The organism is Arthrobacter sp. 05T420, from assembly GCF_056396305.1.
Genome location: NZ_JBFTLG010000001.1, coordinates 1 through 111,494, shown reverse-complemented (window position 1 = coordinate 111,494; position 111,494 = coordinate 1). Strand labels below are relative to the sequence as shown.

The 111,494-nt window shown below is 67.3% G+C and carries 106 protein-coding genes, 4 tRNA genes and 1 pseudogene (1 of these 111 running past the window's edge); 45 read left to right on the top strand and 66 right to left on the bottom strand.

Translation table 11 applies throughout. The annotated features are described in order from the left end of the window. The 6 genes from AC1DEM_RS00555 to AC1DEM_RS00530 form a co-directional block, all read right to left on the bottom strand. A protein-coding gene (locus AC1DEM_RS00555) for a GNAT family N-acetyltransferase (RefSeq protein WP_476882633.1) crosses the window boundary here: on the bottom strand, positions 1-814 show its 5' portion. The gene continues 350 nt to the left of window position 1, outside the view; only the first 814 of its 1,164 coding nucleotides appear in the window; its start codon is at positions 812-814; its stop codon lies off the left edge, out of view. A 185-nt stretch (positions 815-999) separates the two neighbouring features. Further along, the gene (gene rplA, locus AC1DEM_RS00550; protein WP_476882632.1) at positions 1,000-1,707 is read right to left on the bottom strand and encodes a 50S ribosomal protein L1; all 708 of its coding nucleotides are present in this window, start codon (positions 1,705-1,707) and stop codon (positions 1,000-1,002) included. Positions 1,708-1,890: 183 nt separating this feature from the next. Beyond that, positions 1,891-2,322 (bottom strand): 50S ribosomal protein L11, encoded by a 432-nt coding sequence (gene rplK / locus AC1DEM_RS00545; RefSeq protein ID WP_018773647.1) that lies wholly within the window; start codon positions 2,320-2,322, stop codon positions 1,891-1,893. Positions 2,323-2,452: 130 nt separating this feature from the next. Next, entirely contained in the window at positions 2,453-3,346 is an 894-nt protein-coding gene (nusG, locus tag AC1DEM_RS00540) for a transcription termination/antitermination protein NusG (protein ID WP_476882631.1), read from the bottom strand. A gap of 112 nt (positions 3,347-3,458) precedes the next feature. Continuing rightward, positions 3,459-3,743: a preprotein translocase subunit SecE gene (gene secE / locus AC1DEM_RS00535; RefSeq protein WP_090952848.1), complete on the bottom strand. Its 285-nt coding sequence runs from the start codon at positions 3,741-3,743 to the stop codon at positions 3,459-3,461. Positions 3,744-3,822: 79 nt separating this feature from the next. Continuing rightward, positions 3,823-3,895, bottom strand: a tRNA-Trp gene (locus tag AC1DEM_RS00530). Between the two features lie 277 nt (positions 3,896-4,172). On the opposite strand from AC1DEM_RS00530, the gene AC1DEM_RS00525 reads away from it, so the two are divergent. Then, positions 4,173-5,390 carry a pyridoxal phosphate-dependent aminotransferase gene (locus tag AC1DEM_RS00525; RefSeq protein WP_476882630.1) on the top strand — a complete coding sequence of 406 codons (1,218 nt, stop codon included), beginning with the start codon at positions 4,173-4,175 and terminating at the stop codon, positions 5,388-5,390. A gap of 84 nt (positions 5,391-5,474) precedes the next feature. Here the strand turns inward: AC1DEM_RS00525 and AC1DEM_RS00520 are convergent, their stop codons facing one another. Both AC1DEM_RS00520 and AC1DEM_RS00515 read right to left on the bottom strand, forming a co-directional pair. After that, on the bottom strand, positions 5,475-6,146 hold the full coding sequence (locus tag AC1DEM_RS00520) for a LuxR C-terminal-related transcriptional regulator (RefSeq protein ID WP_476882629.1): 672 nt from the start codon (positions 6,144-6,146) through the stop codon (positions 5,475-5,477). Between the two features lie 23 nt (positions 6,147-6,169). Further along, a complete protein-coding gene (locus tag AC1DEM_RS00515) occupies positions 6,170-7,567 on the bottom strand; it encodes an ATP-binding protein (protein ID WP_476882628.1) in 1,398 nt (465 codons plus the stop codon). A gap of 124 nt (positions 7,568-7,691) precedes the next feature. Between AC1DEM_RS00515 and AC1DEM_RS00510 the strand changes: the two genes are divergently transcribed. From AC1DEM_RS00510 to AC1DEM_RS00490, 5 genes are all read left to right on the top strand, one after another. After that, positions 7,692-9,293 carry a PspC domain-containing protein gene (locus AC1DEM_RS00510; RefSeq protein ID WP_476882627.1) on the top strand — a complete coding sequence of 534 codons (1,602 nt, stop codon included), beginning with the start codon at positions 7,692-7,694 and terminating at the stop codon, positions 9,291-9,293. Position 9,294: 1 nt separating this feature from the next. Then, positions 9,295-9,558: a hypothetical protein gene (locus AC1DEM_RS00505; RefSeq protein ID WP_476882626.1), complete on the top strand. Its 264-nt coding sequence runs from the start codon at positions 9,295-9,297 to the stop codon at positions 9,556-9,558. Positions 9,559-9,561: 3 nt separating this feature from the next. Next, positions 9,562-9,816, top strand: coding sequence for a PspC domain-containing protein (locus AC1DEM_RS00500; protein WP_476882625.1), 255 nt, complete (start codon positions 9,562-9,564; stop codon positions 9,814-9,816). 210 nt (positions 9,817-10,026) lie between these two features. Then, positions 10,027-11,052, top strand: a complete 1,026-nt coding sequence (locus tag AC1DEM_RS00495; RefSeq protein ID WP_277526295.1) for a 6-phosphofructokinase — start codon at positions 10,027-10,029, stop codon at positions 11,050-11,052. Positions 11,053-11,144: 92 nt separating this feature from the next. Continuing rightward, positions 11,145-11,855 (top strand): GNAT family N-acetyltransferase, encoded by a 711-nt coding sequence (locus AC1DEM_RS00490; RefSeq protein ID WP_476882624.1) that lies wholly within the window; start codon positions 11,145-11,147, stop codon positions 11,853-11,855. 17 nt (positions 11,856-11,872) lie between these two features. Here the strand turns inward: AC1DEM_RS00490 and AC1DEM_RS00485 are convergent, their stop codons facing one another. The 7 genes from AC1DEM_RS00485 to AC1DEM_RS00455 form a co-directional block, all read right to left on the bottom strand. Continuing rightward, a complete protein-coding gene (locus tag AC1DEM_RS00485; protein ID WP_476882623.1) occupies positions 11,873-13,459 on the bottom strand; it encodes an MFS transporter in 1,587 nt (528 codons plus the stop codon). Positions 13,460-13,541: 82 nt separating this feature from the next. Further along, the gene (locus tag AC1DEM_RS00480) at positions 13,542-14,105 is read right to left on the bottom strand and encodes a PadR family transcriptional regulator (protein WP_476882622.1); all 564 of its coding nucleotides are present in this window, start codon (positions 14,103-14,105) and stop codon (positions 13,542-13,544) included. 147 nt (positions 14,106-14,252) lie between these two features. Beyond that, positions 14,253-14,681, bottom strand: a complete 429-nt coding sequence (locus AC1DEM_RS00475; protein WP_476882621.1) for an ankyrin repeat domain-containing protein — start codon at positions 14,679-14,681, stop codon at positions 14,253-14,255. After that, positions 14,678-15,760 carry a CAF17-like 4Fe-4S cluster assembly/insertion protein YgfZ gene (gene ygfZ, locus AC1DEM_RS00470; protein WP_476882620.1) on the bottom strand — a complete coding sequence of 361 codons (1,083 nt, stop codon included), beginning with the start codon at positions 15,758-15,760 and terminating at the stop codon, positions 14,678-14,680. The genes AC1DEM_RS00475 and ygfZ overlap by 4 nt, the downstream gene beginning before the upstream one ends. 92 nt (positions 15,761-15,852) lie before the next feature. Next, the gene (locus tag AC1DEM_RS00465) at positions 15,853-16,614 is read right to left on the bottom strand and encodes a flavodoxin family protein (RefSeq protein WP_476882619.1); all 762 of its coding nucleotides are present in this window, start codon (positions 16,612-16,614) and stop codon (positions 15,853-15,855) included. Between the two features lie 53 nt (positions 16,615-16,667). Continuing rightward, on the bottom strand, positions 16,668-17,282 hold the full coding sequence (locus AC1DEM_RS00460) for a nitrobindin family protein (RefSeq protein WP_277526301.1): 615 nt from the start codon (positions 17,280-17,282) through the stop codon (positions 16,668-16,670). A gap of 167 nt (positions 17,283-17,449) precedes the next feature. Next, a complete protein-coding gene (locus tag AC1DEM_RS00455) occupies positions 17,450-18,184 on the bottom strand; it encodes a permease (protein WP_476882618.1) in 735 nt (244 codons plus the stop codon). Positions 18,185-18,428: 244 nt separating this feature from the next. On the opposite strand from AC1DEM_RS00455, the gene AC1DEM_RS00450 reads away from it, so the two are divergent. The 10 genes from AC1DEM_RS00450 to asd all read left to right on the top strand — a co-directional run bounded on the left by AC1DEM_RS00450 (position 18,429) and on the right by asd (position 28,783). After that, complete coding sequence (locus AC1DEM_RS00450) at positions 18,429-19,127, top strand: winged helix-turn-helix transcriptional regulator (RefSeq protein ID WP_277526303.1); 699 nt, start codon at positions 18,429-18,431, stop codon at positions 19,125-19,127. Positions 19,128-19,409: 282 nt separating this feature from the next. After that, positions 19,410-20,432: a mycothiol synthase gene (gene mshD, locus AC1DEM_RS00445; RefSeq protein ID WP_476882617.1), complete on the top strand. Its 1,023-nt coding sequence runs from the start codon at positions 19,410-19,412 to the stop codon at positions 20,430-20,432. Between the two features lie 88 nt (positions 20,433-20,520). Beyond that, entirely contained in the window at positions 20,521-22,785 is a 2,265-nt protein-coding gene (locus AC1DEM_RS00440; protein WP_476882616.1) for an RNA degradosome polyphosphate kinase, read from the top strand. Positions 22,786-22,796: 11 nt separating this feature from the next. Then, complete coding sequence (locus AC1DEM_RS00435) at positions 22,797-23,774, top strand: NUDIX hydrolase (RefSeq protein WP_476882615.1); 978 nt, start codon at positions 22,797-22,799, stop codon at positions 23,772-23,774. A 96-nt stretch (positions 23,775-23,870) separates the two neighbouring features. Continuing rightward, complete coding sequence (locus AC1DEM_RS00430) at positions 23,871-25,541, top strand: hypothetical protein (RefSeq protein WP_476882614.1); 1,671 nt, start codon at positions 23,871-23,873, stop codon at positions 25,539-25,541. Then, positions 25,538-25,942, top strand: a complete 405-nt coding sequence (locus tag AC1DEM_RS00425; protein WP_476882613.1) for a GntR family transcriptional regulator — start codon at positions 25,538-25,540, stop codon at positions 25,940-25,942. Before AC1DEM_RS00430 ends, AC1DEM_RS00425 begins: the two co-directional genes overlap by 4 nt. A gap of 32 nt (positions 25,943-25,974) precedes the next feature. Beyond that, on the top strand, positions 25,975-26,778 hold the full coding sequence (locus AC1DEM_RS00420) for a thymidylate synthase (protein ID WP_476882612.1): 804 nt from the start codon (positions 25,975-25,977) through the stop codon (positions 26,776-26,778). After that, on the top strand, positions 26,775-27,368 hold the full coding sequence (locus AC1DEM_RS00415) for a dihydrofolate reductase (RefSeq protein WP_476882611.1): 594 nt from the start codon (positions 26,775-26,777) through the stop codon (positions 27,366-27,368). The genes AC1DEM_RS00420 and AC1DEM_RS00415 overlap by 4 nt, the downstream gene beginning before the upstream one ends. Further along, positions 27,368-27,586 (top strand): NF038396 family protein, encoded by a 219-nt coding sequence (locus AC1DEM_RS00410; RefSeq protein WP_090575192.1) that lies wholly within the window; start codon positions 27,368-27,370, stop codon positions 27,584-27,586. Before AC1DEM_RS00415 ends, AC1DEM_RS00410 begins: the two co-directional genes overlap by 1 nt. A gap of 54 nt (positions 27,587-27,640) precedes the next feature. Further along, positions 27,641-28,783, top strand: coding sequence for an aspartate-semialdehyde dehydrogenase (gene asd / locus AC1DEM_RS00405; protein WP_476882610.1), 1,143 nt, complete (start codon positions 27,641-27,643; stop codon positions 28,781-28,783). A 14-nt stretch (positions 28,784-28,797) separates the two neighbouring features. Here the strand turns inward: asd and AC1DEM_RS00400 are convergent, their stop codons facing one another. Further along, entirely contained in the window at positions 28,798-29,919 is a 1,122-nt protein-coding gene (locus AC1DEM_RS00400; RefSeq protein ID WP_476882609.1) for a winged helix DNA-binding domain-containing protein, read from the bottom strand. Between the two features lie 117 nt (positions 29,920-30,036). Here AC1DEM_RS00400 and AC1DEM_RS00395 point away from each other — a divergent pair, with 117 nt between their 5' ends. Further along, on the top strand, positions 30,037-30,579 hold the full coding sequence (locus AC1DEM_RS00395; RefSeq protein ID WP_476882608.1) for a hypothetical protein: 543 nt from the start codon (positions 30,037-30,039) through the stop codon (positions 30,577-30,579). 56 nt (positions 30,580-30,635) lie between these two features. On the opposite strand, the gene AC1DEM_RS00390 is transcribed toward AC1DEM_RS00395, so the two are convergent. The 4 genes from AC1DEM_RS00390 to AC1DEM_RS00375 are packed head-to-tail and all read right to left on the bottom strand — an operon-like array spanning position 30,636 to position 33,997. After that, positions 30,636-31,703 carry a UDP-N-acetylmuramate dehydrogenase gene (locus AC1DEM_RS00390; RefSeq protein ID WP_476882607.1) on the bottom strand — a complete coding sequence of 356 codons (1,068 nt, stop codon included), beginning with the start codon at positions 31,701-31,703 and terminating at the stop codon, positions 30,636-30,638. Between the two features lie 52 nt (positions 31,704-31,755). Next, positions 31,756-33,054 carry an MFS transporter gene (locus AC1DEM_RS00385; protein ID WP_476882606.1) on the bottom strand — a complete coding sequence of 433 codons (1,299 nt, stop codon included), beginning with the start codon at positions 33,052-33,054 and terminating at the stop codon, positions 31,756-31,758. Positions 33,055-33,068: 14 nt separating this feature from the next. Next, entirely contained in the window at positions 33,069-33,506 is a 438-nt protein-coding gene (locus AC1DEM_RS00380; RefSeq protein WP_476882605.1) for a MaoC family dehydratase, read from the bottom strand. Positions 33,507-33,508: 2 nt separating this feature from the next. Continuing rightward, positions 33,509-33,997, bottom strand: coding sequence for an FAS1-like dehydratase domain-containing protein (locus tag AC1DEM_RS00375; protein WP_476882604.1), 489 nt, complete (start codon positions 33,995-33,997; stop codon positions 33,509-33,511). Positions 33,998-34,183: 186 nt separating this feature from the next. Between AC1DEM_RS00375 and AC1DEM_RS00370 the strand changes: the two genes are divergently transcribed. Both AC1DEM_RS00370 and AC1DEM_RS00365 read left to right on the top strand, forming a co-directional pair. Further along, positions 34,184-34,579: an ArsR/SmtB family transcription factor gene (locus AC1DEM_RS00370; protein WP_476882603.1), complete on the top strand. Its 396-nt coding sequence runs from the start codon at positions 34,184-34,186 to the stop codon at positions 34,577-34,579. 65 nt (positions 34,580-34,644) lie between these two features. Further along, a complete protein-coding gene (locus tag AC1DEM_RS00365) occupies positions 34,645-36,273 on the top strand; it encodes a SulP family inorganic anion transporter (RefSeq protein ID WP_476882602.1) in 1,629 nt (542 codons plus the stop codon). Here the strand turns inward: AC1DEM_RS00365 and AC1DEM_RS00360 are convergent. The 5 genes from AC1DEM_RS00360 to AC1DEM_RS00340 form a co-directional block, all read right to left on the bottom strand. Further along, positions 36,263-36,487, bottom strand: a complete 225-nt coding sequence (locus AC1DEM_RS00360; protein WP_476882601.1) for a DUF3188 domain-containing protein — start codon at positions 36,485-36,487, stop codon at positions 36,263-36,265. The genes AC1DEM_RS00365 and AC1DEM_RS00360 overlap by 11 nt on opposite strands. A 128-nt stretch (positions 36,488-36,615) precedes the next feature. After that, the gene (locus AC1DEM_RS00355; protein ID WP_476882600.1) at positions 36,616-37,563 is read right to left on the bottom strand and encodes a DUF2797 domain-containing protein; all 948 of its coding nucleotides are present in this window, start codon (positions 37,561-37,563) and stop codon (positions 36,616-36,618) included. 23 nt (positions 37,564-37,586) lie between these two features. Continuing rightward, complete coding sequence (locus AC1DEM_RS00350; protein ID WP_476882599.1) at positions 37,587-38,453, bottom strand: HpcH/HpaI aldolase/citrate lyase family protein; 867 nt, start codon at positions 38,451-38,453, stop codon at positions 37,587-37,589. A gap of 172 nt (positions 38,454-38,625) precedes the next feature. Then, positions 38,626-39,576, bottom strand: coding sequence for an aldo/keto reductase (locus AC1DEM_RS00345; RefSeq protein ID WP_476882904.1), 951 nt, complete (start codon positions 39,574-39,576; stop codon positions 38,626-38,628). A 71-nt stretch (positions 39,577-39,647) separates the two neighbouring features. Continuing rightward, positions 39,648-41,354 carry a glycoside hydrolase family 13 protein gene (locus AC1DEM_RS00340; protein ID WP_476882598.1) on the bottom strand — a complete coding sequence of 569 codons (1,707 nt, stop codon included), beginning with the start codon at positions 41,352-41,354 and terminating at the stop codon, positions 39,648-39,650. A 104-nt stretch (positions 41,355-41,458) separates the two neighbouring features. Between AC1DEM_RS00340 and AC1DEM_RS00335 the strand changes: the two genes are divergently transcribed. Together AC1DEM_RS00335 and AC1DEM_RS00330 are read left to right on the top strand one after the other, a co-directional pair. Beyond that, a complete protein-coding gene (locus tag AC1DEM_RS00335) occupies positions 41,459-42,634 on the top strand; it encodes an ROK family protein (RefSeq protein ID WP_476882597.1) in 1,176 nt (391 codons plus the stop codon). Between the two features lie 207 nt (positions 42,635-42,841). Next, positions 42,842-46,009 (top strand): hypothetical protein, encoded by a 3,168-nt coding sequence (locus tag AC1DEM_RS00330; protein ID WP_476882596.1) that lies wholly within the window; start codon positions 42,842-42,844, stop codon positions 46,007-46,009. Between the two features lie 98 nt (positions 46,010-46,107). Here the strand turns inward: AC1DEM_RS00330 and AC1DEM_RS00325 are convergent, their stop codons facing one another. The 3 genes and pseudogenes from AC1DEM_RS00325 to yidC all read right to left on the bottom strand — a co-directional run. After that, positions 46,108-47,679, bottom strand: a complete 1,572-nt coding sequence (locus tag AC1DEM_RS00325) for a Na+/H+ antiporter (protein WP_476882595.1) — start codon at positions 47,677-47,679, stop codon at positions 46,108-46,110. A gap of 117 nt (positions 47,680-47,796) precedes the next feature. After that, complete coding sequence (locus tag AC1DEM_RS00320; protein ID WP_476882594.1) at positions 47,797-48,450, bottom strand: NAD(P)H-binding protein; 654 nt, start codon at positions 48,448-48,450, stop codon at positions 47,797-47,799. Between the two features lie 20 nt (positions 48,451-48,470). Next, positions 48,471-49,247, bottom strand: a pseudogene (gene yidC / locus AC1DEM_RS00315) (membrane protein insertase YidC); the annotation flags it as partial. Between the two features lie 137 nt (positions 49,248-49,384). On the opposite strand from yidC, the gene AC1DEM_RS00310 reads away from it, so the two are divergent. Together AC1DEM_RS00310 and AC1DEM_RS00305 are read left to right on the top strand one after the other, a co-directional pair. Beyond that, positions 49,385-49,990 (top strand): dihydrofolate reductase family protein, encoded by a 606-nt coding sequence (locus AC1DEM_RS00310; RefSeq protein ID WP_476882593.1) that lies wholly within the window; start codon positions 49,385-49,387, stop codon positions 49,988-49,990. 255 nt (positions 49,991-50,245) lie between these two features. Continuing rightward, complete coding sequence (locus AC1DEM_RS00305) at positions 50,246-50,986, top strand: HNH endonuclease family protein (protein WP_476882592.1); 741 nt, start codon at positions 50,246-50,248, stop codon at positions 50,984-50,986. Positions 50,987-51,049: 63 nt separating this feature from the next. Here AC1DEM_RS00305 and AC1DEM_RS00300 read toward each other — a convergent pair. The 4 genes from AC1DEM_RS00300 to AC1DEM_RS00285 all read right to left on the bottom strand — a co-directional run bounded on the left by AC1DEM_RS00300 (position 51,050) and on the right by AC1DEM_RS00285 (position 54,667). Beyond that, positions 51,050-51,123 (bottom strand) — tRNA-Met (locus AC1DEM_RS00300). Between the two features lie 62 nt (positions 51,124-51,185). Next, positions 51,186-51,257, bottom strand: a tRNA-Thr gene (locus tag AC1DEM_RS00295). A 233-nt stretch (positions 51,258-51,490) separates the two neighbouring features. Further along, positions 51,491-53,623 (bottom strand): DEAD/DEAH box helicase, encoded by a 2,133-nt coding sequence (locus AC1DEM_RS00290; RefSeq protein WP_476882591.1) that lies wholly within the window; start codon positions 53,621-53,623, stop codon positions 51,491-51,493. A gap of 390 nt (positions 53,624-54,013) precedes the next feature. Next, complete coding sequence (locus AC1DEM_RS00285; protein ID WP_476882590.1) at positions 54,014-54,667, bottom strand: MOSC domain-containing protein; 654 nt, start codon at positions 54,665-54,667, stop codon at positions 54,014-54,016. A gap of 221 nt (positions 54,668-54,888) precedes the next feature. Here AC1DEM_RS00285 and AC1DEM_RS00280 point away from each other — a divergent pair, with 221 nt between their 5' ends. Further along, the gene (locus tag AC1DEM_RS00280; protein ID WP_476882589.1) at positions 54,889-56,088 is read left to right on the top strand and encodes an acyl-CoA dehydrogenase family protein; all 1,200 of its coding nucleotides are present in this window, start codon (positions 54,889-54,891) and stop codon (positions 56,086-56,088) included. 116 nt (positions 56,089-56,204) lie between these two features. On the opposite strand, the gene AC1DEM_RS00275 is transcribed toward AC1DEM_RS00280, so the two are convergent. The 6 genes from AC1DEM_RS00275 to AC1DEM_RS00250 all read right to left on the bottom strand — a co-directional run bounded on the left by AC1DEM_RS00275 (position 56,205) and on the right by AC1DEM_RS00250 (position 63,017). Then, a complete protein-coding gene (locus AC1DEM_RS00275) occupies positions 56,205-56,966 on the bottom strand; it encodes an SDR family oxidoreductase (protein ID WP_476882588.1) in 762 nt (253 codons plus the stop codon). A gap of 35 nt (positions 56,967-57,001) precedes the next feature. Next, positions 57,002-58,387 carry a glycosyltransferase 87 family protein gene (locus AC1DEM_RS00270; protein ID WP_476882587.1) on the bottom strand — a complete coding sequence of 462 codons (1,386 nt, stop codon included), beginning with the start codon at positions 58,385-58,387 and terminating at the stop codon, positions 57,002-57,004. A 102-nt stretch (positions 58,388-58,489) separates the two neighbouring features. After that, a complete protein-coding gene (locus AC1DEM_RS00265; RefSeq protein WP_476882586.1) occupies positions 58,490-59,824 on the bottom strand; it encodes an MFS transporter in 1,335 nt (444 codons plus the stop codon). Further along, positions 59,821-60,342 (bottom strand): winged helix-turn-helix transcriptional regulator, encoded by a 522-nt coding sequence (locus AC1DEM_RS00260; RefSeq protein WP_476882585.1) that lies wholly within the window; start codon positions 60,340-60,342, stop codon positions 59,821-59,823. Before AC1DEM_RS00260 ends, AC1DEM_RS00265 begins: the two co-directional genes overlap by 4 nt. Positions 60,343-60,405: 63 nt before the next feature. Next, positions 60,406-61,614 (bottom strand): cystathionine gamma-synthase, encoded by a 1,209-nt coding sequence (locus AC1DEM_RS00255; RefSeq protein ID WP_476882584.1) that lies wholly within the window; start codon positions 61,612-61,614, stop codon positions 60,406-60,408. Between the two features lie 17 nt (positions 61,615-61,631). Next, the gene (locus AC1DEM_RS00250) at positions 61,632-63,017 is read right to left on the bottom strand and encodes a cystathionine beta-synthase (RefSeq protein ID WP_476882583.1); all 1,386 of its coding nucleotides are present in this window, start codon (positions 63,015-63,017) and stop codon (positions 61,632-61,634) included. A gap of 70 nt (positions 63,018-63,087) precedes the next feature. Here AC1DEM_RS00250 and AC1DEM_RS00245 point away from each other — a divergent pair, with 70 nt between their 5' ends. Continuing rightward, positions 63,088-64,281: an ArsB/NhaD family transporter gene (locus AC1DEM_RS00245; RefSeq protein ID WP_476882582.1), complete on the top strand. Its 1,194-nt coding sequence runs from the start codon at positions 63,088-63,090 to the stop codon at positions 64,279-64,281. A 65-nt stretch (positions 64,282-64,346) separates the two neighbouring features. On the opposite strand, the gene AC1DEM_RS00240 is transcribed toward AC1DEM_RS00245, so the two are convergent. Continuing rightward, positions 64,347-64,769: a VOC family protein gene (locus AC1DEM_RS00240; RefSeq protein ID WP_476882581.1), complete on the bottom strand. Its 423-nt coding sequence runs from the start codon at positions 64,767-64,769 to the stop codon at positions 64,347-64,349. 184 nt (positions 64,770-64,953) lie between these two features. Between AC1DEM_RS00240 and AC1DEM_RS00235 the strand changes: the two genes are divergently transcribed. After that, on the top strand, positions 64,954-65,934 hold the full coding sequence (locus AC1DEM_RS00235) for a DNA-3-methyladenine glycosylase family protein (protein ID WP_476882580.1): 981 nt from the start codon (positions 64,954-64,956) through the stop codon (positions 65,932-65,934). A 100-nt stretch (positions 65,935-66,034) separates the two neighbouring features. On the opposite strand, the gene AC1DEM_RS00230 is transcribed toward AC1DEM_RS00235, so the two are convergent. Further along, on the bottom strand, positions 66,035-66,952 hold the full coding sequence (locus tag AC1DEM_RS00230) for a DUF559 domain-containing protein (protein WP_476882579.1): 918 nt from the start codon (positions 66,950-66,952) through the stop codon (positions 66,035-66,037). Between the two features lie 132 nt (positions 66,953-67,084). Continuing rightward, complete coding sequence (locus tag AC1DEM_RS00225) at positions 67,085-68,761, bottom strand: AMP-binding protein (protein ID WP_476882578.1); 1,677 nt, start codon at positions 68,759-68,761, stop codon at positions 67,085-67,087. A 111-nt stretch (positions 68,762-68,872) separates the two neighbouring features. Between AC1DEM_RS00225 and AC1DEM_RS00220 the strand changes: the two genes are divergently transcribed. Further along, the gene (locus AC1DEM_RS00220; RefSeq protein WP_377985211.1) at positions 68,873-69,151 is read left to right on the top strand and encodes a putative quinol monooxygenase; all 279 of its coding nucleotides are present in this window, start codon (positions 68,873-68,875) and stop codon (positions 69,149-69,151) included. A 141-nt stretch (positions 69,152-69,292) separates the two neighbouring features. Here the strand turns inward: AC1DEM_RS00220 and trxA are convergent, their stop codons facing one another. The 3 genes from trxA to AC1DEM_RS00205 form a co-directional block, all read right to left on the bottom strand. Further along, positions 69,293-69,703: a thioredoxin gene (gene trxA, locus AC1DEM_RS00215; protein WP_476882577.1), complete on the bottom strand. Its 411-nt coding sequence runs from the start codon at positions 69,701-69,703 to the stop codon at positions 69,293-69,295. A gap of 78 nt (positions 69,704-69,781) precedes the next feature. Continuing rightward, positions 69,782-70,327 carry an acyl-CoA thioesterase gene (locus AC1DEM_RS00210; protein ID WP_476882576.1) on the bottom strand — a complete coding sequence of 182 codons (546 nt, stop codon included), beginning with the start codon at positions 70,325-70,327 and terminating at the stop codon, positions 69,782-69,784. Positions 70,328-70,395: 68 nt separating this feature from the next. Then, entirely contained in the window at positions 70,396-71,124 is a 729-nt protein-coding gene (locus AC1DEM_RS00205; RefSeq protein ID WP_476882575.1) for a Type 1 glutamine amidotransferase-like domain-containing protein, read from the bottom strand. Between the two features lie 197 nt (positions 71,125-71,321). Between AC1DEM_RS00205 and AC1DEM_RS00200 the strand changes: the two genes are divergently transcribed. After that, positions 71,322-71,756, top strand: coding sequence for a DUF7144 family membrane protein (locus AC1DEM_RS00200; protein ID WP_476882574.1), 435 nt, complete (start codon positions 71,322-71,324; stop codon positions 71,754-71,756). Between the two features lie 33 nt (positions 71,757-71,789). Here the strand turns inward: AC1DEM_RS00200 and AC1DEM_RS00195 are convergent, their stop codons facing one another. The 4 genes from AC1DEM_RS00195 to AC1DEM_RS00180 form a co-directional block, all read right to left on the bottom strand. Continuing rightward, positions 71,790-72,194, bottom strand: a complete 405-nt coding sequence (locus tag AC1DEM_RS00195; protein ID WP_476882903.1) for a VOC family protein — start codon at positions 72,192-72,194, stop codon at positions 71,790-71,792. 29 nt (positions 72,195-72,223) lie between these two features. Beyond that, positions 72,224-72,766, bottom strand: coding sequence for a GNAT family N-acetyltransferase (locus AC1DEM_RS00190; RefSeq protein WP_476882573.1), 543 nt, complete (start codon positions 72,764-72,766; stop codon positions 72,224-72,226). Positions 72,767-72,838: 72 nt separating this feature from the next. After that, a complete protein-coding gene (locus tag AC1DEM_RS00185) occupies positions 72,839-73,252 on the bottom strand; it encodes a DUF1801 domain-containing protein (protein ID WP_476882572.1) in 414 nt (137 codons plus the stop codon). Continuing rightward, entirely contained in the window at positions 73,236-73,967 is a 732-nt protein-coding gene (locus AC1DEM_RS00180; RefSeq protein WP_476882571.1) for an MgtC/SapB family protein, read from the bottom strand. Before AC1DEM_RS00180 ends, AC1DEM_RS00185 begins: the two co-directional genes overlap by 17 nt. A gap of 160 nt (positions 73,968-74,127) precedes the next feature. Here AC1DEM_RS00180 and AC1DEM_RS00175 point away from each other — a divergent pair, with 160 nt between their 5' ends. After that, positions 74,128-74,592 carry a DUF1810 domain-containing protein gene (locus AC1DEM_RS00175; RefSeq protein ID WP_476882570.1) on the top strand — a complete coding sequence of 155 codons (465 nt, stop codon included), beginning with the start codon at positions 74,128-74,130 and terminating at the stop codon, positions 74,590-74,592. Here the strand turns inward: AC1DEM_RS00175 and AC1DEM_RS00170 are convergent. The 3 genes from AC1DEM_RS00170 to AC1DEM_RS00160 form a co-directional block, all read right to left on the bottom strand. Further along, positions 74,589-75,734: an EAL domain-containing protein gene (locus AC1DEM_RS00170; RefSeq protein WP_476882569.1), complete on the bottom strand. Its 1,146-nt coding sequence runs from the start codon at positions 75,732-75,734 to the stop codon at positions 74,589-74,591. The two genes, AC1DEM_RS00175 and AC1DEM_RS00170, sit on opposite strands and share 4 nt — an antisense overlap. Beyond that, positions 75,731-75,907, bottom strand: a complete 177-nt coding sequence (locus AC1DEM_RS00165; protein WP_277526353.1) for a DUF1059 domain-containing protein — start codon at positions 75,905-75,907, stop codon at positions 75,731-75,733. The genes AC1DEM_RS00170 and AC1DEM_RS00165 overlap by 4 nt, the downstream gene beginning before the upstream one ends. A 189-nt stretch (positions 75,908-76,096) precedes the next feature. Next, positions 76,097-76,708: a DinB family protein gene (locus AC1DEM_RS00160; RefSeq protein ID WP_476882568.1), complete on the bottom strand. Its 612-nt coding sequence runs from the start codon at positions 76,706-76,708 to the stop codon at positions 76,097-76,099. 131 nt (positions 76,709-76,839) lie between these two features. Here AC1DEM_RS00160 and AC1DEM_RS00155 point away from each other — a divergent pair, with 131 nt between their 5' ends. Beyond that, positions 76,840-77,415, top strand: coding sequence for a LysM peptidoglycan-binding domain-containing protein (locus AC1DEM_RS00155; RefSeq protein ID WP_476882567.1), 576 nt, complete (start codon positions 76,840-76,842; stop codon positions 77,413-77,415). A gap of 123 nt (positions 77,416-77,538) precedes the next feature. Here AC1DEM_RS00155 and AC1DEM_RS00150 read toward each other — a convergent pair. Beyond that, positions 77,539-77,620 (bottom strand) — tRNA-Tyr (locus AC1DEM_RS00150). 161 nt (positions 77,621-77,781) lie between these two features. After that, positions 77,782-78,036 (bottom strand): hypothetical protein, encoded by a 255-nt coding sequence (locus tag AC1DEM_RS00145; protein WP_476882902.1) that lies wholly within the window; start codon positions 78,034-78,036, stop codon positions 77,782-77,784. A 201-nt stretch (positions 78,037-78,237) separates the two neighbouring features. On the opposite strand from AC1DEM_RS00145, the gene AC1DEM_RS00140 reads away from it, so the two are divergent. Next, complete coding sequence (locus tag AC1DEM_RS00140; RefSeq protein WP_018773569.1) at positions 78,238-78,729, top strand: YajQ family cyclic di-GMP-binding protein; 492 nt, start codon at positions 78,238-78,240, stop codon at positions 78,727-78,729. A 125-nt stretch (positions 78,730-78,854) separates the two neighbouring features. Here the strand turns inward: AC1DEM_RS00140 and htpX are convergent, their stop codons facing one another. Both htpX and AC1DEM_RS00130 read right to left on the bottom strand, forming a co-directional pair. Next, on the bottom strand, positions 78,855-79,724 hold the full coding sequence (gene htpX, locus AC1DEM_RS00135) for a zinc metalloprotease HtpX (RefSeq protein ID WP_476882566.1): 870 nt from the start codon (positions 79,722-79,724) through the stop codon (positions 78,855-78,857). 50 nt (positions 79,725-79,774) lie between these two features. Continuing rightward, positions 79,775-81,046: an MFS transporter gene (locus tag AC1DEM_RS00130; protein WP_476882565.1), complete on the bottom strand. Its 1,272-nt coding sequence runs from the start codon at positions 81,044-81,046 to the stop codon at positions 79,775-79,777. Between the two features lie 100 nt (positions 81,047-81,146). On the opposite strand from AC1DEM_RS00130, the gene AC1DEM_RS00125 reads away from it, so the two are divergent. The 3 genes from AC1DEM_RS00125 (at position 81,147) to AC1DEM_RS00115 (ending at position 83,948) form a co-directional block, all read left to right on the top strand. Beyond that, positions 81,147-81,614: a Fur family transcriptional regulator gene (locus AC1DEM_RS00125; RefSeq protein WP_476882564.1), complete on the top strand. Its 468-nt coding sequence runs from the start codon at positions 81,147-81,149 to the stop codon at positions 81,612-81,614. 22 nt (positions 81,615-81,636) lie between these two features. Further along, a complete protein-coding gene (locus AC1DEM_RS00120) occupies positions 81,637-83,136 on the top strand; it encodes a catalase (protein WP_476882563.1) in 1,500 nt (499 codons plus the stop codon). A gap of 176 nt (positions 83,137-83,312) precedes the next feature. Then, a complete protein-coding gene (locus AC1DEM_RS00115; protein ID WP_476882562.1) occupies positions 83,313-83,948 on the top strand; it encodes a DUF2461 domain-containing protein in 636 nt (211 codons plus the stop codon). An 8-nt stretch (positions 83,949-83,956) separates the two neighbouring features. Here AC1DEM_RS00115 and AC1DEM_RS00110 read toward each other — a convergent pair whose 3' ends face one another. The 6 genes from AC1DEM_RS00110 to AC1DEM_RS00085 all read right to left on the bottom strand — a co-directional run bounded on the left by AC1DEM_RS00110 (position 83,957) and on the right by AC1DEM_RS00085 (position 91,702). Next, positions 83,957-84,562, bottom strand: a complete 606-nt coding sequence (locus AC1DEM_RS00110; RefSeq protein WP_476882561.1) for a TetR/AcrR family transcriptional regulator — start codon at positions 84,560-84,562, stop codon at positions 83,957-83,959. 151 nt (positions 84,563-84,713) lie between these two features. Next, on the bottom strand, positions 84,714-86,285 hold the full coding sequence (locus AC1DEM_RS00105; protein ID WP_476882560.1) for an amino acid permease: 1,572 nt from the start codon (positions 86,283-86,285) through the stop codon (positions 84,714-84,716). Between the two features lie 185 nt (positions 86,286-86,470). Then, a complete protein-coding gene (locus AC1DEM_RS00100) occupies positions 86,471-86,878 on the bottom strand; it encodes a DUF779 domain-containing protein (RefSeq protein ID WP_476882559.1) in 408 nt (135 codons plus the stop codon). Positions 86,879-86,958: 80 nt separating this feature from the next. Beyond that, a complete protein-coding gene (gene exaC, locus AC1DEM_RS00095; RefSeq protein WP_476882558.1) occupies positions 86,959-88,482 on the bottom strand; it encodes an acetaldehyde dehydrogenase ExaC in 1,524 nt (507 codons plus the stop codon). A 153-nt stretch (positions 88,483-88,635) separates the two neighbouring features. Continuing rightward, on the bottom strand, positions 88,636-90,015 hold the full coding sequence (locus tag AC1DEM_RS00090; protein ID WP_476882557.1) for a GAF domain-containing protein: 1,380 nt from the start codon (positions 90,013-90,015) through the stop codon (positions 88,636-88,638). Between the two features lie 250 nt (positions 90,016-90,265). Further along, positions 90,266-91,702: an FAD-dependent oxidoreductase gene (locus tag AC1DEM_RS00085; protein WP_476882556.1), complete on the bottom strand. Its 1,437-nt coding sequence runs from the start codon at positions 91,700-91,702 to the stop codon at positions 90,266-90,268. A 130-nt stretch (positions 91,703-91,832) separates the two neighbouring features. On the opposite strand from AC1DEM_RS00085, the gene rarD reads away from it, so the two are divergent. The 4 genes from rarD (at position 91,833) to AC1DEM_RS00065 (ending at position 95,794) form a co-directional block, all read left to right on the top strand. After that, positions 91,833-92,858 carry an EamA family transporter RarD gene (gene rarD, locus AC1DEM_RS00080; protein ID WP_476882555.1) on the top strand — a complete coding sequence of 342 codons (1,026 nt, stop codon included), beginning with the start codon at positions 91,833-91,835 and terminating at the stop codon, positions 92,856-92,858. Positions 92,859-92,974: 116 nt separating this feature from the next. After that, positions 92,975-93,379 (top strand): DUF7793 family protein, encoded by a 405-nt coding sequence (locus AC1DEM_RS00075; RefSeq protein ID WP_476882554.1) that lies wholly within the window; start codon positions 92,975-92,977, stop codon positions 93,377-93,379. Then, positions 93,366-94,898, top strand: a complete 1,533-nt coding sequence (locus tag AC1DEM_RS00070; RefSeq protein WP_476882553.1) for a putative bifunctional diguanylate cyclase/phosphodiesterase — start codon at positions 93,366-93,368, stop codon at positions 94,896-94,898. The genes AC1DEM_RS00075 and AC1DEM_RS00070 overlap by 14 nt, the downstream gene beginning before the upstream one ends. After that, positions 94,895-95,794 carry a class I SAM-dependent methyltransferase gene (locus AC1DEM_RS00065; protein WP_476882552.1) on the top strand — a complete coding sequence of 300 codons (900 nt, stop codon included), beginning with the start codon at positions 94,895-94,897 and terminating at the stop codon, positions 95,792-95,794. The genes AC1DEM_RS00070 and AC1DEM_RS00065 overlap by 4 nt, the downstream gene beginning before the upstream one ends. Here the strand turns inward: AC1DEM_RS00065 and AC1DEM_RS00060 are convergent. The 3 genes from AC1DEM_RS00060 to AC1DEM_RS00050 form a co-directional block, all read right to left on the bottom strand. Beyond that, positions 95,761-96,633, bottom strand: coding sequence for a universal stress protein (locus AC1DEM_RS00060; RefSeq protein ID WP_476882551.1), 873 nt, complete (start codon positions 96,631-96,633; stop codon positions 95,761-95,763). The two genes, AC1DEM_RS00065 and AC1DEM_RS00060, sit on opposite strands and share 34 nt — an antisense overlap. A 548-nt stretch (positions 96,634-97,181) precedes the next feature. Next, a complete protein-coding gene (gabT, locus tag AC1DEM_RS00055; protein ID WP_476882550.1) occupies positions 97,182-98,537 on the bottom strand; it encodes a 4-aminobutyrate--2-oxoglutarate transaminase in 1,356 nt (451 codons plus the stop codon). A gap of 107 nt (positions 98,538-98,644) precedes the next feature. Then, positions 98,645-100,075 carry a gamma-aminobutyraldehyde dehydrogenase gene (locus tag AC1DEM_RS00050; RefSeq protein WP_476882549.1) on the bottom strand — a complete coding sequence of 477 codons (1,431 nt, stop codon included), beginning with the start codon at positions 100,073-100,075 and terminating at the stop codon, positions 98,645-98,647. A gap of 146 nt (positions 100,076-100,221) precedes the next feature. Here AC1DEM_RS00050 and AC1DEM_RS00045 point away from each other — a divergent pair, with 146 nt between their 5' ends. The 5 genes from AC1DEM_RS00045 (at position 100,222) to AC1DEM_RS00025 (ending at position 107,819) form a co-directional block, all read left to right on the top strand. After that, entirely contained in the window at positions 100,222-101,664 is a 1,443-nt protein-coding gene (locus AC1DEM_RS00045; RefSeq protein WP_476882548.1) for a PucR family transcriptional regulator, read from the top strand. 104 nt (positions 101,665-101,768) lie between these two features. Continuing rightward, entirely contained in the window at positions 101,769-103,103 is a 1,335-nt protein-coding gene (locus AC1DEM_RS00040) for an MFS transporter (protein WP_476882547.1), read from the top strand. Continuing rightward, positions 103,100-103,780 carry a FadR/GntR family transcriptional regulator gene (locus AC1DEM_RS00035; protein ID WP_476882546.1) on the top strand — a complete coding sequence of 227 codons (681 nt, stop codon included), beginning with the start codon at positions 103,100-103,102 and terminating at the stop codon, positions 103,778-103,780. The genes AC1DEM_RS00040 and AC1DEM_RS00035 overlap by 4 nt, the downstream gene beginning before the upstream one ends. Before the next feature lie 411 nt (positions 103,781-104,191). Next, the gene (gene ppk2, locus AC1DEM_RS00030) at positions 104,192-105,022 is read left to right on the top strand and encodes a polyphosphate kinase 2 (protein WP_476882545.1); all 831 of its coding nucleotides are present in this window, start codon (positions 104,192-104,194) and stop codon (positions 105,020-105,022) included. A 28-nt stretch (positions 105,023-105,050) separates the two neighbouring features. Next, positions 105,051-107,819: a cation-translocating P-type ATPase gene (locus AC1DEM_RS00025; RefSeq protein WP_476882544.1), complete on the top strand. Its 2,769-nt coding sequence runs from the start codon at positions 105,051-105,053 to the stop codon at positions 107,817-107,819. Between the two features lie 77 nt (positions 107,820-107,896). On the opposite strand, the gene AC1DEM_RS00020 is transcribed toward AC1DEM_RS00025, so the two are convergent. Further along, entirely contained in the window at positions 107,897-108,433 is a 537-nt protein-coding gene (locus AC1DEM_RS00020; protein WP_476882543.1) for a hypothetical protein, read from the bottom strand. Positions 108,434-108,667: 234 nt separating this feature from the next. Here AC1DEM_RS00020 and AC1DEM_RS00015 point away from each other — a divergent pair, with 234 nt between their 5' ends. Both AC1DEM_RS00015 and AC1DEM_RS00010 read left to right on the top strand, forming a co-directional pair. After that, on the top strand, positions 108,668-109,507 hold the full coding sequence (locus AC1DEM_RS00015) for a DUF1206 domain-containing protein (RefSeq protein WP_476882542.1): 840 nt from the start codon (positions 108,668-108,670) through the stop codon (positions 109,505-109,507). A 113-nt stretch (positions 109,508-109,620) separates the two neighbouring features. Further along, positions 109,621-110,202 (top strand): hypothetical protein, encoded by a 582-nt coding sequence (locus tag AC1DEM_RS00010; RefSeq protein WP_476882541.1) that lies wholly within the window; start codon positions 109,621-109,623, stop codon positions 110,200-110,202. Positions 110,203-110,232: 30 nt separating this feature from the next. Here AC1DEM_RS00010 and AC1DEM_RS00005 read toward each other — a convergent pair whose 3' ends face one another. Further along, positions 110,233-111,234, bottom strand: coding sequence for a DNA topoisomerase IB (locus AC1DEM_RS00005; RefSeq protein ID WP_476882540.1), 1,002 nt, complete (start codon positions 111,232-111,234; stop codon positions 110,233-110,235). Positions 111,235-111,494 lie beyond the last annotated feature (260 nt).

The following is a 111,494-nucleotide window of genomic DNA, read 5'->3' as shown; positions in this document are numbered from 1 at the left end:
GCCGTGCCGCCACCACCAGGGCGGACTGGCCGGCCCGCCGCCAGGTGTCCTCTACGTGGCGGACCCGCGCGACGTCCCAGATTTCCGGCTCGTAGCTCAGCGCGCCAGTGGGAGCGTCGGTGCTCATGCGCGACATCAGCACCGCGAGCTCGGCGGCATGTTCCTCCGGGCATGCATCGGTCCAATGCAGCAACTCGTACTCCCCCGCCCTCGCCTGGGCGTCCCGTTCCAGGCTGTCCAGGTCCGCTGTGGGCGGGAAGTCGAGCGTACTAAACCGTTCGACTTGCTCCAGCCGGTAGCCTGCCTGTCCGGCAAAGCGGACGCCGCGTGCGCCGGCCGGCAGCGCGCCTGCCCCCGTGGCGGGCCTGACGAGATCCGGGCCAGCGACGTCGAAGTCGGCCGGGTGCTCCGTGAAGGTCTGCAGCACTGTCCGCCCGTCTGAGGCCGCCAGCGCTTCGGCGTGCTCCAGCAGGGCCCGGCCGATCCCTGCGCCGGCGAAGGCGTCCAGGACACTCACGTGCAGGAGCGCGCTGCCCAGATTCTCCTGCAATTCGCAGCGGAGCCAGGAGTTGGCCACCATACGCCCGTCGACACGAACGAAGAAGAGCCGCGTGCGGGTGTAGGCGGAGTCCCGCCAGTACTGAAGGCGTGCCGCCGGGGACATCGACCGGTCAAGGTTGCCCCAGGTTTGCAGGACGAGCTCATCGCAGAGTTCCATGAATTCCAGGAACTCCGCTGCGTCGGCATCAACATCAGCGGCATCGAGGCTTGCGGGCAGGGCGAGTTGCTCGATGAGGTACGACGGCGTAATCACCGGGACAGCCTAACCGGCAAGACCGGCGGCACCAAGGGTTCGGGACGCCGATGATGTCACGGCGCGGGTGATTTCAAGGCTCCAGTGTTGTCAGACGCCGAAAGGCCGCCCCGCAGTTGCGGGACGGCCTTTCGCTGGACCCGGTGACGCCGGTGTTGCTGGCGGCACTGAAGATCCGGTGAGGACTAGACCTCGGTCAGGACCTTGGTGACGTTGGGGTCCACCGAGATGCCCGGGCCAAACGTGGTGGCGACGGTGGCCTTCTGGATGTAGCGGCCCTTGGAAGCGGACGGCTTGAGGCGAAGAACCTCTTCCAGTGCGGCGGCATAGTTCTCGGCCAGCTTCAGGGCGTCGAAGGAAACCTTGCCGATGATGAAGTGCAGGTTCGAGTGCTTGTCGACGCGGAAGTCGATCTTGCCGCCCTTGATGTCGTTGACTGCCTTCGCGACGTCAGCGGTCACGGTGCCGGTCTTCGGGTTCGGCATCAGGTTACGCGGACCCAGGACCTTACCGAGGCGGCCAACCTTGCCCATGAGGTCAGGGGTGGCGACGGCGGCGTCGAAGTCGGTCCAGCCGCCGGAGATCTTTTCGATCAGGTCATCGGAACCAACGAAGTCGGCGCCGGCTGCGATTGCAGCCTCAGCCTTGTCGCCCGTTGCGAAGACGAGGACGCGGGCGGTCTTACCGGTGCCGTGGGGCAGGATAACGGTGCCGCGGACCATCTGGTCGGCCTTGCGAGGGTCAACGCCCAGGCGGAAAGCGACCTCAACGGTGGCGTCGAACTTGGACGGGTTGGTGTCCTTGGCGAGCGTCACTGCCTCGAACGGCGCGTAGAACTTCTCCGCGTCGATCTTGGCGGCGGCTGCCTCATATGCTTTGCTGCGCTTTGCCATGCTGCTTATTTCTCCTTGTGCAGTTGTGGTCTGCGGACCGCGCTGGGCCCTGCCACAGGCGGTATTCCGGCTGGTTTAACTTCCGGAACTCCGCTTTTCATTGTTTAGGTGGTGCCGGCTGGCCGGCGGTGCTGACGGTCGTCGTGCCCGGTTTCCCGAACCCGGCGCATCAGCGGTGGGGAATTAACCCTCGACGGTGATACCCATGGAGCGGGCGGTGCCGGCGATGATCTTCGCTGCGCCTTCGAGGCTGGTGGCGTTGAGGTCTTCCATCTTGGTGGTGGCGATCTCGTTGACCTGGGCCTGGGTCAGCTTGGCAACCTTGACGGTGTGCGGGGTAGCTGAACCCTTGGCGACGCCTGCAGCCTTCTTGATGAGCTCTGCAGCCGGCGGGGTCTTGGTGATGAACGTGAAGGAACGGTCTTCGTAGACCGTGATCTCCACGGGGATAACGTTGCCGCGCTGGGCTTCCGTCGCAGCGTTGTACGCCTTGCAGAATTCCATGATGTTGACACCGTGCTGGCCAAGCGCAGGACCGATCGGCGGGGCCGGGTTAGCGGCACCTGCCTGGATCTGCAGCTTGATGAGGCCGGTGACCTTCTTCTTGGGAGCCAATGTAGGTCCTTCTCTCAAATACGTCCTGGGGCACAGGAGCGTGCCTCAGGTTGGTGGCCGCCATGGCAAGGCGGCCGGCCGCTCCGTGGCTGCTAAGCGGGCAGCCCGGGGCGAATTCTAAAGGGAACAGCTAGATCTTGCTGACCTGGTTGAACGCCAGGGTGACCGGAGTCTCGCGCTCGAAGATGGACACCAGCACCACGAGGGTCTGGGAATCGATCTTGATCTCGGAGATCGTCGCGGGGAGGGTCTCGAACGGGCCTTCCTTGACGATGACGGATTCGCCAACCTCGAAGTCGACGTCGACCTGGGCGGCGGCGTGCTTGACCGGCTTGCCCTTCTCGGCCTGCTCTTCTTCGAAGACCGGGGCGAGCATGGAGAAAACCTCATCAAGGCGCAGCGGGACCGGATTGTGGGCGTTGCCCACAAAACCGGTGACGCCGGGGGTGTGGCGGACGGCGCCCCAGGAAGCGTCCGTCAGGTCCATGCGGACCAGGACGTAACCGGGGATGCGGACGCGGTTGATGACCTTGCGCTGAGCGTTCTTGATCTCAACGACTTCCTCCATCGGCACCTGGATTTCGAAGATGTAATCTTCCATGTCCAGGGTCTGGATGCGGGTCTCAAGGTTGGCCTTGACCCGGTTCTCGTAGCCTGCGTAGGAGTGGATGACGTACCAGTCACCCTCCTGGCGGCGCAGCTTGGCCTTGAACTCGTCGGCGGGGTCGACCTCGGCCTTGGCGGCCGCGGCTGCCAGCGCGTCGGCGTCAGTGTCCTCGGCGTCAGAGTCTTCGGCGTCCGTGTCTTCAGCGCCTTCGGCGTCGGTATCAACAGCGACGACGGCGTCAGCATCTGCTGCCTCTGCGTCTTCTTCTGCAGCTACTTCGTCCGTGGCTTCGGCCTCGTCAGTGACGTCGGAATCGGGCGCAGCAGACACAGCCTCGGACTCTTCCGCGGCTTCCACCGCGGCGTCCTGGCTCTTATCCAGCTCAGTCTCAGTTACCTCGAGCTCCTGCTCAGACACTTGGTCTCCTGCTTCCTCATTGCCTAACATGCCTATTTAAATGACTCAATTCCGCACACTCCGTGGAATCTCCGGTTTCCCGGGCATCCACGCAGTCTGCGGACCGGTCGCCTTAGCTGTTCGTGGGGCCGCTGCCGCCGAAGACCCAGCTGACCGCGGTCCCGAAGGCCAAGTCCAGCAGGGTGACGATCACCATCATGATGGTCACGAACACCAGCACGACGAGCGTGTAGTTGATCAGTTCTTTACGGGTCGGTGCGACGACCTTCTTCAGTTCGCCAATGACCTGGCGAATGAAGATCGCGATGCGAGCGAAGAAGCCGGGCTTGGCGGCATTCTTGGCGGGGCGGCCTTTGGAGCTGCTGGCAGCTGTTTCGGTCACCTGGTCCTCACTCATCCTCGCAATGATCGGATACCCGGCTCTGAACTGAACCATGGTTGCTGCGCTTGTTCCGGATGACCCGGAACAGCATGCGCAGGGCAGACAGGACTCGAACCTGCAACCTGCGGTTTTGGAGACCGCTGCGCTACCAATTGCGCCACTACCCTTCGGGGTGAAAATTCGCTCCGGCCAACGCTTTCCCCAGGCTTCCCTGAGGCGCAGGCCATCATCGTGTTTTCAACACCGGAGAACCAGTCTACGCAACAACTGCGCCTACGTCGAACCGGCCCTCTTCCGGACCCCTGCGTGTCTTCGCAAACCAACTGACAGCCGTCAGTCATATTCGCGTTCAGGCACCCCGGGGGATCCGCTGAACAGCATAGAGTAGATTTCGTCGAATCCCATATCCAGCCTTCCAGCTGCAAGCGAAGAACGGACCCGCCCATGTCTGCTGCCCGCATTTCCCAGCGCATTTCCGCCATAGCCGAATCCGCAACTCTGGCCGTCGATGCCAAGGCGAAGGCGCTGAAGGCAGCCGGCCGGCCGGTCATCGGCTTCGGCGCCGGGGAACCCGATTTTCCGACGCCCGGCTACATTGTGCAGGCCGCCATCGAGGCCGCCAGCCAGCCGAAGTACCACCGCTACTCCCCCGCCGGCGGGCTGCCGGAGCTGAAGCAGGCCATCGCAGACAAGACCTTCCGGGATTCCGGCTACAAGGCCGAGGCATCCCAGGTGCTGGTGACCAACGGCGGCAAGCAGGCCGTCTACAACACCTTCGCCACCCTCCTGGATCCGGGCGACGAGGTCATTGTTCCCACCCCGTTCTGGACCACGTACCCCGAGGCCATCCGGCTAGGCGGCGGCGTGCCGGTGGAGGTCTTCGCCGGGCCCGAGCAGGGCTACCTTGTCACCGTTGACCAGCTGGAAGCGGCCCTCACGGAGCGCACCAAGATCCTGCTCTTCGTCTCCCCCTCCAACCCCACCGGCGCCGTGTACTCGCCGGAGCAGGTCAAAGAGATCGGCCAGTGGGCAGCGTCCAAGGGCCTCTGGGTTGTCACCGACGAGATCTACGAGCACCTGACGTACGACGGCGTGCCGTTCACGTCGATCGCCACCGCGGTTCCCGAGCTCGGCGACAAGGTGGTCATCCTCAACGGCGTCGCCAAGACTTATGCCATGACCGGCTGGCGCGTGGGCTGGATGATTGGGCCGGCAGATGTCATCAAGGCCGCCACCAACCTGCAGTCCCACGCGACGTCAAACGTTTCCAACATCCCCCAGGTCGCCGCCCTCGCGGCCGTTTCCGGGCCGTTGACCGCCGTCGACGAGATGAAGGTGGCATTTGACCGCCGCCGCAAGGCAATCGTCGCGGGCCTGAACGCCATTGACGGCGTTGACTGCCCGACGCCGAAGGGCGCGTTCTACGTGTACGCGGACGTCCGCGCGCTGCTGGGCAAGGAGTTCCCGTCCGCGAACGGTCCGGTGCGGCCGGGAACCTCTGCCGAACTCGCGGCGCTGATCCTGGACGAGGTCGAGGTCGCTGTTGTTCCCGGCGAGGCGTTCGGCCCGTCCGGCTACCTGCGCCTGTCCTACGCGCTCGGCGACGACGACCTGGCCACGGGCGTCGCCCGCCTGCAGGACTTCCTCGGCAAGGCGAAGTAGGCAGTCCCAACCCCCCGATGCGCTATCCCTTAGGGGCCTTATTGCCGCGGCAAGAGGACCCTAAGGGATAGCGCATCATTTGGTTTAGAGCAGGCGGCGTTCGGCGGCCCATCGGGTCAGCTCGTGGCGGCTGGAGAGCTGGAGCTTGCGCAGCACGGCAGAGACGTGGGTTTCGACTGTCTTGATCGAGATGAACAGTTCCTTGGCCACCTCCTTGTAGCTGTACCCGCGGGCGATCAGGCGCATCACTTCGAGCTCGCGCGCCGAGAGCTTGTCCAGCTCGTCGTCGGCGATGTCCGCGGGGGCCGTGCCGAACGCGTCCAGGACGAAGCCCGCCAGCCGGGGCGAGAAGACGGCGTCGCCGCCGGCCACCCTGCGGACGGCGCCGCTGATCTCCGCACCGGAAATTGTCTTCGTCACGTAGCCGCGCGCGCCGGCCCGGATCACGGACACGACGTCTTCCGCCGCGTCGGAGACGCTCAAGGCCAGGAACCGTGTGGTGCCCAGCAGCGGCGCCGAGCCGGCCAGGACCTCGCGTCCGCCGCCACCACGGCCGCCGGGCAGGTGGACGTCGAGCAGCACGACGTCGGGGCGCTGGGCTGCGATGACGGCGATTGCCTCCTCCACGGTTCCGGCCTCCCCCGCGACGACGATGTCCGGGTCCAGGTCCGCTTTCAATCCGGAGCGGAAGATGGCGTGGTCGTCCACGATCACCACCCGAACCGGTACCGGGTTTCCTGGCGGTGTTCCTGGCAATTTGTTTCCTGGTGCTGGGCTGGTCACTGCTTGGCCTCTCCGTTGGCGTTGTTGGCGGCAGCCGCAGCGCCGGCGGATGCGGCGGTGGCGGGCAGCCGGAGCCGCACCTCGGTGCCGTCCGGGCTGCTGATGATGGCGGCGGTGCCGCCGTGGCGGTTCATCCGGCCGATGATCGATTCCCGTACGCCGAGCCGGTCCGGGGGAACCGCATCCGGGTCGAAGCCCGGTCCCCTGTCCTTGACGAAAACTTCTGCGGCGGCGTCGGTGACTTCCAGGTATACGGACACGGGACCGCCGCCGTGCCGTGCGGCGTTGAGCATGGCCTCGCGGGCTGCCTGGACGAGGGCCTCGTGGCGCTGGGTCATGACGCAGTCCCCCACGCTGACCACTTCGACCGCGTGGCCCAGGGCGTCCTCGACCTCTGCGGCGGCGGACGTGATGCCCGCGGACAGCTGCCCGGATTCCTTGTCGGCGTCCCGGTACAGCCAGCCGCGCAGTTCCCGCTCCTGCGCGCGGGCCAGCCGGATGACGTCGTGCTCGTTACCGGCCCGGCGCTGGATCAGGGCGAGGGTCTGCAGCACGGAGTCATGGAGGTGGGCGGCGATCTCGGCGCGCTCGGTGGCTCGCACCCGTCCGGCGCGTTCGGTTTCCAGGTCGCGCCAGAACTTCAGCCCCCATGGCAGCAGCACCAGGGCCACTCCGCCGAGCACGGCCACCGAGGCCAGGAGCGCCAGCCAGGTCTGTTCCCATGATCCCGAGCCGGACACCATCACCAGGACGCCGGCCACCACGAGGGCGAGCCCGGCTGCGAGGCGCGCCCAGCCGCCAGCCTGGTCTGCTTTGGTCTTGTCCACCAGCCCCGCCCGGCGGGTCTCGTCCAGTTGCATCCAGGCGATCGCGGCACCGCCCAGGATCGCCGCGACCGGGATCAGGGTGCCGAGGGGCACGTCGACGCCGAGGAGCCGGGCGATCAGGATCCCGGCGGCCAGCAACAGACCTGCGCCGAGCAGGATCTCCTTGCCGAAGGGCATACCCGGCACCTTGGACCACCAGGACCCCGGCGTCGGCGTCCCGGGTGTGCCGGGGCTACCGGGCCCTGTCGGAACTCCGGGGGTGCCCGGGGCGCCGGCGGCTGCCGGGGTGGCGGGGACTCCGAGGGCATCCGGCGAGCTGACTGCCGGGGCGATGGGCGACGCCGGGCGGCGGGCGTTGCGCCGGGCGCTTTCATCCGCTGTGGGGACCATGATCCAGAGCCAGGCGTAGAAGGCCACGCCGGCGCCGCCCGCGAGCGCAGCCACCGCCATGCCGATCCTGACCATCCGCACCGGCCAGCCCAGGTGGTTGGCGAGGCCCGCGCAAACGCCGGCAATCACGCGATCGCTGCTGCGGACCAGCGGCGGGCGGGCGGGCGCGGTTGTCATGCATCAATCCAAGCACGGATTGGGGTTCCCCGGACGCGTTTCGGGGCCCAACCGGGGGCCACTCAGGGACCGTTCAGGGTGTTCCCCAGTAGAGCCCGGCGCCGGGAACGGGAAGGATCGAAGTATGAACCCGCACACTCCGCACCCCGATGAAGGCCCGGCTTCCGCAGACCGGCCAGCCACGGACGCACCCTCCGCAGAACGTCCAGACACAGGACGTCCGGACGCAGAACTTCCGGACGCAGAAGCCCCGGACACGGAACGTCCAGCCACAAACCAGCCCGCCGGCCCTCCGGAAGGCTCCGGACCGGTCGGCCCGCCGCCGATGGAGCCGCCGCCGCTTTACCCGCCCGGCGACCCGAATGGACCGTTCCCCGGCCGGCAGCCACAGAACTTCTTCGACTGGATCCGCAGCCAGGGCATCCACCGCGGCCGCGACCGCTGGATCGGCGGTGTGGCCAGCGGCATAGCCCACCGTCTCGGCGTCGATCCCCTGATCATTCGCGGCGTCCTGATCGTCCTGACCATTTTCGCCGGAATCGGCGTCCTCGCCTACGGTCTGGCCTGGGCGCTGCTGCCCGAACCTGACGGCCGCATTCACGTCCAGGAGGCCGCCGCAGGACGGTGGACGGCCGGCATGACCGGGGCCCTCATCACCTCGGTTGTCGGTTTCCCCAGCCTGGGCAGCGGTGTCTGGGGCTGGGACCGCTTCGGCTTTGGCGCCTTCGTCTGGACCGTCTTCTGGGTGGGCGGCGCCATCTACCTCGTCTACTACCTGACCCAGCGCAATAAGATCCGGAACGGAGCCAATCCCATGCCAGCGCGCTACGAGTCCAGCAGCCCGGCCGGCGCCGCGACTTTTGCGGGCAGCTCCCGCACCGGCGCCGGGCAGCAGTCCGCCGGGAGCTTCCCCATTGGAGGGTTCGCCCAGGGCGGCGGACCGGCCTATGGCCGCCCCGTCGACGGCTCCGCAGTCTTCGGCTCCGGCCCGGACTGGGGTCCGCCCCCGCCGTCTGGCCCCATCCCGCCCGGTCCTGTTCCGCCCGGCGGCTTTGGCCCGGGATCCGGGGCCACCCCGCCGCCTCCCTCCGCACCGCGCAGTCCTGGCCCCGGCACCCCGGCCGTCGCCATTACCGTCGGCTCGGCCCTCTTGGTGGGCGGCGGCATCAAGGCCCTCGACGCCGCCAACGTGATCGATCTCGGTGACGCCGGCAATGCCCTGGTCTGGGCGATCGGCGCGGCCATCCTGGGTCTCGGGATCCTGGTCGCCGGGTTGCGGGGCCGGACCTCCGGAATCCTGGGGTTCTTCGCGGTGGTGGCCCTGCTGATCGGCGCAATCTTCAGCGTGGTCCCGCACGGGGACCGGTTCCATTTCCAGAACGCCGACTGGACGCCGTCGAGTATCGAACAGGCCAGCGGCGGCTTCGAAATCACCGGCGGCGCCGGGACTGTGGACCTGACCAAGCTGGCGCTGCATCCGCCCCTGGGCTCCGACGTCGTTGTTCCGATCGACGCGACGGCCAGCAACCTCACCGTTGTCATCCCCGCCACCGTCCCCGTGCAGGTCCAGGCGGACATGACCATGGGCAACCTCCACGACGGCAACCAGGACCGCGGCGGCATGATGAAGCAGCAAACCGACTACAACACCTCGCAGCCGGGGGCCCGGATGGTCCTGAAGATCTCCGGCACCGTCAGCAACGTGACTATCAAGGAAGGCAACTGACATGAGCAGCTATGACGACTCGCGGCCGGACGCCGCCGGGCAGGACTTGGAAGCGGGCTCCCCCGCCCGGGTGGGCACGGTGGTCTGGGGACTGACAGTGGTGGCATTGGCCGCGCTGATCATCATTTCCCGGCTCGGCATCGTGGCCCTCAACGGCACCTATGTCCTGATCGGGCTGATGATCGGAGCCGGGGCCGCCCTGATCGTGGGCGGACTGGTCTCGGCACGCAGGCGTGACAATAAGTCAACGACAGGGAAGTCTTGAACCATGGATAAATTCTTCGACACCATCCGGGGCTTCGGCCTGAAACGTGGTCCGCAGCGCTGGCTTGGCGGCGTCTGCGGCGGCATTGCCGCCAAACTAAATGTTGATGTGGCCTACGTCCGGATCGCCTACCTGCTCCTGGGTCTGCTCCCCGGGCCGGCATTCGTCGTCTACATCGTGGCGTGGCTGCTCCTGCCGGACCAGCGCAACGCAATCGCCCTCGAAAGCTTCCTCTCGAAGCGTTCCTCCCGGCCCTGACGTCGACCACAGGCCGCGATCACAGGCCTTCCCGGCCCGCGGCCTTCGGCTCCCGGTCGCTGCGCGCACCACGCAAGGGTGCCCCTGCCTTGAAGGCGGGGGCACCCTTTTGTAACCGTTTGTGTCCTGCCCCACACCCGCCACTAGACTCTAGGTGAGCTCAGCGTGGCGCTCTGCCTGTACCCCTTCAAACCAGGATTTGAGCCAGACATGAAAATTGGAATCCTCACCAGCGGCGGAGACTGCCCCGGCCTGAACGCCGTCATCCGCGGCGCCGTCCTCAAGGGAATCGCCGTCCACGGCCAGCAGTTCGTAGGATTCAAGGATGGCTGGCGCGGCGTTGTTGAGGGCGACATCGTGGAGATTCCCCGCACCATGGTCCGCGGCATCGCCAAGCAGGGCGGCACCATCCTCGGCACGTCCCGCACCAACCCGTTTGAGAACGGCGGCGGACCGGACGTCATCAAAGCCAACATGGACCGGCTCGGGATCGACGCCATCATCGCCATCGGCGGCGAAGGCACTCTGGCCGCCGCAAAACGGCTCACCGACGCCGGCCTCAAGATCGTGGGCGTGCCCAAGACGGTCGACAACGATCTGGATGCCACGGACTACACCTTCGGCTTCGACACCGCCGTGGAAATCGCCACAGAGGCAATCGACCGGCTGCGTACCACCGGGGAGTCCCACCACCGCTGCATGATTGCCGAAGTCATGGGACGGCACGTGGGCTGGATCGCTTTGCACGCCGGCATGGCCTCAGGCGCCCACGCCATCCTGATCCCGGAGCAGAAGGCCTCCATGGAGCAGATCGCCGAGTGGGTCATCTCGGCCCACGACCGTGGCCGTGCCCCGCTGCTTGTGGTCGCCGAGGGGTTCGTGCCCGAAGGCCAGGAGTCCCCGCACTCGGAACGCGGCCTCGACACCTTTGGCCGCCCCCGCCTCGGCGGCATCGCCGAAATGCTGGCGCCCGAGCTGGAGGCACGCACCGGCATCGAGACGCGCGCGACGGTCCTTGGCCACATCCAGCGCGGTGGCGTCCCGACGGCGTTCGACCGCGTCCTGGCCACCCGCCTGGGCATGGCTGCCATCGATTCGGTGGTGGAAAAGCGCTGGGGCACGATGGTGTCGCTGCACGGCACGGATATTGTGCACGTGGGTTTCGACGCCGCGCTCGGCAACCTCAAATCCGTACCTCAGAGCCGCTACGACGAGGCCGCTGTACTCTTCGGCTAGGCGGCGTCATCAGCTGAGCGGCCCGCAGGCCCGGAACGGGTGGACTGCCCGATCCGGCCGGTAGCCCGGCCCGCGGTGGGTAGGGTTGATTCATGACTCTTGAGCCCGGTTCCGCTGAAATTGTCCAGCTTGCCTGGGCGCGTCGCTTGGGGTTCGACGACGGCGCGTTCGCAGCTGCCGCCGGCGTACGGCTCACCCGGGCGGACGAGAGCGCCCGGGCGGTGCAGTTCGTCCGCCTGTTCGGCAACTCCGCCCTGGTGGGCCCGCAATGGGCGCTGGACGCCGCCGTCGGTCTCGCCGACGAGGAACTGGCCCAGCACGTGACCCTGCTGACCATCACCCGCGGGCACGGCGGCCACGGGCTGGGCGCCGCCGCGCTCTTCTTCGCCGACGACCTCCCCCTGCAGCAGCCTTCCGAGGAACTGACCGTTTCGCACGGGAATCCGGAAGCGATCGAACTGGAGACGTTCTGCCCGCCCGATGACGTCAACGAGGTGGGCCTCGCCGAACTCGAACACCGCTTCACCGTCCTGCATCTGGAAGACGGGCGCCGGACACCCGTGGCCTGCGGGGCCTACGCCGAATGGGAAGGGCTCCTGGCCCATCTTGGCGTGCTGGTCGCGCCCGAATGGCGGCGCCGCGGCCTGGGCAAGCTGGCCGCCTCGATAGCCGCCCACGAAGCCCTGGCCGCCGGGCTGACGCTGCAGTGGCGTTCAGAGGTCAGCAACAAGGGTTCGCTGGCGTTGGCCCGCAGCCTGGGTTTGTCCGCCGGCGGCATCCAGACCAGCGTCCTGCTGGGCTGATCCGGATGCCCGCCAGGCTAGCCGCGCTCCGCGGCGGCCTTCTCCGCACCCGCGCCGCCCGCCGGGGCCAGGCCCGTACCGGGACCTGACACCGCATCGGCACCCGACTCCTTACCCGCAACTGCGGCAGGGCCCGGCTCGCCCCAGCCTTGGACCGGTTTGGGTTTGGCGAAGAAGAGCGTCACGGCAGCGCCGAGCAGAATGACCGCCGCCGGCAGCACGATGGATTGGGCCATCGCCGTCGAGAACCCCTCGTGGAGCGCCTCCGGCAAGGCGCCGCCGAAGCCCATCGGGCTGGCGTTTGCGCCCTCTCCGGGCCGGGCGGGGAGCTCGGCCGCCAGCCGCGCCTGGATGAGGACCGCAATGGCGGCACTGCCGAGCACGGCGCCAATCTGGCGGGTGGTGTTGTAGACGCCCGAGCCGGCTCCGGCCTGCCGCGGCGGCAGGTTGCGCGTGACGGTGGAGCTCAACGGCGCCCAAATGCCCGCATTGGCGAAGCCCAGAACAGCGCTAGGCAGCAGGAACAGCAAGATGGGCGTGTCCGGGTGCATCAGCAGGGCATTCCAGAACAGCGCCACGGACATCAGGACCAGGCCGGCCGCGGTGATGAATTTCGGGTTGACCTTGTCGATGATCCGGCCGACGACCGGGGCGAGGCCGCCCGAGATCAGCGCCATCGGCACCATCATGAGCGCCGACTGGGTCGGCGTCAGGCCGCGGACGATCTGGTAGTAGAAGATCAGGGGCAGGCTGAACGCCGTGACGGTGAAGCCCACAGTGGTGATCGCAATATTTGCGAGCGAGAAGTTCCGGTCCTTGAATAGGGACAGCGGCAGCAGCGGTTCGCCCTTGTTGAACCGCTGCCACAGGACAAAGACCACCAGAACGGCGATGCCGCTGATGATCAGGCCCCAGACAGTAATGGGACCGGCGATGGTGCCCCAGTCGTACGTCTCACCCTCTTGGATGCCGAAGACCAGCAGGAACAGGCCGAGGGCGCTGAGCAGCACCCCGGGAATGTCGAACTTGTGCGGGTGGGTGGTCAGCGAAGGGACAAAACGCTGGGCGAGGATGAAGCCGACAATACCGACCGGGACGTTGATGAAGAAGATCCATTCCCAGCCGAGGCCGTCCACCAGCACGCCGCCGAGAATCGGGCCGACCAAGGTGGCGACGCCGGCGGTGGCGCCCCAGATGCCCATGGCCGCGCCGCGGCGGTCCGGGGGGAAGATCCGGGTAATGACTGCCATGGTCTGCGGCGTCATCATGGCAGCGCCGAGGCCCTGGACCACGCGGGCGCCAATGAGGGTCTGGACGTCGCCGGAGAGGCCGCACCACAGCGATGCCATGGTGAAGACGACAAGTCCGGAGAGGTAGAGCTTCTTCGGTCCGAACCGGTCGCCGAGCCGGCCTGTGATGAGCAGCGGCACGGCGTAGGCGAGCAGGTAGGCGCTGGTCACCCAGATCACCGAGTTGATGTCAGTGTTGAGGCCCTCCATGATGCTCGGATTGGCCACCGAGACGATGGTGGTGTCGATCAGGATCATGAAGAAGCCGATCACCAGGGACCAGAGTGCCGGCCATGGCCGGGCTACGTTTTCCATGGGGTTCCTTAGGGGCTGGTGTGAACGTTGGACGGGCTAAGTGGTGGGGCGGCGAGGTCCCGGCCGGGGGTTCTGAAAGGGTTCACCACGGCAGTTCGCCGGAGTGGAGCTGGTCCTGAAGGCTGCGGATCCAGGCGATTTCGGCCTGCAGCGTGCACTGCTGGAGCTGGACATCGATCCAGTACTTGCGCTCGACGCCTTTTTTCTTCAGCAGTTGCTCGCCGGAGACCAGGAAGTCGAGCTGCTCCTGCAGTGCCTGAAGCCGCCGGTCGAGGAGTTCGACGACGACGCCGGCAGGGAGGTTGTACGCCTCGGAGATGGCCAGCGGGAAGGACGGGTATTCGTTGACCGGGGTGGCCAGCATGTCCTGCAGCCACTTCGTGAACGCTTCCCTGCCGGCTGCCGAGATGGTGTAGGTGGTCCGTTCCGGACGGTTGCCTCCCCGGTCCGTTCCCGTCGCTGCGACGAGGCCCTGCTCTTCGAGCCGTCCGACGGCGTGATAGAGCGTTCCTGGCCGGACCTTGACCAGCCGGTCCTCGTGCCGTGCGATCAGCAGCTGGTACATCTCATAGGGATGCACCGGATGTTCCACGAGCAAGGAGAGTGCGGCGACACCCAGCGGTGTCAGTGCTGTTGCCCGGGCCATGGTGCTGTCCTCTTCGGTCTAAATTGCGATTACTCCACTTAATATTATTCCACGTGGAGTATTTGGGGGCAATCTTCCCCGGGTCAGCCCCGCCGGGCATCACCTTGGTTGGCCCGGACCGGTCTGTCAGCGTGTCGTCAGGGTTCGTCAGCCGAGAAGGGCCAGGATCTCCGTGCGGGCGAACATCTGCGCGGCGGCCCGCGCGGTGGGGGTGCCGGCGTCGGGGTCGGCCCCGGCGTCCAGCAGCTCCCGGGCGACGTCCGTGTAGCCCTTGAAGACAGCACCTGCCAGCGGCGTCTGGCCGCGGTCGTTGGGCGCGTTGGCGTCGCCGCCGTGGTCCAGGATCAGCCGGACGGTGCCGGCGTGACCGTGGTAGGCCGCCAGCATGAGGAGGGAGTCGCCGGAAGAGGTGGTCAGCGTGGCCGGCGCGCCGGCGCCCAGATAGCTGCCCAGCAGCGCGGAGTTGCCCTCGCGGGCAGCATCGAAGAGCGTGTGGGCCAGCGCCAGCGTCTCGTCGTCGGGCGCGGCCCCAACGCTGTCCGGCAGGGACGAGTCCAGCGGGGACTCGCTGCTCATCGGGTGCCCCGCAGGAAGCCGGTCTGGCGGCCCACCACCTGGCCGGCGTCGGGCGCCACAATCACTTCCTGGGCCGCGGCGTATGGTTCGTCACCGTCCATCACGGTCAGGACGTCGGCCGGGGCGACGGAGCGCTTGATCACGGCCAGGGCCACGGGGCCCATCTCGTAGTGCTGCGCCACGGAGGTCACGGTGCCCACCTTGCGGTCGCCGTTACGCACCTCGCTACCGACGGCGGGCAAGGTGTGCTGGGAGCCGTCGAGCTGGAGGAACACGAGCCGCCGCGGCGGGTGGCCCAGGTTGTGGACGCGGGCAATCGTCTCCTGGCCCTTGTAGCAGCCCTTGGCCAGGTGCACAGCGGTGCGGAGGAGGTCGAGCTCGTGCGGGATGGTTTTGTCGTCGGTTTCCGCGCCCCACCGGGGCCTCCACGCAGCGATCCGCAGCGCCTCTGAAGCCAGGGTGCCGGCGAGGGCACGCTCGCCCACAGTCGCGACCAGCTCGGCCGCGGGGACGATGTACTCGAACCACGGCCGTTCGAGTCCGGGGTGGGCGTCCTCACCCACCACCGCATAGGAGTAGCCGCCTGCACCAACATGCGGCCACGGGTCTTCCCAGACCTGGAGCGCAGACCATTCCGGGATGCGCTGGGTGGCGCCGAGCACGGCCCAGTCCGCGGAGACATCGGCGATCTCGACCCGGAGCATGAACTTCATTTTGTTCAGCCATTCGGCGAGCGGGCCGGCTTCGGCTCCCTCGACGATCAGCCAGGTGGTTGCGCCGTCGTCCACCACCCGGGCGTCGAACTCGATCCGGCCCTGCACGCTCAGCAACAGCAGTTCGGTGGACTGGCCGGGGGTCAGGGCAGTGAGCTGCTGGGAGGACAGGGTGTTGAGCCAGCTGAGGCGGTCCGGCCCGCTGACCGTGACCACGCCGCGGTTTGAGAGATCGACGACGGCGGCGCCGGCAGCCAGCGCCCGCTGCTCCCGGAGCGGCTCGCCGTAGTGGGCGGCGACGCCGGCGTCGGGACCGCTGGCCTCGACCGCGGCCGGGCGCGACAACAGGGGGCTTTTGATAGTCATATTGAGAGGAACGTCCTTAGCTCTGCGCGTATTCCGGCCCCGGCATGGAATGCCGGGGCCGGCCGGGGGCTGGTCTGACCGTGGGGCCGGGCCTAGCGGTATTCCGGATTTTCAAAGTCGAAGCGGGTGCCGGCTTTCCAGGCGTCGGGGAGGTTTCCGTAGGCGGGAATGCCGCCGGCGTCCTTGAGCGTCCGTGCCAGGTGCAGCATGTTCCAGGTCATGAAGGTGGTGTTGCGGTTGGTGAAATCGCTCTCCGGACCGCCGGAACCCTCGTCGAGATAGCTGGGTCCGGGCCCTACCGGGCCGATCCACCCGGCGTCGGCTTGCGGTGGGATGGTGAAGCCGATGTGCTGGAGGCTGTACAGAACGTTCATGGCGCAATGCTTGATCCCGTCCTCGTTGCCTGTGATGAGGCAGCCGCCCACTTTCGGATAAAAGGCCCACTGGCCCTTCGCGTTCAGCTGCCCGGAGTGGGCGTAGAGGCGCTCGATGAGTTTCTTGGTCTGCGAGGAGTTGTCCCCCAGCCAGATTGGCCCGGCGACGACGACGATGTCCGCTTCCTGGACGGCCGGGTAGAGTTCCGGCCATTCATCGGTGGCCCAGCCGTGTTCGCGCATGTCCGGATAGACGCCGCTGGCGATGTCGTGGTCCACGGTGCGGATCACGCGGGTGGTGACGCCCTGCTTTTCCATGATCCGGCGGGGGACCTCGATCAAGCCCTGGGTGTTGGACTCGTCCGGGGACTTCTTGAGGGTGCCGTTGAAGTAGACGGCTTTGAGGTCGGCGTAGCTGGTGTCACCGGCGTCGCGGTTGGGGGCTGTGTTGGGGGCTGTGCTGGTGACTTCGTCGCTCACGGCTTTTCTCCTGGGTCGATGCTGACAACGGAAAAATCAGTGAGACCGCGCCTTTAGCCTACTTTGGCGAGGATGGCCGATGCGTGGGCTTCCAGGCCGCCGCCGGACGCCGAATTCTTGCCTGTGGCCACGTCCCAGCGCCACAGAAGGTTCCCTTCCACCAGCCCGAAGATCCGGGTGGCCGCCGTGTACTCCTTGGAGTGGCTGCCGCGCATCACCATGTCGGTGCTGAGCTGGATCTGGGGTCCCTTGATCTGGCCGTAGTACAACTCAGAGATCCCACCGGGGTGGGCGATGGAGACCGAGATGTCGAAGCCGCCGTCGCTGTTGCGCAGAGCCTCGACCTCGTCGGCGCTCCTCAGCACCGGGACGATGTCCGCCGGGATCAGGCCGGGGCCGCCGTCCTCCTCGCGCTGCTTGCGCTCGAGTGCCCAGAAGCCTGTCTCGACGGTCAGGGGACGCAGCTTGGTGCCTTCGTCGTCGGTCAGCCAGCTCTCGGCGCGGTACTGCAGGTATGGCAGGCCGTTGTGCGTAAACGACACGTGCTGCAGGAAGTGCTCGGAGTCCTCGTCCCCGGCCCCCAGCCGGCCGCGGCCCTCCCACTCACCAATGAGCCAGGACAGCGGAACGATTTCGGGGGTCAGATCAGTAGGGATTTCAATCGGCACAGCATCTACCTCTGGAAGCTACGGGGTCTGGAACGTGTTACTTCTGGCCTTTGAAGAGGCGATACACGACAAAGCCGGCAAACCACGCCATGGACAGGCTGGCCACGCCAAGCAGGACAAGGAAAAAAATCTCATATGCAAGTACGGACATGATGCCATCCTAACCCTTAGAAGATGAGTAGTTTGTCTATGAAGTAGGCCAGGGAACCGACCGCCGACACCGGCCCCAGCCCCATGCCCACAGCCGCCAAAACGTTCAGGCTCTCGCCGCTGAGGATGACGAGGCGCCGGAAACTCACCAGAACAGCGCCCACGACGACGCCGGCGAGGGCGGCTGGCAGCACGGCAATGTCTGAGAACACCAGGCCGGCCAGCGGCCCGGCGAGCCCCGCGGCCACGATGCCCAGCGGCGCCACGATCCGGTCAGGCCAGCGGATCAGCCCCGCCAGCAGGGCGATGGCCGCGCTGACGGCTGCGACGAGGATCATTTCGCGGACGCCGTTGAAGCGCGAGCTCGCTATCCAGCCTGCGCCCAGGCAGGACAGCAGGACACCCGAACACGAGCCCAAGGTGGATTCGAGGCGCTGGGCCTGCCCGGTGCCCCGGATCAGCTGCATGACGAAGATCGCCATGACCCCGACCGCCATGAACGACGGCGTCCAGTCCAGGAAGCCGGGAGCAGGGAGAAAGGTCGCAGCCACCGCCGACCCCACGCCCGGCAGGCCAATCAAGGCTGCGAGAGTCTTCTTCGCGGGAATGCCAAGAAAGTAGGGCCAGCCGACACCAATGCCGACGGCGAAGAGGACCGAGACGGCCAGGAGGACCCCAGGCGAGGCGTAGGCGCCGGCAACAATAGCTGCGAGGCCGGCCAGGCCGATGATCCCGACGCTCCGCGGCTTCATTGTCTACTCGCCATCGGCAGACCCACCATGGTTCGTACCTTCGCTCACTGCGGACCCCAATTCGACTCGGCTCAATTTCAACGGGCCGCGGGCCCTGACTGTTCAATCCTGCCTTATGTGAACGATATGTGTCGCAAAAGCAGTGACCGGAGGTGACGGGACCATGGCCGGAATGCGGCCTTTAGGTATACTCGGGATCAGCAACACGACGCCCAATGATGCGCGGACACCCCTTGGAGGAACAATGTCGCACATCCTGCTATTGACGAACAGCACCGGAACATCAGTGGACGTCCTGCCTGCTCTGGAACTGCTGAACCACCGGGTGCATATCCTGCCGGCGGAACCCACTGCGCTGCTTGAGACCGACCCCTGCGACATCGTCCTGCTGGACGCCCGCAAAGATCTGGTCGGCGCACGCTCCCTCACTCAACTGCTCAAGGCCACAGGCCTTAGCGCTCCTTTGATGCTGATCCTCACCGAAGGCGGCATGGCCGCCGTCTCCTCGGCGTGGGCCGTGGACGACATCCTCCTTGAATCCGCGGGCCCGGCCGAAGTCGAAGCCAGGATCCGCCTCGGCGTCGCGCGCGCCGTGCCGGACAAAGAGGACGTGCCGACCGAAATCCGGGCCGCCGGCGTCGTCATTGACGAGGCCAGCTACACCGCCCGGGTCAACGGCGCCGCGCTCAACCTGACCTTCAAGGAATTTGAACTGCTGAAGTACCTGGCCCAGCACCCCGGCCGGGTGTTCACCCGCCAGCAGCTGCTGACCGAAGTCTGGGGCTACGACTACTACGGCGGCACCCGCACCGTGGACGTCCATGTCCGGCGGCTGCGCGCCAAACTGGGCGCCGACCATGAGAACCTGATCAGCACCGTCCGCAACGTCGGTTACCGCCTGACCCTGGTCCGCCAGCCAGAGGACGAACTCACCGAGGCCTGAGCGCACCACGGCCGCATAACCCCAAAACACAGAAGCAGTTAACGCAGAAGGCCCCGGACTCTGGAATCCAGAGTCCGGGGCCTTCGTGGTGTACGGGTCAAACATTCTCGGTGGAGGACATACGGGTCGAACGTATCGAGGCCACCCCAGTGGTGGATCCCCCTCGCATCTGGCGCAACGCCGGACGAGATAACGACTATACACAGCCGTCCGGAGATCGACAAAATCGGCCGCTGGTGACCAGACACCCGATACCTTGCACCAACCCGATAGCCTTGCACAATGAGCCCTGCGCACCCGGAAAACTGGCCCGTGCTTGCTGTCAAAGGAACCGTAGACCGCAAGCTGCTGCGGGACGTCGCCGCCCTTGTCGCCGCGGCCGAGGAGTCCGACGGCAATCCGCCGCTGTCCGAACAGACCCTTGTCACCCTCCGCGCCGCCGACGCGGGCGAGCATTCGGTCTTGGCCCTGGCCCTCTACGCCCCGGACGACAAGCTGGATCCCGCGACGGCGCAGGACCTCGCCGGCGTCGCCGTCGTCATCGAGGAGCCCGACGGCACCGGGATCCTTGAGATCGCCGTCCACCCCAGCTACCGCAACCAGGGCGTGGGCGACCGCCTGGTGCGCGAACTGAAGAACGTCCGCGGCTTTGCGGGCCTCAAAGCCTGGTCCCACGGAAACCACGAGGCCGCGGCGGACCTCGCGGCGCGCTATGGCTACGGCGCCGTCCGCGAGCTGTGGAAAATGCGGCTGATGACAGCATCGGCGGCCCTGCCGGAAATTCGACTCCCGGAGGGCGTACAGGTCCGCACCTTCGTGCCCGGCCGGGACGAGGACGCCTGGCTGGCCGCAAACAAGGCCGCCTTCGCCCACCACCCGGAGCAGGGCAACATGACGCGCGCCGATCTGGACGCCCGGATGGCCGAACCCTGGTTTGATCCCGCCGGCTTCCTGCTGGCCGTGGACGCGGCCGACCGGCTCCTGGGGTTCCACTGGACCAAGGTCCATCCCCGGCACGGCGATCACCCCGCGATCGGGGAGGTCTATGTGGTGGGCGTGACCCCGGATGCCCAGGGCTCCGGACTGGGCAAGGCCCTCACAGTCGCCGGCATCAGGCATCTGCAGGACCTCGGGCTCCGCGCCGTCATGCTCTACGTCGATGCCGACAACGCGCCCGCCGTGGCCCTCTACCGCCGGCTCGGATTCACGCGCTGGGATGTCGACGTCATGTACGCGCCGCTGCCGCAGCAGCAATCACCGGCCGTCACCCCCGCGCGGGACGGCGTTAGTCAAGTCGGCGGATGACCGCCCGGCCCGGGCCGCAATCTGGGGTCATCTGGCCGTGATTGCTTGTAAGGTTGAAGCTACATCGCGCCAGCATTGAGGAGACCCTATGCCACGGGATACTGCCCGGACATCCACGTCTGAACCAGCAACGCCGGAAAAGCGGGCGCGTCCGGTACGTGCGCGCTTTGGCTCCTCCGAAGTGCCGGCCTCACGCGCCACCCAGGACCGGATCGACATTCCGGAGTTCGCGCCGAACCTGGAACCGGAGGGCGACATCCGCCCCGACCGGTTCCTGGACCGGGAGCTTAGCTGGCTCGCCTTCAACGCCAGGGTCCTGGAACTGGCCGAAGACCCCAACCTGTACCTGCTGGAGCGGGTCAGCTTCCTGTCCATCTTCGCTTCGAACCTGGACGAGTTCTTCATGGTCCGGGTAGCCGGGCTGAAGCGACGCATCGCGACGGGCCTCGCGGTCCCCTCCCCCGCCGGGCTGAGCCCCATGCAGGTTTTGGAGCAGATCGGCGAGGAAGCCCACCGGCTCCAGCAGCGCCACGCACGGGTCTACGCCGAACAGATCCGTCCCGCCCTGGCGTACGAGCACATCCACCTCATGCACTGGGAGGAACTCGACTCCCAGGCCAAGGACCAGCTCAGTGCCATGTTCGCGGAAAAGGTCTTCCCGATCCTGACGCCGCTGGCCGTGGATCCGGCGCACCCGTTCCCCTACATCTCCGGGCTGTCCCTGAACCTCGCCGTGGTAGTCCGCAACCCGGTCAGCGACAAGGAACTTTTCGCCCGTGTCAAGGTCCCTGACCAGCTCCCGCGCCTGATCTCCATCGACGGCGCCCGCGCCGGCTCCGTCCCCGGGCGTGTGGCACGGTTCATTGCGCTCGAAGAAGTCATCGCCGTGCACCTGGACCAGCTGTTCGCAGGCATGGAAGTCCTGGAGCACCACATCTTCCGCGTGACCCGCAACGAGGACGTCGAGGTCGAAGAGGACGACGCCGAGAACCTCCTGCAGGCGCTGGAGAAGGAACTCCTGCGCCGCCGGTTCGGCCCACCGGTCCGGCTGGAGGTCACCAATGACATCAACCCGAACATCCGGGCCCTGCTGATCCGCGAGCTCGGCGTCGAGGAATCCGAGGTCTACTCCGTTCCGGCGCCGCTGGACCTCCGCGGACTCTCGGTGATTGCCGGGATCGACCGGGCGGACCTGCACTACCCCAAGCACGTCCCGCACACCTCGCGGTACCTCAACGAATCGGAAACCTCCAAGGCGGCCAACGTCTTTGCCGCCATGCGGCGGCGGGATATCCTCCTGCACCACCCGTACGACTCGTTCTCCACGTCCGTCCAGGCGTTCCTGGAACAGGCGGCCGCGGACCCCAAAGTCCAGGCCATCAAGCAGACCCTGTACCGCACCTCGGGGGACTCCCCGATTGTCGATGCCCTGATCGATGCCGCCGAGGCCGGCAAGCAGGTCCTGGCCCTCGTGGAGATCAAGGCCCGCTTTGACGAGCAGGCCAACATCTCCTGGGCCCGGAAACTGGAACAGGCCGGCGTCCATGTGGTGTACGGCATCGTTGGCCTGAAGACCCACTGCAAGCTTTCCCTTGTGGTCCGCCAGGAAGTGGACGGGCTGCGCCGCTATTGCCACATCGGCACCGGCAACTACCACCCGCGCACGGCCCGCTACTACGAGGACTTGGGCCTCCTGACGGCGAACGAACAGGTGGGCGAAGACCTCTCCAAGCTGTTCAACCAGCTCTCCGGCTACGCGCCGAAGTCCACGTTCAAGCGGCTGCTCGTCGCGCCGCGCTCGGTCCGGTCCGGGCTGATCGACAGGATCGAAACCGAGATCAGGAACGCCCGCGCCGGCATCGCCGCCCGCGTCCAGATCAAGGTGAACTCGATGGTGGACGAGGCCATCATCGATTCCCTGTACCGCGCGTCCCAGGCGGGGGTGCAGGTGGACGTCATTGTCCGCGGCATCTGCTCCCTGCGGCCCGGCGTTCCCGGCCTGAGCGAGAACATCACTGTCCGCTCCGTGCTGGGCCGCTTCCTGGAGCACTCCCGCGTCTTCGCCTTCGCCAATGCCGGCGACCCGGTGGTCTACATCGGCTCTGCCGACATGATGCACCGCAACCTCGACCGCCGGGTGGAGGCCCTCGTGCAGCTGACGAGCGGCGACGACACGACCTATGTCCTGGATCTGCTCAACCGCTACATGGATCCGGAAACCGCCAGCTGGCATTTGGACAGGCAGGGCGAATGGACCCGCCACCACCTGGCAGAAGACGGCCAGAACCTCAAGGACGTCCAGTCCTGGCTGCTCGCTTCCCGGTCCCGCCAGCGCTCCACCAGCCTGCGGTAGGGATCGTGAGTGTGAGCAGCGATGCACTGGTTGTGGACCAGGCTGACCAGCCGGGCGAAGAGATTGCCGTCACGGCCGCGGGCGCCATCCCCTGGCGTCTCAATTCGGCAACCCAGGACCAGCTTGAGGTCCTACTGATTCACCGCCCGCGGTATGACGACTGGTCCTGGCCCAAGGGCAAGATCGACCCCGGTGAGACCATCCCGGAGTGCGCCGTCCGCGAGGTGGAGGAGGAGATCGGGCTCACCGCTCCCCTGGGTATCCCGCTTCCGCCCATCCACTACCATGTGGCGGCCGGGCTGAAGGTGGTCCATTACTGGGCGGTCGACGTCGACGGCGCTGCCTTGTTGCCGGACGGCAGTGAAGTCGACAGCGTCATGTGGTGCCCGCCCGAGAAGGCAGCCCGCCTCCTGAGCAACCCGAGCGACATCGAGCCGCTCCAGCACCTCGTGAACGCCCACGACCGCGGGGAACTGCAGACCTGGCCGCTGCTGATCGTGCGCCACGCGAAGGCCAAACCCCGCTCGTCGTGGTCCAAGGCCGAGGGCGACCGCCCGCTGGCCGCTACCGGCATGCGGCAGGCGCAGGCGGTGGGGCGGCTCCTGCACGCGTGGAAGCCCGCCCGGATCGTCTCAAGTCCGTGGCTGCGGTGCGTGGCCACCATCGCACCGTACGCCAAGGCGGCGGACGCTAAGGTGAAGCTCAACGAGGCCCTCACCGAGCACCGGCACGGGCGCAGCCCGCAGAAGACGGCCGCCGTCGTCGAGGCGCTGTTCGACAAGCAGCGCGCCGTGGCCGTGTGCACGCACCGCCCGGCACTGCCGACCGTCCTGAAGCAACTCGCCAAGCACATGAACTCCCGCCTGCGGGATCTGCTGCCGTCCTCGGATCCATACCTGGCACCGGGCGAGATCGTGGTCTGCCATGTGGCGCGCGGCAGCAAGAACAAAGTGGTTGCGGTGGAGCGGTTCAAACCGTTCGACGACTGAGGTCCTTGACCCTCGGGCCCCCCGAGCCTAGTTTGTATCAATAGCCTAGTTTGTATCAATAGGTTGGTACATTACTGCTGAATCTTGGGGGATTCCATGCCGGTCCTGTTCTACCTGCCGCCGCTGCTCCTGCTGGGCCCGGCAATCGTGGCGCTGCTCGTCTACGCCGTGCTGCGGTGGGTGATCTGGCCGCCCGGGGCCGGAACGTCGCCGCAGAGCGTGTCCGAACACGGGCTGTGGGTGGGTGTGATCGGCTGGCTGGCCAGCTCGCTCCAGGGCGCCATGACCCTTGGCATCATCCCTGCCAATCCGTCAGCGGCCGTCCCCATGGTGAGCGCCGAGGCGATCGTCCCGGCCCTGGCATGGCCGGTCTTGGGCTGCCTGACCGTGCACGCATTGGGCCAGGTCAGTTACCCGGGTCCGCGGCGAATGCGGCGGGAGGCCGTGCTGTCCGTGCGGCGCATCAGGGACTTCCTGCCCCGCAGGCTGGCACTGACCACTGCTGCGATCTTTGTCTCGGCCGCCGCGGCCATCGCCCGGACCGCCGCGCTTCCCGGATTCGCGGCCGTGGCTCCCAGCACGGTCAGCGACGGCCAGGACGACTACGATAACGGCGGCAACTACTACAACGGCGGCGGCGACGGCCGCATCCCCGGACCGGAAGAGGCCGCCTGGCTTGGCGGCGCCCTGCTGGTGCTGGCCGGCGGGACGTGGCTGGTTTTGTGGCTGATCGCCCGCCGCCGCCAACTGGAGTCCCTCGACGCCGCCGACAACGCTGTACTGCGGACCATCGCGATGAACCGGCTGCTGCGCACAGTGTCCACGGTGGCTGCCGGGCTGGCGGTCATCGCGGGGAACTTCGCGGCCCCTCCCGACCCCGCGCAGGGGCTGACGTCGTGGTCGAACTTCGCCGGCCTCGCGGCCACCGTGGTCCTCCTCGTCATGTGGTGGTGGCGGCCGCCTCGGCTCGCGGCCGCCGGTCTGGGTGTCCGGAACCGGCCTGAATCGGGGGTCGCCACCGGCCGCCAGCACCCGGCCGCCAGGCTGGTCTCGTCCCTCGGGTCGCTGCTGGGGCTGGCAGCGGCTGTTCCGCTGGTCGCCGGCGCGTTCCTCTCTCCGGTCCTCATGGCTGCCGACAGTTACGTCCTTGCGGGCGTCGTGACGCTCACGGCCGCTTCCGTACTGCTCGTTATTGCCGGCGGGGAGTCCCTGTTGCAGCGCAACTACGGAAATCCCGAAGCGCCGCGCGGCTGGCCGCGGCAACCGGTCAGCCCGGCCCTGCTGACCACGACTGTCCTGGCACTGCTGACCTTCCTTGCCGTGCTGAGTGTTACCGCGGCGGGGCAGGCGCGCCTCGCCGAAGGCCCGGTCTGGGTGCCGGCCGGGCTGCTTACGGCCGGGGCGTGCGCTGCCTCACTGCCGGCGTTCCTCACGGCCCGGTTCCGCCACGGTGTGCGTGATGCCCCGCGCGGCCTGGACGCTGCCCTGCGCGCGATCACCCTCCACCGGACCGTGCGGACCCTCGCGGCCACCCTCACAGCCCAGGCGGCAGCGCTGCTGCTGACCCAGAGCCAGGCGTGGGCGGCAGTGTTCGGGCCGGACGCGTTCGGGACCGTCAATCCGGCAGCCGCAACGTGGTGGCCGGCAACCCTGGCAGGCTCCGTCCTGGGCGCCGCGGCCCTGGCCATCGCCGTCATCCCGGTCCGTACGTTGGCCCGGGGACGGACCGCTCAGGCCCGGCGGCCGGATAAGGAGCCCGCCACGTGAACGCAGGGATCTCCGTCAACCTCCGATCCCCCGTTCCCCCCTTCGAGCAGATCCGGGCGCAGATCGCCTCCCTCATCACCGTCGGGAAGCTGGCACCGGGAACCCGGCTGCCGACAGTCCGCAGCCTTGCGTCGGACTTAGGTTTAGCGGCCGGGACAGTGGCGCGGGCCTACAAGGAACTCGAACTGGCAGGACTGACCGAAACCCGGCGGCGCAACGGCACGGTGGTCGCGGGGGCGCCTGTCCCGCCGGCCCGTCCGGACGGCAACGGGCAAGGGGCTGCGACTGCGGAGGTGATCGCCGCCGTCGACCGCTACATTGCGGAAGGCCGCAGAGCCGGGCTGGACGACGCCGCCCTGCTGGAGATCCTCCGGGCGAGACAGGCATGGTCACACGAATAAGGGAGCCGGCGAGTTCTCAGTAGACTGGAACCGTGAGCATTCCTACGCCCTATGAAGACCTCCTGCGCGACGTCCTCGAGCACGGCACGCACAAATCAGACCGCACCGGAACCGGCACCCTTAGCGTTTTTGGCCGCCAGCTCCGCTTTGACCTGAGCAAGAGCTTCCCGCTCATCACCACCAAGCGGGTGCACTTCAAGTCCGTGGCCGTGGAGCTGCTCTGGTTCCTCCGCGGCGACACGAACGTCAAGTGGATGCAGGACCAGGGCGTCACCATCTGGGACGAATGGGCCGACGCCGACGGCGAACTCGGTCCCGTTTACGGGGTCCAGTGGCGTTCCTGGCCCACGCCCGACGGCGGCCACATCAACCAGATCGCCGAACTCATCGAGAACCTGAAGTCGAACCCGGACTCGCGGCGGCACATCGTCTCGGCGTGGAACGTCTCCGAGCTCAAGGACATGGCGCTGCCTCCGTGTCACGCGTTTTTCCAGTTCTACGTGGCCGACGGCAAGCTCTCCTGCCAGCTGTACCAGCGCTCGGCGGACACCTTCCTGGGCGTGCCCTTCAACATCGCGTCCTACGCCCTGCTCACCCGCATGATCGCGCAGCAGACCGGCCTGGAACCGGGCGAATTCGTCTGGACAGGCGGGGATGTCCACATCTATGACAACCACATGGACCAGGTCCTCAAGCAGCTCGCCCGCGAGCCCTACGACTACCCCCAGCTGAACATCACCCGCAAGCCGGACTCCATCTTCGACTACACCCTCGAGGACTTTGAGGTGGTCGGCTACCAGCACCATCCGACGATTAAGGCCCCGATAGCCGTATGAGCCACGAAGCCACCCCGGGCGTGCAGCCCGGCGATTTCACCGAACAACTCCGCGCCTCCACCACTGGCCTGGGGCTGGTCTGGGCCCAGACCAGCACCGGGGTGATTGGCCAGGCAGGCGCCATGCCGTGGCACCTGCCCGAGGATATGAGGCATTTCAGCAGCCTCACCTCCGGGCACCCGGTCATCATGGGACGCAAGACCTGGGAGTCCTTCCCGGACAAGTACCGCCCGCTGCCCGACCGGACGAACATCGTGATCACCCGCCAGGCCGCCTGGCGCGACACCCCCGGCGCGGCAGGCGCCGTCGCGGTCGCGTCGCTCGATGACGCTTTGCTCGAATCCCAGTTCGTGCCCGGCCATGAGACGGTCTGGATCATTGGCGGCGGCGAGATCTTTGCCCAGGCGCTGGACCTTGCAGACGTCGCCGTCGTGACCACCATCGACACCACCGCCGAGGGGGACACCTTCGCTCCCGAACTCGGCTATGACTGGACCGCCTCCGCCAGCCTCCCGGCCACCGGCTGGCTGACCTCCGCCAACGGCACCCGCTACCGGATCACGCTGTGGCGCCGGACGGAGCCCAAGTAATGCTGCGCAAACCGGAGACACTCTTTGTCCTGGGGTACATGCTCCTGCCCCTGCTCGCGCTGCTCTCGGCCATCGTGGGACTGACCATGATCCTGGGCGGCAACAAGATCCTGGGTGCGATCGTGCTGGTGGTGGTCACCCAGGTTTTCACTTTCGGGGCGGTCTTTGCGCTGCGCCGGCGCAAGGCGGCGCTGTTGGAAGAGCCGCGCGGGGAATAAAACCCGTGACGTAACCGACTGCGCCCGACGGGCTGTGAAGTCTAAACTGGGCCCATGACTACAGCAGCTACACCGTCCGTCGGCCTGGTCGGTTGGCGTGGCATGGTCGGTTCCGTCCTGATGCAGCGCATGCAGGACGAGGGCGACTTCGCCACCATCAACCCCGTCTTCTTCTCCACCTCGAACGCGGGCGGTGCCGCTCCGGCCATCGCCGGTGCCGCCTCGGACGCGGCCGGCAAGCTCGAGGACGCGTTCGACCTCGACACGCTGGCGAAGCTGCCCATTATTGTGACCGCCCAGGGCGGGGACTACACCAAACAGGTCCACGGCGAGCTCCGCAGCCGCGGCTGGGACGGCCTCTGGATCGACGCCGCCTCCACGCTGCGCATGAATGAGGACTCCATCATCGTGTTGGACCCCATCAACCGGGACGTGATCGACTCCGGCCTCTCCGGCGGGGTGAAGGACTACATCGGCGGCAACTGCACCGTGTCCTGCATGCTGATGGGACTGGGCGGGCTGTTCAAGAACGACCTCGTCGAGTGGGGCACGTCCATGACGTACCAGGCGGCCTCCGGCGGCGGGGCGCGCCACATGCGTGAGCTGCTAAACCAGTTCGGCAGCGTCAACGCCGAGGTGAACACGGAACTGCAGGACCCGGCGTCGGCGATCCTGGAGATCGACCGGAAGGTCCTGGCGCACCAGCGCGCCGGCATCGACGCCACGCAGTTCGGCGTCCCGCTGGCCGGTTCCCTGATCCCCTGGATCGATGCGGACCTCGGCAACGGCCAGTCCAAAGAGGAATGGAAAGCCGGGGTGGAGACGAATAAGATCCTTGGCACCTCCGCCGGGAACCGGGTCATCATGGACGGCCTGTGCGTCCGGATCGGTGCGATGCGCTCGCACTCCCAGGCCCTGACGTTCAAGCTGCGCGAGGACCTCTCGGTGGCCGAGATCGAGAAGCTCGTGGACGCGGACAACCAGTGGGCCCGCGTGGTGCCGAACACCAAGGAAGCCTCGATGGCCGAGCTCACCCCCGTGGCGGCGTCCGGCACCCTGGACATTCCGGTGGGCCGCATCCGCAAACTGGAGATGGGCCCGGAATACATCAGCGCGTTCACGGTGGGCGACCAGCTGCTGTGGGGCGCTGCGGAGCCGCTGCGCCGCATGCTCCGCATCGCCACCGGCAATCTCTAAGCATGCCCTGATTCTCAGCCGCCTAAGAATTTTAGGTACTTCGCGGCCTGCAGCTCAAAGGACTTTTGGGCGGCAGGCCGCAGCCCGTTAACCATGTCAAACGGTTCAGGCACGGCGGCGGCAGCCCGGCCCGTGGCCGCCTTGCTTGCGGCCGCCCGCGCCCACGTGCCTATGACCTGGCCGCCGGAGACGATGGTCTTCTTGAACATCCCGTTGCCGCCGGGGACCACCTTGTCGGCATGCCCGGGCGGCAGCACGAGGGACCGGTCCGTGTAGCCCAGCAGGAACTCGTCGAACCCCGGCAGGGCAAGCACCGTTCGCTGCCCCGGCACGCCGTCGTCCAGCAGCGCGGCGGTGGCCGGCGAGAGCCAGTAGCTGGCCCCCGCGAACTCCAGCTCCACCAACTGGTCCTTCACCCGGGCCAGGGCGGTGCGGACCTCCGTCAGCGGCGTGCTCGACCACCAGGCGAAGTCCCGCTCCGTGGCCGGGCCGTGGCTGAGCATGTACCGCAGCAGCAGCTCAGCAAGGCCTTCGGCACGGTCGAGTTCGCGGGATTTTGGAATCCACTCGTCGAACGCTTTGATCAGCTGCTGGTTCCCCGCAAGCGGTCCCTGTACCAGCCAGGCCCGCTGGCAGAGCATCCCTAGCAGGTGGATGCCGCGCTGGCCCGCCGTCGACTGCCCCGCGGCCTCAAAGGCCGCGAAAAGCTCCTGGCGCGTGGCCGATCTGCCACCTTGGACGAGGTCCAAGGCTGCGTCACGGCTTGCTTCCACATCCCGGGCATCAATTTCCAGCTCCCGGTGACGTCCGGCCATGCCGCGGATCAGCCGGTCCGAGGTAATGGACAGCATCCATTTCAAATCCTCGGGAGCCAGCACGTGCAGGGTGCCGCGCATGGGCCAGGAGCGGACGATCTCCGCCCGGTCCAGCGCCCCGCGGACATCATCGACGCGGGAACCCGGAACCCGCTGGCCGACGGCCCAGAGGGCAGCCGGCAGGTCCTGGGCCTGCATCGCCGTCATGATGCGTACAGCGTCCGGGACGGACTCAAATCCTGGTCCCACCAGGCCCTGCGAAGCGAGCCGTAGCCTGCCCATGATCCCGGGAGTGAGTCGGACGCCCGTCGTTATTGCCATGGACCCATCGTAGGACGCCCGGAGTGGGAGGCCCACGGCAGGGCGCCTGCGCCTGCTGTCGGGCTGTTGCCCGGCTCTTCCCAGCCGCCATCCAGCGGACTTCTTTAGCCTTGATGCATGACTATGAGTGAGGTGTGGCCGCTGCTGCGGCCGCTGTGCCGGAAGCTGGCCCTGCTTGGCTGGGCCTCCAGCGCCGCCGGCATGGCTGCCGGGCTCGCAGTCGCCATCGCCAGCGGTACCCGGCTCTCGCCCATAATGAGCAACCTTCAGTTGGTGGCCGGTTTGTGCATGGCAGTGTCCGTGGGCAGCTTCGTCGCTGCCGCTGCGCTGCAGCCGCGGGCACGGTCTCAGGCACAATCCCAGGCACGGGCGCAGACACGGTCTCAGGCGGGCGTGAAGGGCAGCAGCATTGCCCCGCGGGGCCGGGAGCTCCAGCTCGACTACACCGGCGAATTTCCGGCCACCGTGCAGGCCTTCCTGCTCGGCTCCCTGGCATTTCTTGCCGGCGCCGTGGCGTTTGCGTGCGCCGGCCTGATACTGCAAAGCGGGCCGAGCGTGCAGTCAATAGCGTTCTGCCAAGTCTTCCTGCTTGGCGCCGCGGCCTCCGGTTTCACCTTCATGCTCTTCAGCAAGGTAGCTCCCCGCCACGCGGAACGGTAGGCGGCCCGGCCTTCCTTGCTTTCCTGGGCTTCCTCGGGCTTTTCTTCGGGATCGACCTAGAGGGCGACGCCGATCAGGAGCGGTTCCGGGTGCAGTTCAATGCCAAAACGTTCGACGACGCCGTGGCGCACCTCGCGCGCAACGGCCAGCATGTCGGCCGCGCTCGCCCCGCCCCGGTTGGTGATGGCAAGCGTGTGCTTGGTGGAAAGCGATGCCCGGCCGCCCGAGACGCTGTCCGGGTCCAGCCCGAAACCCTTGGCGAACCCGGCCTGATCGATCAGCCAGGCCGCCGAGAGCTTGGTCAGCCCATCCGCACCGGCAGGATAGCGCGGCGCCTGCCCCGGCAGCCGTGCCGCGACGTCTTCGGACACGATCGGGTTCGTGAAAAAGGACCCCGTGGAGTACGTGTCACGGTCGTTCGCATCCCAGACCATGCCCTTGGACGCCCGGAGCCGCAGCACTTCGCGCCGGACGTCGTTGGAGTAGGCCCGCCGGCCTTGCTCGAGGCCGAGCGTCCGCGCGAGTTCGGCGTACCGGACGGGGGCGCTCATCCGGCCGAGCGGGAGCTGGAATTCCACGGTGAGCACCACGTAGCGCGGCGAGCCGTTGACGGTGGTCTGCTTCAGGATGGAGTCACGGTAGCCGAATTTGAGTTCGGAATTGGTGAAGGTCTTCACCGCGTTGCGTTCCCGGTCCCAGGTGCGCACCGCGGCGATCGTCTGCGAGACGTCGGACCCGTAGGCGCCGACGTTCTGCACCGGAGTCGCGCCCGTGGCGCCGGGGATGCCGGAGAGCGCCTCGACGCCGGACCAGGCATGCTTCACGGCGTGGTCAACGAAGGCGTCCCAGTTGTGGCCGGCCTGGACCACCACCGCCACGCCGCCGCAGGAGTCCTCGGCATTGACGGTGAACCCTTCGGAGGCGATCTTGAGCACCGTGCCGGGGAAGCCGTCGTCGGACACCAGCAGGTTGGAGCCGCCGCCGATGATCAGCAAGGGCTGGCCGGCGGCGTCCGCCGTGCGCACGGCATCGATGACGCCGGCCTCGGTGCGGGCCTCGATGTAGCTGCCGGCGGGGCCGCCGACGGCGGAGGTGGTCAGGGCGGAGAGCTGGATCTGGGTCACCTGACCAGCCTAGCCGGGATCATCTGCTGGCCTAAGCCGGTACTGGCTGTACTCAGCTTGCCCGGGCGGGCGCAGGGAGTTTGCGCGCCACCGGGGAGAGCAGGAAGCTGACAATCAGCATCACCATGACGGCAAGCAGCGAGTGGAGAATGCCGACGTGCTCGGCCAGCAGCCCCAGCAGCGGCGGCCCGCACAGGAACGCTCCGTATCCGATCGTGGAGACCACGGACACCCGGGCAGCGGCCTTGACGGGATCGTCGGCCGCGGCGGACATGCCCACCGGGAAGCCCAGCGAGGCGCCGAGTCCCCAGATGGCCAGGGCCACGTAGGCCAGCCACGGCGCCGGGGCGAAGACGAAGAGGCCGAGGCCCAGGACCGCCAGCGCGGCGCACCAGCGCATCACCGGGACCCGGCCGAAGCGGTCAAGGACCAAGGTGCCGGCGAAGCGGCCGATGGTCATGAACGTGACGAACAGCCCGTACCCGGCGGCTCCGGCGGCATCGGTCTGGCCGTGGCCGTCGGCCAGCGCCAATGCCACCCAGTCCCCCGCCGCGCCTTCGGCGAGGGCGAGCCCGAGGACCAGCACGCCCAGCAGCAGTGTGCGCCTGTCACGCCAGGCCTGCGCGATCTGGCGTTTGTTGTCCAGCGGCTGCTCCGGGACGGCGTCCGTCTGCCGGACGATCGGGATGGGGCCGGTGGAGGGATCCTCAAACGTGTCTGTCCCGGATGCCTTGAAGGGCCGCTCCCCCTCGACCGCCGTGATGTCCGCCCGGAACCAGGCAGCAGCTGTGGTCACCGAGCCGGCCACCAGCAGGCCCACCGCGGCGAGGTGCCAGAAGACGGGGACCCCGGCGGCGGCGGCCCAGGCACCCAGCCCGGCTCCGGCAACTGTGCCCAGGCTGAACGAACCGTGCAGCCTGGGCATGATGTGCCGCCGGACCGCGCGTTCCACCGCGGCGCCCTCGACGTTCGAGGCCGTGTTCCAGCTGGCGGTGCCCAGCCCGATGATCGCCAGCCCCGCGGCGACCGCCACCGGGTTGGCCAGCACGGAGGTGCCGAAACCTGCAAGCATCAGCCCGAAGCCGACCATGATGCTGCCGATCCGGATGGTGAGCTTGGAGCCGAGCCGCAGGACGATCAGGCCCGACGCGGACACGGATAGGAAGGACCCGGCCGTCATGCAGAGCAGGAGCAGCCCGATGGTGCCGGGGGTCAGGTCCAGGCCGTCGCGGATGGCCGGCAGGCGGGACACCCACGTGGAAAACGCGATTCCGCTCGCGCCGTAGGCCACCACTACAGCGTTCCGCCAGTGCGTGACCTCGGCGGCAGGAACGAAGAGAGCCTTGGTCACAGCAGCGCCATGGGCTAGACCAGCCTGACGACGGCCTGGGCCTTGACGAGGACCTTTTGGGCGGACGAGAGGACGGTGAGGTCGACGCGCGCGGTGCCGGCGTCGACGTCGAGCGCCCCGATGGCTCCGCTGACCTCTATCACGGCACCGGCCTCCGGAGTCCCGGTGGTGTCAGCGACGGGCACCGGCTTGGTGAAGCGGGTCTGGAAGTCGACGACGGCGGCGGGGTCGCCGGCCCAGTCGATCACAAGCTGGACGGCGGCGCCCATGGTGAACATGCCGTGGGCGATCACGCCCGGCAGGCCGACGCCCGTGGCGAAGGCCTCGTTCCAGTGGATCGGGTTGAAGTCACCGGAGGCCCCCGCGTACTTCACGAGATCGGTGCGGGTGACGGTGATGCTGCGGCTGCCGATGTTCTGGCCGACCGTGAGTTCTGCAATGTTGATGCTCATGGCTACTGTCCCTCTCCGCGGACCAGGATGGACGAGGTGGCGGTGGCGACCGGCTCGCGGACGCCGGCGGCGTCACCGGCAGCGCCGGTGACATCCCTGCCAAGCGCGAAGATTTCCGAACGCGTGGTGATCATGGCTCCGCCGCCCATGGCGCGGACGCCGTCGACGTGCAGCTCGGCGACCAGCCGATCGCCCGCGATGATCGGGCGGTGGTGGGTAAACCGCTGGTCGGCGTGGACCACGCGGGAGAAGTCGATCCCGGAATCCGGATCCTCGATCAGCTGCGCGTCGGCGCGCTGCGCGACGATGATGGCGAAGGTCGGCGGCGCCACGAGGTCGCTGTGACCCAGGGCCTCGGCGGCGGCAACATCGAAATGGGCGGGGTGGGTGGCCTTGACCGCGCGCGCGAACTCGCGGATCTTCTCGCGGCCGACGTCATACACCTCTGCGGCAGGGTAGCTGCGCCCCTGCAGGTCCGGATTGATAGTCATGGGTTCCAGCCTATCGCCACGCCCGGGCCCGGGCGGCTTCGTGACAGCTCGCAGGGCCCAGGGGGGTCTTGATGGGACTGGTATTGACTCGCGCGATATGATGAAAACATCAATCCATCAATCCGTAGAGCGACACTGTCCCGCCGGGCCGTGCCGCGAACGGATGCGAGAAAGTGTCCTCCTGCCATGATCTCCGCCGCGCAGACGCCCCTGTACGAAATCAAGGCCAACCTGTTCAAGGCGCTGGCCCACCCGGCCCGAATCCGGATCCTCGAGCTTCTGGCCGCCGCGCCGGACACGGAAGCCCCGGTCAGTTACCTGCTCGCCGAGACGGGGCTGGAGCCCTCGCATCTGTCCCAGCATCTGGGGACGCTGCGCCGGCACGGGGTGGTGACGTCGGTCCGGACGGCGAATGTGGTGACCTACCGGCTGGCTCATCCCAAGATCAAGGAGCTTCTCGCGATCGCCCGGACCTTCCTGCTGGACACCCTGGCCGGTTCCAGCGAACAGCTCCGGATAGCGCAGGAGCTGCCGGCTGGCCACCTCGGCAGTGCCGGCCACCTCGACAACACTGCGCCGTGAGCGCAGCCGACCCAACAATCCCGGTCCGGCATTCTCACACCGCCCGGAGACGCTTGGTCCGGTTTGTGCCGTCCCGCAGCGACTACGAGCTCTTGCAGTCCGCGTGGAAGACTGACCTGTTCGCAGGCATCACCGTGGGCATTGTGGCGCTCCCCCTGGCGCTGGCCTTCGGCGTGAGCTCCGGGGTCGGGGCGGAGGCGGGACTCATCACCGCTGTGGTGGCCGGACTGGTCGCCGCCATTATGGGCGGATCTAACGTCCAGGTCTCCGGTCCGACCGGCGCCATGGTGGTGGTCCTGGCTCCTGTGGTCGCCGCCCACGGCGTCGGCAGCATTGCCCTGGTCTCGGTACTGGCCGGGCTGCTCGTCATGCTTCTGGGAGCAAGCGGACTGGGCCGGGCCGTCGCGTTCATCCCCTGGCCGGTAGTGGAGGGTTTCACCCTCGGAATCGCCGCCATCATCTTCCTCCAGCAGATTCCGCTAGCCACGGGCACCACCGGAACGCCGGGCCACAACACCGTCCTGGCCGCCGTCGAGAGCGCGTCACAGGCCACCGCGCCGGCCGTGCTGCAGACTCTCGCGGTGGTGGCGGGCGTCACGGCCGTGATGTACCTGCTGCCCAGGCTCCACAAGTCCCTGCCCGCGAGCCTGATCGCGGTGCTGCTCGCCACCGTGGCGGCCGAGGTCCTGGCGCTGGACATACCCCGGATCGGTGCACTTCCGCACTCGCTGTCGGCGCCGTCCATGCCTTCCGTGGATCCGGCCGCAGTGGGCGGCCTGCTGATGCCTGCCGTCTCGATTGCGACGCTAGCCGCCATCGAATCCCTGCTCTCGGCCCGGGTGGCCGCAGGCATGGTGGGTCCGGACGGCCGCCCGTCCGGCGCGTACAGCCCGGACCGGGAGCTCACCGGCCAGGGGCTGGCTTCGATCGCCGCAGGCTTCTTCGGCGGCATGCCCGCAACGGGCGCGATCGCCCGGACCGCCGTGAACGTCCGCTCCGGGGCCAAGACCCGGCTCTCCGCGGTGGTGCACGCCCTGGTGCTGCTGGCCATCATCTACCTGGCGGCGGGGCTGGTCGGCCGGATCCCGCTGGCGGCGTTGGCCGGCATCCTCATGGTCACGGCCACCCGCATGGTCTCGCGGCACACGGTGTCGGCGATCCTGCGGTCCACCAGGGCCGACGCCGCGGTGTTCGTGATCACGGCCCTCATCACCGTCGCCTTCGACCTCATTGTGGCCATCCAGATCGGACTTGCCGCGGCAGCGGTGTTCACGCTGCGGACGTTCGCGTCCCTGAGCGGGGTCCGGCGCGAAGACATTCCCGGGCCGCCGGTTCCGGGGGACGGGCACATCGCCATTTTCCGGCTGGACGGGGCCATGTTCTTCGGCGCAGCGGAGCGGGTCCTGCAGGAGATCAGCCAGGTCAAGGACGTCCAGGTGGCCATCATCCGGCTGTCGCAGCTGCGGATGCTGGACGCCACGGGGGCCCACATGCTCGTCGGGGTGATCTCCGCGCTGGAGCTGCGCGGCGTGACCGTCCTGCTCAAAGGGGTCCAGCCGCAGCATCTGGAGCTCGTGACCAACGTGGGGGTTATCCGTTCACTGCGGCACCACAAGCACCTGTTCACGTCCCTAGCGGACGCAGTAGAGCATGCCCGGAGCCATGTGGAGCGGAACGCGGCCGTTAGCGCCTGAGGTTCTTCCGGATGGTCTGGCCGCGGATCACAATCCCGGCCAGGTGCAGGATCAGGCCCAGCCCGATCACCGGCAGCGAGGCGAGGGCGAGGGCCTGGTTGCCGGTGCTGTTGCCCACCACGTTGAGGATGATGCCGAGCGCGATCAGGCCCATGGCACTGAAAACGATCACCTTGTAGGTGGTTGACGCGGTGGCCCAGAATTCATTCAGCACCGTGCCAGTCTACCGGGGCGCGCCGGCAACGCTGCGAGCCGCTAAATTCCTGGCGACACTCTAATTACCTGGCGCTACCGGAATACGGGCGCGTCCGGTATTTTGCGCGTCGCGGAGCATTTCCAGCGTCAGAACAATGCTTCCTGCACGGCCGGGACCTCCGAGCCGTGGTCACCGAGTTCGATCATCCGTGCCTTGAGCTGCCCCAGGTTCACCACGAATTCCAGTTCGCTGCCATCCAGCGCTGCGAGCGCCATGCTGCCGCTCAGCGAATCGACCCGGAACCCGTGCGACCCGGTCGCCAGGTCGTGGGGGTAGGCGTGCCGGGCGGCCGGGGCGCAGGCGTCGGCGGAAAGCTCCGGCCGGACCCACCGCTCATCCACCACCTCGAAGCCCTCCCCGCCGACACCGGCGAGCAATGTCCGGGCCACCCCTGCCAGCCGCCCGTTCACGGCATCGAGTTCGACGGCGGCTGCCGGGGCCACCAGCGCGGCCGCCTTGGCGGCGGCGCGGACCTGTTGCGGCAGCCCGGCGTCGCGCGTGATCATGTCCTCCAGGATGCGGACCACGCGGCCGTCCGCGGCGCGGGCGATGTACCGGGCTACGACGGCGCCCTGCTCGGCGAGCCGGATCCATTTCCGCAGGTCCGAGGCAGTGCCGACCTTGCTGGCGCCGGTAGCGAAGGTGGCCACGTAGAGCCAGTGCGGCTGCATCAGGTACGCGCGCAGGCCCGGCGGGACGCGGCCGCCGCGGTGGAAGTCGTGAATAAGCCGCGAGTCGTCCAGCACGAAACATCGTTCGCACTGACTGCCCTTGGTGGCGGCAGCCCGTGCGGGGCAAAGGACATGGTCCCTCTCCGCCGGGCCGTGCACGTTGTGGTGCCCGAGGCAGTGTTTGCCCTTGGTGGCGACCCGGAAACCAAGCCTGGTGCCGGCGTCGAGCGCCAGTTCGGTGAGCGTGCCGTCAGGGTCCTGCAGGCGCAGCACCGGGAGCCCGCTCTGTCCAGACGCCGCGGCGGGAACGGGCGCCGGACCATCCCAAAAGACCCCGTGAACCAGATAGCGGGTATCGGTCACGGGGTCTCCTTAAGCGGTGTGAGCTACAGTGCCGGCTGCACGCCAAAGGCTACGGCGAGCTTCATGATCTTCTCGGCGCGGCCCAGGCGCGGCAGGTCGGAGCCGTCGCGGATGACGCGGCCGCTGGCTTCGAAGTCGGCCATGAAGTCCGTGGCCCAGGCGACGTCGGACGGCGTGGGGCTGATGACCTCGTTGATGACCGGCGTCTGGTCGATCGCGAGGCAGAGCTTCCCGGTCATCCCCATCATCACTGTGATGCCGGTCTGCTCGCGCAGGATCGGGTGGTTCGTGCCGACGGTGGGGCCGTCGATGGGGCCGGGCAGGTTGCCGACGCGGCTGGCCACAACCAGCTTGGCGCGCGGGTAGGCCATGGCTTCGGCGGTGGCCGCCATGCCGGTGTCGCGGCGGAAGTCGCCCGAGCCGAAGGCCAGGCGGAAGGCGCCCTGGGCCTTCGCGATGTTGTTGGCTTCCTCGATGCCGACGGCGGACTCGACCAGCGGGATGACCGGGGTCTTGCCGTCCATCCGGTGGAAGCTCTCCGTGACCTGGTCGGCCGATTCGGTCTTGGCCAGCATGATGCCCAGCAGGCCGGGGGTGCCGCGCAGCCCGGCGAGGTCATCGGCCCAGAACGGGCTGGTGGCGTCGTTGATCCGGACCCACGCGCTACCGCCGGCGGTCAGCCAGTTCACGACGTTGGCGCGGGCGGTGTCCTTCTGGGAGGGGTCCACCGCGTCTTCGATGTCGAGGATGATCGCATCGGCCCGGGAGACGGCGGACTGGTCGAAGAGGTCGGTCTTCATCGCGTTCACCAGCAGCCAGGAGCGGGCGATCTCGGCCGGGATGTTTCGCTGGGGCCGAAGTGATTCAGCGGTGGTCATAGAAGTGGTCATGCATCTACGCTAGCCGCCCGGGGGCACTTGCCGCTAAGCGATCCGGCCCTCAGGGGCGACCATTACGACCAAAATCACGTCACTGCCCAACCAACTGGCAGCAGAAGCCGTTTTCAGCGGGCAAAACGGCCCCTGCTGCCAGCTGGTTGGGTGGGCGTGACGGCGGGAGTGGCTAGGGGATGTTGCTGCCGCGGGCCGCGACCCAGAGGCCGTACCACTCGGCGCGGGTCATCGCCGCGGCGGCCTCGGCGGCACCGGCGCAGGCGAGGATCCTGGCCGGGTTGGCGGTGCCGATCACCGGCGCAATCCCGGCCGGGTGCCGCATGAGCCAGCCCAGCACGATCGCCTCCCCCGTGGTCCCCTTCGCGGCGGCCAGGGCAGCCACCAGGGCGGTGGTGGCCTCCTCCGCCGGCGTCGGCACGGCGCCCGGCGCCCCGGTGTATAGGCCGCGGGCCAGCGACCCGTATGCCTGCAGCCGGATTCCCTTCCGGACGCAGTGCTCCACGGTGCCGTGCGGGAAGCTGTAGTCCGTGCCCTCGGCATGGTTGACCAGCACCGTGCTTTCGAGCCAGGCACGCTTCAGCAGGCTCATTTCGAGCTGGTTGGCCACCACGGGGACCCCGAGCCGGTCCTGCAGCAGCTCGATCTGCGGGCCGGACATGTTGGACACACCCACGGCGCGCACCTTGCCCTCGGCCATGAGCTGGCCGACGGCGGACGCCACCTCCGCCGGATCCATCAGGGGATCGGGGCGGTGCAGCATGAGCACGTCGACGTAGTCCGTCCGGAGCCGGGCCAGGCTTTCGTTGACCCGCTCCAGGATGCCGTCCCGGCTGAGGTCGTAGTAGGCCTCCAGGCCCTGTTCGTTGAGCCGGATACCGCACTTGGTCTGCAGCCGGATCTTCTCCCGCAACCCCGGGGTACGGGCCAGGACCTCGCCGAAGACGGCCTCGGCTTTGCCGTGCGTGTAGATGTCCGCGTGGTCAAAGAGCGTGATGCCCGCGCCCATGGCGGCTTCAACGGCGGCGGCCGCCTCGTCCACATCCGCGGACGAGTACGATTCCGCCGACCAGCCGCCGCCCAGGCCCATACAGCCGTAGACGAGCTCCTGGGCGAGGTTTATCTGGTTGGCGATCACCTGGTTGGCGTTCACGCCGTTGGCGGGCGCGCCGGACAGGTCCTTCAAGGCGGGGCTCACCGCAGCCAGACCGTGGTGTTGGCCGGCAGGCGTCCGCCGTCCAGCGGGCCGCTGCTGACCAGTACCTCGCCGGCAGGCAGGTTAACCGGTGCGTCGCCGAAGTTAGTCACTGTCTGCCAGCCGCCGGGACGGCTGAAGCGCAGGACGTCGGCGCTGCCGGATTCCTGCCACTGCAGTTCCTCCGAGGTCTGCAGTTCGCGGCGCAGCTTCAGGGCCTTGCGGTAGAGCTCCAGGGTGGAGTCTTCCACGCCGTCCTGGGCCGCCACGGCGTAGCGGCTGAACCAGGCCGGCTGGGGCAGGTGTGCCCCGCCGGCGCCGAAGCCGAACGAGGTGCCCTCCGGAGCCCAGGGCAGCGGCACCCGGCAGCCGTCGCGGCCGATCTCTACGCCCTTGTTGCGGAAGAAGGTGGGGTCCTGCCGCTCGGCGTCGGGGATCTCCGCAACCTCCTGCAGGCCCAGTTCCTCGCCCTGGTACAGGTAGGCGGAACCCGGCAGGGCCAGCATCAGCAAGGTGGCGGCGCGGGCCCGGCGCAGGCCGAGTTCGACGTCGAGCTCTTCGACAGGGGCGCCGGCCAGCAGCCAGCCCTTGCCATCCTGGCCCTTGGCGTGCTTGCCGCCGCCCCGGGGCAGGCCGTAGCGGGTGGCATGGCGGACGACGTCGTGGTTGGAGAAGACCCAGGTGGAGGAGGCCCCGGATTCCGTGGCCTCGGCCAGGTTCCGGGCGATGATTTCGCGGAACTCGCCGGCGTCGAAGTCGGCCTGCAGGAGGTCGAAGTTGAACGCCTGGCCCAGGCCCTCCGGGCTGGCGTAGCGGGCGCGGCGGGTAGCGTGCACCCAGGCCTCGGCGACGGCGGTGCGCGGCGGGTTGTACTCGTTGAACACCTCGCGCCATTCGGCGTAGATCTCGTGGACTTCGTCGCGGTCCCAGAACGGGTGCGAGCCGTCCGGGAATCCGTCCGTGCCGGTGTTGGCAGCGCTGAGCTCCACCTTGGAGATGAGCGGTTCGGTGAGGTCCTTGGTCAGCGCGTGGGCGACGTCGACACGGAAGCCGTCCACGCCGCGGTCGGACCAGAAGCGAAGCGTCTTGAGGAAGTCGTCACGGATTTCGCGGTTGGCCCAGTTCAGGTCCGGCTGTTCCGTGGCGAAGATGTGCATGTACCACTGGCCGGGCGTGCCGTCGGGCTCGGTGATCCGCTCCCAGGCGGGCCCGCCGAAGACGGACTCCCAGTCCGAAGGCGGGAGTTCGCCGTTTTCGCCGAGGCCGTCGCGGAAGATGTAGCGTTCGCGGGCGGCCGATCCCCGCGGGGCGGCCAGCGCCTCCTGGAACCATTCGTGCCGGTTCGAGGAGTGGTTGGGGACGATGTCGGCGATCAGCTTGATGCCTGCAGCGTGCAGCGCGGCGGACATCTCATCGAAGTCCGCCAAAGTGCCGAGCTTGGGGTCCACATCGCGGTAGTCGTCGACGTCGTAGCCGCCGTCGGCCAGCGCCGAGGGGTAGAACGGGGAGAGCCAGACGGCGTCGATCCCCAGTTCCTTCAGGTAGGGGACCTTGGCGGTGATGCCCTTGATATCGCCCAGGCCGTCACCATTGGAATCGGAAAAGCTCCGCGGGTAGATCTGGTACACCGAGGCCTGGCGCCACCAGTTGGGATCGGCGGCGAGGTCGGAACCGGACAGGGTTGCCAGCGTGGCGGTGTTGGTCAAAGGAGATTCCTTCGGGTCTGGGAGGGGCTTCTGATAATTTAGATACAAGCTAAATATATTGCCTGAACAATTATGGGTCCGGGAACAGAAGAGGTCAAGAAGTGATGCCCCACGCAGCCGCCGCCACACCGCAGCTGCTGCGCCGTGTCAACGCCCAGGCCGTGCTGCGCCACATCCGCGGCGTCGACGCCGCCACCGGCACCGAGCTGATGGCCCTGACCGGACTCACCCGGGCCTCGGTAATTGCAGTCTGCGAGGACCTGATCGGCCGGGGCTGGATCGTGGAGCTGGACCAGCCCCGCACAGACCCGGCCAATCCACGGAAAGGGCGCCCGGCCCGGCGGTTTGCCTTCAACGGGGAGGCAGGGTTCGTACTGGGCCTCGACATCGGCGCCGCGACCACCACCGCAGCCGTGGCCGACCTCCGCGGCACGGTCATCGGACAGTCCAGCGAGAGCTTCCGCGCGGCGGACATCCCCGCGCAGGAGCGGATCGGCGTCATCGATTTTGTCTGCCGCCAGGCGCTGGAGGCCGCGGGAACGGACCCGCGCAATGTGCTGGCCGTCGGAGCCGGGATCGCCGCACCGGTGGACCGGGACGGGAACGTGCTCGTGACCCAGCGGTTCTGGAGCCTGTTCGACGTCGGGCTCCGCTCCGCGCTCAAGGAGCTGCACGGCTGGACGGTGCTTCTGGAGAACGACGCCAACCTTGCCGCGCTCGGCGAGCGCTGGCGCGGTTCCGGCGCGGGTGTGGACGATCTGGTGGTGCTCTTGGCGGGCGAACGCCTGGGTGCCGGGGTGATGGAATCCGGGCGGCTGCTCCACGGCCGCGGCGGGGCCGCCGGCGAGATGGGCTATCTGGACATGGTGGAGGGCGTTGGCTCCAGCGACGGCATTGCTGCCCTGGCGCGGCAGTGGTCCGCGGCGGGCGGCGGACCGTCCGCGGGCGGCCCTGCAAGCGCGCCGCGCGTCTTCGAGGACGCGGCGGCAGGAGACGCCGCGGCCCTGGCGATCCTGGACCGGATCTCGGAGCGCATGGCGCGCGTCATCGCCTCAATCGCGAGCCTGATCAACCCCGAGCAGGTGGTGATCGGCGGCGCCGTCGCCGAGTCCGCCGGTGCCCTCGTGCCGGGCATCACAGCGCTGCTCCCCCGCTTCACCGCCACCCCGCCGCGCGTCACGGTTTCGCCGCTGGGCGACAAGATCGTCACAGTGGGCGCGATCCGGCATGCCCTGGACTTCGTTGAGGCCAATGCGCTGGAACTCGAACTGGCCGGCTGAGGGCGTGGCGGGCACGTACTCCATTCACAAGCGGGGTTGCTCAAGATTCGGCAACGATTGGACACCCAAGCCGAAAGTTTGGCGCAAGTTTCCCGGTATTGCCGCCTGCCATCCGTAGACTGACCTCACTTTGGTCTCTTGCGGCCGTTCAGCTGACCCGTCGGCTGAACGGCCGTCTCATGAAAGATAAACGTGAACTCTTTTCGGATGAAGACTGCGTTGTTTGCCGCGTTTGTCCTTGCCTTGGCCTCGGTCCCGGCCACCGGCACGGCGCCAGCCAATGCTGGGCAGTCGCCGGCGCCCGTCGCGACCGCCACCGCCACAGCTACAGCGACCGGACCAGCTTCGGCAGCTCCGTCGGCAACCCCGACGCCGGCTCCCACCGCGGCTCCGGCTCCCACCGCGACCCCGGTGCCCAGAGCGGAGACAATCCAGCCGACACCACGTCCCTCCGCCCCGGCCGGCGTCAGCGCGCCGCTCACGACAGTTGAGTCGCTGCCGGTGGGAGGCACCGATGGGCCGTTCATCGCGCACACCTTCGAGAACCCGCCCCCGGTCGGCAGGAAAGGCGTACCCGCCGGCGCCGCCGCGACGGCACGGACCACGGAGTCCTTCTCGCTTTCCCGCTCCGGCGACATCAAAGTGCGCTTGGTACTGGTCCAGTTGGCCGACAGGAAGGCAACAATCCCGCAGGCCGCGGCACAGGCTTCCATCGCCACCAGCAGCAACTACTGGAAGAGGATGTCCAACGGCCGGTTGTCGATGACCGTGACCAAGGTGGAGAGCCGTAGCAGCAAGGCCACCTCGACGCAGCGTTACCCGGACATGATGAGCACCATTGCCGGAGAACTTGGGTGGACTCCCAGCCCCTACACCGCGCTCGTGGTTTTCGTCTCAACGCCCACGCTCTCGGACGGCGCGTACGGCGCCGGCTGGAGTTATCAGGGCACCAGCGGGCGGGTCATCATGCCGCTCCCGGCGACGCTGACCAACAGCGTCCTGACGCACGAATTCGGGCACGTTCTGGGCCTCATGCACGCTAACAGCCTTCAGTGTGGAAGCGGCGCCCAGGATGTCGGCACGAACTCGAACGGGTCATTCGCCGATTCCAGCTGCAGCATCCGCGAATACGGTGACAGCCTGGATCTGATGGGTATCTCCCAACTCACCCAGCCCGCTATCAGCTCAACGCTTTGGGCTTATGGGGGGTTTGGCCGCGGCGACGAAATCGTGGACGCAGGGACCCTCAACGGCATGAGGAAATTCACCCTGAAGGCGTGGGCGGGGACCGACGCGAACAGGGCTGTGAAGTTTACGGATCCGGTGAGCGGCGAAACGTATTTCCTGGAGTTGCGGCTGCCTGTCAGCTATGACACAACCGAGGCTGTGGACCTGAATCGCGGCGTCAAGATTGTCCAGCAGCTGGGGGCCGGCTCGCTGATTCTGCTGCCGGATTCCAGACCCTTCGCCGGCTACTACAATCCCCGCCAGACCTGGCAAGCGGGCCAGACCTTCACCACCCATGCCGGCACAAGGGTCAGCATTGACGCGATCACCTCCACCTCCGCAAGCGTGACGGTAGAGTCGATACTCTCAATAGCCGGCAGGGCAATCGACCCTGTCGCTGCAGCCACACCCGCCCTTGGAAGCCCGACCACCGCCGTCGCATGCGGGCTAAAAGCCAGCGGATGCTACAGAAGTTTTCAGGGCGGCTCTATCCACTGGACGCCAAACACCGGCGCAGTCGCAACGGTCGGTGCGATCGGCGCCTCTTGGGGTGCCTTGGGATACGAAAACGGCAGGCTGGGCTACCCGACCAGCCGTCAGCTCTGCGGTCTGACTGGGGGCGGCTGCTACCAGACATTCCAGGGCGGAACCATCCACTGGTCGCCGGCCACCGGAGCGCGCGCCACCGGGGGCGCCATCCGCGCGACTTGGGGCACCCTGGGCTACGAGAACGGCAAGCTCGGCTACCCATTGGCGAACGAGGTCTGCGGGCTGACCGGCGGCGGCTGCTACCAGACATTCCAGGGCGGAACCATCCACTGGTCGCCGGCCAGCGGCGCCTTCGCCACCTGGGGCGCCATCCGTGCCACGTGGGCGAGCCTGGGCTCCGAAAAGGGCAAACTGGGCTACCCCTCCGGCAAGGAAACCTGCGGACTGGTCAGCGGCGGCTGCTACCAGACCTTCCAGGGCGGAACCATCCACTGGTCGCCCGGCACCGGCGCGGTTGCCACTTGGGGCGGTATCCGCGGTGCATGGGGAACCCTTGCCTATGAAAACGGAAAGCTCGGCTATCCCACCGCTAATGAGGCCTGCGGACTGGTCAACGGCGGCTGCTCCCAGGCGTTCCAGGGTGGAGTGGTTTACTACGCTCCGGGAGCCGGAGCGTTCGCCACGTGGGGCCCGATCCGCAAAGCATGGGGCGCCGAGGGTTACCAAAACGGAAAGCTCGGCTACCCCACCGGCAATGAAATCTGCGGACAGCCCGGCAGCTGCGATCAGTCTTTCCAGGGAGGCCTCATCCACTGGACCGCTGCTGCGGGTGCCATCGCTACCTCAGGGCCGATCTGGACGGCCTGGGCGAGCCTGGGTTCCTCCCAAGGAAAGCTCGGCTACCCCGTGGCCCGTGAGGTCTGCGGGCTGGCCGGCGGCGGCTGCTCCCAAGCGTTCAAGGGCGGCACCATCCACTGGTCGCCCGCCACCGGCGCCTTCGCCACCTGGGGCGGGATCCGTGCCACCTGGACAGGACTGGGCTCCGAGAAAAGCAAACTCGGCTACCCGACGGGAAGGGAGACCTGCGGCCTGATCAACGGCGGCTGCTACCAGACGTTCCAGGGCGGCACCATTCACTGGTCACCGGCCACCGGCGCCCGCGCCACCTGGGGCGGGATCCGTGCCACCTGGGCCAGCCTGGGCTACGAAAAAGGCAAGCTCGGCTATCCGACGGGCAAGGAGACCTGCGGTTTGGTGAACGGCGGCTGTTACCAAATGTTCCAGGGCGGCACCATCCACTGGTCGCCCGCCACCGGCGCCCGCGCCACCTGGGGCGCCATCCGTGCCACCTGGGCCAGCTTGAGCTACGAAAAAGGCAAACTAGGCTACCCGTCCGGCAACGAAATCTGCGGCCTGACCGGCGGCGGGTGCTACCAGACGTTCCAGGGTGGCTCCATCCACTGGTCTCTCGCCACCGGCGCCTTCGCCACCTCCGGTCCCATTCGCGTAACCTGGGGCAGCCTGGGTTACGAAAAGGGACGGCTTGGCTATCCGGCAGCAGCTGAAAACTGCGATCCGGTCAACGGCGCATGCAGCCAGCGATTCCAAAACGGAACCATCACTTGGTCTGCCGCGCAGGGCAGCGTGGTACTCCCCTGACCGACTAGCCCGCGGCGGCTGGCCCCGACAGAGCACCAACCTCCCGGGCGCCCCACGCACGATAAAGTTGCCGGCACCACCCGGCCTAACAAGGGTCATCACTCCGGCATGATCATGGTGCGCAGGTCCAGCTGCCGCAGCACCCGGTCCGCGACTTCCGGGTCCATGCCCGGCTCGTTCCGGGCCGCCACGACTTCCTGGCGGGCGGCGTCCAGGGCGATCGTCTGCACGGCAATCGCCAGTTCGCGGCCGCGTTGGCGCTGCTCCCCCGCGCTTTCATTCTTTAGGCTCCCGTCCAGTAGCTCGGCGTGCAGCCGGGTCATTTTTTCCTTCACCAGCGCCACCTTCTCCGCCGGAAGTTCTTTCATGAGCTCGTTGTCCTTGAGCGCGGCGATCGCCGCCTGCTGCGCACGGCGGGCCAGCACGCGGGCGGCGTCGCGTTCTTCCGAACCGTCCTCGGACGCCTTCAGGACCCGCATGAGCCACGGCAGCGTCAGCCCGGGCAGCACCAGTGTGGCCAGTAGGACCGCGCAGGCGATCACCAGCAACTCGCTCCGGGCCGGGAACGGCGTGCCGTCCGCAACTGTAAGAGGTAGGGCCAGCGCCAGCGCCAGGGTGGCCAGGCCACGCATGCCGCACCAGGTCAGGATCAGCACGTCCTTGGCCGAGGTGGGGCGCAGGACGTCCTTCCTGGCCCGGGAGAGGACAGACATCATGGCCAGCCAGGCGAAACGTGCGGCGAACACGAGGACGCACACAACCGCGGCTGTGCCGATCATGCCGAACACGGCGCTGCCTTCCTTGTGGATGACCTGCCGTACTTCCAGCCCCACCAGCCCGAAGGCCAGGCCGGTAATCAGCAGTTCCACGACGTCCCAGAACGCGGTCCGGGTCACCCGCTCCGCGGCGTCCCCGGGCCGGGAGTGGCGCTGCATTTCCAGGGCGGTGACAACGACGGCGATCACCCCGGAGGCGTGCAGCTCCTCGGCCAGGATGTAGGCGGCAAACGGCACCACGAGGGTGACGGCGCTCCGGGCCACCATGGAGGACACGAGGCGGGTGATCAGGCTCGTGAACCAGCCCATGCCGATGCCCACCACCACCGCGATCGCGGCTCCCAGGACAAACTGGAGGACGACGTCGGAGGCGATTTTGGTGCCGGCTACGGCGGCGGCCACGGCCGCCTGGAAGATGACGATGGCGGCGGCGTCGTTGAAGAGGCCCTCGCTCTGGAGAACGTTGATGAGCCGCCGCGGCATATGAACACGGCTGGCGATGGAATCCACGGCCACGGGGTCCGGCGGAGCCACCATGGCGCCCAGGGCGATCGCGGCCGGAATGCCGATGCCCGGGATCATGAGCCAGGCAGCACCGGCCACCACCGCCGTCGAGACCACCACGAGCGCGACGGCGAGCATGAGCAAGGTGCGCCAGCGGACCCGGAAAACGGCCCAGGAGCTGCGCTGGGCCGTCGCGAAAAGCAGCGGCGGCAGGAAGATGGGCAGGATCAGTTCGGGCGGGATCTGAATCTCCGGGAACCCTGGGATGAATGTCAGGGCGACGGCCAGGAGCAGCATCAGCACCGGGTAGGGCAGTCTGAGCCGGTCCCCCAGGCCCACGGCCCCCACTGTGGCCAACAGGAGTCCAACGATAAGTGCCAACTGGTCCATGTGCCCGCTTTCCCCGGAGGCGGGCCGGGGGCATCCCGGGTGGATGCACGGGCCGCCCCCACTACCCTATCTAGGTCAGCGGTGCCGGGCCTACGGCGCCGGCTTAAGGTACTGGGCCTAAGGTTCGAGGGCCGCCGCGAGTGGAAGGGTACCGTCCCGGAACTGGATGGTGCACCCGATCGTGACGGGCAGTCCGAGGGCCGCCGCCGCCACCAGGGCAACGTTGGCGCGGGAGGTCGCGGTGCCGTCCGACGTATCTGCGGGGTCGACGTCGATCATCCCGTTGCCGGGTCCGGCCGTCAGCGCGCCGGGCCCCAGAATGGTCCAGTCAAGGCCGGAGCCGCGCAGGTAGGCATCCGCCGCGGCCTTGGCCTCGGCGTAGGCGAAGAAGCCGTTGTCCGCGGGGACCCCGTGGTCCGGCCCGGCGCCGAAGTAGGAGACCATGACGTACCTGCTGACGCCCGCTTCGGCTGCGGCGTCCATCGAACGGATCGCGGCGTCCCGGTCCACGGCGTAGGTCCGTTCGGGGCTGCCGCCGCCGGCTCCGGCAGAGAACACCACGGCGTCGTGGTTCCGCAGGGCATCGACGATCTGCGCCGTCGTCGCGTTCCCCACGTCCAGAGGCGACGGCGTGGCCCCGGTGGCAGCGACGTCGGCCGCATGGTCCGGGTTGCGGATGAAGGAGGTGACCTCCTGCCCGTCCGCCGCGAGGATCCTGGACAGTTCCAAAGCCACCTTGCCGTGGCCGCCAATGATTGCGATTCGCGTCATGGACCCATTCTGTCCCACCTGATGGCGAACTGCTGCCCCATGGTCCATAGGTTGGTGGTTGTCCAGTAGATCAGGACGCCGATGGGGAACACGATGCCGCCCAGGCCGAAGACGATCGGCAGGCTGTAAAGGATCACCTTCTGCTGGCGCAGGTACGGGCTCGCCAGGGCCTCGTCGGGCATGCTCCTGGCCATGATCTGCTTCTGCGTAATGAACTGCGCGGCCGTCATGGCCAGGATCATCCCGATGGAGAGGACCCACACCGAGAGTTGATTGCCGCCGCCGCCGTGCAGCAGCGATGCCGAGAGCGGGGCACCGAAAATAGTGGACTGGTCGAACTGCATGACCTGTCCGGCGCTCATGGCCCCGATGCCCTCGTTCTTGCCGGCAGCGGTGCTGATGCCTGAGAGCACCTGGAACAGTGCGAAGAAGAAGGGCACCTGGATCAGCATGGGCAGGCAGGCCGAGAACGGGTTGGTGCCATGCTTCTTATACAGGGCCATCTGCTCCTGCACCATGGCCTGGCGGGAGAGCGGATCAGTCTTGCCCTTGTACTTCTCCTGCAACTCCTTCAGGTCAGGTTGCAGGAGCCTCATGCGCTGCTGGGCCTCTACCTGCTTGAGAAACACCGGGATCAGGGCAGCCCGGATCACCAGCACCAGCCCGATGATGGACAGGGTCCACGTCCAGCCGCTGGCGGCCGGCATGCCGAGGGCGCTGAGTCCGTCATGGAAGCCGGCCAACACGGCCGAGACCAGCCATCGGAACGGGGCCATGATGGTGCCCAATAAGTCCACTGATATCCCCCTCTCTCAGGTGCTGCAAAGCTACGGTGAAACGAGCGGCTTGTCACGGACTCGGGCTGCGGGAGGGCACACAGCTCACCGGGAAACAGAGCGGGACCCGAACTGTCGAGTGGTGGCATGATGGGCCCATGAGCCAAGTCACGTGCGATCTGACTATCTCCCTCGACGGATTCCTCGCCGGCCCGAACCAGAGCATGACGGAGCCCCTGGGCGAGGGCGGAGAGCTCCTGCACAGGTGGCAGTTCGAAGAACGCCAGTCCAACGCGGCCTGGCTCGACGGCATTCTCGCGGCTGGCGCATACATCATGGGACGGAACATGTTTGCGGGCCCTGGGGCGTGGGACGAGGCCTGGCGGGGATGGTGGGGTGAGGAACCGCCGTATCACGCGCCTGTGTACGTGCTCACCCATCAGCCCCGCGCGCCCCTGGAGATGCAGGGCGGGACCACGTTCAACTTCGTGACCGACGGGATCGAGTCGGCGCTGGCCCAGGCGCTGAAGGCCGCCGGCAGCAAGGACGTGGCCGTTGCCGGAGGAGCGCAGACTGTCCGCCAATACTTGGCGGCGGGGCTGATCGACGAGCTGCGGCTCCATACCGCGCCCGTCCTCCTGGGTGCGGGTGAGCGGCTGCTGGACGGCGTCGCGAACCTCAAGCTTGAGCCGACGGAAGTGAGCTGCACCAGCCTCGTCACCCACGTGCGCTACCGGGTGGCCTCCGAAACCGCCCCGGCCTAGGGATTGAGGGTCTGACAGTGTGAGACCGGCAGCAACTGCACCGGGCAGCGAGCCGACTGCGAGCGAACCGATCGTCTCGGCGGGATGTGGGATGGCCAGTGCCAGTCGAGGTCAGCGGGCTGGGCGTAACGTGAGGTTACTACTTACAACTTTTGCGCGCCATAGTCGCGCCACAGTATGGGAGTGCCGCCCAGGGGCCCGCGGCCGAGGTGTACGACTATTGCTTTCACGTCGTCCTGAGAGTAATCGAGAACCATGAACGTCCAGCGCTCCATCCATGTCGGCGCCACAGCTCTTCCGGTACTGAAATCCAGGCAATTGATGAAGCTGCGGCGGGCGGTGGGTGTAGCGGTGGTTGCCGCAGGCCTGCTGCTGGCCGGCCTAGCCGTTCCGGCCGAAGCAGCAAACGTATATAAAGCAGCAACCGTATATCAGGCTCCGCTGCGGACTGCTGTGCTCGGACTGCCTGTCGCGGCCGAGGTCAACGCCGGCTATGACCGGGACCGCTACTTCGGCGTCTGGGGAGATACCAACGGTGATTGCCAGAACACGCGGCAGGAAGTCCTGGTCCAGGAATCCAAGGGGGCCGTGTCCTATACCTACCGCGGTTGCATTGCCAGCAGGGGACGCTGGGTCACATCGTGGGACAACGGCGTTCACTCCTCCGCGACGGAAGTGGAGGTGGACCATCTGGTCCCGGTTCATGAAGCCTGGGGCTCCGGTGCAAGGTATTGGTCCCAGGCGCGGCGCGTGGCTTTCTACAACGACCTCGGGGACAGCCGCACCCTGAACGTGCAGACGTCCGCTCTCAACCACTCAAAGCGAGCTAGTGGCCCGGAAAGGTGGCTGCCGCCGAAGAATCGTTGCGCGTACATCACCCAGTGGGTGGCGGTGAAGATCCGCTGGGGCCTGAGCGTCAACATCACTGAGAAGGCCGCGCTGATCCTATACGCAGCCTCCTGCCCAAACGTCACCCTGACGGTTACCCGCGTCTAGCCACCCATGGCCCGATACAGAAAAGACCCCCGGAATCTCAACGGATTCCGGGGGTCTTGCCTGTAGCGGTGGGGAGGCTCGATCTCCCGACCTCACGATTATGAGTCGTGCGCTCTAACCAACTGAGCTACACCGCCATAAATGAGGAAAACCTGCGCTCAGCCGGTCAAAAACCGCCTTGACACAGGCCCTCATCCAGAGCCCCCCACCGGAATCGATCCGGTGACCTCGTTCTTACCAAGAACGCGCTCTACCACTGAGCTAGGGGGGCAACGAGTAAATACTCTACCGGAAGATGCGCCCACCAACAAATCGGGTGCCGGACGACGTCGGACCGGCCGAAAACAGCGGGAATCCGGGCTTCCAGCACGGTCCCGGGTGCCTGAATCAGCTCCCAGGACCGGCATGCCGCCGCGGCTGTGACGAAGCGAACAGGAAGGCGGAGTGCTTAAAGCAGAACGGGCCGGCTCAGGGAGCCGGCCCGTTCTTAGTTGGTGTTACTGCTTACCACTTGTTGCGGGGCTTGAAGCCGCCTTCGGTGCGGGGCTTGCGGGTGTCGGCGCCGAAAGTGCGCTGCTCGGAGCGCTCACTGAAGGAGCGGCCGCCACGGTCAGCGGAGGACCGCTCGCCGTCGCCCTTGCGGAATTCGCGCTTGAAGCCGCCGTTGCCCTTGAAGTTGCCGCTGCCACCGGAGTAGCCGCCACGGTCCCCGCCGCGGTCGCCGCCACGGTTGCCCTGGTAGGAACCGCGGTCCCCCGAGCCGGAGGGCTTGCGGCCGTTGTCGAGCTCGAGGTGGATCAGCTCGCCGCCGATCCGCGTGCGGGACAGGGCCTTCAGCTGATCGGCGCTCAGGTCCGCCGGGAGCTCCACGAGGGAGTGATCCGAGCGGATGTCAATGCCGCCGATCTGGGCCGAGGAGATGCCGCCTTCGTTGGCAATGGCGCCAACGATGGAACCCGGCATGACGCGCTGGCGGCGTCCGACGGCGATCCGGTAGGTGGCGTTGCCCTCCGTCAGGGTGCGGGTCGGGCCGCGTGAGCCGAAGCCGTCCTTGGAGCGCTCGCGCTTCTGGAACTCGGGGGCTGCCGGCAGTTCCTTGACCAGGAGCGGCTGTCCACCCTGGGCCATGACGGCAAGTGCGGCGGCGATCTCCGAGGCCGGCACGTTGTGCTCTTCCTCGTAGGAGGAGATGAGGTCGCGGAACGCGGCGACGTCCTCGGACTCGAGGGTCTCCGTGATGCGCTCGGCGAACTTGCCCAGGCGCAGCGTGTTGACGGTCTCGGCCGTGGGCAGGTGCATCTGCTCCACCGGCTGGCGGGTTGCCTTCTCGATGGAACGCAGCAGGTACTTCTCGCGCGGCGTCATGAACAGGATCGCGTCACCGGAACGGCCTGCGCGGCCGGTGCGGCCGATGCGGTGGACGTAGGACTCGGTGTCGTGCGGAATGTCGTAGTTGACCACGTGGCTGACGCGCTCGACGTCGAGTCCGCGGGCGGCGACGTCGGTGGCGACAAGGATGTCGATCTTGCCGTCGCGCAGAGCCTCAACCGTGCGCTCACGCTGCTGCTGCGGGATGTCGCCGTTGATGGCGGCAGCCAGGAAGCCGCGGGAGCGCAGCTTGTCGGCGAGGTCCTCGGTGGCCATCTTGGTCCGCACGAAGGCGATGACGCCCTCGAACTCTTCGACCTCGAGGATGCGGGTCAGCGCGTCGAGCTTGTGCGGGCCCATGACCTGCAGGTAGCGCTGGCGGGTGTTGGCGCCCGTGGTGGTCTTGGACTTGACCTGCACCTCGGCCGGGTTGTTCAGGTACTGCTTGGAGAGCCGGCGGATCTGGCTCGGCATCGTAGCGGAGAACAGCGCAACCTGGCGGCCCGCCGGGGTCTGCTGGAAGATCTGCTCAACGTCTTCGGCGAAGCCCATGCGAAGCATCTCGTCAGCCTCATCCAGCACGAGGTACTGGAGTTCGGACAGGTCGAGGGAACCCTTGGAGATGTGGTCGATGACACGGCCGGGGGTACCGACAACAACCTGGGCGCCGCGGCGCAGGCCGGCGAGCTGGGGGCCGTAGGCGGAGCCGCCGTACACCGGGAGGACGGTGAAGTCGTCGATGTGCTTGGCGTAGGAGGTGAAGGCCTCGGCCACCTGGAGGGCGAGCTCGCGGGTAGGAGCCAGCACCAGGGCCTGGGTCTTGCGGGACGGGCCGTTGAGGTCGTGGAGCTCGGCCAGGCGGGACAGTGCCGGTACTGCGAATGCTGCAGTCTTACCGGTACCGGTCTGGGCCAGGCCCACGACGTCGCGGCCTTCGAGCAGCAGCGGGATGGTTGCTGCCTGGATCGGGGAGGGCTTCTCGTAGCCGACGTCCTGCAGGGCAGCGAGGACACGGCCGTCGATGCCGAGGTCTACGAACTTGACGCCGTCTTCTTCGGCGTCCTCGTCCTTGGCCGGGGCGGAAGTGGCCTCGGTCTTGGTGTCAGCCTGCGGGGCAACTTCGGCAGCCTCGGCGGCCGGTGCTACAACGTTCGCAGGAGCCTCGGTGAATTCCGGGGCGGAGCCGGCTGCGGGGGCAGCCGTTTCAGAAGTCTCGACGTCGCTCTGAATGTTTTCGGTTTCGACGGAGTTGTTCTGATTTTCGGGCATAGGTGAAATTTCCTCATCCATAGGGGCCAAGCGGCACAACCCGAGGTGAGCGGAGCCGCAGTACGCGTGACACGAATTGCCGGGCGTACGGTTGACCGGCGGGTCACATAGAAGTCCGGCGCTTTCGCAATCCCGTGGCAGGACTTCCCGCTGCATCTCTTGGCTGCTATCCCAGCAGTCTGTACAGCGTTTTCTTTTGCCGGCTCTCCCTATGAAAATGCCCGCATCACAGTTGCGGGCCCCAACACTTGCCAGTCCTGCCTCAAGAATTGGGCAGGAATAAGGGATTTCCGGAGTGGGGGATATTTCAAGTGTAGGGCATGGATCAGAACAGTGGTAGTTGAGGGGCCGACGGCGGACGGTGAGCTTGCGCACACCGGCGCACCAGGCTTAGACCCCGAGGCGGCGCTGCAGCTGCTCAAAGCCCTGGTGGTACTCGGGCTGCAGGCGGATCTGGCCATCGGCGTCGGCGTCGCGCAGGGCCTCCATGTCCGCCAGGGTGGGATCGGTGAACCACTTGGCGATCGTCACGCCGTGGGCGGGGACGAAGAGCTGGTGGATGTGGTTTCCGGCTTCGATGTTGCCGGTCCTGACCACCCGGAGGTAAGTGCCCACCCGGCCCGCCTCGGTGAACCGCTTGACCCAGTGAGGCTCGCCCATCCGGCGCTGGAAGGTGGCGCAGGGGATACGCGCTGAGGTGACTTCCACCTCGACGTCCAGTCCGATCTTCCAGCGTTCGCCGATCACGGCGTTGGAGGCGCTGAGGCCCGTGATCCGCAGGTTTTCGCCGAAGATGCCCGGCGGCAGGTCCCGCCCCAGCTCCGCGGCCCAGTAGTCGGCGTCGTCCTGCGAATACGCGTAGAGTGCCTGGTCCTCGCCGCCGTGGTGGATCCTGCTGGCCTGGACATCACCGCGCAGGCCGAGTTTGTGGACCCGCACCGGTCCGGCGACAGGGCGCTTGTCGATCGCGGTGACCCCGACGCTGCCGGGATCATCGAGCAGCTGGTGAACCGTGCAGACAGCAAGCACAGATGCGGTTTCCATGGCACCAGTGTAGGCCCGCGGCTCGGCCGGGAACCGAGGGGACATGTTCCCCAGCCGGTTGCCGAGCCCCGTGCAGCGCTCCAGCCCGGTTGCTCTCCGGACCATCCCCCCGATAGCCCGGCGAAACCGGAGCGTCGGTCGGGATCCGCGCCCGAGTCCGGAAGGAACCGGGCAGGAGCGCCGGCGCAGCGGTGTAAGTGGAGCCGCCGTAGGATGCTGGCATGAGCAACGATGCTGGCATTCCCGAGGATTCCGACGTTTCCGACGTCCTGGCGATCGATTCCCTGCTGAGCGCTGAAGAGCGCGCCGTCCGCGAGCGCGTCCGCGATTTCACGAACCAGCGGATCCGGCCCGACATCGCCGGCTGGTACGAGGACGCCGTGTTCCCCCTGGACCTCGCCCCGGAACTTGGCGAGCTTGGTGTGCTCGGCATGCACCTGGAGGGCTACGGCTGCCCCGGCCGCTCCGCCGTCGAATACGGCCTCGCGGCCATGGAACTCGAGGCCGGAGACTCCGGCGTCCGCACGTTTGTCTCCGTACAGGGCTCCCTCGCCATGACAGCCATCCACAAGTGGGGCACCGAGGACCAAAAGCAGGAGTGGCTCCCCCGGATGGCCGCCGGCGAACTGATCGGAGCGTTTGCCCTGACCGAGCCCACGGCCGGATCCGATCCGGCGTCCATGACCACCTTTGCCCGCCCCGACGGGACCGGCGATGGCGCCGGCTGGATCCTGGACGGGACCAAACGCTGGATCGGGCTCGCCTCGGTGGCGGATGTGCTGGTGGTGTGGGCCATGACCGACGACGGCGTGCGCGGTTTCCTCGTCCCCGCCGGCACCGCGGGCGTCACCGCGACCCCGATCGGGCAGAAACTCTCGATGCGCGCCTCCATCCAGTGCGACATCACGTTCGACGCCGTCCGGCTGGGCCCCGAGGCGCTGCTGCCGGCGGCGCGGGGGCTGCGGGGCCCCTTCTCCTGCCTCAACGAGGCCCGGTACGGGATCGCCTGGGGTGCGATGGGCGCCGCCCGGGATTCCTACGAGGCCGCCCTGGCCTACGCCCAGGAGCGGCTGCAGTTCGGCAAGCCGCTGGCCGGCTACCAGCTGACGCAGGAGAAACTCGTGAACATGCTCCTGGAAATCCAGAAGGGCACGTTGCTTGCCCTGCACCTAGGCCGGCTCAAGGACGCCGGCACGCTGCGCCCGGAGCAGATCTCGCTCGGCAAGCTGAACAACGTGCGTGAGGCGCTCGCCATTGCCCGGGAGGCGCGCACCATCCTGGGAGGCAACGGCATCACGCTGGAGCATTCCCCGCTGCGGCATGCCGCCAACCTCGAATCCGTCCGCACGTACGAGGGCACCGACGAGGTCCACACCCTGATCCTGGGCCAGCACATCACGGGTCTGCCCGCCTTCCGCTAGCGGCGCGAGACGTCATTTCACGGCAGTGTTTGGCGCAAACACTGCCGTGAAATGACGTCTCGGCGTGGTTCCGGCAAGCGTCCGGGCACAGGTTCCGGGCACAAGGCCGGGCGGGCTCAGGCGGAGAACCCGCCGTCGGCCTTGACCAGCTGCCCGGACATCCAGCGGCCCTCGGGCGAGAGCAGGAACGCGACCGTCCCCGCCACGTCCGCCGGAGTGCCCAGCCGGCCGCCCGGGTGCCGCCGGGCCAGCTCGTCACGGAGCGGCCCGTCCATCCAGCCGGTGTCGACCGGTCCCGGGTTGAGGACGTTGGCGCTGATCCCGAGCGGGCCAAGTTCCCGGGCCGCCGCGATCACGATCCGGTCCAGCGCGCCCTTTGAGGCCCCGTAGGGCAGGTTGAACGCGGTGTGGTCACTGGTCAGCGCCACGATGGCGCCGCCGTCGGGATCGGCCTGCCGGGCGAACGCGGCAATCAGCTGCCAGCTGGCCCGTGTGTTGACCGCGAAGTGCCGGTCGAAGCTTGCCAGGGATGTGTCCAGGATGCCGGAGTCCGCGGATTCACAGTGGCTGAGCACTAGGCCCTGCAGGTTTCCGACCTCGGCCGCAACGGCGGCCATCAGCCGGTCCACGGCCTCCGGGTCCTGGAAATCCGCCGGCAGCGCCACCACTGCGGAGCCGGTCGCCTGCAGCTCCGCGGTGAGGCGTTCGACGTCGTCCGGCTGGACGCCCCATGGCATCCTGGCGTCGTAGTCCTGCCAGCAGGTCAGTACGAGGTCCCAGCCGTCCGCGGCAAGACGGCGGGCAATGCCGGCGCCGATTCCGGCGAGCCGGCCGACGCCGGTGACAAGGGCCGTCTTACGCGGGGCAAGGTTGCTCATGCCGGACAGCCTAGCGGTGGCGGCCGGGGCGGCGCCTACGAAGCGGAGGAAGAGGCGGACGAGGCGGCGGCCTGGACGTCCCGTTCGGCAGCCGGCCTGGACGCGTGGCCGAGCTCGGGTGGCAGGTCGAACCCCGGTGCCAGCGCATCAAGCCGCAGGGCGACGAACCAGCAGACCAGCAGGGCCACGGCGCAGAAGACGCCGGCGCTGGAGGCCATGATCCACAGGCCGGGCGTCTGGATATCGAGGTTTTCCGCGCCGAGGGCTGTGCCAATGGTCTTGGGCGAGAACAGGAAGACGAGGATTGAGATGCCCAGCACGCCGCCCATCGTCCAGCGCAGTCCGGCGTAGCGGCGCGGGGTTTCCCGCAGGGTCCAGGCGAAAGCCGGAAATACCGCCGCGACCCAGACCCAGTGGTGGGACCACGAGACCGGGCTGATCAGCAGCATGGTGAGCGCCGTCGCCGACACGGCCACGACGCGGGCGCCCTGGTCGCTGGCGGTCTTGATCACTCCGGCGCCCACGGCCACCACCATGAGGCTCAGCACCAGCCACGGCACCGTGACGTGCGCCTCCGGGACGCCGAAATGCAGCAGGGCGCCTTTGAGGGACAGGTTGTCCACATAGCCCGCTCCCCCCATCCGGGAGGTGTCCGGCAGCATCTGGAGCCAGAACTGCAGGGATTCGGCGGGGCGCAGCAGCCAGCCGAGCACCACGGTGGCGGTGAAGCCGGCAGCCATGTTGCCCAGCCCGCGCCAGTCCTTGCGGACCAGGTAGTACAGCCCGAACACCAGGGGCGTCAGCTTGATGCCGGCAGCGACGCCCACCAGGAAGCCGCTGCCGGGGAAGCCGCGGGTCCAGCGCGGGTTGCGGGCCAGCAGGTCCACGGCAATCATGCCCATCAGCAGGGCATTGATTTGTCCAAACACCAGGGTCTCCCGCCACGGGCCGAGGTTCAGCACCGCCAGGACCAGGACTGCTGCCGCCCAACCGTTGCCCGGCGTCCGGAAAGTGGCGCGCCAGGAGGCTTTAGCGTTCCAGTACCGGACCGCACGGGCCGCGGTCAGGATCGCCACGACGGCCCCGGCCGCGTTGAACAGGTTCAGCGCTGCCGTCTGGGGCAGCCGGGCCAAAAGGCCGAAGATGAGGGCGGCGAACGGCGGGTAGGTAAACATCAGGTTCGGGCCGCCGGCCCAGTCCACATTTCCCCTGTACAGGTCCGAGGGCGCCGCGCCGGCGTCGTTGAGGATTTTGCCGCCGTACCAGTAGACGCTGAAGTCCAGGCCGTGCTTGGCCCAGACGCCGAGCGAGACCCAGATGAAGTAGCCCACGGCGGCGATGGCCAGGATGACGGAGAGCCGGAGCAGCAGCCCGACGGGTGAGTGCCGCGCCGGGTTGTGGTCGGAATCGGGCACTGACATGAATTCCCCAATCGGGCTGCTGGTGTAGACGCTGGCCGTTTGGTCGGTTCCGTCCAGGGCGGCGCAAACGCGCCCTCGCTGTCGGGTCAGTCTACAGAACAGCTACGCCGGGACCGGGACCGGCTCCGGCTTCCGGGCGTCCTTGCGCATGGTGGCGCTGATAACGGCGGCGATGGTGCACATGGCGGCGGCGGCAAACCAGGCGTAGGTGTACTGGCCGGTGGCGTCACGCACCGCCCCGGCCGCAAGGGCGGCGGCAGCGGCGCCGAGCTGGTGGGCCGCGAACACCCAGCCGAACACGACGCTCCCGTCGGCACCGAAGACCTGGCGGCAGATCGCGGCGGTGGGAGGCACGGTGGCGACCCAGTCCAGGCCGTAGATGACCACGAACACGATCATGCTGGGCTGGACGGTGGCGCTGAGCAGCAGCGGCAGGACCAGCAGCCCGATCCCGCGGAACTGGTAGTACACGGCGAGCAGGATCCGGGGGTTGAAGCGGTCCGTGAGCCAGCCGGAGGCGATGGTGCCGATGATGTCGAAGAGGCCGACGACGGCGAGCAGGCCCGCCGCGGTGGTTTCGGGCATGCCGTGGTCATGGGCGGAGGGGATGAAGTGGGTGCCGATCAGCCCGTTGGTGGTCGCGCCGCAAATCGCGAACCCGGCCACGAGGGCCCAGAAGGTACGCACCCTGCTGGCTCGCTTGAGGACCTGCAGGGCACGGACCGCGGCGTTCCGGCGCGGCTCCGCCGTTTCCGGCCCGGTTGATTCGGACGCTTCCGGCCCGGTGCTTGCAGCGGCGGCCGGCGGCGTCGCCCCGTACGGCAGCACGCCGACGTCGGCGGGTGAGTTCTTGAGGAACTTCAGCACAAGCGGCACCACGGCCAGCGCGCCGGCACCGATGAGGAGCGAGGCCTGCCGCCAGCCCGGGTCCTGGGCCAGGAGCGCGATGAAGGGCAGGAACACGAGCTGCCCGGCGGCGCTGCCGGCGGTGAGGATGCCGATCACCAGGCCGCGGCTCTTGGCGAACCAGGTGTTGGCGATGGTGGCGGCGAAGACCAGCGCCATGGACCCGGTGCCGAGCCCGATCAGCAGCCCCCAGGTCAGCAGGATCTGCCAGGACTGCGTCACGAAGACCGTCAGGGCGCTGCCGGCGCCGATCAGCACCAGGGCCACGGCCGTGACGGCGCGGATGCCGAAGCGTTCCATCAGGGCCGCGGCGAACGGCGCCGTGAGCCCGAACAGCACGAGGTTGATGCTGACCGCGGCAGAGAGCACGGTGGTGGACCAGCCGAACTCGTTCTGCAGCGGCACCATCAGCACGCCCGGCGCTGCCCGGAAACCGGCGGCGCCGACCAGCGCGAGGAATGCCACGGCGGCGACAGTCCACGCCGGGTGGATGCGGCGGCGGACGGGGGTCATGGTTTCGGGGGCGCTCATGCGGCCGTTCCATTCTGGCCAGGGGTCCCGGTGCCGGCCGAGGCCAGGGGCACGGGGTCCGCGGTGCGGGAGAGGCTGTGCCAGCTCGTGTTGGCGGCCGTCAGCGGTTCCCCGCAGGCCGTACACGTGTCCGCCGAGGAGGTCCGCTCCCCGCAGCCGCTGTGGATGACGAACATGTGCGCCTCCCCGGAAGGCGCCGGGAGGTGCTTCTCGGCCCAGATCACGACGGCGTTGAGCACCGGGAGGGCGTCCTCGCCCTTGGCGGTGAGGACGTATTCCTGGCGGGTGCGGCCGCCGTCGTCGTAGGGCCGCCGGGTGAGGAGCCCGGCATCCAGGAGCCCGGCGAGCCGCCTGGTGAGGACGGAATCGGCCGCCCCCAGCCGCTGCTTCATGGCCTCGAAGCGGCCGTTGCCGAAGAACACCTCGCGCAGCACCAGCATGCTCCAGGGATCGCCGAGGATGTCGAGGCCGCGGGCCATGCTGCAGGTCCGCTGGGACCAATCGGATCGAAGTGCCATGCGGCCACCCTAGCTGACTATCTTAGAGAAAGCTAGGGTGGCCGAGGCGCGGTTTTCTGCCGCTTAGTTGTCGCCCGCCAGCGAGGAGATCGCGGCGTCGAGGTCCGCGATCAGGTCCTCGACGTCCTCGATGCCGCAGGAGAGCCGGATCAGGTTGACGGGGACCGCCAGTTCGGTGCCCTTGACCGAGGCGTGCGTCATTTCCGAGGGGTAGTTCATGAGCGATTCGATCCCGCCCAGTGACTCGGCCAGGGTGAACACGGAGGTCGATTCGGCCACCTTGCGTGCCGCGGCCTCGCCGCCCTTGAACTGCACGGAGATCATGCCGCCGAACTTCTTCATCTGCTTCCGGGCCAGCTCGTGGCCCGGGTGGGACGGTAGGCCCGGGTACAGGACGGCCTCCACTTCGGGGCGTTCCAGCAGCCATTCGGCCACGGCCTGGGCGTTATCGCTGTGCCGGTCCATGCGCACGCCGAGGGTTTTCAGGCCGCGCGTGGTGAGGAAGGCGTCCATGGGACCGGACACGGCGCCGACGGCGAACTGGACGAAGCCGATCTTCTCCGCCAGCTCCGCGTCGTTGACCACGATCGCGCCGCCGACGACGTCCGAGTGGCCGCCGATGTACTTGGTGGTGGAGTGGACCACGATGTCGGCGCCGAGGGCGAGCGGGGTCTGCAGGTACGGCGAGGCGAACGTGTTGTCCACCACCAGGAGCGCGCCGGCGTCGTGCGCCACCTTGGCGAGCGCCTCGATGTCGGTGATCTTCATCATCGGGTTCGACGGCGTCTCCACCCACACCAGGCGGGTCTTGCCGCCACCGTCGGCGGTGCCGCCTGCTGCGACGGCGGCTGCGACGGCGTCGAGGTCGGACATGTCCACCGGGGTGTTGCCGATGCCCCACTCCCCGAGGACCCGGCTGATGAGCCGGTACGTTCCGCCGTAGGCGTCGTTGCCGAGCACAATGTGGTCACCGGGGCGGGTGAGGGCGCGGATCATCGAGTCCTCGGCGGCCAGGCCCGAGCTGAAGGAGAACGCGGCACTCCCGCCTTCCAGGGCGGCCAGCTGCTCCTGCAGCGAGTCACGGGTGGGGTTGGTGCCGCGGCCGTATTCGTAGCCGTCGCGCAGCCCGCCGATGCCGTCCTGGGCATAGGTCGACGAGAAGTGCACGGGGGGCACCACCGCCCCGGTGCGGGGCTCAAACGCCTGGCCGGCGTGGATGGCGCGGGTGTTGAAGCCCGGGTTTTTCGAGGAAGAGCTTTCAGGCAAAGACATGGGACTCCTTGAACTGGTCAGTTACTGAGGTACGCGAGGAGGTCGTGGCGGGTCAGGATCCCCACCGGAGCGCCGACAAACGTCACCATGAGGGTGTCGGCGTCGGAGAGGAGTTCGCGGGCGGTCGAGATCGATTCGAGCGAGCCGATGACAGGGAGGCGGGCCTCCATGTGTTCGGAGATCTTGTCCGAGAGTTTGGCCTCGCCGCGGAAGAGCTTGGCTGTGAGGGTTCGCTCATCGACGGCGCCAAGGACCTCGCCCATCACCACGGGTGGTTCCTGGGACAGGACGGGGATGTGCGAGACGCCGTACTCGTTCATGATGTTGATGACATCGCGGACGGATTCGTTCGGGTGGATGTGGACGAGGTCCGGGAGTTCACCGGTCTTGGCCTTGAGGACCTCGCCCACCGAGGCCTCGTCCCCGCTGGCCAGGAAGCCGTAGGAACGCATCCATTGGTCGTTGAAGATCTTCGCCAGGTAGCCGCGGCCGGAGTCCGGCAGGATAACCACCACGACGGCTTCCGCCGGGAGGTCCTTGGCGACCTCCATGGCGGCCACGACGGCCATGCCCGAGGACCCGCCCACCAGCAGGCCTTCCTCGCGCGCCAGCCGGCGCGTCATGGCGAAGGAATCGGCGTCGCTGACGGCAAGGACGTTGTCCGGGACGGACTTGTCATAGTTGGCCGGCCACATGTCCTCCCCGACGCCCTCGACAAAGTACGGGCGGCCCGTGCCGCCGGAGTACACCGAGCCTGCGGGATCCGCGCCGATGATCTTCACGACCCCGCCCTCAGCCGCGGGGCGCCCGGCGGAAACTTCCTTGAGGTACCGGCCGGTGCCGGTGATGGTGCCGCCGGTGCCGGCACCGATCACGCAGTGCGTGATGCGGCCGTCGGTGTCGTGCCAGATCTCAGGGCCGGTGGTCTCATAGTGGCTTGCGGGGGCGGCCGGGTTGGAAAACTGGTCAGGCTTGTAGGCTCCCGGGATTTCGGTGACGAGCCGGTCCGAGACGCCGTAGTAGCTTTGCGGGCTGTCCGGCGGGACGGCGGTGGGGGTGACCACCACTTCGGCGCCATAGGCCTGGAGCACGGCCCGCTTGTCTTCGCCGACCTTGTCCGGCACGACGAAGATGCAGCGGTAGCCCTTCTGCTGGGCCACGAGCGCCAGGCCAACGCCGGTGTTGCCCGAGGTGGGCTCCACGATGGTGCCGCCAGGCAGGAGCTTTCCCGTTCGTTCGGCCTCCTCGATCATCTTGGCCGCAATGCGGTCCTTGATCGAACCGCCGGGGTTCAGGTATTCGAGCTTCACCAGGATGGTGGCGGCGATGCCATCGGTCACGTGGTTGAGTTTGACGAGCGGCGTATGGCCAATGAGGTCCAGGATGGACTGGGCGTACTTCATAGGTACAAAGTTACCGTCTCCTACCCGGCAGGCACGTCGGCGCGGCCACGGCTCCGGCAGGTGCGAGGATATGGCGGTGAAGCGGATCGCCAGGCTGAAGAAGCTCAAGAGCTACGCGCTGCCCGCTGGCATGCTGCTGGCCGGCTGCGCGGCGCTGGCCACGGGGCTGCTGCCGGTCCCCGCTTTTCAGGAGTTGGCAGCACGGACCGTGCCGGTGCTGGCGTTCGTGCTGGCGATGTCCCTGGTCACGGAGCTGGTGGATGAGGCCGGGCTGTTCCGCGTGGTCACCGAGCGGCTGGCCGCCCTGGGCCGCGGCCGGGTCTTGTTGTTGTGGTTCCTCGTGATCGCCCTCGCCACCGTTTCCACAGTGTTCTTGTCGCTGGATACGACGGCGGTGCTGGTGACTCCCGTCGTCGTGCTGCTGGCCATTCACGCCCGCATTCCGCCGCTGCCGTTCGCGCTGACCACAGTGTGGCTGGCGAACACGGCCTCGCTGCTGCTGCCGGTCTCCAACCTGACCAACCTGCTGGCACAGGACCGGCTCAAGCTCAGCCCCGCCGCGTTCGCCTCGCTGGTGTGGGCCCCGGCCCTGGTGGGGATCCTTGTGCCGCTGGCGCTGCTGTGGCTGGCGTTCCGGAAGGACCTGCGCGGCAAGTACGGGCCGCAGCCGGTCCATAAAGTGCGGGACCGGGTGCTGCTGTACGCGGCATCCGGGGTCATGGTGGTCCTGCTTCCGGCGCTGGTTTCCGGGATTCCGGTGCAGATCCCGGCGCTCGCAGCGGCCGCGGCCCTGCTCCTGCTTTTCCTCTGGCGGCGGCGCTCCGTCCTGCGCTGGTCCATGATTCCCTGGCGCCCGCTCATGCTCACGTCCGGCCTGTTCATGGTGGTGGAGACCCTGCACGCCAACGGGCTCACCCGGTTCCTGACCGGCATCGCCGGCACGGGCGAGAGCCTGCCGGCGCTCCTGCAGCTCGCCGGCCTGGGCGCGGGGGCAGCCAACGCTGTCAACAACCTGCCTGCCTATCTGGCCCTGGAACCGGTGGGCGGCTCCCCGGCCCGGCTGGCGGCCCTGCTGATCGGCGTGAACCTGGGCCCGCTGGTGACCCCATGGGCTTCCCTGGCCACGCTGCTGTGGCACGAGCGGCTCCGTTCCCTCAACGTGGAGATCCGCTGGGGAGGCTTCGCCGTGGCCGGCGTCGTCGCCGTCGTCCTCACGGTCCCGCTGGCGGTCGTGGCACTGTGGCTCACCACGGGGATGCACTGACGCAGGCGCCGAGGTGAATGCACTGAGTTGGTTAGCTGAGGGTGCAAGCGCGCCCGTCAGGGATATCAGGCGCCGATGTCATCCGCCGCTGCGCCGGTGCCGCCTTCACGCGGGGCGTTCTGCCAGAGACCGACCACATTGCCTTCGGTGTCCCTGAAGTAGGCGGCCCAGCCCATGGTGCCGACCTCCTGCCGCGCCAAGACCGTGCTGCCGCCCAACGAGTTGATCTTCTCCAGCGCCGCGTCAATGTCATCGACATCCACGGTGACCACCGGGGACGTGAGGTCCCCTTCGCGGTGGAACATGCCGCCGTTGATGGAGCCCGCAACGGAGGGCATGCCCGTCGCATCCGTCGGCGTGGTCTTGATCATGGAGTAACTCATCTCCGGCACGACGCTGACCTCCCAGCCAAACGCCGAACTGTAGAACTCCCGTGCGCGGCTCTCGTCGTCTGCGGGGATTTCAAAATGTACAACGCCACCAGCCATCACACTCTCCCAAGAACAAGGATTCGGGCCACGATCCGGGCGCGGGCGCTCCACGCTCCACGCTCCACGCTCCACGCTCCAGCCGGAGTCTAGCCCCCGCAGCCCTGGAGGTTAAGGGTCCTACGGCCCATGCTCCGCGCAGGCCGATGCGGCCACTGTCAGGGGGACATGGGAACATGTTTGAATGACCGTTGCAGACGTCCCCGCGGGCCTTGCCGCCGCGGCAGACGCCTCACTGCGGTGGCACCCGGGTGGTCCGTTCGACCTGATGCAGACCATCGGCCCGCTGCTGCGCGGCCACGGCGACCCGGCCATGCGCACCGCCCCGGACGGAGTCTGGCTCGCATTCACCACCCCGCACGGTCCGGCCACGCTGCGCCTGGCAACGGCCGGGCCGCGGGCGGACCCGGCCGTGGACGCGCAGGCCTGGGGCCCTGGAGCGGTGGACGCCGTCGATTCCGTGCCGCGCATGCTCGGCAGCGAGGACGACTGGTCCGGCTTCGACGAGCCCGCGTTCCACGCCACGCTCCCGCGCATGGTGGTTGAAGCCCGACGCCGGAACCTCGCCATCCGGCTGCCGGCAACCGGCCGGATGATCGACTCACTGGTGCCGACCATCCTGGAGCAGAAGGTCACCGTCATCGAGGCCCGCCGCGGATACCGCTACCTGATGTACCGCTTCGGGACAGCCGCGCCCGGTGCCGGTACCGTGGCTCCCGCCAATCTGATGGTCCAGCCGACGGCCGCGCAATGGCTGCACATTCCGTCCTGGGAATGGCACAAAGCAGGGGTGGGGCCGCAGCGCTCGGCAACCATCATGCGGGCGCTGCGCTCCGCCGCCGCACTTGAACGGCTCGCCGCCCTGCCCGCCCCAGAGGCAGGGACCAAGCTGCAGACCCTCCCCGGAATCGGGGTGTGGACGGCGGCGGAAGTGGTGCAGCGCACGCACGGCTGCCCGGACTCGATCGCTGTCGGCGACTACCACCTGGCGGCATACGTGGGCGCCGCCCTGACCGGCCGCCGCACGGACGACGCCGGCATGCTCAGGCTGCTGGCCCCCTGGGCAGGGCACAGGCAGCGGGTGGTCCGGATGCTCGGGCTGAGCGGCTTCCGGAAACCGACCTTCGGCCCGCGCATGACCGTCCAGGACCACCGCGGCCACTGACGAACCAACGCGGGGTCACTTACGGCCCATCCGAAGCCACTTCATGGGCGCGATCTGACCCCGCGTTGGATTCGGCGGGTCAAGAAGGGGCGGAGCCTGCCTACGGGCGGAGCCGGGCCCGCCTGATCCGGGCGATGACGCTGTCGAAGCCCTCGGCAAGGTCATCGGCGTTGACTTTGAAATACGCCCATCCGGCGCTGCGGAAGGCTTCGTCCCGCCGGTTGTCCCGGGACTGCTGTTCCCGCGTGAGGTGATGGCCGCCGTCGTACTGCACGGCGATCCGGTACCGCCGGTAGCCCATGTCTGCAGCCGGCGAGCGCGGGTCTTCCGGGACGAGCCTCAACTGCAGCTCCGGCTCCGGCAGACGCGCATCCATCAGCGCCAGCCGCAGGAATGTCTCCGGGAACGAGTCTGCTCCCACCCGCATCTCGTCCAGCGCAAGCCGTGCCTTCTCGACGCCCTTCATGTTGGGATGCTGGCGGATGAGCAGCCGCAAGCCATCCTTGTAGGCGTACGGTTCCGACCTCGGTTCGAGGCTTGGCCGGGGTATGCGGATGATCTGGTCCCCCAGGGCAATGAGATAGTTCAGCGGCAGTTCCGAGGCCAGATCCAGCCACGTGCGGGGCGGAGCCGTGACGGGGATGCCGTCGACGTCGGTCAGCTCGCCGGCAATGAGCCGCACGCGGTGGCCCGTGACCCCGGCACGGCGGACTCGGGGCAGTTCGTGCGGCTTGCTGAGGTGGATGGTGGGGCATTCGCCGAGCCACGGAGGCAGCCCGAGCCTGGTCAGCACGGCCGCGGTTTCATGGGACGCCCAGGCACTCGGAGTAGCAGCGGCGAGGACCCGGGCCCGTTCGACGATCTCGAGATGCCGGCCGGCGGGGAAATAGATGAGGCGGCCGCCGTCGGACAAATCCTGCGCCCGCAGGCGTTTGGGCGGGATACCCAGGGCGCGCGACTCGTAGACGGTGAACGGTGTCTGGGCGAGGCCTTCGGGCAGCGGGACAATGCGAACCATGCGCATCATTGTGACCGCGGATCCGCCTGTGCGTTGAAGTTATCCACAGGCCCTCCGGAACCGCCACAACGCGGGGTCACTTACGGCCCATCCGGGGCCTCGGGATGGGCCGTAAGTGACCCCGCGTTGCTGTTAGAGGCCCAGCCTCGCCGCGGCCTCCTGGCGCATGTCCACCTTGCGGATCTTGCCGGAGACGGTCATCGGGAAGCTGTCCCGGACCTCCACGTAGCGCGGGATCTTGTAGTGCGCCAGCTTGCCGCGGCAGAACTCGGCCAGGCTGGCGGCGTCCATCGGCCCGGCGCCGGGATTCAGGATGACGCACGCCATCAGCTCCTCGCCATATTTGGCGTCCGGGACACCGATCACCTGCACGTCCTGGATGTCCGGGTGGGTGTAGAGGAATTCCTCGATTTCGCGCGGGTAAACGTTCTCGCCGCCACGGATCACCATGTCCTTGATCCGGCCCTCGATCACGATGTACCCGCCGTCGTCCATCCGGGCAAGGTCCCCGGTATGCATCCAGCCGTCGGCGTCGATCGCCTCCGCGGTCTTGTCCGGCTGGTTCCAGTACCCCTGCATCACGGCGTAGCCGCGCGTGCAGAGTTCGCCGATCCCGCCGCGCTCCAGCACTTCTCCCGTCACCGGGTCCACGACACGGCTCTCCAGGTTCGGCATGGTCCGGCCCACGGTCTCGGTCCGCTGGGTCATGGTGTCCACGCTCCGGGTCATGGTGGACACCGGCGAGGTCTCCGTCATGCCGTAGCAAATGGCGACGTCGGTCATGTTCATCTCAGTGATGACCCGGTTCATCACCTCGATCGGGCACAGCGATCCGGCCATGACGCCCGTGCGCAGGGTCGAGAGGTCGTAGGAGGCGAAGTCCGCGAGGGCGAGCTCGGCGATGAACATGGTCGGCACCCCGTACAGCGAGGTTCCGCCGAAGTCCTGCACGGCCTCCAGCGCCGAGCCCGGCGTGAACGCCCGGCCTGGGATGATGGTGGCCGCGCCGTGGCTGAGGGCCGCCAGGTTCCCGATCACCATGCCGAAGCAGTGATAGAAGGGCACCGGGATCACCACCCGGTCGTGTTCGGTGTAGCCCAGCTGCTCGCCGATCGAGTAGCCATTGTTCAGGATGTTGTGGTGCGTCAGCGTGGCGCCCTTCGGGAAACCCGTGGTGCCCGAGGTGTACTGCAGGTTGATGGGATCGTGCGGGTCCAGTTGCGCCATGCGCGCCTTCAGGGCGGAATGCCCGACGTCGTCGGCCCGCTTGAGCAGCTCGGCGTAGGTGCGCTCAGCGTCATTTTCGGGCTCGCCCGCGGTCAGCCCGTCCAGGCCCGCGCCCGGGAGGAAAACCAACTCGCGCAGGTCGGGGCACGCCGCCAGCGCCTGCCGCGCCATCCCGGTGTAGTCGCTGTTCCGGTCCGACGGCGCCGTGACCAGCATCCGCATGCCGTTCTGCTTGACCACAAACTCCAGCTCGTGGCTGCGGTAGGCGGGGTTGACGTTGACCAGGATCGCCCCGATCTTCGCTGTGGCGTACTGCAGGATGGTCCACTCGGCGCAGTTGGGGCTCCAGATGCCGATCCGCTCGCCCTTCGCGACGCCCAGGGCGAGAAGGGCACGCGCCAGGCGGTCGACGTCGTCGTTCAACTTCGAATAGCTCCACCGCCGGGCCTCTTCGCCCGGCACCGCGGCCGCCTCGATCAGGGCGTCCTGATACGGGAACCGCGCCGCAATCCGTTCGAAGTTCGCGCCAATGGTTTCCTCGAGCAGCGGGACGTCAGTGTCCCCGGCTGTGTAAGCAAGCATGATGTGACGCTACCAACTGACCGGAGGCAAAAGAAGAGCAAAGCTTGGAAGTCCTATGAAATCTTGGGTCATCTTCCGGCGCCGGCGCGGCGGCCCGGTAGGGTAATTGCCATGACTGCACCCGTTGACCTTCAGGCCATTTTCATCCCCAACGACGGCGAATTCTTCCGCGTGAAGCTCGCCCTGGACATCGCGATTGACGAGGTGGTCAACGAGCCCGGCTGTATCCGCTACGAGCTCACCGAGGCCAGCGAGGACAAGCTCGTGCTGACCGAACGGTGGGCCAGCCAGGCGGACCTGGACACGCACTCCAAGGGCACGGCCGTCCAGGACCTGAACGAATCCCTCAGCGCCCTGCTGGCCGAGCCGGTCAAGCTGGAAACGCTGTAGGTCCCCTTCAACCAGCGCCCGGCAAGACGACGCAAAAACGCGGGGTCACGCCGCGCCCATCCCCGAGGGGTTTATGGGCGCGGCGTGACCCCGCGTTGCTTTAATCCGTGGAATGTAGCCGCCGGTATAAGCCGTGTGGGTTCAGGCTTCCGGGATCTGGGTCCCGTCCTGGTTTGCCGCCGCGGCGGCCTCGGCCTGCGAGCGGGCCACGTGGGCGTGGACTTCTTCCATGTCCAGGGCCTTGACGGCGTCGACCACCTGCTCCAGCTGCTGCGCGTTCAGGGCGCCCGGCTGCGAGAACACCAGGACCTTTTCGCGGAAGGCCATCAGCGTGGGGATCGACGTGATGCCGGCCTCGGCCGCGAGCTGCTGCTCGGCTTCGGTGTCAACCTTGGAGAAGACGACGTCCGGGTGCCTCTCGGAGATCGCTGAGTACGTGGGGCCAAACTGCTTGCACGGGCCGCACCATTCGGCCCAGAAATCGACGAGGACAATGTCGTTATCCTCGACTGTCGATGCGAACTGTTCACCTGTGATGTCTACGGTAGCCATGAGTCAACGGTACGGGAGCAGCCGTGAATTGTCCCCGCCATTTCGCTGTTGGCACATCCGGGCAGGCCGGCGCGGAGGTCACGCCCAGACGTGCGGGGCCGGGCGCCTGGCACCGGGCAGCGCATTGGTCTCGCGCCACTCGTGGATCCACTCGGGCAGCTCCAACGCCGACGGCGGCGCGCCGAATTCGCGGATGATTTCCTCCTGGCTGACGGGCTTGCCTTTGCTGACCAGACGGGTGGCGATGTAGGCGCGCGCGTAAACCTCACCGTCCACCACCATCCGCTGCTCGAAGTATATGGCCTTCGAGTCGAGGCCGATGATCCTGGATTCGATGGTGTACTGCTGCCAGAGCTGCAGCGAACGGCGGAAGGCGATGGTCTCCCCCGCCGCCACCGGGGTCCAGCCCCGGCGGCGCATCTTTTTCCAGGTTCCGCTGCGGGCCATGAGATCGAAGCGGCCGAGGTCCATGAGCGAGAAGTACATGCCGTTGTTGACGTGCAGGGCGATGTCGATATCCGTGGGCAGGACCCGCAGCGGCAGTGAGGAGTTATCCCAGATGCTCAGGGGTGAGCGGCGCGAGGACGTGAACAGCAGGAGGAGGGTCCGGAACAGGAGGTGCATGCGTCAATGTTACCCGCGGGTAACAACCGTGCCAAGGGCACCGTGCCAAGGGGCAAGGCGGTGAACGGCTAGCTGGGCGCGGACAGAACCGAGACGGTGGCTTTGGCGCCGACGCCGCGAATCGTCCAGCAGTTCCCGGTGCCGATCACTTCCAGTTCCTCCAGGTCCGCCTGGTGTAGGACAAGGGCAGTGTTCTCATCCACGGCGGCCGCGCGGTCCACGAGGCCTTTCGCCACCGCCCCGACGGCCCGGCCGAGCGTTCCGGCCTGCGCGGCGTGCACGTCGACGGCGAAGGGCACCAGGCCCAGCCCGGCGCGGATCTCCACTTCATCGAGGCCCTCCGACCAATCCACCGGGCAGACCTCGGTGCCGCGGATTGCGTAGCCGCCCACGATCGCCCGTGCGGGCGCCACCATCGCGCCGGCGGAGAATCCCATGTACGGCACACCGTCAGAGACCGCCCGGCGGATGGCCTCCGCGGACGGCAGCAAGCCCTCCAGATAGCCCGGCGTCGGGCCGCCCCCGACGACGATCCCGTCGACGCCGTCGAATGCGGCAGGGTCCGCGCCGCGGGTGAAGCCGAGAAGGACCGGGACGATCTCGCAGGCCATCCGGGACTCCAGCGGCTCAAGATAGGCAGGCAGGAAATATTCCGAGCTGCCCTCGTGGTCAAAGACAACCACGGCGACGCGGGGAATCCTGCCGGGGGCCCGGTGCCGGAGCTCCTTGACGAACCGGTCGAAGACGGCAGGTGTTGTGACGGTGTCCGGGCCGCCGCCGACAAGGATGATGGTCATGGCTACAACGTACCCGGATCCGGGGCTCGCCATGGGCCCGGACAGAACTGAGTCGACGGCGGCGGCTCCAAAGTTTCTGCAGCGATTGACCGGTCCGGACTGCCAGGAACATAATCGGAATCGGTACTAGCTTCACCACACGACTGCGCCGACCATGAGGCCGACGGCAGAGCATTCAACGGAAAGCGGTCGGCACTATGAGTACTGCCCATCATCCTGTCGCTTCGACTGGCTGGACCGGTTGGGTCCGTTTCGCCGGAGTCATTCTGATCATCAATGGCGTTTTCAGCGGCCTTCAAGGCCTCGTCGCGCTCACCGGACCCGACACCTACTATTTGTCGACCCCGGGCACGCTGTTCCTCTTCGATGCGAAGGGGTGGGGCTGGTGGAATGTGGCTCTGGGGGCGCTCTTGATCCTCACCGCCGTCGCTCTCTTCTCCGGTGCAACGTGGGCTCGAGTCGTTGCTGTCGTCGTTGCGGGCGTCAGCGCTGTCGTTCAACTGATGCTCATTCCGGCGCAGCCGTGGTGGTCCTTGATCGTCATCGCCATCGACGTGCTGATCATCTACGCGGTCATCGCCCACGGCGAGGAACTTAAGGCTGAAAAGGCGCCTCCGTCAACCAACCCGTAGGGCACCGACCAAACCCGTAGGGCACCGACGCGTTCAGTCCAAGGCAATCAGCTCCACTTCGTAGCCGTCCGAATTCACGAGGTAGGCGGCGAAGTGGCCGGGGCCTCCGGCGTGCGGGTATTTCTCAGGAAAAAGCTCGGCCCAGCCGTGGCCGATGCTCTCGGCCGCCATTTCGTCCACATGCTCCCGCGTCCCCGCGCTGAAGGCGAGATGGTTCAGGCCCGGCGCGGTGCGCTGGTGCGCGGTTGCGCTCAGGGCCGGGGATTGCTCGACGACGATGTACGTGGGCCCGCGGCGCCAGCTGCACCCGTGCGCCCAGTCCTGGTAGGCCTCGTAGCCCAGTCGGCCCAGCAGCCAGCCCCACTGGTCCCTGGCCCGTGGCAGGTCCGGCACCCAGAGCTCAACATGGTGCAGGGCACCAAAGTTCGCAGGCCTCATCGGAACGGGTGCATCCGGAAGAGCCGCCATCAGTAAAGGATCCGCTGGAACAGGATGTGGTCCTGCCAGGAACCGGCAATCCGAAGGTACCGGGGGGCCAAACCGATCTCCTCAAAGCCGGCCCGCTTCAGGATCCGCTGCGACGCGGAGTTGTGCGGGAGCGTGGCGGCCTGCAGCCGGTGCAGGCCCAGCTCGCTCCGGCCGGTTTGGACGGCGAACTCCAGCGCTGCCGAGCCAATCCCCCGCCCGGTCATGTCTTTGTCCACCCAGTAGCCGAGGTGGGCGCTGAGGAACGGCCCCCGGACAATCCCGCTCAGGTTCATCACCCCGACGATCCGGGAACCTTCCGCTAGAACCCAGGGCACGTCCGATCCCGCGATGAACAACCCGAGCTTGGATTCAATGCTGGCGGCCTGTCCCTCGACCGTGAAGAATTCCTCGGACCGCACCGGCTCCCAGGGCGCCAGGTGCTCACGGTTCCGCAGGTAGGCATCGGCCAGGGGGCCGGCGTCGGGCCTGCGCAGCACGCGCACGCGCACGGTCTCCGTCAGGGCGATGCTGTTCTCGGTCATCAGGAGACTCTAACGGTCATCCCGAACGGCTTCAATCAACGTGCACGGCGGTTCGGGGATGGTCATCGTGCTTCATTGGCCAGGCTTGAGTTTGCGCCAGCCGCCGGCCCGGTTGTTCGCAATGATCTGCCGGAACATCGCAGTGAGGGCCCGGCCGGGGATGGCTTCCCCTTGGGTGAAAGCCACGGTGCGGGCGGTCTTGTTGTCGTGCCCGCCGGTGATGATGCCCTCCGGGTCCGGGACGATCCCGCCGTCGTACAGGAAGACGTTGACGTGGTCCGTGGCCGCGAGCAGGGCGCAGATGTTGCCGTCGAGGACGAAATAGGGCTGCGTGGTGCGTTTGATGGTCTCTTCGACTGCCGGGTCGGCGGCATGGACAAGGTCCCGCACCTGGGCGCAGATTTCCTGCTGCCAGTCCGGCAGTGCCGCGATGAACGCGTCAACCCGGGGATCCCGCCGCGCCAGGTTCTCAGGCGCTGTCGTCATCGTCGTCCTCGTTGGGGTCCGAGCCGAGCACGGTGACAGTCTTCACGCCCGGCACTTCCAGGAGCGACGGGACCAGTTCCTTCAGCGGAAGATGACCGTGGAAACGGATGTTCATGAGAACGATCGGTTTTTGTGCGTTGCCTGATTTCTTGGTGCTCAGGATCGATGAGCTGAACCCCATGGTGGTGGCCAGCTCCAGCACTTGCCTCAGCACGCCTTGATTGTCCGCGTAGCCCACATGCAGGACCCGGTTGGTGTCGGGGGTAGGGATTTTCCTCACCGCGGGCGAGACCACATACAAGGTGATGAGATGGAAGGCGGTCAGCGAAATTGCCAGGGAAAGCATACCGGCCCCGCAGGCCATGCCGACGGCGGCGGAAACCCAAATACTCGCGGCAGTGGTGAGGCCCCGGACAACGTTCCGCCCCTTGAAAATCACCCCCGCACCGAGGAAGCCGATGCCGCTGACGATTTGGGCTGCAATGCGGGACGGGTCCAGGGTGCCCCCGGGTCCCTGGACGGCGGCGAAGCCGTACGCGGAGATAAGGGTGAAGGTGCACGATCCCAGGCCAACCAGAACGTGGGTGCGGTAGCCCGCGCTCTTCTGCCGGACCTGCCGTTCGACGCCGATCAGGGAGCACAGAACAAACGTCGCCAGCAGGAGCCCGATTTCCACCAGAGTGGACCCGGTGAACAGCCCAAATGCGTCGTACATCCGCCCTCCGACTCGGCCGAGCGTGGCGCCCGGCCAACCGTGAGGTGCGCCACCGACTCTCGAAGTTGATACTACCGCCGCCTGTTGTTGGGGAGTAGGGCGGCGTTAGGCGCTTCGGCGGCTCTGTCCCTTGGTCGCCTGGCGACGTAGCCTAGCGAGCATGGAAGAAGACCCCTACGATCTTGCACGGTTCGTGGTCGCCCAAGACGCCGGCGGAACCTACGGGCACGCCCTGGCGGAGTTGAGGTCGGGATTGAAGCGGAGCCACTGGATGTGGTTCGTTTTCCCCCAGCTCGCAGGCCTGGGCCATAGCGAAACGGCCCGCAAATATGCCATCTCCTCCCTGGACGAGGCCCGTGCCTACCTCCGGCACGACGTCCTGGGCCCCCGCCTCCGGGAGGTGGCCGCCGCGGTGGCTTCCCTGGAGGGGCAGTCCGCGGTGCAGATTTTCGGCGGCATCGACGCGCGGAAGCTGCACTCGTCCATGACGCTGTTCCGGCTGGCGGCCCCCGGCGAATCCGTGTTCCGCAATGTCCTGGACCGTTATTTCGACGGTCTGGAGGACCCCGGCACGGGACAGCTGCTAGGGGAACGGTCAAGCGATCCGGGCCCGGCGGACGGCTAGCTGCTGGCCAGGGCCGTGATCATCCGTTCCATGCGGGCGACGCCGGCAAAGCGGCCGGCGTTGTCCGTCACCAGCAGGGGGTCAAACCGGCTGGCCTGAGCCCGCGTCATGGACCGTGCCAGGGCCTCGCTGATCGGGGTGTCCAGGTTGACGCACATGCCCGGGCTGACCACGCCCAGGGCCGCCGCCGCGGGGTCCAGCACCGCAACGGGCCGCAAATGCTCGCCCATCAACACCACTGACTGCAGGGCGGGGCTGTCATCAAACGCTGCGGCCGCCGTCGCCGTCGTGGTGGCCGTCGTCGCGGGTTCCACGATGTCCCGGATAATGCCCTGGTGGGCCACCGGTGGTTTGGAGGCGAGTCGGTGGGCAACATCGAGGTCGATCGGTTCCCACGCCGGCCCGGGCCGGGCCAGGCAATACCCCTGCACCAGCGGTACGCCGAGGGCGACGAGGGCGTCGAGTTCCTCCACCCGTTCCACTCCTTCGGCCAGGATCCAGGCATCCACGCGGCTGGCAAAGGTTCCGAGCATGGAGATCAGGGCGCGCTTGGCTTCGTCACGGTCGACATCCTGGATGAGTTCACGATCGATCTTTATCAGCGAGGGCCGCAGCGCCAAGAGGTGACGGAGGCCCGCGTAGCCAGCCCCGGCGTCGTCGATCGCGATCAGCGCGCCCGCAGCGCGCAGCTGGTTGAGGTCAGGCTCAAGCTCCAGATAGGAGTCGATCGGGGTTTGCTCCGTAAGTTCAACCACCAGTCCGCCAAGGTTTCCCTGACTGCGCCAGATCTCACGGATCCCCTCCGTCAGCAGCAGCTCCGGTGAGACGTTGAGGGTCAGGAAGCAGTTCGCAGGCAGGGTGGGGCGTGCCGAGAGCGCCACCCGCAAGGCCGCTGCCTCGAGCTCGGCCGCCAGGCCATGCGTGCGCGCGGCGGCAAACCACACTTCAGGATTTTTTTCGGCGAAACCCGGAAACCGGGCCAGGGCCTCATAGCCCACCACTGTGCCGCGGGCAGTATCGACAATGGGCTGGTAGGCCGCGGCAAGGCCAACACCTCGGCAGGCGGCCGCCAGCTGCTCGTTCCAATCCGGGCCGGGAACGGCCCCGGCGTCGGGCGGGAGGCCGCCTGCCTCGTGAATCAACTAACGGAAATGATGGCTTTGTGGACCGACTGCACGACGTCGGCCGGCAGCTCCTCCAGCCCATGGGCGGACGCAGCATGGGCCGCCACATTCACCAGAATTTCGTCTTCCGTACTGCACACCCAGCGGGCTTCGCAACCGGGAACCACATCACCACAGGCAAACGACTTCACGATCGCTCCTTCTTCTTCAACAGCGGACCGGACCACCCTACGTTGGCGCTGCCTCGAAAACTGAGATTTTGCTTTCAGAACATGGGGTGTTGCGGCAGCGTATCGCCGGCTAGGTTCGCCGGCCGCGTCTCGCCTGCCGCTATCGGCCCGCAATCGGACTGCGGTGTCGGCCTGCGCTGTCGGCCTGCGCTACCGGCCTGGCGTTCCGGCCGGGGCGGCGGCGGCGGCGGCGACGACGACGGCGGCCGCCTCGATGCGGGCCCGGTGCGCAGCCCACTCCTCGGGTGTGCGTACGGAGAGGTTCGGGTCCCCCGGGCGCTGGCCGGCCCTGCCGTCGATGAGCTCGCGCAGGATGTCCGCGTGGCCGAGGTGATGGGCCGTTTCCACGCACATGTGCACGAGAATCTGCTGCAGCGTCACGTGCTTGCGCTCGTCCGGCCACCAGGGCACCACGCCGGGTGCGTCCAGGGCAAGTTCATCGATGGTGGCGTCGCTGTGCACGGCAGAGAGCCGGTGCAGCTTCGCGATCTGCTCGCGCGTCTCGCCGGGGGCAGCCCACATGTCGGCGTCCGGCTCCGCATCGTCGGCAAACCACGGCAGTTCCAGGTCGCTGGGCCGGCCAAAAACCTCGCCGAAGTAGCCGAGTTCAACGCTGGCCACATGCTTGACCAGGCCCAGCAGATTGGTGCCCGTAGCTGTGAGGGGCCGGCGCGCGTCGTACTCGCTGAGCCCGTCAAGCTTTGCCAGCAGGCTGTCCCGCCGCGTCCGCAGGTAGGTGTGCAAGATCGCCTTTTCGTCCATGACCGGCACTATACCGAACCCGAGGAGCCCCTCCCTCGGAAAAGGCGGTGGAAATGAGACTTCATCAAACGTATGGAATAATCGGCTCCAACGGGCCTCGGGGGGAGGCCCCGAATGACAGGACACCCAGCGTGAGTCACGGATCCGGTGTAAAACGCGTCCGGCCGGCCGCCGCCGTCGTTCTGGCCGCGGTACTAGCCGGCCTGCTGACCGCCTGCGCATCTGGCGCGGAGGCCCCGGGCCGAACTCCGGCGGCCGCGGCTCACGGAACATCCCCGGCGGCCGCTGCAACCTCCCCGGCGCCCCCGGGCCTGCTGGGGACGACCGAACTGAACGGGTTTTACCAGCCGATGCGCTACACGGCCGTCGACGGCGACACCTGGGAAGGCATCGCCGCCCACTTCCGGATGACTCCCGAGATCCTCAGGAGTTTCAACGAATCGGCGTCCGTTGCCGCGGGAAAGGTCATCGACCTCAGAGGCGTGGACGTGCCGCAGCTCGGTGCCGGCGGTAGCGTGACCGGCCAGGACGGGCGGGGGCAGCTCCTGTACAGGACGAGCGCCGGAGATACTCCCGCCGGCATCGCGAGCCGCTACGGCGTACCGCTTCATGCATTGCGGATAGCCAACTTGAATTACCTGACCGGCGGCGAATGGATTCCGCCCGCCGGGACAACGGTGGCCATCCCCAATCCGCCGCTCGACTGAGCCGCGGACTTACTCTGCGCGGACTTTATTGGGTTGGCCCGAGGACTGTGGGTCCGGCCCCGCTGAACCCCGGGCAAAGAAAAAGCCTCCGGAACCGATCGGTTCCGGAGGCTTGTCCAAGGGTGGCAGATGAGGGATTCGAACCCCCGTAGGCGTTGCCAGCTGATTTACAGTCAGCCCCCTTTGGCCGCTCGGGTAATCTGCCGAACTTCAAAAGAAGATCACTCGCGGTTTCCAGTCCCTGAACGCCTGTTTCCAGTCCGTTCCGCTTCCAGCACCCGCGGGCAAGACAACTTTACAGAACTTCCGCCGAAGAATCGAATCGGCGCCTTAGCGGCCCAGAAATGGGCCAAAATGCCCGGAAAATCAGGCTTCTCCGAAAATGCGGCCGGCCAGCCTTGCCTCGAATCGTGCCGCCTGCTCCGGCGTGACCTGGTTCAGCTCGACGGCGCGGGCCAGGTCCGTGTGGATACCGTCCATGCGCGCTGAGGCATCGGGGGCCGGGCTCAGGATGATGGAGGCCGCCAATGCGGCGGCGGCAACGGAGGTCGCCGTCGCGGCCAGCGTGGTGGCAGCGACGGCGGTGGTGCGGGTGACGTAGCGGACGGCCTTATGGTGCATGTTCTTCTTGCCTTTCAGCAGCGGTTCCAACCCTTGCAACTCTTCCGGGCCTGGCTTCGTTCCCGCCGTGATTGAGCTATGAGCGGACTGTGAAACGTCGTCCCGCCCGGCCGCCCTCCAGAACGGGGGCATCCGTACTAGGCTGGAATGTAGACAACCGGCCTCACATCAGGCACCCGGCTAACCATCAGGAGGAAAGTCATGGCAGGCGAATCCACGTTCGACGTCGTCAGCAAGGTAGACAAGCAGGAGGTCGCCAACGCGCTGAACCAGGCGCAAAAGGAAATTGCCCAGCGCTACGACTTCAAGGGCGTCGGCGCTGAGGTTGATTTCAGCGGCGAGAAGATCCTGATGAAGGCCAACTCTGAAGAGCGGGTGCTGGCGGTGCTCGACGTGCTGCAGTCCAAGCTCATCCGCCGCGGTATCTCGCTGAAGTCGCTCGACACCGGCGAGCCCTACGCGTCCGGCAAGGAATTCCGGCTCGAGGCCTCCATCAAGGAGGGCATCGCCCAGGACCTCGCCAAGAAGATCAACAAGCTGATCCGGGACGAGGCCCCCAAGTCCGTCAAGTCGCAGATCCAGGGCGACGAGCTCCGGGTGACCTCGAAGTCCCGCGATGACCTCCAGGAGACCATGAACCTGCTCAAGGGCTTCGACGAGGCCGACCTGCAGTTCGTCAACTTCCGCAGCTAGCTTCCCGTCCGAGGCGCAAGTTTCCTCACGACGCGCAAAAGGGCTGGCGACACCGGTATTCGGGTGTCGCCAGCCCTTTTGCGCGTCACGGAACTATTTGCGCGTCGCCAGCGCCGCAGCTGGCTTCAGGTGAGCTGCCGGCCGGCCATCCGCTCCAGCCGGCCGATCCGCTCGGCCATCGGCGGGTGGGTGGAGAACATCTTGGCCACGCCTCCGCCGCGGAACGGGTTGGCGATCATCATGTGGGAGGCGTTGACCAGACGCTGGTCCTGCGGCAGCGGCGCCAACTGCACACCCTGCTCAATCTTGCGCAGGGCGGAGGCGAGCGCCAGCGGATCTCCGGTGAGCGCGGATCCATCCTCGTCGGCGTCGTACTCCCGCGTCCGCGAGATGGCCATCTGGATCAGGGACGCGGCGAACGGGGCCAGCAGCGCCATGGCGATCGCGGCGAACGGGTTCGCGTTGCGGCGGTCCCCGCCGCCGAAGAGCAGCATCATCTGGGCCACCGACGTGATGACGCCGGCGACGGCGGCGGCCACCGACGCCGTCAGGATGTCCCGGTTGTAGACGTGCATCAGTTCATGGCCCAGGACGCCGCGGAGCTCGCGGGCGTCCAGCAGCCTCAGGATGCCCTCGGTGCAGCACACCGCCGCGGTCCGAGGATTCCGGCCCGTGGCGAAGGCGTTCGGCGCCATGGTGGGCGAGATGTAGATCCGCGGCATCGGCTGGTCGGCCCGGCCGGACAGTTCCCGGACGATCTGGTACAGCTGGGGCGCCTCGGCCTCCGTGACGGGATAGGCCTGCATGGACCGGATGGCGAGCTTGTCGCTGTTCCAGTACCCGTAGGCGGTGGTGCCGACGCCGATCAGGGCCATGATCCAGATCGGCGCGGCGCTGCGGGTCCCGGCGGCGATGAAAGCCCCCAGACCAAGCAGGACCGCCCACAGGACTCCGAACAGGGCCGCGGTTTTCAGTCCGTTGTGATGCTGGTGCACTGTTCCTCCTGATGCCCTTGACCTCGATACGTACCAATAAAAACGAACCGCTACGGCACCGGGTTCCGCGCGTCGTAGCGCACGAATCCGAACTGCACGCGGGCTACCGTCTTGGCCACGGCCATGCACATCACGCCGCCGATCAGCAGAACCCATCCCTCGTTCAAGAGTTTAGTCGCGCCGCCAGCGAGCAAGTCCCCGATCCTGGGTCCGCCGGCCACCACCACCACAAACACACCTTGCAGCCGCCCGCGCAGGTGGTCCGGGGTGGAAGCCTGCAGGATGGTGGTCCGGAAGACTGCGCTTACTGAATCCGCGATGCCGGCCAGCGCGCAGCACAGGGCGGCCGGCAGCAGCCACGTCGTCACGCCGCCGTCTCTGGTCTGGCCCGCCAGGACCACCACCAGGCCGAAGGCCCCGACCGAGGCGCCCCAGCCCATCACGGACCACACGACGGCGGTGCCCTGCCGGCGAACACCGCCGAGCGGCCCCGAAAACAGGCCGGCCAGGAACGCCCCCACGGCCATTGAGGCCAGCAGGATGCCCACCGTGGCCTCGCCGCCGCCAATCATCAGAGCGCCGATGGCGGGCAACAGCGCCCGGGGCTGGGCAAAGATCATGGCCACGAGGTCGATCACGAACGTCATGCGGAGGTTGGGCCGGGTCCCAAGGAAACGGAATCCCTCCACCACGGAACGCAGCCCGGCCGCCCTGGCATGCTCCCCGGGCGGCATGGGCGGCAGCTTCAGGAGCGCCCAGAACGCAAACGCAAAGCTGACGACGTCGATCGTGTAGGTCCAGCCGAACCCGATCCACGCCACCAGGACCCCGGCCAGCAGCGGACCGGCAGTCATGGTCAGGCCGAAAATCATCATGCTGAGGGCGTTTGCGGCCGGCAGCAGTTCCTTGCGCACCAGGACGGGGATGATCGCGCTGCGGGCGGGCTGGTTGATGGCCTGGGCGCCGCTCTGCACCGCCACCAGCGCGTAGAGCAGCCACACATTGCCCAGCTGCATCCATGCCTGCAGGGCCAGCGCGGCCGTGGTCAGCCAGAGGACGGACGAGGCCAGGAGGGCCACCGTGCGGCGGTCGTGGGCGTCGGCGATCGAGCCGCCCAGGAGGCCGCCGATGACCAGCGGCACAAGGGCGAAGAGGCTCAGCAGGCCCACATAGAGGCTGTCCTGGGTCAGCCGGTAGATCTCCAGGCTCACGGCCACGAGGGTCAGCTGGCTGCCCAGTGCGGAAACGGCGGACCCCAGCCACAGGCGGCGGAAGGCCGGACTTTCACGCAACGGCGTGATGTCCGCCAAAAATTTCCCCACCCCGCAACTCTAGTGGCGAACCGCGGACGCCTTGGACGCGGCCGAAAATGTTAACCGCGCCTTATTGTGAGACAGTCATAATAAGTGCTTGAATGAGGGTATGACGGATTCCTCGGGCACCCACGATGCATGGGCAGCCGCCCTGCGTGCCCACGGCCGCCGGGTGACCAAGCAGCGCCTGGCCGTGCTGGCCGCCGTCGAACATCACCCGCATTCGCCGGCGGAGGCTATCCTTGCCGCCGCCCGGCATGAATTGCCGGACCTGACCGCGCAGTCCGTCTATGTGGTCCTGGGGGATCTCACCGATCTGCACATGCTGCGCCGGTTCGAACCCCCGCACTCCGCCGCGCTGTACGAAACACGGGTGGGAGATAACCACCACCATGCCGTGTGCATCAGCTGCGGGCGCGTGGAGGACGTCGAATGCGCCGTGGGCCACGCGCCCTGCCTGACCCCGCACTGGGACGCGAACGCCAAGCCGATGACCATCCAGATCGCGGACGTGCTGTACCAGGGCATCTGCCAGGACTGCCAGCGCACCCAACAACTTCCCTCCGAACGAAACTAAGAAACCCAACCAAAGGAGAACGATGACTGAGATCATCTCTGCGCCCGCCGTGTCCACAACACAGTCCGGTGCCCCCGTCACTTCCGATGCGCACTCCAAGTCCGTCGGCGCCGACGGCGCGATCATCCTGACCGATCACTACCTGATCGAGAAGCTCGCGCAGTTCAACCGCGAGCGCGTCCCGGAGCGCGTCGTGCACGCCAAGGGCGGCGGCGCCTTCGGTAGCTTCAAAACCACCGAGGACGTCTCGAAGTACACCAAGGCCGCGCTGTTCCAGCCCGGCACCGAGACGGACATGCTCATTCGCTTCTCCTCCGTTGCCGGCGAGGCAGGCTCCCCCGACACCTGGCGCGACCCCCGTGGTTTCGCCGTGAAGTTCTACACCACCGAGGGCAACTACGACCTCGTCGGCAACAACACTCCGGTGTTCTTCATCCGCGACGGCATCAAGTTCCCGGACTTCATCCACTCCCAGAAGCGCCTCCCGGGCACCCACCTGCGCGACGCCGACATGCAGTGGGACTTCTGGACCCTTTCCCCCGAGTCCGCCCACCAGGTCACCTGGCTCATGGGCGACCGCGGCCTGCCGGCCTCCTGGCGTGAAATGCAGGGCTACGGCTCGCACACCTACCAGTGGATCAACGCCGAGGGCGAGCGGTTCTGGGTCAAGTACCACTTCAAGTCCAACCAGGGCGTCAAGTCCATGTCCGGTGACGAGGCCGAGGCTCTTGCCGGCGCTGACGGTGACTTCTACATCCGCGACCTCCAGGAAAACATTGCCGCCGGCAACTTCCCGTCCTGGGACCTGCACGTCCAGGTCATGCCGTACGAGGACGCCAAGACGTACCGCTTCAACCCCTTCGACCTCACCAAGGTGTGGCCGCACGCGGACTACCCGCTGATCAAGGTCGGCACCATGGAGCTGAACAAGAACCCGGAGAACTACTTCGCGCAGATCGAGCAGGCAACCTTCGCGCCGTCGAACTTCGTGCCCGGCATCGCCGCTTCCCCGGACAAGATGCTGCAGGCCCGCATCTTCTCCTACGCGGATGCGCACCGCTACCGCGTCGGCACCAACCACGCCCAGCTCCCGGTGAACGCGCCGCAGAACCAGGTCAACAACTACAGCCAGGACGGCGCCGGGCGCTACCACTTCAACGCCCCGTCCGTTCCGGTATACGCACCGAACTCCGTGGGCGGCCCGGCCGCGGTTGAGCCCGCCATTGCCGGCGGCGGCTGGGAGAACGACGGCGCGCTCACGCACTCCGCGCACTCCCTGCACCCCGAGGACAACGACTTCGGCCAGGCCGGCACGCTGTACCGCGAGGTGTTCAACGACGGCGAGAAGGCCCGCCTGCTGGAGACCGTCACCGGCGCCGTCAGCGGCGTCAAGAACGCCGGAATCAAGGAACGTGCCATCCAGTACTGGACCAACGTCGACGCCGAGTTCGGCGCCAAGCTGCGCGCCAACCTCGGCGCCGGCCAGGTTGAGTCCGACGCAGAGGCCGCCAACAAGGTCTGATCTACGCGTCGAGGGTTGCCTGAACGGCCGGCCGATTCTAGGGCTGGCTGCACCGGTAACCGTCTGAGCCACTAGAACGCCCCGCCACGGACCTCCGTGGCGGGGCGTTCTGCCGTTATCCACATGGGCGCGCGGGCCCCTCGCCACTGTGTGCTGCGGCTCCGTAGGATTTGGGCATGACCGCATTTGCAGGCATTCCGGATGACGCCTTCCGGTTCTACGCCGATCTTGAACAGAACAACAGCCGGGACTGGTGGCTGGAGCACAAGCCGGTCTACGACGCCGCAGTGAAAGGGCCGCTAACCGAGCTGCTGGCCGAGCTGGAGCCACGCTTCGGCCCGGCCAAGCTCTTTCGCCCCAACCGGGATGTCCGGTTCTCGCCGGACAAGTCGCCCTACAAGACCGCGCAGGGGGCATTCGCGGCGCTGGACGAAGGAGTGGGCTTCTACATCCAGCTCAGCGCCGACGGCCTGCTGATCGGCGGCGGCTGCCACACACATACCCCGGCCCAGCTGACACGGTTCCGCGGCGCCGTAGATGATCCCGCCAGCGGCGAGGCCCTGCAGGAGATCGTGCGCAAGGTCGAGGCAGCGGGGTTCGCGGTGGAGGGCGAACGTCTGAAGACGGTGCCGCGGGGCTTCGAGAAGGACCATCCCCGGGCGGAGCTGCTCAAGCACAAGTCGCTCACGGCCGGGGTCAATGTGGGCCAACCCGGCTGGCTTGCCGGGCCCGGGGCGGTGGAGGAAGTGGCACGGCGCTGGGAGGATCTGCGCCCCCTCGTGGAATGGGAGGGCCGCTACGCCGCTCCCTGAGATTCAGCTCAGATGTGCTGTCCGTCGGTGGCCAGGCGCCTGTCGAGATTGTTGAAGAAGACCAGCATCATCAGCTCAAAGGCCTTGGTGGCTTCCTCGGGCTGGTTGTTGACGACGAAATCGAACTGGAGCCCATAGAACGCTGCGGTGAACAGGCGGGCGTCGGTGTCCGCGAACTCCGGCAGGATGCCCTGGATGATGAGCCAGTCCCGGGCCTTCTCGTGCAGCATCCGGAAGTGCTCCGGGGCGGTGCCGCGCGGCGCCGCGGCCACAACGTCCTGCGCAGTCGCCTCGAATTCAAGCCGGGCCAGGTGCCGGTTGCGCTGTGCCATGGTCCACTGCCAGGACTCCAGGAAGAAGGCCCGCCACGCATCCCTGTCGATGTCCCTGACGTCGGTGGCCCGGACGCTGTCCAGCCGGGATTCGATGCCGCGGATGATCTCGTTGATCAGCTGCTCGCGGTTGCCGAAGTGGTACACCAGGACGAAGCTGCTGACGCCCAACCCGTCGGCGAGGCTGCGGAACGTCAGTTCCGCCAGCGTCTTGTCCATGAGGTAGTCGAGAATCGCCGACAACAACTCTGATTTGCGTTCCGGTCTTGCTGGGCGGGCCATGTGTCCATCTTAGGGAGCGCATGCCAACGGGGAGCGCGGGCCCAAACGCCGAAGTCGCCGGAACCGTGCGAGCACGCCGGAAGTTTCCAGCGAACGCGGACGGTTCCGGCGACTTCGACGACAAAGAACCGAGGACCGACGGCTCCCCCGATCAGGAGCGGGTCAGGGCGTCCTCGTCGTTCTCCGCGGCCGGTGCGGCCGGGTTGACGGCACTTGCCGTGCCCGGGCCGTTCACGGAGGCGCGGGCCTCCGCGAACTTTTCGTTCAGCCTGGAGTGGCGCTGGCCGTAGGCGAAGTAGATCGCGACGCCGATCACCAGCCAGATGGCGAAGAAGATCCAGGTCTCCACGGCGAGGTTCGTCATGAGGTACAGGCACAGGACGGCAGAGACGATAGGGAGCACCTTGCCGAACGGGACGCGGAAGGCCGGCTTCAAGTCGGGACGCTTCTTGCGGAGCACCAGGATGCCAAGGCTGACCATCACGAAGGCGGACAGGGTCCCGATGTTGATCATTTCCTCCAGCAGGTCCACATTGGTCAGGCCGGCAACGAGGGCAACTCCGGCGCCGCAGATGATCTGGAGGCGGGCCGGTGTTCCACGCGCGGCACTGGTCTTGGACAGGGAGCGCGGAAGCAGGCCGTCGCGGCTCATCGCGAGGACCACGCGGGACAGGCCCATGAGCAGCACCATGATGACGGTGGTAAGGCCCACCAGGGAGCCGAAGGCGATGACCTTGGCGGCGTCAGTATTGCCAACGGCCTCGAAGGCGGTGGTGAGTGTCGGGTTCTTGGCCTCAGCCAGCTTCGTGTAGGACACCATGCCGGTCAGTGCCAGCGACACCAGGATGTAGAGGACCGTGACGATGGCCAGGCCACCGAAAATGCCGCGGGGCAGCGTCTTCTGCGGGTTCTTAACCTCTTCAGCCGACGTGGCAACGACGTCGAAGCCGATGAAGGCAAAGAAGACCAGGGCGGCGCCGGCGAAGATTCCCAGGGTTCCGTACTGGGCGGGGGCCGCACCGGTCAGGAAGCCGAAGAAGGACTGCTTGAGGACATCGGCGGTGCCGGTGCCTCCGGTCGGCTCGGAGGCCGGAACGAACGGGGTGTAGTTCTCGAACTTCAGGTACGTGAAGCCGACGACGATCACGAAGAGGACCACCGCGATCTTGATCAGCGTGAAGATGTTGCCGACGCGGGCAGAGAGCTTGGTCCCGAGGACCAGCAGCACCGTGAAGATGGCAACAATCAAGAAGGCGCCCCAGTAGAGGTCGACACCGCCCAGGGAGATCGACGGCGGAATGTCCACGCCCATGAGCGCAAAGACCTTGCTGAGGTAGATGCCCCAGTACTTCGCGATCACGGCGCCGGCGGTGAAGAGTTCGAGGATCAGGTTCCAGCCGATAATCCACGCGAGGATCTCACCCATGGTCGCGTACGTGAAGACGTAGGCGGAACCGGCCACCGGGATGGCCGTGGCAAACTCGGCGTAGCACATGATGGCGAGCGCGCAGGTGACGGCGGCGATCGCGAAGGAGATGGTCACGGCGGGGCCGGCGAAGTTCGCCGCGGCCTTGGCGCCGACCGAGAAGATCCCGGCACCCACGGCAACCGCGACCCCCATGATCATGAGGTCCCACGTGCTTAGCGAGCGCTTCAGCTTGCGTCCGGGTTCATCGGCGTCGGACATGGACTGCTCGATGGATTTGGTCCGGAAAAGGTTCATAGGAAAGTCCGCAATCTCGATAACTGGTTTGGAAACAGACCTATCTATCGTAGTGCCCATCCACTGGACGGCCCGATTTGTCCCGCATAGTGAGACGCAGCTCGGGGTGGGGGCGGCCGCGGACCAGCCCCGGACCCTTGCCAGGATGGGCGCGGAACAGCCCACGGAAACCCGTCAGATGAGCATCAGACGGGCCACTCCATCAGCGTCGAGCGGATCAGGAACCGCTTGCCTTCCGGCGCTTCGACGGAGAACCCGCTCCCCCGGCCCGGAACGACGTCGACAGTCAGGTGCGTGTGACTCCAGTAGTTGAACTGCTCCCGCGACATCCAGAATTCCAGCGGCTGGGGCTGCAGCCCGTCAGAGACATCGAACAGGCCCAGCAGGACGTCCGCGTCCCCCGTGATGAACTCCCCTGCCGGGTAGCACATCGGTGAGGACCCGTCGCAGCAGCCCCCGGACTGGTGGAACATCAGCGGGCCGTGCTGGAGCCACAGCTTTCGCAGCAGTTCCACGGCCTCGGGAGTGAGCGCCACCCGGGAGAAGTCCTCGCCGGGGCGGGTCACGGCGGCGTCGAGCCTGGTTTGCGTCATCGGGGTCTCCCTGGCTGGTCCGGAAAATGGTGCGGGCGGGACGGATCACTGCCGATCCGCCCCGCCCGGGTCAATGCGGCTTAGAAGAAGCCGAGCTTGTTTTCGTTGTAGCTGACCAGGAGGTTCTTAGTCTGCTGGTAGTGGTCCAGCATCATGGAGTGGTTCTCGCGGCCGATGCCGGAGGACTTGTACCCGCCGAACGCGGCACCGGCCGGGTAGGCGTGGTAGTTGTTGACCCACACGCGCCCCGCCTGGATCTCGCGGCCGGCACGGTAGGCAACATTGCCGTTGCGGGACCAGACGCCGGCGCCAAGGCCGTAGAGGGTGTCGTTGGCGATCCCCATGGCGTCGCTGTAATCACTGAAGCGCGTCACGGACACCACCGGGCCGAAGATCTCCTCCTGGAAGATCCGCATCTTGTTGTGGCCCTCGAAAATGGTCGGCTGCACGTAGTAGCCCCCAGCCAGGTCGCCGGACAGTTCGGCGCGGGCGCCGCCCGTGAGCAGCTTGGCGCCCTCCTGCTTGCCGATGTCGATGTAGGAGAGGATCTTCTCCAGCTGGTCATTGGAGGCCTGGGCGCCGAGCTGCGTCTCGGTGTCCAGCGGGTTTCCCTGGATGATTTTCTGCGTGCGGGCGATGGCGTCGGCCATGAAGGAGTCGTAGATGCCGTCCTGGACCAGGGCCCGGGACGGGCAGGTGCAGACCTCGCCCTGGTTGAAGGCAAAGAGCGTGAAGCCCTCCTGGGCCTTGTCGTAGAAGGCGTCGTTGGACTCCGCGACGTCGTTGAAGAAGATGTTCGGGCTCTTGCCGCCGAGTTCCAGGGTGACCGGGATCAGGTTCTGGCTGGCGTACTGGCTGATCAGGCGGCCCGTGGTGGTCTCGCCGGTAAAGGCGATCTTGCGGATCCGGGGGCTGGAGGCCAGCGGCTTTCCGGCCTCGACGCCGAAGCCGTTGACCACGTTGACCACGCCGGCCGGCAGGATGTCGCTGATGAGCTCCATCAGCACCAGGATCGAGGACGGTGTCTGCTCGGCGGGCTTGAGCACCACCGCGTTGCCGGCGGCGAGCGCCGGGGCGAGCTTCCAGACGGCCATGAGGATGGGGAAGTTCCAGGGAATGATCTGGCCGACGACGCCGAGCGGCTCGTGGTAGTGGTAGGCGGTGGTGTCGTCGTCGAGCTGGGAGAGCCTGCCCTCCTGGGCGCGGACGGCAGAGGCAAAGTAGCGGAAGTGGTCCGCGGCCAGCGGAATGTCGGCGTTGAGGGTCTCGCGGATCGGCTTGCCGTTGTCCCAGGATTCGGCGACGGCCAGCATCTCGGTGTTCTCATCGATGCGGTCGGCAATCTTGTTCAGGATCGCGGCGCGCTCGGCCACGGAGGTCTTGCCCCAGGAGGGCGCGACCTTGTGGGCGGCGTCCAGGGCCAGTTCGATGTCCTCGGCGGTGCCCCGGGCCACCTCGCAGAACGCCTTGCCGGTCACCGGGGTGATGTTCTCGAAGTACTGGCCCTTGACCGGGGCGACCCACTCGCCGCCGATCCAGTTTTCGTAGCGGTCCTTGAAGGTGACCTTCGAGCCCTCGGTACCGGGCTGGGCGTAAACAGTCATTGCTAGCTCCTTTGCTGTGCAAGATGGGGGCAGCAAGGCGCTTCCGGCCCCCGTTGCACCCAGCGTAGGCGCGCGAAGGTTGCAGTCAGGTTGCAACTGCGTGAGCCAGGTCACGGGCCGGGCGTCGCGGCTTGCCGCGGCATGCCGAGATGGTCAGGCGCTCAGTTCCCGGTCAAGCCGTTCCAGATCGGCGACGACGGCGGCACGCTTGGGCGAGCGCGGCGCCAGCAGCTTCAGCGCGGCGATGCGGACCTCGACGTCGTCCTTGGCCTCAGGGAGTGCGGCGTACTTCAGGAGCGATTCGGCGCTGCCGTCCGTCAGCAGGGCCTCCCGCATCAGTGCCGAGACCCTGCCCCGCAGCTCCACGATGCCGGGGGCCTCGGAGCGGGGCAGCACGGCGCCGCGGTAGATTTCCAGCGCTATCCGGTGCGCACCGCGCTGCAGGCAGTCCAGCACCTGTCCGGCGTCGGCAACCAGGTTCAGCGGCAAGCGGTACGGGCGTGATTCCGGGACGGCACCGGGATGGAGCTGCTGAAGCACCTTGCGCAGCCGCACCATCTCCGCGCGCAGTGTCATGGTGGAGGCCTCCCCGGGGTAGAGGAGGGCGCAGAGTTCCTCGGCGTTCAGCCCCGCGGGGTGGGTGCTGAGGAGGGCCAGGATCTCACTGTGCCGGGCGGACAGTGCCACGGTGCGCCCGTCAATGCTGAGCAGGGCCTGATCGCGGCCGAGCAGCTGGAGGCTGTCGCGGTAGAGGCTGTTGGCGGCCGGCGCCCCGGGCGTTCCTAGCTCCGGGCTCCGCCGCCGCGACGGCGAGGACTGCCCTGCCGCGGCCAGTTGCAGCCGTTCCACCCGCAGGTGCGCCTGGGCCGCGGCGACCGTCGCCTCGACGAGCGACAACGTATGCGGGGCCACGGCCGACTCCGTGCCGGTGATGTCCACAACCCCCAGCAGCGCGCCGGAATCCGGATCGTGGAACGGCACAGCCGTGCAGCTCCACGGATGCACCGAGCGCTTGTAGTGTTCGGCACCGGAGATCTGGATTCCCCGGCCGAGAGCCAGCGCGGTGCCGGGGGCGCTGGTGCCGACTGTCGCCTCGGACCAATCGGCGCCGGGGACGAACATCATGCCCTCGGCCCGGCGCTGCAGGGCTGCGTCGCCTTCCACCCAGAGCAGCCTGCCCAGCTCATCCCCCACGGCTACCAGCATTCCGCTGTCATAGCTCGGCAGGACCAGGAGCTTATGGATCACGGGCATGATGGCGGCCAGCGGGTGCTGGCGGCGGTATTCTTCGAGTTCCTCGCGGTCCATGGCCAGCGGCGCCTCGGGGTTGTCCGGATTGGCGTGCAGCTGCGCCGAACGCCGCCACGACTCCTGGATCACGCGGCTGAGCCCAGGCAGTTGCAGGTTCCCAGAGAAAGCGAATCCGCGCGAGTCCAGTTCCTCGTGCGCGGTGCTGGCATGCTGCTGGCGCAGCTGCGCGGTGACCCCGCCCGCGGGCGGTAACAGAGCTGCCGGACGGACCAGATTCCTCATTGAACTCCCACTGGACGGGCTCGACGGCGTACCGAAGGCCGCCACGTCCGGCCCAGTCTAGTGGGCCTTCCGCACCCCCGCCAGAGTGATGCGCCGTCCTGCCCACCGCATGCCCCCAGTGCCCGTGCTGCGGTGGCGGACAGCCCCGCGACGCGCCATCGCGTCCCCGACGCGCGAAAATACCCCCGCGGCCGGAATATCCTGCGCGCCAGGCATTTTGCGCAGCGTGGAAAAATTGGCGTAGCGCTGGCTACCCGCGGGAAATCTCGATCATGTCCTCGCGCGGCACAACTTTGATGCGCTCCCGCTCGATCCCGTCGGCGGACTGCGCCGCGGACCATTCGGCGCCGAGGGCGAGCTCATGGGCATCGAGCTTGATCCACCCTTCCCACGTGGTGAATTCGATGCCGCGCTCCTGAAGCAGGTCGATGATGGCCTGCGGGTCCGGGTTCTGCGCCGGAGGCAGCGTCAGCCGGTCCTCCAGCAGGAAGCCGATGGTTTCCAGCGCGTCGCCCTTGGTGTGGCCGATCAGCCCGACAGGCCCGCGCTTGATCCAGCCCGTGGCGTAGATTCCGGGCACCGCGTTCCCCTCGGCGTCGAGCACGCGGCCGCCTTCGTTCGGGACAACGCCGCGGCGGGCGTCGTATTCCAGCTCATCCAGCGGCGAGCCGTGGTAGCCGATCGCCCGGTAGACGGCCTGGACCGGGTAGTCGAGGAACTCCCCGGTGCCTTTGACGTTCCCGGTGCCGTCCAGCTCCATGCGTTCGAACTTGATCCCGGCGACCTTGCCAGGAGTCGCGGCGTCGTCATGGATCTCCACGGGGCTGTGCAGGAAATGCAGGTGAAGCCGGCGCGAGGACGGTTCCTCGGCCTCGGCGTGCTCCTCGACGAGCCAGTTCGTCAGGGTGTTGACCATGGTCCGGATCTGGTTGTTGCTGCGAATGGCCTCATCCGAGGCATCGTCGAACTCGAAATCCTCCGGATAAAGGACGATGTCCACGTCCTTGGCGTGGCTGAGTTCGCGCAACTCCAGCGGCGTGAACTTCACTTGGGCCGGGCCGCGGCGGCCAAAAACATGGACGTCGGTGACGGGCGAATCCTTCAGTGCCCGGTAGACGTTGTCCGGGATTTCCGTGACAAGGAGTTCGTCGGCGTGCTTGACCAGCATGCGGGCCACGTCGAGGGCCACGTTGCCGTTGCCGATCACCGCAATCTCCTTGGCCTCCAGCGGCCACTCCCGCGGCACGTCCGGGTGGCCGTCGTACCAGGAGACAAAGTCTGCGCCGCCGAAGGAACCCTCCAGGCCGATCCCGGGAATATCCAGGTCCGCGTCCTTGATGGCTCCGGTGGAGAAGATGACGGCGTCATAGAACGCCCGGAAGTCGTGCAGCGTCAGATCCCGGCCATAGGTGACGTTGCCGAGGAACCGGATGTCGCCGCGGTCCAGGACCTTGTGCAGCGCGTTGACGATGCCCTTGATCCGCGGATGGTCAGGGGCCACGCCGTACCGGATGAGGCCGTACGGTGCCGGATATGCCTCGAAGAGATCGATGCTGACCTGGAAGTCGCCGCCTTTGACCTCATTGGACTTCGTCAGGATGTCCGCGGCGTAGACGCCGGCCGGACCGGCGCCAACAATCGCGACACGGAGGGGACGAGTGGATGTGGATTCGGCCGAGGTGGACACCGGGAGCCCTTCTGAGTCTTAGGGACAGCGCCAGTAGATACAGCGCACAGGCCCCTATTCTAAATGTCGCCGGCTGGCTCGTGCTCCGATCGGCAGGAATAGGCGCCGCGGGGGTGGTGTTATTGATCTTGTGCCTAAGCCCGATGGATCTTTCTCCCCCGCCCCACTGACAGCGCCGAGCGCCGTAGCCGCTGCGGGAGGGGCCGCGCCGGCCCGGCCAGCTGGACTGGCACCGGTAGACAAGGACACGACGGCGGGGATCGTGTTTGGCATCGGCGCTTACGGGCTCTGGGGGCTGCTGCCCCTGTACTTCTTTGTGCTGGCACCCGCCGGCGCCGTCGAGATCGTGGCCAACCGTGTGGTCTGGTCCCTGATCTTCTGCACCTTGCTGATCACCGTGACCCGCTCCTGGCGGGTGCTCGGAGCCGCGTTCCGGAACCGCACGGTGATCGGCCCGCTGTCCATCGCCGCAGCTCTGATCGCGGTGAACTGGCTGACGTATACCTACGGCGTAACCACCGGCCAGGCCGTCGAGGCCTCTTTGGGCTACTTCATCAACCCGCTGGTCTCCGTATTGCTGGGGGTCTTTGTCCTGAAGGAGAAGCTGCGCCCGCTGCAGTGGACCGCCGTCGGCATCGGTTTCGTTGCCGTCGGGGTGCTGACGGTCTCCTACGGCAAGCTCCCCTGGATCGCGCTGACGCTTGCGCTGAGCTTCGGACTGTACGGATTCGTCAAGAAGCGCGTCGGCCCTCGGGCGGACGCGCTCACCAGCCTGACCGTGGAGACGATCGTGCTGGCGCCGGTGGCCGCGGCCACGATGATCGTCCTGGCGGTCAGCGGGGCGGCAAGCCTGGCTTCAAACGGTGCCGGGCATTTTTGGCTGCTGGTGGCCTCGGGCGTCATCACCGCCGTGCCACTGCTGTTCTTCGGCGCCTCTGCCCGCCGGCTGCCGATGACCACGATCGGCCTGCTGCAGTACTTCGCACCTGTCCTGCAGTTCATCGTGGCCCTCGTCGTGTTCAAGGAAGCCATGACGCCGGACCGCTGGGTCGGTTTCGGCGTCGTCTGGCTGGCGCTGCTGGTCCTGACTGTGGACATGCTGCTCGCTGCCCGGAAGAACTCCGTGACCCGGAAACTGGCCCGCGCCGCCGCCTAGGGTTACTGCCGCGCGATACTGCCCTGCGCTTCTGCCTTTGGGGGCTGCTGCCTGCGCACCACGGCCGCTGTGCATTAGTGTCATCATGAATGCACACGTCGGGGCGAAATTGAGGATTGCTGGTGCCAGAAGAGGATCGTGAAACTCCGGGCGGGCGGGACATCTCGTCCCTGGACTTCGACAGCAGCGGCATCTTGCGCCTCGAGTGGGCCCGGGGCGTTGTGATTGATGCCCCCAACGCCCAACTGGCAATGGACCGTGTCAATGAATTGTGCGGCGGCCGGCCCACGCCGCTGCTGATCGACATGGCCACCACACAGTCCGTCAGCCGGGCCGCCCGGGCTGTGTTCGCCAAGCGCTGCGACGCCTCAGCAATAGCGCTCCTCGGCTCGTCCGCCGTGGACCGGGTTCTCGCCAATTTCTTCCTGGGCGTCAATTCGGCGCCGGTTCCCACACGCTTTTTCACCGACGGCGATGAGGCGGTCCGCTGGCTGACCGCGCAGGGTCATGACGGGGCCTGAGGATGACCGCCGCCTCGAGGAACTCGTGGACGGCATCGTCGTACTGTCCGCGGGCGATCTCTCGAACCGCCTGCCGGTCTCACCCGCACGGGACGGCATTGACGCCGTCACCACGGGCATCAACCTGCTGGCCGAAGAGCTCCAAAGCATGTACGAGGACCTGGAAGTCCGGGTTGCTGAGCGGACCGCGCTCCTGGAGGCGGCCAAAGCCGAACTCCGCCGCGTCATCAACACCGACGAGCTGACCGGCCTGGCCAGCCGCTCGCTGTTGCGGGAAAAGGTGGCCGAGGCCGTTGCCGGTGCCGGCGCGGGACACCAGCCGGCCCTCATCCTGCTGGACCTCGATTCCTTCCGGCTCATCAACGACAGCCTTGGCCATGCCGCGGGAGACGCCGTGCTGCGCGAGGCGGCCCTGCGCCTTCGCGCGGCGGCCGGGGCCGGCCACCTGATCGCGCGCCTCAGCGGCGATGAGTTCGCGGTGCTTGTCGCGGGCCAGGACACAGAGGCGGTGCTGCAGATCGCGGCCCGGCTCGGCGAATCGCTGAAGGACAGAATCGTCGCCGGCGGTGTCGCGGTGGCCCTCACTGCCGGAACCGGTGTCCGGCTGGGGGAAACCGGCCTGCGCAGCGAGGAGCTCATCCGCGATGCCGACATCGCCATGCACGAGGCCAAGAAACGCGGGCGGGACACCCTCCAGGTCTTTTCCGCGGCCATGCACGAGGCCGCCAAGCAGCGCGTCCACCAGGTGGCGGAGCTGAGGACGGCGCTGGCGATGGACCAGCTAGAGCTGGAATATCAGCCCATCATGGACCTGCGCACAGGAGCCATTGCCGGCGCCGAGGCTCTGATCCGCTGGCGTCACCCCGCCTTGGGCCTGCTGGCGCCAGATAAGTTCCTCGATGCCGCCGACGAGGCCGGGCTCACCGTGGAAATCGGCCACTGGGTACTCCGGAACGCCATCGCGCAAACCGGCCGCTGGAAGTCCGATCCCGGGCTTCCGGCAGACTTCAGCACGCACATCAATCTCTCCCCCGCTGACCTGCACCACGTCGATCTGGCGCCCTATGTCGAAAGCCTGCTGGCCCGGCACGGCGTCGAGCCCTGCCACGTCTCAATCGAGATCACCGAAACCGCGATCATGCGCGGCGGCCCGGAAGTGGCAGCCACCATGCAGTCGCTCAATGACCTCGGTGTCCGGATCGAGATCGACGATTTCGGCACGGGCTATTCGTCCATCAGCTACCTGCGCACCCTCCCGGCCGCGCAAGCAAAGATCGACAAGTCCCTCCTCGACGGACTGACCACAGACCGGCAACAGGAGACATTCGTCGCGGCCATCCTGCAACTGATCCATTCGGCCGGACTGGGCGCGGTCGCCGAGGGCATCGAGGACAGGGAGCAGGCGAACAGGCTGCGGCAGCTGAACTGCGAATTCGGTCAGGGGTACTTCTTCAGCCGTCCACTGTCGGTGCCGGCCATGACGGATCTGCTCGCGCACAAGGACGGTGCCGTCGCGTGAGCGGACCGGTTCCGGCGGGCACGGACAAAGCGGGTACACGCACACTGGGCATGGATAAGGCGGCGGACACGCTCCGTCTGGTGGCCAAGGTTGCGGCATTGTCCCTGCACCGTCCCAGCCGCCCGGACCGGCGCTGGGACGCCTTCTGGCGCGGAGTCTCCCTTGGCTCCCTTAGCGAACCGATCATCTGGGATGCCGCCCCCGGCGCCGGGAACGAAGAGATCCGACACCACCTGCAGGCCATGGCCAACGCGATGGATACCAGCCTCCCCTTGATCGATCTCGGCTGCGGGAACGGCGCCATCACTCGGCGGCTGACCGAGATCTTTCCGTCGGTCCTGGGCGTCGACGTCTCACCCGAGGCCGTAGCAGCCGCGCGGTCCGCGCACCCGCACGTTCCGGGCCTCAGTTTCCGGAGCCTGGATGCCACGCAGCCGGCTGCGGCGGCCGGGCTCTGGCGCGAACTCGGCGACGCCAACGTCTTTGTCCGCGGGGTGTTCCACGTCCTCAGCCGGCGACGGCAGGCACGCCTCGCAGGCTCCATCGAAGCCCTCCTTGGTGCCCAGGGACGAATCTACGTCGTCGAGACGAACGTCCCGGGCGGCGCGCTCAGCTACCTGCGGGGCCTGGGCGCCACAGGCGAAAAGATCCCCGGACCGCTCCGCCAAGCCATTTCTGCCCTGCCGAAACCGGGGCATTTCGGCGCGAGGCAACGCTCGCGCGTGTTCCCCTCGGGCCGCTGGACCCTCATCACGGAGGGTGCCACTGTCCTGAAGACAGTGCCGATGGAGACCGGTGGACCGCCCGGCAGCATTCCCGCGTACTGGGCGGTCTTGGCCCCGCGGCCCCAGACCTCCAGGCCTCACACCTCCGGGAAGGTATCCACCCGCTGGTAGTCGCGCGGGACCACGACCATCGGAACTGGGAGCGCCCGCAGCACCTTGAAAGCCGTGCTGCCGATGAACAGCTTGTACTTCTCCGCCAAGCGCGAAGACCCGACGATCATCACCTCGCCGTCGTCCCATTCCAGATCGTCGATTGCTTCCTCGATCGTGCGGCCGTGCGCGACCTCCACGCTGACGCGGTGGCCCTCCGGCAGACGGTGCGCGGCGGCGGCCAGAATGGTGTTGGCGTGGATATGGGCAGCGTTGACGTTTTCCCCGCCGTCCCCCTCGACGTCCAGTTCCACGAGGGAGACCAGCCGAAGCGGCACCCCGCGGCGCTCGGCGGATTCAATCGCGACGTCGATCGCCGCCTCCGCTCCCACGCGCTGGCCCACGGCGAGGGTCAGACGCGTGATGGCTTCGGTCCGGCGGTAGCCATGCGGCGCCAGTGCCACCGGAACCGGGGCGGCGTGCAGCAGGGCGTTGGCCACGTTGCCCACGGTATGGCGCTTAAACAAGCCATGGCTTGCGGCACCCACCACAATCAGGCCGGCCCGGTACTCGAGGGCGGCGTCGATCAGGCCAGCTGCGAACGATTCCGCCTGGCGGACATGGAAGTGCGCTTCCAGCCCCTCGGGGACCAGGTCCATTCCCTGGCGCTCCGCCGCGAGGACCTGCTGCTCGGCGGCACTGACCCGGTTCCCTTCCGGGTTCATCGCTACATAAGGCGTGTGCCTGTCCACCACATAGACCAGGTCGAGATGCGCTCCCTGCGCGCGGGCCATGGCCGACGCCAAGGCGACGGCGTCCGCGCCGCGTTCGGTGGGTGTATAGCCGACTACGTATCGCATGTGTGAACCCCTTATGGGTCTGTGGCAGACGCCAGCTGCGCCCCGGGGGTTCCGGGCGACGTCGGCCGGTCTGCGCTCCTGCAGTGGATAGGAACGACTCTAGTCCAGCGGGCCCCGAAAGGTGGTGACTATCGACCCTGAGCAGGACAAACTTCTGCTGGGATGGTCGAGGGGAGCCCGCCATGAACGCCATCCTCAACCGCAGGACCGGGTCGCGCACCGCGGGAGTGGGCACCCTGGCGCTCCTGCTGGTCCTGACCGCCTGCGCGCCGCCGGCCCCGCCGTCCTCGGCCGGCAGCCCCGCCGTCCTCGGCCGGCAGCCAGCCGCCGTCGCAGTCCCCGTCCGTCAGCGCGGCGGCCAGCGTGTCGCCGTCGGCAGCCGGCGACGCCGACGAAACGGCGAAAGAACGGGAACCACGGAAAACGGAGGAGCCGCGGACGATGTGTCCGCGGCTCCTCCGTTGTGTCCCCCGCTGTTCGGGAAAGACCGGTCGCCGGGAAGGGATTGCCTTCCCGGCAGCCCGCTGGGCCGCGCGTTGGCCCGTGGGCTAGGCGTTGGCCTTGATGGCCGCGGCCAGGACCGCGAGGCCGTCCAGCAGCAGCTCGTCGCTGATCACCAGTGGCGGCAGCAGCCGGATGACGTTGCCGTAGGTGCCGCAGGTGAGGATGATGACACCCTCCTTGAGGCAGGCTGCGGCCACGGCCTTGGTCAGCTCCGGGTTCGGCTCCTTGGAACCGGGCTGAACGAGTTCAACGGCCAGCATGGCGCCACGGCCGCGGACGTCACCGATCACGGGCTGCCCAGTTGCGAGTTCGCGCAGCTTGCCGAGGGCGATCTCCTCGATGTGCTTGGCCCGGCCGTTGAGGTTGTACTGCTCCATCGAACCGATCGCGGCCAGCGCGGCCGCGCACGCCACCGGGTTGCCGCCGTACGTGCCGCCGAGGCCGCCCGGGTGGACTGCGTCGAGGAGGTCGGCGCGGCCGGTGATGGCCGAGAGCGGCATGCCGCCGGCGATGCCCTTGGCCATGGTGATGATGTCCGGGACAACACCCTCGTGGTTCACGGCGAACCATTCGCCGGTGCGGCAGAAGCCGGACTGGACCTCATCGGCGATGAAGACGATGCCCTTGTCCTTTGCCCAGTCCGCCAGCGCGGGAAGGAAGCCGTCGGCCGGGACAATGAAGCCGCCCTCGCCCTGGATGGGTTCGATGATGATCGCGGCAACCTGCTCGCCGCCGATCTGCTTCTCGATCATGGTGATGGCGCGCTTGGCGGCCTCGGCACCGGTGATCTCCGGGTTTTCCTCGCGGAACGGGTAGCTCATCGGCATGCGGTAGACCTCGGGCGCAAACGGGCCGAAGTTGGTCTTGTACGGCATGGCCTTGGCGGTCAGCGCCATGGTCAGGTTGGTGCGGCCGTGATAGGCGTGGTCGAACGCGACGACGGCGTCCCGGCCGGTGGCCAGGCGGGCCACCTTCACGGCGTTTTCGACAGCCTCGGCGCCGGAGTTGAACAGCACTGTGCGCTTTTCGTGGTCGCCCGGGGTGAGGCGGTTCAGCTGCTCGGCGACGGCGACATAGCCCTCGTACGGGGTGACCATGAAGCAGGTGTGGGTGAAGTGCTCCACGGCTTCCTTCACCGCGCCGACGACGGCGGGGTCCGAGGCGCCGACGCTCGTCACGGCGATGCCGGAGCCGAGGTCGATGAAGGAGTTGCCGTCGACGTCGTGGATGATGCCGCCGTCGGCGTCGGCCACGAAGACCGGGACGCTGGACGCGACGCCGGCGGCGACGACCGCCTTGCGGCGCTCGGTCAGGGCAACGGACTTGGGCCCCGGGAAGTCGGCCTGGACGCGGCGCTTCTGCTCGAGCCGGTAGGTGATGTCATGTGCGGTGGTGGTCATGGGAAGGCCTTCCTAAGCGTGCGGTTGAAGCGCGCGAGTTATGCGTCAGGGTGAGCTAGGCAGCCGCGTTATGCATCCGCTTTAGGCGGCTGCGCTATGCGGCTGCGTTAGGCGTCCAACGCAGACATAACGTGCTTGATGCGGGTGTAGTCCTCGACGCCGTACATCGACAGGTCCTTGCCGTAGCCGGACTGTTTGAAGCCACCGTGCGGCATTTCGGCGGTGAGGAGAATGTGGGTGTTGATCCAGACGGCGCCGAAGTCGAGGTCGCGGCTCAGGCGCATGGCCGTGCCGTGGTTGGACGTCCAGACGCTGGAGGCCAGGGCATACTCGACGTCGTTCGCCAGCTCCACTGCCTCGTCTTCGGTGCTGAACTTCTGCACCGTGATGACCGGGCCGAACGTTTCCTTCTGGACAATGTCATCGGTCTGCTTGGCGCCGGTGACAATCGTGGGCTCGAAGAAGAAGCCCTTCTCGCCCGCGCGGTGGCCGCCGGTCTCGATCTTGCAGTTCGCCGGCAGCTGCTCCACAACGGAGGTGACCGCGTTGAAGTGGTTGACGTTGTTCAGCGGGCCGAAGTAGTTGTCTTCGTCGTTCTGCGAGCCCGTATGCAGGGTCCTGGTGTGCTCCACCATGGCGGCGACGACGTCGTCATGCACCGAATCCTGGACCAGGACCCTGGTGATGGCCGTGCAGTCCTGGCCGGCGTTGAAGAAGGCGAACTCGGCGATCGCCGCGGCGCTCTTCTTGATGTCGGCGTCGGCGAAGACGATGGCCGGGGCCTTGCCGCCGAGTTCCAGGTGGGCGCGCTTGAGTCCCTTGGCGGCGCCGGAGGCGACGGCGATGCCGGCGCGGACAGAACCGGTGATGGAGACCAGGCCCGGGACCTTGTGCTCCACCATCATGGCGCCGGTCTCGCCGGTGCCCAGGACGACGTTCAGGACGCCGGCTGGGAAGATCTCACCGGCAAGCCGGGCCAGCACCAGGGTGGATTCCGGGGTGGTGTCCGAGGGCTTGAGGACCACGGTGTTGCCGGCGGCCAGGGCGGGACCGATCTTCCATATGGCCATGAGGAACGGGTAGTTCCACGGGGCAACCTGGGCGACGACGCCGATCGGCTCGCGGCGCACGTAGGAGGTGTGGCCTTCGAAGTACTCGCCGGCGGACTTGCCTTCCATGATGCGGGCGGCACCGGCGAAGAAGCGCAGCTGGTCAGCGCCTGCGGCGACTTCCTCGGAGGCGATCAGGGACCGGACCTGGCCGGTGTTGCGGTGCTGGGCCTCCACCAGCTCGTCGCTGTTGGCCTCGACGGCATCCGCGAGCTTGAGCAGCATGAGCTGCCGCTGCCCGGGGGTGGTGTGCTTCCAGGTCTTGAACGCGTTTTTGGCTGCCGTCATGGCGGCGTCGACGTCGGCCTGCACCGAGATCGGCGCCTGCGCCACCACATCGCCGTTGGTGGGGTTCACAATGGGCAGCAACCCGGTGCCGGCGGGGGTGACAAACTCGCCGTTGATGAAGTTCTGCAAGGTTTGAACCACGGTGTACAACCTCTTTCTTACTGCCAATGACGGATGTGTGACTGGTCACGAGCCTATGCCAGCTGTGCAAGTCAGGGAATAGGCACCTGCACACCATGTCCGCCACACTTTAGTGCGCTTGACCAGCACCCGGTTATCCTAAATCCATGGCCATTTCACTCGCTGCCCTGCTGGGGGTTCCGTCCCTGAATCTCACCAAGGCCGGCCTCGCCGAAACCACCTGGCATCAGGACATCCTTTGGGTTGCGGTCACCGAACAGGAGGATCCGCAGCGCTTCCTCAACGGCGGTGAACTGATCCTGACGACGGGGATGCGGCTCAAGAGCGCCGCGGAGCAGCGCCGGTTCGTGCGTCAGGTGCAGCGGGCAGGGGCGGTGGGAATCGGGTTTGGGGTCGGGCTGACGCACGACGCCGTGCCGCCGGCCCTGATTGCCGAGGCCAACCGCTGGGGGCTGCCGGTAGTGGAAGTGCCGTACGAAACGCCATTCATCGCGATCGGAAAGCTCGTGGCCGACGCCCAGTCTGCGGACCACCTGGTCAAGCTCGAACGGCTCATCGCGGGGCACCAGATCCTGGCCCGCGCCCTGCTGACCGGCGGCGGCCTCGCCGAACTCCTGAAGCACCTGGGCTCGATGCTGCGCACCGAGATCGTCCTGACCCAGTTCACCGCCCAGCTGTACAACAGCGTGTCCGGCCACCCGCCGCCCAAGGCCGAGGGCTGGGCGTCCTATCCCATCCCCACGGGCCGCCGCGATGCCTGCACCCTGTGGGTGAAGCAACCTTTCGAGGACTCGGGCATCGTGGGCTACGCCCAAAACCTGATCAGCGTCGAGCTCAACAACATGGTCAAGCAGCGGCAGGCCCAGCGGGCGCTGGCCGGCCAGGTCCTGGACGACGTCATCCACGGGACGCTGGAGGCCTCCGAAGCCACCCGGCGCCTCGCCGGCGTCGGCATCAACAGCACCCGCAAGAACGTGGTCCTGCTCGCCGAATCGGCCGCCCACCAGAAACAGCTAGGGAGTTCTTCCCTGCCCCAGCCGCTCGAGGCGGCGGTCAGCGCCGTCGTCGGGAAGGACCTCGTGGTGGTGATGCCCGACGACGGCAGCGGCGCCAGCGCCCTCGCCCGCAGCCTCAGCGACCACCTGGCGGAGGCCGGGATCCACGCGACGATCGGCATCGGCGGGGCCTACACCAAGCCCAACGGCCTGCGCTGGAGCTACTTCGAGGCACGCGACGCGGCCAGCCACGGCCTGCCGGTCAACGAGCCCGAGCGCCTCAGCCTGACCTCGCTGCTGCTCGCCAGTGAGGACGTTCCGCTGGCGGACATGGCCAACGAATCGCTGAACCCGCTGCGGGCCTTTGACGTGGCGCACGGGGCCGAACTCATGGCCACACTGGAAAGCTATCTCGGCAACAACGGTTCGGTGGCGGCCGTCGCCGAGGAACTCACCCTGCACCGCAACACGGTCCGCTACCGGCTGGCGCAGATCACCGAACTCACCGGCTACGACCCCGCACAAACGGCGGACCGGGTGCAGCTCTGGCTCGCCCTGGCGGTGCAGCGGCTCAGCGCCCGGCACCCGCGCTGACACCCACCGCGCCGGCACCGGCATCGCCCTCCGGAACGCGTCACTTGCCGAGATATTCGCCACTAAAGGCTGACCCCCAAACATCAAACGTCTAACCTTTAGACATGGCTAGCAGCACGGCGGTTTCCGCACTTTCCCAGACAGCTCCACCCGGTGAGGCCCGCCCGCGCGGCGTGATCGTGGCCGGCGTCGTGGCCCTCGTGCTCATCGGGCTCAACCTGCGCGCCGGAATCACCGGCGCCGCCGCGCTCTTCCACGACCTGCAGGCTGTCCTGGGCTACGGACCGCTGATCGCGGCCTTGATCCCCTCGATCCCCACGCTGTGTTTCGCGGTGGCCGGAGCTGCCACGTCCTGGCTCACCCGGCAGTTGGGGCTGGAAAAAGCCATCCTGCTCTCCCTGGTGATGCTGGCGGCGGGGCTGCTGCTCCGCGGAGTTCCGTCCACCGGGATGCTGCTGGCCGGCACCGTGGCGGGGATGTCCGGGCTGGCCATCTGCAACGTGGCCATGCCCTCCTTCATCCGGGTGCACTTCGCGGACCGCACGTCCCTCATGACCGCCGTCTACACGTTGACCATGACCACAGGTGCCACCGTCACCGCCGTGCTGATCGTTCCGGTGGCGCACGCCCTTGGCTCTCCCTCGGCGGGCGTCGGTTCGATCGGCCTCCTGGCCTTGGGCGCCTGCCTCGGCTTCATTCCGATTGCGGTGCACGCCCACCGCAACGCGTCCACCGGCAAGGCCGCCCGGATTTCCCCCTGGCCCCTGCTGCGGACCCGCACCGGGGCGCTGATCACCCTAGGTTTCACCGTGCAGGCACTCCTTGCCTATGCCGTGCTCAGCTGGTTCCCCTACATGCTGGTCACGATGGGCCTCACCGCCTCCGATAGCGGGCTCATGTTCGGCCTCATGCAGCTCGTCTCCGTCCCCGCCGGCATGGTGTTGGTCGCCATCGGCTCACGACCCCGGATGCTGCGGACGGCGTTCTACCTGGCCACCGTGACCATGGCCCTCGGCGTCCTGGCCATGCTGGTCCTGCCAGCCGCCTGGGCTTCACTGACCGCGGTGCTGCTGGGCTTCGGTCTCGGTATCTTCCCGCTGGTCATGGTGATGATCAGCCGCAGCGGCCGGACCACGGCCGAGACCACCGCGCTGTCCACCGTGGCCCAGTCCGCCGGGTATCTGCTCGCGACCCTCGGGCCGTTCGGCATGGGCCTGCTGCACAGCGCCACCAACTCCTGGACGCTGCCCCTGGCCCTCCTGCTGGCAGTGGCCCTCGGCCAGATCGCGGTAGGCCACCTCCTGTCGGCGGGACCAAAGGAGCTGCGCGCCAAGGAACTGCGGGCCGCCGAGCTGCGGGGCGCCGCTGCACACTCGTCAGAAGGACCTGCGAACACTTCCGAAGGAACGGCGCACTCTGCAGAAGGAACACTGCGATGACACTCACTGCCTCGCACCGGCCGCCGCTGGCGGAGGAAATCACCGCCAAGCTGCGGTCCCTGATCCATTCGGGTGAGTGGCCCCTGCAACAGCGCATTCCGGCCGAACCTGAGTTGATGGCCGCATTCGGGGTCTCCCGCGGCACGCTGCGCGAGGCCATCAAAGCGCTCGCCCACAGCGGCATGCTCGAGGTCCGCCGCGGGGACGGCACGTACGTCCGCGCCACGAGCGAGATCGCAGGTGCCACGCAGCGGATGTATGAGGACCACTCCCAGGAACACATCCTCGAGGTCCGGGTCGGGCTGGACACCCAGGCAGCCCGGCTTGCTGCCCGTCATGCGACCGACGACGACCTCGCCGCCCTGCGCGGTTTGCTCACCGCACGCCGTGCCGCCTGGTTGGCCGGGGACTATCCTGCGTGGGCCCGCGCCGATTGGGATTTCCATGTGCGCGTGGCGCACGCGTCCGCCAACCCGCTGCTGCATGAGCTGTATGTCAGCTTCGGCAGCGTTTTCCACAATGATCTGCTCCGCCAACAGCGGCGGGGAGGCTTCAACGGCCTGCCGCTCGAGGGCCACGACGAACTCGTGGCCGCGATTGCTGCCCGGGACGAGGCTGCCGCCGTCGAGAGCGTCACCCGGAACCTGAACTCCTGCGCGGAGTGGCTCCAGGAGTAGTCCCTAGGGTTTTCCCAAGGTGGCCAGCAGATGCTCTGTCTCAGTGGCGGCCGCCACTCGCGCACCGGCTCGCGGCCAGGCTCGCGATCACGCGGATTCCCGTCATGATCGGCGTCAACGCCGACTCCAGACGGCCGGCCCCTGCGCCCAGCAGCAGGGGCCGGCTCGGCCGTGGGGCGTGGTTCCTCGGGCACGCCAATAGGGTCTTAGTGCCGTAGACCGGGCTCCGACCTCGGTCAACACTAAGAGTGGTAGGACGCTATACGAAGGTGCCCGCGACAGGGTGCCTGCACTTCAGGCCCTGTCCCCGGGGACGAAGGTGCCGGCCTCATCGAATGACAGTCTCGTCGGGTGCCAGTCTTGCCGGGTGTTGTGAATTGCCCCAGCAAGTACGCCGCCAGGAGGTCGATAGTGGGCAAGAAGAAGAAAAAGAACAAGCGCGCCGACGGACAGGACGAGCGAGCCGGGAAGAAAATGCCCCGCAAGAAGTACGAAGCGGAGATGGCCGTCCTGCAAGGTGAGCTGGTCGCCATGCAGGAGTGGGTGAAGGCCACCGGAGCCAAGGTCTGCATCGTCTTCGAGGGCCGCGACACGGCCGGCAAGGGCGGAACGATTAAGCGCATTGTCGAGCGGGTGAGCCCCCGGGTGTTCCGGGTGGTGGCGCTCCCCACGCCGACCGAGCGGGAGAAATCGCAGATGTACCTCCAGCGCTACATGTCCCACTTCCCGGCGGCCGGCGAGGTGGTGATCTTTGATCGCAGCTGGTACAACCGTGCGGGTGTGGAGCGCGTGATGAACTTCTGCACCCCGGAGGAGACCCAGCGATTCCTCAACATGACTCCGATATTTGAGAAGGCGATGGTCGACGCTGGAATCATCCTGATCAAGTACTGGCTCGAGGTCAGCGCTGACGAGCAGACCCGGCGGCTCAAGAGTCGCATGGATGATCCCCGCAAAACCTGGAAATTGTCTCCAATGGATCTCAAGTCCTACAAACGGTGGTACGACTACTCCCGGGCCAGGGACGCCATGTTCGAAGCGACCGACACCGCCTGGGCACCCTGGTACGTCGCCAACAACGACGTGAAGAAGCGCGGCCGGCTCAACATCATCAGCCACTTGCTCAGCCAGGTGCCCTACGAGCCGTACCCGGGGCTCGACGTCGAACTCCCCAAGCGGCAGAAGGCCGGCGACTACCGTGAACTCGCGCTGGCAGTCCGGCACATCCCGACACCATTCTGAGCAGCGTCCCGGCGATGAGGAGGAAGTCATGACCGACAATCCCGGAGCGGCAGCAGAGTTGGCTGCACCCGACGCGGACGCGACCTGGTACGCGCTGGCCCCCGCGGAGGTGGCGGCCGAGCTGCAGGTGGACCCGGCCACCGGGTTGAGCGCGGCAGAGGCGGAGCAGCGGCTGCAGGAGTACGGCCCGAACGCCCTGGCCGCCGCGAAGCCGGAACCGGTCTGGAAGCGGTTCTTCAAGCACTACCGGGATTACATGCAGATCGTGCTCGTGGTCGCCGCCCTGGTCAGCCTGTTGATCGGGGAGTACGGGACCGCCATCGGGCTGGCCCTGCTGACGCTGTTCAACGCGTGGCTGGGCTACCATCAGGAAGGAAAGGCCGAGGCGGCCGCCGCTTCCTTGGGGAAGATGATGAAGTCGATGGCCAAGGTGCGCCGCGACGGTGACATGGCGGAGATCCCCGCCGAGCAGCTTGTGCCGGGCGACATCGTGGTGGTCGATGCCGGTGACCGTGTCCCTGCCGACGGCAGGATCATCCTGGCGGCGACCCTCCAGATCGAGGAGGGCGCACTGACCGGCGAAAGCGTCGCTGTCGAAAAGGACACCGCAGCCATCAGCCGGCACGAGGTCGGCATCGGGGACCGCGTGAACATGGCGTTCATGAACACCAACGTGACCCGGGGCCACGGCGAAATCCTCGTGACCACCACCGGCATGGGGTCAGAGGTCGGCCACATCGCCCACATGCTGTCCGGCCAAAAAGAGGAGAAAACCCCGCTCACCAAACAGGTGGACCGGCTCACGATTTTCATCATCATCGCGGCCCTCTTCGCTTTCCTCGCGATCGTCGTGATGGGCCTGGCCCAGGGCGAAACTTTTGCGGTGCTCTTCGGGATCGGCGTGGCCCTGGCGGTCGGCTCGATCCCGGATGCGCTGCCCGCCGTCGTCACCACCATCCTGTCGGTGGGCTCGGTCAACATGGCCAAGAAGAACGCCATCATGAAGGTCCTGCCTGCGGTCGAGACGCTGGGCTCCACATCGGCCATCAATTCCGACAAGACCGGCACCCTGACCCTGAACCAGATGACGGTGCGGGAATTCGTGACAGTGCAGCACCACTACACGGTCAGCGGGGAGGGCTACAGCTTCAGCGGCCAGATCCAACGGACCGCCGGCGACGCCGAACGCGACTTGGACTACGTGATGTTCCCGTGCGCGCTGTGCAACGACTCGGACATCGAGGACGGCGAAGTGATCGGGGACCCCACGGAGGCGGCGCTGTACGTGCTCGCGCAGAAAGGCGGCGTTGACGTCCGGGAGTTCCGCAGGAACAATCCGCGGGTGGCGTCCGTACCCTTTGACTCCGACTACAAGTTCATGGCCACTTTCCACCGGATGCCCGGCGCCGACGGCAGGCCCGTGATCCGGGCCTACGTGAAAGGCGCGCCCGACGTCGTGCTCAACAGGTCTTCATCCGGGCGGATGCCGGGCGGACGCACCGAGACCCTCACCGATGAAATGCGGGGGAAAGTGCTGGCCGCGAACGAACGCATTGCCAGCCAGGGCCGGCGGGTGCTCGCCCTGGCGCAGCGCGAGTTCGACCCCGCGACCTTCCAGCCGGAGGGCGATCTGATGGCGCTGATGCAGGACCTGGAAATTTCGGCGCTGATTGGCGAGGTAGACCCGCCGCGGGCCGAGGCCGTGGCCGCCATCGCCAAGGCGAAACACGCCGGCATCCGGGTCCGGATGATCACCGGCGACCACGCCATCACCGCGGCGGCAATCGCGGACGAGCTGGGCATCCGCGGGCGCGCGGTCACCGGTGCCGAGTTCGCGGCCTTGAGCGACTCCGAGGCCGACAGCCAGGTGGACGGGATCGGGGTGATCGCCCGGGTGGCGCCGGAGCACAAGGTCCGGCTGGTCGAGGTGCTCAAACGCAAGGGCAACGTGGTCGCGATGACCGGCGACGGCGTGAACGACGCACCGGCCATCGCCGCGGCCGACATCGGGATTGCCATGGGCATCACGGGCACCGACGTCGCTAAGGGAGCGGCGAAGATGATCCTCGCCGACGACAACTTCGCCACTATCGTGACCGCGGTCGAGCAGGGCCGGCTCGTGTATGACAACCTGCAGAAGTTCATCCGCATCCAGGTGGCCAACCTGTACATGTTCATCCTGGCCTTCATCGGCTCGTCGGCGTTCGCGATCGCCGGCACGGCGCTGCTCAGCCCGGCGCAGGTGCTGTGGATCCACATGGCGATCGTGGCCCCGATTGGGGCCGTGATGGGCCTGGACCTCGCGACGCCGGGCATCATGGACCGCAAGCCGCGGCCGTTCAACCAGCCCATCATCGTCCGGTCGATGATGGTGCGCCTGTTCGTCGTCGGCCTATTCATGGCGGCCGCCACGCTGATCCTCGTGCAGATCGGCAAGGCCAGCTACGGTTCTCTGGAGGTCGGCCAGACCATGGCCATAGTTGGCCTGGGACTGATGAACATTTCGGTAGCGCTCAACCTGCGTTTCCCCGAGGAAAGCGCGTTCGGGCCTTCCACCCTGTCCAACCCGAAGCTGCTCTGGGCTTTTGCTTGGGCATTTGTCGGCTCGATGCTGATCACCCAGGTACGCGTACTGCAGGAGCTGTTCGGCACCGTTTCGCTGACCGGCGCGCAGTGGCTGATCTGCCTGGTGCCGGCCGTGGTGCTGCTGCTTCTTGGCGAACTGTTCAAGCTGATTCTGCGGGCCGTGCACGCGGGCGAAAAGGCCAAAGTCCAGGCTGCCCCGGTACCTGCCTGAGCGCGTCACATAACGTTGAGGGCCGGAACGCGACGTTCCGGCCCTCAACGTTATGTGGTGGTTCTGGAGTGCGGGTGCTAGCGGACAAGGCCCATGAGGACGTTCTTGGGGCGCTGCATTTCGCCGTGCTTTGCGCCGAGAACAATCACCCAGCCGGCGAACACGGGGATGACCCACTGGAGGATCTTCAACTGCTGCTGCGCGGAACGGAGTTCGTCGGAGGCCTGAGGCTTGGGCTCGGTGGCGCCCTTGGCACCCTCGGCGGCCAGCTTCTCCACCTTGGCTCCCTGCAGGCCGGCGTATAGGGTCACCGCCGCACCGGCCAGGGTGACGGCGGACTTGTAGACGCTCAGCCGCGTGACGCCGTCCTGCTTGGCCATCCGCCCCTTGTTCTCCCAGATGATGGCGAGTCCCGAGAGAAGATGCGCCCCTAACGCCGCTCCCTGGTACGGCGCCCACTTCTTCCAGCCGAGGCTTGACAGGCGCGCCCGTTCCGCCGGGTCCTTGGCCTCAGCCGTAGCACCGTTAAGTCCGATGGCACCCATCAGAGAACCGCCGAACCAAGCGGCTGCCGTCAGGTCGTGAATGGATCGGGCAACAAGATTACCTGCCATGTTGAACTTCCTATCGTCGGTCTTCGAATCCGAATAGCGGGGGCAGCGAGGCTGCCGGTCCGCGGCATGTCCACAAGCAGGGCCATGCATGACTCGGCTATGGTAAGCACACTTAGCAACAAGGTGATAGTCCAAGCAGTTACCGGCTGGCCCCGCGTAGAATCGGCCCAACATTAACACCGCCACGGGCAGAACACGGTTCCATCAGACCGGATGAGGATTAGCAGCATCGACATGGCAAAAGAAGACTCCGGGATCGAAGCCGCCATCGGCGACGCCGCCGACGCCGCCGAGGCGGCGTCGGACAGCATCTGGCTCGACGTCGTCGCACGTTCGGGGTTCGCCGTGATGGCACTGCTTCACATCGTGATCGGGGCCATCGCCGTCGCGCTGGCCCTAGGCGCGCCCGGCCAGGCTGAACCCTCCGGCGCCATCGAACAGCTCGCCGCCAACCCCTGGGGCCCGGCGGTGATGTGGGCGGCCTGCATCGCCTGTGCAGGGCTGGCGCTGTGGCAGCTGAGCGAAGCGACCCTCCGGGCCCGCCACCTGCCGCGCGGCGAGCAGCTGGGCAAACTCATTTCCTCCGGCTTCCTGGCCATTGCGTACGGGAGCGTCGGGCTGAGCTTCGCGGGCTTCGCGCTCGGCCAGCGCGGCGATTCGGGCGACTCGACGCGGGACTTCAGCACAGCCCTGGTCCAGTCGCCGTTCGGGGCGCCGGCTCTGGTGGGCCTCGGGCTGACCATCATCGGGATCGGCGTGTACTTCATCGTCAAGGGCTTCGGAAAGAAGTTCAAGGAGGAACTGCACCACTTCGAAGGGACCCACCGCGGCAGGCTGATCAGCGTGCTTGGAGTCACCGGACACGCGGCGAAAGGGCTGGCGCTGATCCTTACCGGGCTGCTGTTCGTCATTGCCGCGGCGACCAACAACCCCGGTTCTTCCACCGGTCTGGACGGCAGCCTCAAGGCACTCCGGGACCACCCCTTCGGCCCGTACCTGCTTCTGGCGATCGGGGCAGGGTTCATCGCCTACGGGGTGTTCGCCCTGGTCCGGGCGCGCTTCGGCCGGATGTAGCGGAACGTCGCTGTTGCGGTTCCCTTGATGGAGGCAACGCGCAGCCTTATCGTGGAGCTACTCCCGGGCGGGGCTGGTACGGCCACCGTTGGCAGGTCCCGCGGAGGTATGCCATGAGTTACATCCCGGTCAGCAGACGCACCCTCAGAAGGCACCGAGAATCCGAGCGGTCCACGCGGCGCCTCGTGTTCGGCCTGTGCCTTGCGGCCGTCGTGGCCTGGCTGTTGTCCGTCACGCTCTCCACCGCAGTCCACGTTGACACCTTTGTCCACAGCATCGCCGTCGTGCTGCACGTACTGTTCCTGGTGGTGGCCTTCGGCGCCATCATCCTGGTGGACTGGCATGGCTTCCTGTGGCTCCTCGGCCGGCGTGAATTGGCCGAAATAATCCGGCTGGACGGGGCAGCCACGCCGCTGATCTGGGGCGGGCTGGCGGGCCTGCTGGCCACCGGCGTGTTCTTGAACCCGCACCTGACCAACCCGATGACCGACATCAAGCTCGCGGCCGTCCTCGTGCTCAGCCTGAACGGGATCATGCTCATTCCGCTCATGCGGCGGCTTGCTCGGCTCCCTTCTCCTACCGCATTCGGGGACCTGTCTGCCGGCCAGCGCATGCACTTGGTGTCTTGCCTGCTGATCTCGCAACTGTGCTGGTGGACGGCGATCATCATCGGGTTCATCAACGGGCAGTTCTAACGAGGCGGGGAAACCCGCGGTGCGGACGTACTAGCCTGCGGCCTTCCGCAGCGGAACCACGTCGCCCTCCTGGTACAGCAGGGCGCGGATCTCGGACTCGGCGGAATCCGGCCGCTTCGGGTCGATCGTCTCCCCCTCCGCGAAGTGGTCCAGCAACCGCGGATCCACATAGCTTTTCCGGGCGATCGAGGGCGTGTTGCCCAGCACAGAGGCCGCGTCCTGCATGGCGCGGCTCACCGCGTTCTTGCGGGCCGCGACTTTCGGCTGCGGGCCGCTCTGCGCCAGGCTGACGGCTGCAGCCGCCGTCCCCCGCAGGGTACGGAAGTCCTTGGCGGTGAAGTCCTCCCCCGTGCGCTCCTTGACGTACTCGTTGATGTCCGCGCTGGAGACCGGATGCCAGCTGCGGCCTTCCTTGTACGCCAGCAGCCGGGCCTTGCCGCCGCGCCGCTTGAGCAGGCGCACCACGGCGGCGAGGTCGGCGTCGGCGATCCGCGACTCCCAGGTCTTGCCGCTCTTGGCAGGGAAACTGAGCCGGAGTTCGTCCTTGCGGACCTTGACGTGGGCGCAGAGCAGGGTGGCGAGGCCGTGGCTGCCGTTTTCGTTCGTGTAGCGCTCCGAGCCGACCCGCAGCGACCCGCTGTCGAGCATCCGGAAGGCGGCCGCCAGTACCCGTTCCCGGGTCAGTCCTTCGGAGCGCAGGTCCATGGTCACCAGGCGGCGTGCGGCCGGCAGGGTCTCGGCCAGCTGGAGCGAACGGTCGAACTTCAGCCGGTCCTTCCGCTCCCGCCAGCTCGGATGGTAGATGTACTGCCGCCGGCCCACCGCGTCGACTCCCGTGGCCTGGATGTGCCCGTTGTCGTACGGGGCAATCCACACGTCCGTCCAGGCCGGCGGGATCCCGATGCCCTCCAGCCGCTCCCGCACGGGTCCCGGCGGCAGGGTGGACCCGTCCAGGTCCTTATAGCTGAACCCGGTCCCGGCGGGGACCCGGCGGTATCCGCGGCCGGATGCGTTGCTGTGACGGAGCCTCATTGGCCGGTCCCGGGCGAATCGTGCTCATCCATGACGATAAGCCTACTGACTACCGCACGGGTTTCCACCCCCAACAATCAACGCGGGGTCACTTAGCGCCCATAATCCCGTGGCAAAGTCAATCAGTGGGAGCAACGCAGGGGGTTAGGCTGCGTGCAGCAGCTGGTTCAGCCGGTTGGCTGGGGTTTCCAGGTTCAGGGTGGGCCGGGGCCGGCGGTTGAGTTTCGCGGCGACCTGCCGGAGGTCCTCGGGGGTGTGAA

Bases quoted from the DNA above. Each gene is read 5' to 3' on its own strand.
- rplA (WP_476882632.1), bottom strand. From the start codon at position 1,707: ATGGCAAAGCGCAGCAAAGCATATGAGGCAGCCGCCGCCAAGATCGAC.
- secE (WP_090952848.1), bottom strand. From the start codon at position 3,743: ATGAGTGAGGACCAGGTGACCGAAACAGCTGCCAGCAGCTCCAAAGGC.
- AC1DEM_RS00525 (WP_476882630.1), top strand. From the start codon at position 4,173: ATGTCTGCTGCCCGCATTTCCCAGCGCATTTCCGCCATAGCCGAATCC.
- AC1DEM_RS00515 (WP_476882628.1), bottom strand. From the start codon at position 7,567: ATGACAACCGCGCCCGCCCGCCCGCCGCTGGTCCGCAGCAGCGATCGC.
- AC1DEM_RS00510 (WP_476882627.1), top strand. From the start codon at position 7,692: ATGAACCCGCACACTCCGCACCCCGATGAAGGCCCGGCTTCCGCAGAC.
- AC1DEM_RS00505 (WP_476882626.1), top strand. From the start codon at position 9,295: ATGAGCAGCTATGACGACTCGCGGCCGGACGCCGCCGGGCAGGACTTG.
- AC1DEM_RS00500 (WP_476882625.1), top strand. From the start codon at position 9,562: ATGGATAAATTCTTCGACACCATCCGGGGCTTCGGCCTGAAACGTGGT.
- AC1DEM_RS00495 (WP_277526295.1), top strand. From the start codon at position 10,027: ATGAAAATTGGAATCCTCACCAGCGGCGGAGACTGCCCCGGCCTGAAC.
- AC1DEM_RS00490 (WP_476882624.1), top strand. From the start codon at position 11,145: ATGACTCTTGAGCCCGGTTCCGCTGAAATTGTCCAGCTTGCCTGGGCG.
- AC1DEM_RS00485 (WP_476882623.1), bottom strand. From the start codon at position 13,459: ATGGAAAACGTAGCCCGGCCATGGCCGGCACTCTGGTCCCTGGTGATC.
- AC1DEM_RS00480 (WP_476882622.1), bottom strand. From the start codon at position 14,105: ATGGCCCGGGCAACAGCACTGACACCGCTGGGTGTCGCCGCACTCTCC.
- AC1DEM_RS00475 (WP_476882621.1), bottom strand. From the start codon at position 14,681: ATGAGCAGCGAGTCCCCGCTGGACTCGTCCCTGCCGGACAGCGTTGGG.
- ygfZ (WP_476882620.1), bottom strand. From the start codon at position 15,760: ATGACTATCAAAAGCCCCCTGTTGTCGCGCCCGGCCGCGGTCGAGGCC.
- AC1DEM_RS00455 (WP_476882618.1), bottom strand. From the start codon at position 18,184: ATGAAGCCGCGGAGCGTCGGGATCATCGGCCTGGCCGGCCTCGCAGCT.
- AC1DEM_RS00450 (WP_277526303.1), top strand. From the start codon at position 18,429: ATGTCGCACATCCTGCTATTGACGAACAGCACCGGAACATCAGTGGAC.
- mshD (WP_476882617.1), top strand. From the start codon at position 19,410: ATGAGCCCTGCGCACCCGGAAAACTGGCCCGTGCTTGCTGTCAAAGGA.
- AC1DEM_RS00440 (WP_476882616.1), top strand. From the start codon at position 20,521: ATGCCACGGGATACTGCCCGGACATCCACGTCTGAACCAGCAACGCCG.
- AC1DEM_RS00430 (WP_476882614.1), top strand. From the start codon at position 23,871: ATGCCGGTCCTGTTCTACCTGCCGCCGCTGCTCCTGCTGGGCCCGGCA.
- AC1DEM_RS00415 (WP_476882611.1), top strand. From the start codon at position 26,775: ATGAGCCACGAAGCCACCCCGGGCGTGCAGCCCGGCGATTTCACCGAA.
- AC1DEM_RS00410 (WP_090575192.1), top strand. From the start codon at position 27,368: ATGCTGCGCAAACCGGAGACACTCTTTGTCCTGGGGTACATGCTCCTG.
- asd (WP_476882610.1), top strand. From the start codon at position 27,641: ATGACTACAGCAGCTACACCGTCCGTCGGCCTGGTCGGTTGGCGTGGC.
- AC1DEM_RS00400 (WP_476882609.1), bottom strand. From the start codon at position 29,919: ATGGCAATAACGACGGGCGTCCGACTCACTCCCGGGATCATGGGCAGG.
- AC1DEM_RS00395 (WP_476882608.1), top strand. From the start codon at position 30,037: ATGACTATGAGTGAGGTGTGGCCGCTGCTGCGGCCGCTGTGCCGGAAG.
- AC1DEM_RS00380 (WP_476882605.1), bottom strand. From the start codon at position 33,506: ATGAGCATCAACATTGCAGAACTCACGGTCGGCCAGAACATCGGCAGC.
- AC1DEM_RS00375 (WP_476882604.1), bottom strand. From the start codon at position 33,997: ATGACTATCAATCCGGACCTGCAGGGGCGCAGCTACCCTGCCGCAGAG.
- AC1DEM_RS00370 (WP_476882603.1), top strand. From the start codon at position 34,184: ATGATCTCCGCCGCGCAGACGCCCCTGTACGAAATCAAGGCCAACCTG.
- AC1DEM_RS00350 (WP_476882599.1), bottom strand. From the start codon at position 38,453: ATGACCACTTCTATGACCACCGCTGAATCACTTCGGCCCCAGCGAAAC.
- AC1DEM_RS00335 (WP_476882597.1), top strand. From the start codon at position 41,459: ATGCCCCACGCAGCCGCCGCCACACCGCAGCTGCTGCGCCGTGTCAAC.
- AC1DEM_RS00330 (WP_476882596.1), top strand. From the start codon at position 42,842: ATGAAGACTGCGTTGTTTGCCGCGTTTGTCCTTGCCTTGGCCTCGGTC.
- AC1DEM_RS00325 (WP_476882595.1), bottom strand. From the start codon at position 47,679: ATGGACCAGTTGGCACTTATCGTTGGACTCCTGTTGGCCACAGTGGGG.
- AC1DEM_RS00320 (WP_476882594.1), bottom strand. From the start codon at position 48,450: ATGACGCGAATCGCAATCATTGGCGGCCACGGCAAGGTGGCTTTGGAA.
- AC1DEM_RS00310 (WP_476882593.1), top strand. From the start codon at position 49,385: ATGAGCCAAGTCACGTGCGATCTGACTATCTCCCTCGACGGATTCCTC.
- AC1DEM_RS00305 (WP_476882592.1), top strand. From the start codon at position 50,246: ATGAACGTCCAGCGCTCCATCCATGTCGGCGCCACAGCTCTTCCGGTA.
- AC1DEM_RS00290 (WP_476882591.1), bottom strand. From the start codon at position 53,623: ATGCCCGAAAATCAGAACAACTCCGTCGAAACCGAAAACATTCAGAGC.
- AC1DEM_RS00285 (WP_476882590.1), bottom strand. From the start codon at position 54,667: ATGGAAACCGCATCTGTGCTTGCTGTCTGCACGGTTCACCAGCTGCTC.
- AC1DEM_RS00280 (WP_476882589.1), top strand. From the start codon at position 54,889: ATGAGCAACGATGCTGGCATTCCCGAGGATTCCGACGTTTCCGACGTC.
- AC1DEM_RS00275 (WP_476882588.1), bottom strand. From the start codon at position 56,966: ATGAGCAACCTTGCCCCGCGTAAGACGGCCCTTGTCACCGGCGTCGGC.
- AC1DEM_RS00270 (WP_476882587.1), bottom strand. From the start codon at position 58,387: ATGTCAGTGCCCGATTCCGACCACAACCCGGCGCGGCACTCACCCGTC.
- AC1DEM_RS00265 (WP_476882586.1), bottom strand. From the start codon at position 59,824: ATGAGCGCCCCCGAAACCATGACCCCCGTCCGCCGCCGCATCCACCCG.
- AC1DEM_RS00260 (WP_476882585.1), bottom strand. From the start codon at position 60,342: ATGGCACTTCGATCCGATTGGTCCCAGCGGACCTGCAGCATGGCCCGC.
- AC1DEM_RS00255 (WP_476882584.1), bottom strand. From the start codon at position 61,614: ATGTCTTTGCCTGAAAGCTCTTCCTCGAAAAACCCGGGCTTCAACACC.
- AC1DEM_RS00250 (WP_476882583.1), bottom strand. From the start codon at position 63,017: ATGAAGTACGCCCAGTCCATCCTGGACCTCATTGGCCATACGCCGCTC.
- AC1DEM_RS00245 (WP_476882582.1), top strand. From the start codon at position 63,088: ATGGCGGTGAAGCGGATCGCCAGGCTGAAGAAGCTCAAGAGCTACGCG.
- AC1DEM_RS00240 (WP_476882581.1), bottom strand. From the start codon at position 64,769: ATGGCTGGTGGCGTTGTACATTTTGAAATCCCCGCAGACGACGAGAGC.
- AC1DEM_RS00235 (WP_476882580.1), top strand. From the start codon at position 64,954: ATGACCGTTGCAGACGTCCCCGCGGGCCTTGCCGCCGCGGCAGACGCC.
- AC1DEM_RS00230 (WP_476882579.1), bottom strand. From the start codon at position 66,952: ATGGTTCGCATTGTCCCGCTGCCCGAAGGCCTCGCCCAGACACCGTTC.
- AC1DEM_RS00225 (WP_476882578.1), bottom strand. From the start codon at position 68,761: ATGCTTGCTTACACAGCCGGGGACACTGACGTCCCGCTGCTCGAGGAA.
- AC1DEM_RS00220 (WP_377985211.1), top strand. From the start codon at position 68,873: ATGACTGCACCCGTTGACCTTCAGGCCATTTTCATCCCCAACGACGGC.
- trxA (WP_476882577.1), bottom strand. From the start codon at position 69,703: ATGGCTACCGTAGACATCACAGGTGAACAGTTCGCATCGACAGTCGAG.
- AC1DEM_RS00210 (WP_476882576.1), bottom strand. From the start codon at position 70,327: ATGCACCTCCTGTTCCGGACCCTCCTCCTGCTGTTCACGTCCTCGCGC.
- AC1DEM_RS00205 (WP_476882575.1), bottom strand. From the start codon at position 71,124: ATGACCATCATCCTTGTCGGCGGCGGCCCGGACACCGTCACAACACCT.
- AC1DEM_RS00200 (WP_476882574.1), top strand. From the start codon at position 71,322: ATGAGTACTGCCCATCATCCTGTCGCTTCGACTGGCTGGACCGGTTGG.
- AC1DEM_RS00195 (WP_476882903.1), bottom strand. From the start codon at position 72,194: ATGAGGCCTGCGAACTTTGGTGCCCTGCACCATGTTGAGCTCTGGGTG.
- AC1DEM_RS00190 (WP_476882573.1), bottom strand. From the start codon at position 72,766: ATGACCGAGAACAGCATCGCCCTGACGGAGACCGTGCGCGTGCGCGTG.
- AC1DEM_RS00185 (WP_476882572.1), bottom strand. From the start codon at position 73,252: ATGACGACAGCGCCTGAGAACCTGGCGCGGCGGGATCCCCGGGTTGAC.
- AC1DEM_RS00180 (WP_476882571.1), bottom strand. From the start codon at position 73,967: ATGTACGACGCATTTGGGCTGTTCACCGGGTCCACTCTGGTGGAAATC.
- AC1DEM_RS00175 (WP_476882570.1), top strand. From the start codon at position 74,128: ATGGAAGAAGACCCCTACGATCTTGCACGGTTCGTGGTCGCCCAAGAC.
- AC1DEM_RS00160 (WP_476882568.1), bottom strand. From the start codon at position 76,708: ATGGACGAAAAGGCGATCTTGCACACCTACCTGCGGACGCGGCGGGAC.
- AC1DEM_RS00145 (WP_476882902.1), bottom strand. From the start codon at position 78,036: ATGCACCATAAGGCCGTCCGCTACGTCACCCGCACCACCGCCGTCGCT.
- AC1DEM_RS00140 (WP_018773569.1), top strand. From the start codon at position 78,238: ATGGCAGGCGAATCCACGTTCGACGTCGTCAGCAAGGTAGACAAGCAG.
- AC1DEM_RS00125 (WP_476882564.1), top strand. From the start codon at position 81,147: ATGACGGATTCCTCGGGCACCCACGATGCATGGGCAGCCGCCCTGCGT.
- AC1DEM_RS00120 (WP_476882563.1), top strand. From the start codon at position 81,637: ATGACTGAGATCATCTCTGCGCCCGCCGTGTCCACAACACAGTCCGGT.
- AC1DEM_RS00115 (WP_476882562.1), top strand. From the start codon at position 83,313: ATGACCGCATTTGCAGGCATTCCGGATGACGCCTTCCGGTTCTACGCC.
- AC1DEM_RS00110 (WP_476882561.1), bottom strand. From the start codon at position 84,562: ATGGCCCGCCCAGCAAGACCGGAACGCAAATCAGAGTTGTTGTCGGCG.
- AC1DEM_RS00105 (WP_476882560.1), bottom strand. From the start codon at position 86,285: ATGAACCTTTTCCGGACCAAATCCATCGAGCAGTCCATGTCCGACGCC.
- AC1DEM_RS00100 (WP_476882559.1), bottom strand. From the start codon at position 86,878: ATGACGCAAACCAGGCTCGACGCCGCCGTGACCCGCCCCGGCGAGGAC.
- exaC (WP_476882558.1), bottom strand. From the start codon at position 88,482: ATGACTGTTTACGCCCAGCCCGGTACCGAGGGCTCGAAGGTCACCTTC.
- AC1DEM_RS00090 (WP_476882557.1), bottom strand. From the start codon at position 90,015: ATGAGGAATCTGGTCCGTCCGGCAGCTCTGTTACCGCCCGCGGGCGGG.
- AC1DEM_RS00070 (WP_476882553.1), top strand. From the start codon at position 93,366: ATGACGGGGCCTGAGGATGACCGCCGCCTCGAGGAACTCGTGGACGGC.
- AC1DEM_RS00060 (WP_476882551.1), bottom strand. From the start codon at position 96,633: ATGCGATACGTAGTCGGCTATACACCCACCGAACGCGGCGCGGACGCC.
- gabT (WP_476882550.1), bottom strand. From the start codon at position 98,537: ATGACCACCACCGCACATGACATCACCTACCGGCTCGAGCAGAAGCGC.
- AC1DEM_RS00045 (WP_476882548.1), top strand. From the start codon at position 100,222: ATGGCCATTTCACTCGCTGCCCTGCTGGGGGTTCCGTCCCTGAATCTC.
- AC1DEM_RS00040 (WP_476882547.1), top strand. From the start codon at position 101,769: ATGGCTAGCAGCACGGCGGTTTCCGCACTTTCCCAGACAGCTCCACCC.
- AC1DEM_RS00035 (WP_476882546.1), top strand. From the start codon at position 103,100: ATGACACTCACTGCCTCGCACCGGCCGCCGCTGGCGGAGGAAATCACC.
- AC1DEM_RS00025 (WP_476882544.1), top strand. From the start codon at position 105,051: ATGACCGACAATCCCGGAGCGGCAGCAGAGTTGGCTGCACCCGACGCG.
- AC1DEM_RS00020 (WP_476882543.1), bottom strand. From the start codon at position 108,433: ATGGCAGGTAATCTTGTTGCCCGATCCATTCACGACCTGACGGCAGCC.
- AC1DEM_RS00015 (WP_476882542.1), top strand. From the start codon at position 108,668: ATGGCAAAAGAAGACTCCGGGATCGAAGCCGCCATCGGCGACGCCGCC.
- AC1DEM_RS00010 (WP_476882541.1), top strand. From the start codon at position 109,621: ATGAGTTACATCCCGGTCAGCAGACGCACCCTCAGAAGGCACCGAGAA.
- AC1DEM_RS00005 (WP_476882540.1), bottom strand. From the start codon at position 111,234: ATGAGGCTCCGTCACAGCAACGCATCCGGCCGCGGATACCGCCGGGTC.